Source organism: Shewanella xiamenensis (assembly GCF_014647135.1).
In the GTDB taxonomy this organism is placed as follows: Bacteria; Pseudomonadota; Gammaproteobacteria; order Enterobacterales; family Shewanellaceae; genus Shewanella; species Shewanella xiamenensis.
Map to the genome: position 1 here is coordinate 1 of NZ_BMOP01000007.1, position 114293 is coordinate 114293.

Sequence of the window (114293 nt, forward strand, 5' to 3'; positions counted from 1 at the left end):
CGAGACTAGGACGTTGATAGGTCAGGTGTGTAAGCGTTGTGAGGCGTTGAGCTAACTGATACTAATGACTCGAGAGGCTTAACCATACAACCCAGATGGGTTTTGCTAAGTAGCACTTAGACGAATAGAAACACTTAAGAAGTGGTCATAAAATGCTCCTGCATTTATGACATCAAGTACCTCCATGTACTTGTGAACTCAAACCAGCTTTCCGAATTATTAAATAAGATAAGAGCAGATTTTAGTTCCTAGAATCTAGCAGCACGCAGTGCGCTCTCGAATCTTGTTTAAAACCGAATTTGCTTGGTGACAATAGCATTTCATCGCCAAGCGCCTAAATAAACAATGAAGCCAGCTGAATAAGCTGGCTTTTTTGTTTTTCGCGTTTGCCATCTTTAGATTGTGATTTTGAAATCACTCATTCCAATTTTCAGCCTCTTTCGCTCACACACCCCTGATGTGCGCTAAATCGCGACTGACTACCTTATTTTCTTCACACTACTGAACCATATCTCCCAAAGGTCAACTCTTGCTATTACTTCAGAGGTTACTTACCTTATGCAGTAACTTATTGGGGTAGCTAAGGATCTATGATGAAGTTAGAGATGATTTGTACTGGGGAAGAGGTGCTGTCGGGTCAGATTGTTGATACTAACGCTGCTTGGTTTGCCAGCACTATGATGGAGCATGGCATTGAGATCCAAAGGCGCGTTACAGTCGGGGATCGTCTCGAGGACTTAATTGCGGTTTTCCAAGAGCGTAGTTTGCATGCCGATGTGATTTTAGTGAATGGCGGCTTGGGGCCGACCAGTGATGATATGTCTGCCGAGGCAATGGCTAAGGCTAAAGGCGAGCCTCTGGTTGAGAATCGGGAGTGGCGTCAACGTTTAGAAGATTGGTTTACGCGCAATAATCGCGAGATGCCAGTGAGTAATTTAAAGCAGGCAATGCTGCCTGAGTCTGCGGTGATGGTGGATAACCCCGTCGGCACGGCCTGTGGATTTAGAGTGAAGTTGAATCGAGCTTGGTTGTTCTTCACCCCTGGCGTGCCATTTGAACTCAAGCATATGGTGAAGGAACAGTTTATTCCTTTTATCCGTGAAGAGTTTGACCTCGACGCTAAGGTGGCGCTGAAGAAGTTGCTGACCATAGGCCATGGCGAGTCTTCCCTTGCCGACAAAATTGAGCCATTGGAGTTGCCTGAGGGAATTACCATTGGCTATCGCTCCTCAATGCCACATATTGAGATTAAGATCTTTGCCCGCGGCGAGAAGGCGATTGCTTTGCTGCCACGGGTGACTGGGCACATCAAAATGGTGCTGGGGACTGCGGTCGTCGCCGAAGATAAAGCGACGCTTGCCGAAGAGATCCATGCGAAGTTACTGAATTCTGGATTGACCTTGAGTGTTGCTGAGTCTTGTACGGGTGGGATGATTACCAGCCAATTAGTCGACTTCCCGGGCAGTTCTTCCTATCTACAACACGGTCTAGTGACTTACAGTAATGAGTCTAAGGTGCGAGTATTAGGTGTTAATCCGGCTACGTTGGACGATCACGGCGCAGTCTCTATTCCAACGGTTGAAGAAATGGCCAAGGGCGCGCGTGCTATTTTAGACAGTGATTTTGCCTTAGCGACCAGTGGGATAGCGGGACCTGATGGCGGAACCGAAGAAAAGCCCGTTGGTACGGTGGCAATTGCCTTGGCAACCCGCAGTGGCGTCTACAGCCAAATGATAAAACTGCCGCGACGTTCGCGGGATTTAGTGCGTAGCTTAAGTGCGGCGGTAGCCTACGATATGTTAAGACGTGAATTACTCACCGAAGCTGTGATTGTGGATTATCAATCGATAGGGCGTTTCAGCAAGTAACTCTTTGGATACTTACGGGTTTTAGTCAGTCTAGCTTGACTAACAAAAATGCTCCCGAGGGAGCATTTTTTTATGGCGAATGGTTTGCAACGCAAGCCGTTATTTAGTGAACTTAAGGACTAATTTGCCTGGGACGACTTGAATGCTCTCGGTCATCTTGGCCATCAGCGCTTGGTTACTATCCTTCGTATCGAGCACATAAACGGGCTGATTCTCGAGGAAATGCCTTAAGTAGCCCATCACTTGTGGTGTCGCGCTACTGATGGCTTTCTCGATATCCTTGGGTGTTGACTCGACTTTCACTAATTCAAGCTGGCGTAGGTAGACGCTGTGGGTGGCACTGTCATACCAAGGCTTGGCCTCAAAGGTGGTTGAAAGTTGCGCCTTCAACGGATAAATAGGGTTAGTGATGGACACCTGAGTGGTTGCACTTACGCTCATAGTGTCAGGCTTTTCGCCGAGTCTGACACTGATGTCGTTAATGCGCACTTGCGCGCCGACCAGTTGATTACCTTGTTTCACCTCAAAATGGATCTCTTTGCTGAGATACTGCTCCATTTCATGCTCGCTGATACTGTACTGCGTGACGCAGCCGCCAAGCAGTACAGATAATCCCAAGCAAAGGCTAAGCGTGAGTTTTTTCATTAACCTGTGTTTCTCATGCCCGCCGCGACACCGGCAATCGTCAGCATTAAGGCGAGTTGCACGTGTTCGGAAGCGGGAGCTTCGGTTGTTTCCTTGCGAGTTCGAGCCAATAACTCGGTCTGCAGGAAGTTTAATGGATCGATATAGGGATTGCGCAGTTTGACAGATTCGCGATTCCACGGTGTATGCGCCATTAAGGTATCCGATTTAGTCAGCTCCAGCACCACTTTAATGCCGAGATCTAAACGCTGGCGTAAAGTTTCGCCTAAGTGGTGAAGATTGGGCGGAACTAAACAGGTTTCATAGTAACGCGCTAAGTTAGGTTCCGCCTTGGCGTACACCATCTCCAGCATGGAAATCCGCGTGCTAAAGAAGGGCCATTCGCGATCCATATCCTGTAGCAAACCCATTTCTCCACGTTCGCAGGCAGCCTGTAATGCTTCACCGGCGCCGAGCCATGCTGGCAACATTAAGCGGTTTTGAGACCAAGCGAAAATCCAAGGAATGGCACGTAAGCTCTCGATACCGCCATCGACACGGCGTTTTGCTGGGCGACTGCCTAATGGTAATTTGCCCAGTTCAACCTCCGGAGTGGCTGCACGGAAATAAGGCACAAAATCCGGCTCTTCACGGACAATACCGCGGTAAGCACTCACTGACTCCTGAGCAATTCGCTCCATGCAATTGCGCCATTCCTGCTTAGGCTCGGGCGGCGGAAGCAGAGTCGCTTCTAACACCGCTGAGGTGTACAGGGCTAAGCTTTGCACCGCCAATTTAGGCAGGCCGAACTTAAAGCGGATCATCTCACCTTGCTCGGTGACACGAATACGGCCATCAACAGATCCGGGTGGTTGTGACAGAATCGCTTTGTGAGCAGGGCCGCCGCCACGACCAATACTACCACCACGACCATGGAACAGCGTCAGCTTAACGCCAGCCTGTTTACAGACGGCGACTAACTGCTCCTGTGCGCGATATTGCGCCCAAGCGGCTGCCATCACGCCCGCGTCTTTGGCTGAGTCTGAGTAGCCAATCATGACCTCTTGCATGCCTTTGGTATAACCACGGTACCAGTCGATATCGAGCAGTGCGGTAATGCACTCGGCGGCGTTATTTAAGTCGCTTAAGGTTTCAAATAGCGGCACAACCCGCATTGGATGTGTGCAGCCAGTTTCTTTGAGCAGTAATAATACGGTTAACACATCTGAAGGCTTGCTCGCCATCGAGATCACATAGGAGCCCAACGCCTTAGCAGGATGTTTAGCAATTAAGCGGCAAGTGTTAAGCACTTCGGCTACATCGGCGGAAGGTTGCCAGTTGCTCGGGATCAGCGGACGACGGTTACTGAGTTCACGCAGTAAGAAGGCTTGTTTTTCGGTTTCATCCCAATGATTAAAGTCACCCATACCTAGATAACGGGTTAATTCTGCAAGTACATCGCAGTGACGGCCGGCGTCTTGGCGAATGTCGAGCCTAAGCATATGAATACCAAAACAAGCGAGGCGGCGTAAAATGTCGAGTAGTAAACCGTTAGCAATCAAACGCATGCCGCAGTCACATAAACTCTTATACAGCATCTCTAGCGGCGCTTTAAGATCGCTTTCTTGCCAAATCAGCGTCGACTTATCCACTTCAGGATTGTGGCCCTCAATACGGGCATTTAAGTAATCTATGGTGTCACGCAGTTTTTGTCTTAATGAGCGCAACACAAAACGATAGGGTTCGCAGCTATTGTTGGTATAAGCCTTTAATTCATCATTAGCTTCTTCCATTGACAGTTCACCCACTAGCAACACTATATCCTTGAGGAATAAACGTGCCGCAGCATGGCGATTACGGTCTAACACTTCTTGGGTGACTTTGGCGGTCACAAAGGGGTTACCGTCGCGATCACCACCCATCCAGCTTGAGAAGCGCACCGGTGCAATATCGATAGGCAATTGCTGGCCAGTGCGCTCTTGTACTTGATCGTTGAGCTGCCTTAAAAAGTCGGGGACGGCGTGCCAGAGAGATTCTTCAATCGTCGATAATCCCCAGCGGGCTTCATCCACTGGCGTTGGGCGCTCACGGCGAATTTCATTGGTGTGCCAGATTTGGGCGATTAACTGACGCAGACGCAGATTAATTTGGCGACGTTCTCTATCGGATAATTGATCGTTTTCTTGCTCGGCGAGGCAATCCACAATCGCCGCATATTTTTGGATCAGTGTGCGGCGAGAGATTTCCGTTGGATGTGCGGTGAGGACTAAGTCGATATCAAGCGTCTTTAAGCAATCCAACATCTTGGTTTGATCGATACGGCCATTAAGCATACGGCCAAGCAACTGTTCGACCGGATCCGGTACACAAACCAGCTCATCACAGTTACGGCTAATAGTATGAAATTGTTCGGATAAGTTTGCTAGGTTGAGGAATTGGTTGAAGGCTTTGGCAAAAGGCACTAACTCTTCATCGGGGAGTGCGGTCAGCAGTTCTAGCATTTGCTCCCGTGCCGCCTCATCGCCACGGCGGGAATCTTTTGCAAGTTTACGAATTTGCTCAACCTTCTCGAGGAAAGAATCACCGAGGTGGGTGCGCATTGTATCGCCAAGGATCTGCCCTAACATACTCACGTTTGATCTTAACGACGCATACATGTCGGTCACATTGTCTGCCACATTACCTGCCATAGTTACTCCGAATAGAAAAACATCAAAATCCGCTTTGTATTAGCCCGCTAGCACAATACCTACCACTGAGGGCAATGGTCAACAGCAGAACTTATAACTTATACGACTGGCTTATCTTATATGCAACTAATCACGATAATTGTTGAGGAATATTCAATATAAATGCGAGCTAACGCAATATTTTATTATGTTTAGCCAAAGTGAATATGAACTGCATTATTTTGGCTTTGCGTACATGTATATCAGGTGTTAATAAAAAGGACTGATTTTTCAGTCTTTCATCCATAGATAACTGAGTTATAAAGAAGTTAGTGAAGTATTGTGTCATTTGCTAAGCGTGCTTGAACGCAGATTAAAGATAAAATTTGATAAAAATATATATTCACATATATTGCATAAATAGATCTTTGTGGTAGTCTAGCCTGCAGTTGAGATGAGTCACCCCTTGTGACCTGTAGAGTAAATATCATGATGTATAGCGTTAAGCCGTCAGTGAATAAAATAACGAGCCATTACGATTTCCCACGACGATAGTCCTGTCATCATAGATATGCGCTGTTGCGTATACGCTATTCATCTATTCTTTAAGTCTCTTTGATTTGGTTTATAAAAATACATATGAAAAATATCGCCATTATCGGCGCCAGTGGTTACACAGGTGCACAACTCACTGCTTTAGTCCATGCGGAGTCTGAATTATCAATTCAAGGCCTGTATGTCTCTGAAAATAGTTTAGATAAAGGTAGAGCTTTAGCAGATTTGTACCCTGTCTACAGCCACATTGACTTAGCTCTGTCACCATTGACTGAAGAAGCGAAGGCTAAGATTGTCGCCGAGGCGGATGCAGTGGTGTTGGCGACCGAGCACTCGGTGAGTTTGCATTTAGCGGCTTGGTTCTACAACCAAGGTTTAGCCGTGTTTGACTTAAGCGGTGCTTATCGTTTCAGTGATGTGGCGCAGTACCCTAAGTGGTACGGTTTTGAGCACGAATATCCCGAGGTGCTAGCCAAGGCTGTTTATGGTCTTGCCGAGTGGAATGCCAAAGAAGTCGCCGCTACTAAAATAATTGCTGTGCCAGGTTGTTACCCAACAGCATCATTAACCGCTTTGAAACCATTAAAGAATTTACTGACGTCAGCCTATCCAGTGATCAATGCGGTTAGTGGTGTGACGGGCGCGGGTCGTAAGGCACAGTTGCATACCAGTTTTTGCGAAGTGAGCCTCACACCCTACGGCGTATTAGGTCACAGACATCAACCCGAAATTGCCACTCAATTGGGGCAAGAGGTGATCTTCACGCCGCACCTTGGCAACTTCAAGCGCGGCATTTTAGCAACCATCACGGTACAGCTAAAACCGGGCACCACCACCGCCGATGTGGCTGCGGCATACAGTGTGTATGACCAAGCTCCGCTGGTGACGGTGAAACAGAACCAGTTCCCGAAAGTAGATGATGTAGTGCTGACTCCGAATTGCCACTTAGGTTGGAAGTTTGATGAGAACAGTGGCTACTTAGTGGTTGCCAGTGCCATCGACAATTTGATGAAAGGCGCGGCGAGCCAAGCCCTGCAATGCATAAAGATTCACTTTAACCTTTAACCGTTCATCCTTATTTAAGAGAGTCGTCAAGATGTCTACCAACAACTCAGTATTAGTTCTTAAAGTCGGCGGCGCCCTGCTGCAGTGTGAAATGGGGATGGCGCGTTTAATGGATACCGCCGCAGCAATGATCGCAAATGGTCAGCAGGTGCTGATGGTGCATGGTGGTGGCTGTTTGGTCGATGAGCAATTAGCCGCAAACGGCATGGAAACCGTCAAGTTAGAAGGCCTGCGGGTGACCCCGCCGGAGCAAATGCCGATCATTGCCGGTGCACTGGCCGGAACATCAAACAAGATCCTCCAAGGCGCAGCGACAAAAGCTGGGATTGTGAGTGTGGGCATGAGCTTAGCCGATGGCAACACGGTATCGGCCAAGATTAAAGATGAGCGTTTAGGGTTAGTGGGCGAGGTTTCTCCTAAGGACGCGACTTACCTCAAGTTTATTCTGTCCCAAGGCTGGATGCCGATTTGTAGCTCAATTGCCATGATGGACGATGGCCAAATGCTAAACGTGAACGCCGACCAAGCGGCGACGGTATTAGCTAAGTTGGTCGGTGGCAAGTTGGTGCTGTTATCGGATGTGTCTGGCGTGCTCGATGGTAAAGGTCAATTAATCCCTTCACTGAATGGTAAGCAGATTGCCGAGTTGGTTAAGCAAGGCGTGATCGAAAAGGGAATGAAAGTAAAAGTTGAAGCTGCGCTCGAAGTGGCGCAGTGGATGGGGCAGGCGGTTCAAGTGGCCTCATGGCGTGATGCAAGCCAATTAGTCGCATTAGCAAAAGGTGAGGCCGTGGGCACACAAATCCAACCATAAGCGGAGTAGGTTATGAAGCATTTACTATCGATAAAAGAGTTAACCCAGCAGCAGTTGCTGGATCTGATTACCTTAGCCAAGACGATTAAAGCGAATCCCGCAGAATATCGTCATGCACTGGATGGTAAGAGTGTGGTGATGTTATTTGAAAAGCCATCTCTGCGTACTCGTGTTAGCTTCGATATCGGTATTAACAAGCTTGGCGGCCACTGTTTATACCTAGACCAGCAAAATGGTGCCTTAGGTAAGCGGGAATCGGTCGCTGACTTTGCTTCTAACCTGTCCTGTTGGGCCGATGCCATTGTGGCGAGAACGTTCTCCCACACGACTATCGAACAATTAGCTGAGTTTGGTAGTGTGCCCGTGATTAATGCACTTTCGGATTTATACCATCCTTGCCAAGCTTTAGCCGATTTTTTAACCTTGGCCGAGCATTTTGAAAATATCAGTGATGCTAAGTTAGCGTATGTGGGTGATGGTAATAACGTTACTAACTCATTGATGTATTGCGCGGCCATTCTCGGTGCCACCATGACAGTGATCTGCCCTGCGGGTCACTTTCCTGATGGCTACGTTGTGGCCGAAGTGCAAGAGCTCGCGAGCCGATATGGCGGCAAGGTTGTACTGACTTCAGATATTGATGCGATTGAAGGTCACGATGCTATCTATACTGATACTTGGATTTCCATGGGAGATCCAACACCGTTAGCGGAAATTAAGGATAAGTTTGCACCTTATCAGGTTAATAAGGCCTTGATGGCGAAAGCGGGTGCTCACTTCTTTATGCACTGTTTACCCGCTCACCGCGGTGTTGAAGTGACCGATGAAGTGATGGATGGCGAAGGCTCCTTGATCCTGCAACAAGCTGAGAATCGGATGCACGCCCAAAATGCAGTACTGGTAACCCTATTTAGTTAATTTAACCCTGTTTAGCAGCCTACTTTCTCCAAGGTGAGAAACGAGTTATAGGAATTTAAGATGTCTATCGAGAACAAAAATACTGGCGTGAAAAAAGTCGTTTTAGCCTATTCGGGTGGTCTAGATACTTCGGCCATTATTCCTTGGTTAAAAGAAACCTACGACAACTGTGAAATCATCGCCTTTTGCGCTGACGTTGGTCAGGGTGAAGAAGAGTTAGTGGGTCTGACTGAAAAGGCATTAGCCTCAGGCGCGTCTGAATGCCATATCGTCGATCTGAAAGAAGAATTCGTTAAAGATTACATCTACCCAACCATGGCAACGGGGGCGATTTACGAAGGGACTTACTTGTTAGGTACTTCAATGGCGCGTCCAATCATCGCGAAGGCGCAGGTTGAAGTGGCGCGTAAAGTGGGTGCCGATGCCCTGTGCCACGGTTGTACCGGTAAGGGTAACGACCAAGTGCGTTTCGAAGGTTGCTTTGCGGCATTAGCGCCTGATTTAAAAGTGATTGCACCATGGCGTGAATGGACCATGCAGAGCCGTGAAGATCTGCTGGCTTACTTAGCTGAGCGTAATATTAAGACGTCGGCTTCTGCCACTAAGATCTACAGCCGTGATGCCAACGCATTCCACATTTCCCACGAAGGTGGCGAGTTGGAAGATCCATGGAACGAGCCAAGCAAAGGTGTGTGGACGCTGACTGCCGATCCGGAAGATGCGCCAAACGAAGCAGAATATGTGTCACTTGAAGTCGAAAATGGTCGTGTGACTAAAGTAAACGGTGAAGCATTAACGCCTTACGCTGCACTGATGAAGCTGAACACCATCGCTGCACCACATGGCGTGGGTCGTATCGACATCACTGAAAACCGTTTAGTGGGCATGAAGTCCCGTGGTTGCTACGAAACCCCAGGCGGCACTGTGATGTTTGCCGCACTGCGCGCGATTGAAGAGTTAGTGCTGGATAAAACCAGCCGTACTTGGCGCGAGCAAGTGGGTGCCCAAATGGCACACTTAGTGTACGACGGTCGTTGGTTTACACCTCTGTGTAAGTCGCTGCTGGCGGCATCTGAGTCCTTAGCCGAGTCTGTCAACGGTGAAGTTGTGGTTAAACTCTACAAAGGTCACGCGATTGCCGTTAAGAAACGTTCGCCAAACAGCTTGTACTCTGAAGCGTTTGCGACCTTCGGTGAAGATCAAGTGTACGACCAAAAACATGCTGAAGGCTTTATCCGTCTGTACTCGTTAGCGAGCCGCATCCGCGCGCTCAACGCTAAGTAATAGGCAGACTTAAAGGGCGCCTAGCGCCCTTTTTTATATCTTAAGTTTTAATAGCTTTAACGTATTCAAAGCAGTGACCGAGGGGATTGAGCATGGCTTTATGGGGTGGAAGATTTCAGGGCGAAACCAGCGCGCTATTTAAATTATTCAACGATTCACTGCCGGTGGATTATCGTTTGTTTGAGCAGGATGTAGTTGGCTCTATCGCTTGGGCCGATGCAATTGCTAGCGTTGGCATTATCACTGCCACTGAATGCAGTGACTTGAAGAAAGCGTTGAACGAGCTGCTGGTGGAAGTGAAGGGCGATCCTGCGATTATTCTCGCCTCGGGCGCGGAAGATATTCACAGTTTCGTGGAATCTGCGTTGATCGCCAAAGTCGGCGATCTGGGAAAAAAACTCCATACGGGCCGTAGCCGTAACGACCAAGTCGCTACCGACTTAAAACTCTGGTGCCAATCCGAAGGTGCGGCATTAGTGGCTCGCCTACAAACCTTACGCAGCGAGCTTATCGCGCTCGCGGAGCGTGAATTTGATGCTGTAATGCCAGGCTATACTCACTTGCAACGTGCTCAACCTGTGACCTTCGGCCATTGGTGTTTAGCCTATGTGGAAATGATTGAGCGTGATCTTAGCCGCTTAACCGATGCCTTAAAGCGCGCCAATACCTGTCCGCTCGGTTCGGGTGCATTGGCGGGCACAGCCTATCAAATGGATAGATATGCGCTTGCAGCAGCACTGAACTTTGCTTCGCCAACCTTAAACAGTTTGGATAGCGTGTCGGATCGCGACCATGTGGTTGAGCTGTGCGGAGCCGCCTCAATCAGCATGATGCACCTAAGCCGCATGGCCGAAGATTTGATTTTCTTCAATACGGGTGAAGCGGGCTTTATCTCCTTGAGTGATGAAGTGACCTCAGGCTCGTCCTTGATGCCACAAAAGAAAAACCCCGATGCGCTGGAGCTGATCCGCGGTAAAACGGGTCGTGTGTACGGCAGTTTAGTGGGTATTCTCACCACCATGAAAGCCCTGCCTCTGGCCTACAACAAAGACATGCAGGAAGACAAAGAAGGCTTGTTCGACGTGGTCGACAGCTGGGCAATCTGCTTAGATATGGCGGCGCTGGTATTATCTGGCTTAGTGGTGAATCGCCCGAATGCGCTGTTAGCCGCGCAGCAAGGTTATGCCAACGCGACCGAATTGGCGGATTATCTGGTGTCTAAGGGCATGCCGTTCCGTGAAGCGCACCATGTCGTCGGTGTGGCCGTGGTTGCGGCGATCGCTAAGAAGATCCCGTTAGAAGGTTTTACGCTGGCCGAGTTTAAAACCTTTGCCGATATCATCGAAGATGATGTGTATCCCAACCTTACCATCGAAGCCTGTTTGGCAAAACGTGATGTCCTCGGCGGCACAGCGTTGACTCAAGTTAAGCAAGCGATTGCGGCTAAAAAAGCGGGTTAATGCAAAGTAGGTTAATCTTAGGTGAGCAATAAAAAACGCGACTCAAGGTCGCGTTTTTTTATTGCTATTTACGGCTATTGGAACAAGTCATCCGCTGGCGCATCGATGAAGAGATTATTTTCATCTTGGCTTTCACTGATATATTCCTTCGGTTCAGTGCCCGAGATAAAGTATTCAAAATCACTGGTGTAATCAGTTTTACGAGTGAGCTTGCCTGTTGCAAGGTCGATCCGCACCGAGACTATTCCTTCTGGTGGAATCGCCGTGGTTTCTGGGACGCCTTTAAGCACGTTATTCATAAATTCGTTCCAGCCAGGCCCTGCGGTCTTAGCACCGGCTTCGGTCCCGGTGATTTGATCTTTTTCACCATTAGCGTTCCAAGCGGTTCTACCTAACTGGCGACCATGATCGTCAAATCCCACCCAGAAGGTGCTCGTCAGCGTTGGGCCAAAACCACTGAACCACGTATCACGAGATTCGTTGGTTGTCCCCGTTTTACCTGCAATATCATGGCGTTTAATTAATTGCGCCGCACGCCAAGCAGTACCTTGCCAACCTGTGCCTTTACTCCAATCGCCGCCACCCCAGATCACGCTCTTCAGCGCTTCGGTGATCAGGAATGCCGTTTGTTCGGAGATAATTTGCGGTGCGTAACGGCCAGTTTGTTCAAAGCAATGGGCAATTGGCTCATCGGTTTGCGCCGTTGGCTCACTAAAGCCCATTGGGTCGCTACTCGGTTGGGTTAGATTACCACTTGGCTTACAAGCTAAGGTTGGATTGGCTTTTTCAATTACATTACCGAAGGAGTCTTCTACTCGTTCGATATAGAAAGGTTCAACCAAGAAGCCACCATTTGCAAACACGTTGAAAGCCGCTGCGACTTGTAAGGGCGTTACCGAAGGTGAACCCAGTGCTAAGGACTCGTTGCGTGGTAAGTCGTTAGGGTCAAAACCGAACTTAGTTAACTCGGCAATAGCTGCATCTAAACCAATATGGCGCATGGCACGAACAGACATGACGTTGATCGATTGCGCTAAGCCCACACGTAAACGCGTTGGGCCACCATAGATATCGGGTGAGTTTTTCGGCCGCCACGCAGTACCTTGGCTAATATCGGGTTTATTAATCGGTGCGTTGTTAATCAGAGTCGCGAGCGTAAAGCCTTTTTCTAATGCCGCAGCATAGATGAAAGGTTTAATATTCGAACCTAATTGGCGTTTAGCCTGAGTCACCCGGTTGTATTGGCTTTGGCTAAAGCTGTAACCACCTACTAAAGTACGGATAGCGCCATTTTCCGGATCGAGTGACACTGTGGCACTCGCTACTTCGGGGACTTGCGATAATTGTAAGTACTGGCCATTGTCTCGGATCCAAATACGTTCGCCTACTGTCAGCATGTCTGAAGCCGATTTAGGTACCGCACCTTGGCGTTTATCGTTAATAAATTTACGCGCCCATTTCAAGCCATCCCATTTGATGACTTTGGTTTCACCTTTAGCGGTTAATACACTGGCTTGCTGTCCATCAATGCTTAATACCGCGGCAGGTTGTAACTCTTGGACGGGTGTGACTTTAGCCAGTTCAGCTTTGATTTGTGCATTATCAGGCTTAGCGCCTGTCCACAAAACAGCAGCAGGACCGCGGTAGCCATGACGTTCATCATAGGCATAAACATTATTGCGTAATGCTTGCTGCGCTAACAGCTGGAGATCGGATGAAATCGTGGTGTAGACGTTATAGCCATTGGTATAGGCTTCTTCTTCACCATATTTTTGCACCATATAATCCCGGGCCATTTCAGAAATATACGGAGCGTAGAGATCGATTTCGGCACCATGATATTTGGCTACGAGTGGCTCCTGGAGTGCGGTTTGGTACTCCGTTTTGCTGATATACCCCACTTCATTCATCCGCATCAACACCACGTTGCGACGAGCGAGAGCACGGGAAGGTGAAGTAATGGGGTTAAGCGTTGAGGGGGCCTTTGGCAAGCCAGCAATCATACTCATTTCAGACAGAGTCAGATCTTGGACGTTTTTGCCAAAATACACTTGAGCGGCTGCGCCAACGCCATAGGCTCTTTGGCCTAAATAGATACGGTTAACGTACAGCTCTAAAATCTCATCTTTCGTTAACAATTGCTCGATATGGTAGGAAATAAAAATTTCCTTCACCTTACGAATAATGGTTTTGTCGCGGGTTAGGAAGAAGTTACGTGCCACCTGCATGGTGATAGTACTTGCTCCTTGCTTTTTTTCGCCGGTTGTTAACATGACGATTGCTGCGCGGATTACCCCGACAGGATCGATACCACCATGCTCATAAAAGCGCGCATCTTCGGTGGCAAGGAAGGCTTGTAACAGCGGTTTAGGGACTTCTTCCAGTTTTAAGGGAATACGTCGTTTTTCACCAAACTGAGATATGAGTTTGCCATCACTACTGTAAATGCGCAAAGGTGTTTGTAATTGCACATTTTTTAGTGTCGAAACATCCGGCAGATCCGGCAAAACATAAAAGTATGCTGCAACAATGGCGCCTACGCCCAAAAGGGCTAGACTGAATAGAGCTATAACAATACGTTTTAACCACTTCACCTAAATTGATCCTAATGTTCAGTTAAGTGCGACAGTATATAAGGCGCGAACGTTTGGGTGAAGCAAAAACGTGACGGCCCTAAAATAGCGTTTGTAAAATCTTGAAACATTCTATACAAATACGTATAACGGGTTGATTTTGTGCTAATCTCTCATACTGAAATATAAATAATAAAGTGACAACGGATTATGCTTTCAAATTTATGGAAGCGTCAGGCTCCGCAAATGGTCGGAATTGATATTGGTTCCCATGAAGTAAAGGCCATTTTGCTGAGTAAGACTGCTGATGGATACAAAATATTAAGTCACGTAGCGGTTCCCGTAAAAAAGGGTGCTATTAACGATCATGATATTCGTGATACCGATGCCGTTGTTGAATGCCTCAAACAGGTAAAGCGTGCTTTGCCTAAATCGGTTAAATATGCTGCGGTTGCGGTTTCTGGTTCTGCTGTAATGACTAAGGTCATCTACATGGATGCCTCGCTTAGCGAAGAGGAAATGGAAGCGCAAATTGAGATTGAGGCTGATAACTTAATCCCCTATTCCCTTGATGAAGTCAGCATTGATTTTGAAACCTTAAACGTCAACAGTACCGATCCTTCTAAGGTCGATGTATTACTCAGTGCTTGCCGTACTGACAATATCGATGCCAGAGTTGATGCGCTTGATGAAGTCGAGCTAGAGACTAAAGTCGTTGACGTTGAAGGCTATGCCTTAGGTCGAGCGGTTGAGTTAGTCCTAGGCCAATTACCTGAAGGGGCTCGCCAGAAAGCAGTTGCCATGGTCGATATCGGCGCGAATATGACTACTTTCTGCGTTGTCGAGTCTGGCGAAACTACATTTATCCGTGAACAAGCCTTTGGTGGTGAGTTATTTACTCAGTCGATTCTCTCTTTTTATGGCATGTCTTATGAGCAGGCAGAAAAAGCAAAAATCGAGGGTGATTTACCGCGTAATTATATGTTTGAAGTGTTATCTCCCTTCCAAACGCAATTACTGCAGCAAATTAAGCGAACGCTGCAAATTTATTGTACTTCAAGCGGCAAAGATAAAGTCGACTATCTCGTCTTATGTGGTGGCACATCTAAACTGGAAGGCATGGCTAACTTATTGACCAATGAGTTAGGTGTTCACACCATAATTGCCGACCCTTTCCAAGGATGCCTGCACGCGGATGAATCCGTTAAAAATATACTGCAACCTAGCATTAGCAAATATATGGTTGCTTGTGGCTTAGCCCTGAGGAGCTACGGTCAATGGCGAACATAAACCTGCTTCCTTGGCGTGAAGAAGCGAGAGAAAAGCAGAAACGCGATTATATCGGCATATTGGCTGCGGTATTTTTGGGGTCAGCAATCTTAGTCTATGCTGCGCTGGCTTTACTCGAAATGATGACTGATGAGCAGCGAGCAAGAAATGCTTATTTACAGTCAGAAATTCAGCAACTCGATGCTCAAATTGCCGAGATTAAAAAGATCACAGAACGTAAAAAAGATATTGAGCGTCGAACAGAAATTATTTTAAACCTTCAGCAATCCCGTAATTTGCCGACACACGTATTAGACGAGCTAGTGCGTATTGTTCCGCCAGGAATTTATCTATCGAGTCTTGAGAAAAAAGGCAGTTTGTTGCTCATTGAAGGTCGCAGTGAGTCGAATAATAACGTAGCAAATATGATGCGTAAGGTAAAAGCGTCTGAGTGGTTAACCGATCCCAATATGCAATCGATCGTTACCCAAGATGATGAGTTAAGACAATTGCAGAGCTTTAGTTTAAGGGTGAGTATCAAAGGAGCCATTGCTGAAGAGCCCGTAAAAGCGGCAAAAGGAGCGAGTAAATGAAGCTCGATCTCAGTCAGTTTAATGATATCGATTTTGAAAATATCGGAAGTTGGCCAAAACAAGTAAAAGTATTTTTCGCTATTTTGCTAGCTCTTTGCGTATTTGCAGCGGGATATTTTGTGGTGTTGTCTGATGCAATTGATGTGATTAATAATGAACAAAACAAAGAGTTACAGCTAAGAGAAGATTTTCAAAACAAATATCAACTGGCCGCTAATTTAAAGCTCTATCGTGAACAACTTGCCGTAATGGAAGGGCAATTTGCCGAATTGCTGAAAATGTTACCTTCAGAAAACGAGATGCCCGGTTTGCTTGATGACTTAACCTTTGCAGCAACGGATGCTGGTTTACGGATTAAAAGTTTAAATTGGGAAGCTGAAATTCAGCGAGATTTTTATATCGAATTTCCAATTAAGATGTCTGTCACTGGTGATTATCACCAGATTGGCAATATGGTGAGTGGCGTTGCTAAGTTACCTCGTATTGTTAGTTTGCATGATTTTACGATCAAACGTGATGATAGCGGTACTTTAACCATGGACATTCTTGCTAAAACCTATCGCTTTAAAGAAGGGGCAGAGTTACCCCCCGAAAAGCCTGCTAACAAGGGGAAGAAATAATGAAACTCTTACCTCTGTTAGGGATAAGTCTTTTTTTAATGGGGTGTGTTGGCGATCGTAGTGATTTAGAGCTATTTGTTACTACAACTAAAGCACAGCATGTGGCGCATATTCCACCCTTAAAAGAACCGCCTAAGTTTGAGCATTTTGCCTACCAGGCTGAGTTAATGCGTAGTCCCTTTGTTCCGCCTTCTCGCGAATTAACCGAAGAAGTCGTTGATACCAGTAAAAACTGCTTACAACCGGATTTAAAACGTCGTAAGGGCCGTTTAGAAACTTATGCTTTAGACAACCTAAAAATGCGCGGTACGTTAAGTGAAGCTAATGTAACTTGGGCGCTGATTGAAACGAATGATGGCAGTGTATATCGGATGGGCGTGGGTGAGTATCTAGGGTTGTTTAACGGACGTATAGCGAAAGTGACTCCACAGAATGTGGAAGTTGTAGAATTAATTCCAGATGGTACGGGTTGTTGGTCAGAGCGCACAAACAACATCGAACTTTCTGGAAAATAACAAGCGAAGGATGAGGGAACAATGAAATCTTCTGCCGCGATAAAAATCCCGTTATCGTTTTTATCTTCAGGCTTAGTTAAGTCTGTTATTGGGATCGCATTACTATTTGGATTTTTGCCATCGAGCTTTGCGGCAAATCGGCTAATGGATGTGAAATACCATGCTTTAGTCGATCATCAGTTAGAGGTCGAGTTAATATTTGAGGATGCGATTTCGGCTCCACAAATTGATTCAAATGCATCGCCTGCTGAGCTGGTATTGACCTTTGATGATAGTATTTCTGGTCTTTCTAAAGATCGCTTACCGATTAATCAGGTCGGTGTTAAAGATCTAGTGACCTCGCAGCAAGATGCGCGTTTGACGGTGACTTTAGGTTTATCCAAAGTCAAACCTTATCAAGGTAGCGTAGTTGGTAATTCTTATCGCTTAACCATTAATGATGAGGTTGTGAATTCTCAGACAACAGCAAATAGCCCATTTGTAAATAGTATTAAAAATATTGATTTTCGACGTAATGAAAATGGCGGTGGCGATTTATTAGTCTACCTAAATAGCCGCTCTGTTGCGGCCAACGTTGAGCAAATTGGTGCCAAACTTGAGGTTCAGCTTTACAACACTGACATCAACAATGACTTGTTGTATGTGATGGATGTACAGGATTTTTCTACGCCAGTTAAAAACTTTGAAACCTTTAAAGATGACTTAACGACTCGCATCATAGTTGATGTATCGGGTAATTATGAGTTCAATTATAAGCAGGAAGATAACCTCTTTAGGTTGTCGATTAATAAGGTTGAACGTACTGTAGCGACTAAAGATATTAAGAAATATAACGGTAAGACCCTTTCATTAAACTTCCAGAATATTTCTGTTCGTACCGTATTACAGATTATTGCTGACTATAACAACTTTAACTTAGTGACCAGTGATACTGTTGAGGGAGATATTACTCTTAGGCTTGACGATGTACCTTGGGACCAAGCACTGGATTTGATTTTGCAAACCAAAGGACTCGATAAGCGCATCGAAGGTAATATTTTGATGGTGGCGCCGAGTGAAGAACTTGCAATTCGCGAAAGTCAAAATCTAAAAAGTAAACAGGAAGTTAAAGAGCTTGCGCCGCTTTATTCTGAGTATCTGCAGATTAACTATGCCAAAGCGACCGACATTGCCGAGCTATTAAAAGGCACTGACTCAAGTTTATTGTCTCCTCGCGGTTCTGTGGCCGTTGATGAGCGCACCAATACGGTACTCGTCAAAGATACCGCTGAAATCATCGAAAATATTCATCGTTTAGTTGAGGTGCTTGATATTCCGATCCGCCAAGTGTTGATTGAATCACGTATGGTTACCGTAAAGGATGACGTGTCCGAAGATTTGGGTATCCGCTGGGGAGTTACTGATCAGCAGGGTGATAAAGGGACCTCTGGTTCTCTAGAAGGGGCCGGTGATATTGCCAATGGTACGATACCGAGTTTAGATAATCGTTTGAATGTGAACTTGCCTGCGGCCGTCACTAACCCAACTAGCATCGCCTTCCATGTGGCTAAGCTCGCCGACGGTACTATCTTGGATCTAGAGCTCAGTGCACTAGAGCAAGAAAACAAAGGTGAGATTATCGCGAGCCCTCGTATCACGACCTCTAACCAAAAATCGGCGTATATTGAGCAGGGTGTTGAAATTCCCTACGTACAATCCACGTCAAGCGGTGCGACCTCGGTGACCTTTAAAAAGGCGGTGTTGTCACTAAGGGTGACACCACAAATTACACCGGACAATCGTGTGATTCTGGATCTTGAGATTACACAGGACTCACAGGGCAAAACGGTGGATACGCCGACAGGTCCAGCAGTAGCGATTGATACACAGCGTATTGGTACTCAAGTACTTGTCGACAATGGCGAAACCATTGTATTAGGTGGTATCTACCAGCAGAATTTGATTAGCCGGGTTAGCAAGGTACCTATTTTGGGAGACATTCCTTTGGTCGGTTTCTTATTCCGTAACAGTACCGACAAGAATGAGCGCCAAGAGCTATTGATTTTTGTAACACCTAAAATTGTGAATGAGAAACTCTAACTCTATGTAGTCGTTCGGATAAAGCCAGCACCACTTGCTGGCTTTATTATTTATAAAATACAATTCTTACCATAAATAGCGAGCATCACTTGCCAGACTAGACATTAAACTGAGATAATCCTCGGTCAAGTCTCATAAGAGCAAGGTAACATACAGTAGGTCGGCTTGATCATGAGTCGATATAGGCATACTTTTCATTAAGATTCAGACGTACAAGAAATGGCTGAAAAACGTAATATTTTTCTGGTAGGCCCAATGGGCGCAGGTAAAAGCACAATTGGTCGCCATCTGGCGCAAATGCTGCATTTAGAATTCCACGATTCAGATCAAGAGATTGAGCAACGCACTGGCGCTGATATTGCTTGGGTGTTTGATGTAGAAGGCGAAGAAGGTTTCCGCCGTCGTGAGGCTCAGGTTATTGCTGATCTGTCTGAAAAACAGGGTATTGTCCTTGCCACTGGTGGTGGTTCAGTTCAGAGCAAAGATATCCGTAATCATTTATCTGCTCGCGGTATTGTGGTTTATCTCGAAACCACTATCGACAAACAGGTTGCGCGAACTCAAAGAGACAAGCGTCGCCCATTACTGCAAGTAGATGATCCGCGAGAAGTATTAGAGAGCCTCGCAGAAATCCGTAACCCTCTGTACGAAGAAATTGCTGATGTGATCGTTAAAACTGATGATCAAAGTGCAAAGGTTGTTGCGAATCAAATCGTTGAGAAATTAGGTTTCTAGGCAGAATGACACAACAAATTCAGGTTAATTTAGGTGAACGTAGTTACCCCATTTACATTGGCCAGAGTTTGATGAGTGATAGCGAGACTTTGTCTCGCTATCTGCTGAAAAAACGTATCCTTATCGTCACCAATGAAACCGTCGCGCCCTTGTATCTAAACCAGGTTCAAGACACGATGGCTTCGTTTGGTGAGGTATCTAGTGTCATCCTTCCCGATGGCGAACAATTTAAAGATTTAACGCATTTAGATGCTATTTTTTCGGCTTTACTGCAACGTAATTATGGCCGAGATTCTGTGTTGGTGGCCCTCGGTGGAGGGGTGATTGGTGATATGACGGGGTTTGCCGCGGCATGTTATCAACGTGGTATCGATTTTATTCAAATCCCTACAACGCTTTTATCCCAAGTGGATTCTTCGGTTGGCGGCAAAACGGCGGTCAATCATCCTTTGGGTAAAAATATGATAGGGGCTTTTTATCAGCCACAAATTGTCATTATTGATACTGACTGTTTAAAGACCTTGCCGGCGCGTGAGTTTGCTGCGGGGATGGCGGAAGTTATTAAATATGGGATTATGTGGGATGCTGAGTTTTTTCAATGGCTTGAGGATAATGTTCAAGCACTAAAAAATTTAGACACTCAAGCCTTAGTCTATGTGATTTCCCGCTGCTGCGAAATTAAAGCTGATGTGGTCAGCCAAGATGAAACAGAGCAGGGCGTGCGCGCGCTTTTGAATCTTGGGCATACCTTTGGTCATGCTATTGAGGCTGAGATGGGCTATGGTAACTGGTTGCACGGTGAGGCCGTTGCTGCTGGCACAGTCCTTGCTGCTCAAACCGCTAAGTCTTTAGGATTGGTTGATGAGTCAATTGTCCGTCGTATTGTGCAATTGTTTCAAGCCTTCGATCTTCCTGTAAAAGCGCCGGAATCAATGGATTTCGACAGTTTTATTCAACATATGCGTCGCGATAAGAAAGTGTTAGGCGGTCAGATCCGGCTGGTACTTCCAACGGCCATTGGTCGAGCAGAAGTATTTAGTCAAGTCTCTGAATCTACCCTAGAACAGGTTATCTGCTGCGCATAAACCTTGTGTGGTGGATGAGTGACATTTCAGGGGCAAGTCTTGCTTCCCTCACAGGAAGCCCTCATACAAAGATTGCATCATGTTGCCAGTTATAGCGACCAATTGCTGGTGCTTGTTGGCGGCCAAGGTTCGGGCAAGACAACGCTGCTCACTGCATTAGCTACCGATTTTGATGATTCAAATGCGGCGCTGGTTATCTGCCCCATGCATGCCGATAACGCTGAGATTCGCCGCAAGATTTTAGTGCAGTTGATGTCATCCCCCATTTTTGATGATGAGATCCCCCTAGCTGAAACCATTCTGCGTGTAGCTCAAAATCAAAGTAAACCGTTACATATCATCATCGATGATGCTCATTTGCTCTCAAAAGAGCTATGGGCAGAATGCATCATACTCAATCAAATTCAGTGTGCGGGACAGCGGATAGCTGTGACCTTAACGGTTCCTCCAGCATTTTTAGCCGATTTATTGCCACAATTACCCGATTCTCTCCGGCGGCAGATCCTGCCTATTAGTATTGAACCGCTAAGTTTGCCTGAGCGGGAAGCACTGTATCAAACCTTGCTGCGATACAGTGACCAAAATCCATTTACTCCAAGAGACATTGTTCGCGCACAACTTGAAAAACAAACGGGTACTCCTCAGGAAGTTGTTACCTTGCTGGAACTGGCGCTACATGGCCAGAGTGAGAAGAAGTCAGTATGGGTGCACTATAAGGTCGCAGTGCTTGGACTTTGCAGTTTGTTGATTACCTTTTTGATTTGGTTTGGATTGGCTCAACCCTTTTCCGATGAGCCCGTGCTTGACGTGGTCACTTATCCCGCATTGGATTCCGACGAGTTTTTAGCCCATGGTCAACGGATATTAACGCCCTATTTTAAACAACGTGAGGAGTCGTTAGCGCAGTCTTTATTATCGCAAGCGGCGCTGCAAGCCGATCCTTTGGCGGGATTTCATGGTGAAACTCCAGCCGAGAATGAGTCCGCCATAACACAACCGATTGATGAAGCCACAAGTAAGGCCGAAAACAATGTTGTGACTGCTAGTAACAATACATTACATGAAGATATCGCTAAGAACGATAACGTTCATCCAGCGAAGAACATCACGGCTGCATCAATAACTAATGTAAAAACTCGGCCAACGTCCGGTTATACCATCCAAATAGCTACAGTCTCCCAGCGTGACACAGTCGAGTCGCTGTTGAAAAAACTGCATTCTGTGCCGGATATTCGAGTCGCTAAATACAAACAATTTTGGGTGGTGCTGGTGGGACAGTTTAGCGACAGTCAATCGGCGCAACAGTCTGCCGCAGAATTGGTCAAACAATATCGTTTGAGTCAACCCATGATAAAAAAATGGGCTGAGCTCGGTGGTTATCAATTACAAGATGCGCTTCCAAGCGGTGAAATTTCAGAATAAACAGAGTACAATCATGGCCTTTATTTTTGTCGGCATTCATCAAGTTAAATGATCAAAAAACATAGAGCCTTCCTGAAATGGGCTGGCGGAAAATTTAAATTGGTGGATGAGCTCTCGAACTATTTACCCACGGGTGAACGTTTAGTTGAGCCCTTTGTTGGCGCAGGTTCGGTATTTTTAAATACTGACTATCCCAGCTATTTACTCTGCGATATCAATCAAGACCTGATAAATCTCTACAACATAGTCAAAGAAAGGCCCTTGGAGTACATTGCGGCTGCTAAGAAGCTATTTGTCGATGAGATGAATCAGAAAGAAGCCTACTATCGCGTGCGTACAGACTTTAATAAATCTCGCGATCCTTTCCTGCGTTCGGTTTATTTCCTGTACCTCAATCGTCATGGTTTTAATGGCTTGTGCCGTTATAACCGCAAAGGCGGCTTTAATGTACCCTTTGGCTCCTACAAGAAGCCTTATTTCCCCGAAAAGGAAATCTTGGCCTTTTCAAAGAAAGCGCAACGCGCCGAATTTAAGTGCATTGGCTATGAAAAAGCCTTTGAACAAATCCGAATTGGTGATGTGATTTATTGTGATCCACCCTATGCGCCATTATCCTCCACGGCGAGTTTTACTACCTATGTCGGTGCAGGCTTTAGCTTAGATGATCAGGCGTTGCTCGCGCGTTATTCGCGGCATATGGCTCTTGAACAGCGCATTCCTGTTGTGATTAGCAACCATGATATTCCGCTGACGCGCGAACTGTATCGCGGCGCGCATCTCGCTAAGATCCAAGTGCAACGCAACATTAGCCAAAATGGTAGTGGCCGCAATAAAGTTGACGAGTTGATTGCTTTATACGATGAGACTTACGATCCGCAGGATGACTAATTACTGATGACGGAAGGTTTGAGTTATTTGCTTATTTAGCTAACGACTTGGCTAACCAGCAAAATAAGGCTGGCAACTAAGGCTATCGCTAACACGATTCCCATCAAAATGTACGGTAATGGTGAATTGGTCTGGAAGTCTTTTTGGCGATTTTTATCTGACTGCACCCCAAAGAAGGCGGCTATCGTACTGTGAAAGACTTGCCAGATCCGGCTTAGCATCAATAGGACTGTTGTGAATTGGCAGGTTTCATGTCATCGATAGGTTTATCTTGATGGCCATGGAGCAGTTCAAGCAAGTCGACAAAATGGAACTGGCTAGAGCGATTTTTGCCAGTAAGCCAAGTCTTCCAACTCAAGGTTTGTGCTTGTTCGGCACAACGGTTATTCGGATGGCTGCTAGGTAAGCTATTGTTGTAACGAGTATCACTACTGCAAGCGCAGGAGGAGGTATCGTTTCCTGCGGTCAGTTTTTCGACACCAAAGGCTAGGGAGGCGACTACCACAGCGGTAAATGCCAACATCATCGACGACTTAAATGTCACCGAGCCTAAAATGTGTGAAAACTGTGTTAACCGCCCTTTCATGATACTTCCCTTGAAATCATTAAATGATCCACGCCAGCTGCCCGAGTATAACAAACTCGCTTAGTTTATGAACAATAATTTATCAATCTTCACTAAAATCTTTCTAACGCTTCAGCTTCTCCTAGGACTTACCGTAGGTTGTGAGTACTGCAATTGAGCTTCTATCTGGTTTCAATCGCGATAAATGTGGCATTTGCTATAGAGGCATGGTCTAGCTAAGGGTAAAATAAGGCACTTTTTGTTCAATAGCAGCGAGTGTCCTATGCGCCCATTTTTAATTGCTCCATCGATTTTATCCGCCGATTTCGCCCGTTTAGGGGATGACGTTAAAGCCGTGTTAGATGCAGGGGCTGACGTAGTGCATTTTGATGTGATGGATAACCACTATGTGCCGAACTTAACCATTGGTCCTATGGTGTGTAAAGCGTTACGCGACTATGGCATTACGGCGGAGATCGACGTGCATTTAATGGTTAAGCCTGTTGATCGTATCGTGCCTGATTTTGCTAAGGCGGGTGCGTCTATTATTACTTTCCATCCCGAAGCCTCTGAGCATATCGATCGTACTTTGCAACTGATTAAAGAATCGGGTTGTAAGGCAGGTTTAGTGTTTAACCCTGCAACACCGCTGCATTATCTTGACCATGTGATGGATAAGTTAGATGTGATCCTGCTGATGTCGGTCAACCCAGGCTTTGGTGGCCAATCCTTTATTCCTTCGACCTTAGATAAATTACGCCAAGTGCGTGAGCGTATCGATGCGAGCGGTTTTGATATTCGCTTAGAGGTTGATGGTGGCGTAAAAGTGGATAACATTGCCGAAATTGCTGCCGCAGGTGCCGATATGTTTGTCGCTGGGTCGGCTATTTTTAGTCAACCAGACTATAAAGCCGTTGTCGATGAAATGCGTGCCGAGTTAGTAAACGTTGAGGCCAAATGATGCGAGAACAGATTAAAGCGATTGCCTTTGATCTCGACGGCACACTGATTGACAGTGTGCCCGATCTTGCGGTCGCGACACAGGCGGCACTCGCCGAATTAGGTTTGGCAACGTGTACCGAGGCACAGGTGAGAACTTGGGTGGGTAATGGCGCTGAAATGCTTATGCGCCGCGCCATGAGCCACGCTTTAGGCGCAGACGTTGAGCAAACGGCATTAGATGCGGCTATGCCGATTTTTATGCATCACTATCAAGAAAATCTTGAGAAGCACAGCGCACTTTATGCCGATGTGCACCAAGTGCTACAAACTCTGTTTGACGCTGGATTTAAGCTGGCAGTGGTGACAAACAAACCCTACCGCTTTACTTTGCCGCTGCTTGAGGCCTTTAAGATTAATGACTTCTTTAGCTTAGTGCTTGGCGGCGATTCGCTGGCGAAGATGAAGCCGGATCCATTACCGCTAGAGCATTTATTAGCGCAATGGCAACTCGATAAAAGTGAGTTGTTGATGGTGGGCGATTCTAAAAATGACATTTTAGCGGCGAAAGCAGCAGGTGTTGCATCAATCGGCTTGACCTATGGCTACAACTACGGTGAAGATATTGGGCTCACTGGCCCTGACGCGGTGTGCGAGCAGTTTGCCGAGATCCTTAGCTGGCTAAATGTCGGCCAGGCAGTTTAATCGAATCTTTTTATCTTTATTTGGAGCAATGACGTAATGACCAAACCCATAGTACTCAGCGGTGCACAGCCGTCCGGCGAATTAACCATAGGTAACTACATGGGTGCATTGCGTCAATGGGTTGCCATGCAAGATAGCCACGACTGCCTTTATTGCGTGGTGGATTTGCATGCCATTACCGTGCGCCAAGACCCTCAAGCATTGCGTGAAGCCTGCTTAGATACGCTTGCACTGTATTTAGCCTGCGGCGTCGATCCAAAGAAGAGTACGGTATTTATCCAATCTCAAGTGCCGCAGCACACTCAGCTGGGTTGGGCGTTAAATTGCTACACCCAAATGGGTGAATTGAGCCGTATGACGCAGTTTAAGGATAAGTCACAAAAGCACGCCAACAATATTAACGTCGGTCTGTTTGGTTATCCTGTACTGATGGCGGCGGATATTCTGCTGTATCAAGCGAATGAAATCCCAGTTGGTCAAGATCAAAAGCAACATCTTGAGTTAACTCGTGATATCGCCACTCGCTTTAACAACGCTTACGGCGACACGTTTACTATTCCTGAGCCTTTTATTCCTGAGCATGGCGCTAAGGTGATGTCGCTACAGGACCCTCTGAAGAAGATGTCTAAGTCAGACGATAACCGTAACAACGTAATTGGTCTGCTTGAAGATCCTAAAGCGGTTATGAAAAAGCTGAAAAAAGCCATGACCGACAGTGACGAGCCGCCAGTGGTGCGTTTCGATATGGAAAACAAGCCAGGTGTATCCAACCTGCTGAGCTTAATGTCAGGTATCACGGGTCAAAGCATTGCCAGCCTCGAAGCCGAGTTTGAAGGCAAGATGTATGGCCACTTAAAAGGTGCCGCGGGTGAAGCGGTCGTGGGCATGTTAGAGCCGCTGCAAGAGCGTTACCGTGCGCTGCGTGCCGACCGTGCTTACCTTGATCAAGTGATGAGAGCGGGCGCTGAAAATGCCCAGGCTCGTGCTGAAGTGACGCTTAAAAAGGTGTACGAGAAGATTGGTTTGTTAGTGTAATTTGACCTAAAAAGCGCATTACATAACACTCGATTAAGCCGACCCATTCTTAGGTCGGCTTTTTTATGTCTGTTATTCATTGGGCTGTTAAGTGTTAGGCCTGTGATTTCAGCCAAGAGGAAAAGGCGGCAATCGCGGGTTCAGCTAGACGGCGCTGCTTACAGATAAAACTAAACTCAAAGCCCGTATGGACATCGGGTAGATTTACCGCTACCAGTCGTCCGGTGCTGATATCGCCGGCCACCATAAAATCAGGGGCGAGGGCGATACCTTGTCCGGCAATCGCCGCCTCAATTGCCATCACTATGTGGCTAAAAATATGTTGTTGCTCGTTGTTCAGGGGGATTTTATGCGCCGATGACCACTTATGCCAATCGAGTCCAAGTGGGCCTTCATCCACAATCAGTAATGCTTGTTGCTGAAAATTGCCCAAGTTAATCTCGCGCCATTTAGGATAAAGGCTAGGGCTACATACGGGGATCAGGCGTTCCTTGTGCAGTAATTGTTGCCAATAACCCCGTTGATTGAGTTTGCCTGCGATAAAGATATCGGCCGTGCTGGTGCTGAGATCGGGGTCTTGAGTGATCATCTCGAGGCGAATTTTAACGCTGGGATATTGGCGCCGAAAATCCGCTAACCTTGGGATCAACCATTTCACCGCAAATGAGCTGTATACCGCCAAACAGAGTTGTTGATTTGGGGTGTCGCGGATTTTGAGATTAAGATCGCTTAACTCATTAAAAATTCTTTCTAACTCAATAAATAAGCTCTGGCCTTTGGGCGTGAGCTGTAGTTTACGTCCCTGACGATCAAAAAGTTGTTCACCAAAGTACTCCTCCAATACACGCACTTGGTGTGAAACCGCGCTTTGGGTAATGCAAAGCTCGGCGGCAGCCTTGGAAAAATGTTGTTGCCTCGCGGCAGTTTCAAATACTTGCAGCGCACGTAAGGGTGGAAGCTTTCTCATGATTTTCAAAGTCTAAACGATTTAGTATGAATTTAATTCATCTAGCATGAGAAAGCATCATTTCAGCTTAAGTTTTGCGGGGATTATCATGCCAGCATTGAGATTTACGGATAGTTAAAATGCAGCGCCCTGTTGTTATCGGTTTGATTTTATTGATAGTGGGTAATCTATTTAGTGCTTTTTACGATGTATCGATCAAATGGTTGCCAGAAGATGCTAATGCAGCCACTTTTCTACTCGTGAGACAAATCACTTCAGTACTCATGTTAACCCCGATTTGGTTGTACTCGCAGCGACCGCAGACGGAATATATTTCGGTTCACCTTTGGCGTGCCAACATAGGCTCGGTTGGCGCGCTTTTTTTAATTATTGGTTTGATGGCATTGCCTTTAGCCACAGTCAGTTCCCTGTTTTACTCGGCCCCCCTGATGATTATTTTGATGGGATACTGGTTTTTAAAGGAGCGGATCACAACTGGGCAAGTAATATGCACAGCGTTAGGTTTTGTCGGGATCTTAATTATCCTCAGGCCGAGCGAGATGAACTGGTTTGGATTAGCGGTGTTATTTTCAGCATTTACTTTTGCTATCAATCAGTTGATGCTTAAAAAAGTGCCCAATACTGAGCACCCGGTATTAACCTTAATGCTCTATAACTTGCTGGGGATTCCTGCGACTTTAGTCATTGCGGCCTTTCAGGGGGTGGAGGGACTGAGCTGGGAATTGCTCGCGGTTGCACTACTTAGTAATGCCTTTTTACTGATTTATCATTGGTTCTGTGTACTGGCTTACCGTAAAGCGCAGGCGAGTGATATTGCGATTGCCGAATATACTGGTTTGTTATTTATCGTTTTCTTAGGCTGGCTGTTGTTTGATGAATGGCTGGATAGCTTAAGTTGGCTGGGTGCCGCTTTGATTGTGCTGCCTTCGCTGTTTTTACCTTGGATAGGAGCGTTGGTGGAGAAGTCACCCAAGATGATGGATAACATACAGGTGAAGTCTTTAGGAATTGATACCGCGGTAAAAGGCGAGCCTAAACTTTAAGTGTTTAGGCTCAATCGGTTATTCGATATATTCGAAAACCTTAACGACTTTGCGTACACCAGCAGTATGACGGGCAATGTCAACAGCAAGCTCTGCCTGTGAGCGGTGGATCAGCCCTAGCAGGAAGACTTCACCGTTTTCAGTGATCACTTTAATTCGGGTCACATCCAATTCTTTCTCGTTGAGCATACGTCCCTTCACTTTGGTTGTTACCCAAGTGTCGTTACTGCGAGTCGTGAAAGACGTTGGATTACCGATGCGGATCTGGTTGTGGATTTTACCGCCCAGCTTAAGGTCTTGTACGACCTTAACCGCTTTATCCCTCAACATCGAGTTGGGGGCTTGGCCTATCATCAGCACATTACCGTTTACCGATACACCCGTGATATTGGTTTGTTTCTTAAGATCTTCATGCTCAAGTAGCGCACTGGTGATCTTAAAATCAGTATTAGTATCATCGAGCTGCGTTTTTACCGAACGCTCATCGTTGGCCATCATGGCGCCGCTGACTGCGCCCACCATAACGGCACCGGCGCAACCTTGCAGTAGCATGCAAACCATTAACAGTGGGGCAGCATATCTCATTGCTGTTCGTCCTGTGGGAAGAGTGTGCGGTCGATATTGTCACACAGGCAATGGATCACCAGTAAGTGCACTTCTTGAATACGTGCCGTCACGTTCGAAGGAACGCGAATTTCGACGTCACCCACGCTGAGTAATCCCGCCATCGCGCCGCCGTCTTTACCGGTTAAGGCTACGATAGTCATATCGCGACTCAGTGCCGCTTCCATCGCTTTAATCACGTTACCAGAGTTACCGCTGGTGGAAATGGCTAACAGGATGTCGCCAGGCTGACCTAAGGCTAAGATTTGCTTTGAGAAAATCTCATCGTAGCTGTAATCGTTAGCAATTGCCGTGATAGTCGATGTGTCTGTCGACAGGGCAATGGCTGGCAGTGGTGGACGTTCAATCTCATAGCGGTTTAATAGCTCGGCCGAGAAGTGCTGAGCATCACCGGCACTACCACCGTTACCGCAGGCAAGAATTTTATTGCCACCCAAAAGACATTGCACCATCATCTCCGCCGCTTTGGCGATGGATTCTGGCAGTGCTTCGGCTGCATCGATTTTAGTCTGGATAGATTCAGTAAAGCTGTCTTTAATGCGTTCTAACATGGATACATCCTTTCAGGATAAAGTGTGGCTATGATGCCATATTTCCACGGTGGAGTTGAGGCATAAGCGTTAAAAATTATTCGATGAGCTGAGTCGAGAGCCTCGTTTAAAAGGCATCGACCAGCCATTGGATCTGCGTATCTTCGATGGCGACAACGTCGAATCGGCAGGGTACATCCAATTTATGGCTCTGTAAATAATGACTGGCCGCCATGCGGATCCTGCCGATTTGTGCTTTGCTAAGTGCTTGTATTGCGCCACCAAATTGATTTGCAGAGCGGTATTTTACTTCTACAAATACCCAGTGGTTTTTGTGGCGCATGATTAAGTCTATTTCACCAAAGGGATAGCGGACATTGCGCTCAACAAAGATTAAACCTTGCTGTTCAAGGTAACCTTGGGCGAGCGACTCTGCCTGCTGTCCGAGTGTCATAGTTGGCGGAAACTGCCTCTTTGATAGCGTCCCCAGCTTAATTGGCGGTTAATTACGCCATCGGGATTGACCGATAACACGCCGCTACGACCATTGAACTGGTAACCGGTAAATGAGCGCATTTGTGCGAGTTTGCTGATCAAATCCATCGCATCATAACCCATCACAAATAAGCGTTTTTGGCCGTTGTTCCAGCCGGGCCATAAGGTATTAACCATCAGGTTTTCTTCGCCATTTTGCATCAACCAAGGTGCGTCACTGAGAGTGAGGTTATTTAAATCCTGCGCAGTTTGGCTCGATTCATTATCGATACGGCTACGGCTCGAGGTGTACAACGGCACGGGCTGAGTAAAGACGCTAAAGGTGACATCGATAAAGGCCTTGAGCAGGGTTAACTCCTGCGGCGTCGAGATCATATAAATCGCATCTATATCTTGGCGCGAGCGAAAATCGGCCTGTACTGAATTGCCCAGTAGTTCCTTGATGCGCGCAATACGGGCTTGGCTATCGCGAACGCCGAGCGCATCTTGCACCGTGGTTTTCATCTTATCGCCACTGTCGTAGTAATAGACTTCGATGGGCGTATCGCTTTTCTTTTTCCAGGCTTGAATAAAGCTCTCGGCCATACGTTTGCCGATAGCATCGTTGCTGGCGAGTAGCAGTGGCATAGTTACGCCATCTTGATACATGCGTATTGCTGCATCGGCTGCTTCTTGTGCTGGTGATAATGCAAAGTAAAACTTATTAGCATCAGCGACAAACTTGTCTGTTTGATTTAAAAACAGTTGCGGGATCGGCGCGCTTGCCGCAACAGGCGCTGCTGGCGTGCCAGTGGCAGGGGTGTTAGTTGCCGCAGTACCAGTGTTTAATGCCAATAATTGATCGATTTCATTTGGCAGTAGCGGGCCAATAATAAACTCAGCACCTGCATTTACCGCTTGCTGATAGGCGGCTACTGCGTCATTGGCGGTATCGTAAAAATTCACCGAGACTTGCTCATTCGGTTTAGCTAAATAACTGGCCAAAATACCTTGGCGAATCGCATTGGCGGCACTGGCGCGCTGGCCTGTTAGCGGCAAGAGTACAGCGATATTTTTTGGGGTATAAGGTTTGGCGTTTAACGCTTGATCTAAATCCGCGGGCAACTTCGCCGCCGCAGGATGGTAAGGGTTTTGTTTTTGCCAGTCGCCTAAATAACGGACCAGTTGATTGGGATCGACCGCATAGTGCTTAGCGATATATGCCAGCTGTAACCAACCGGCAAAAACCGGGCTTTTGGCATCTTTAGTGAATTCGAGCAAGGTTTGCTCATGCATTGGCTGCAATACTTGCCAGATCTGATTATTGACTTCACTCGCCTCAGCGGGAGGCAAATAGGTGGTCAATAAGCTTAATTCGCGTACTTGATCGATAGGTTGCTTATTCAGTTGGAACAAATGTGCTCTCAATTGATGATACGCAGCCATTTGCCAGCCGGGTAATACCCAAGTGCTTGGGTAAGTTAGCGTTTTCAGTGCATCAAGCGGCGTCGATGTATGCTCCAGCACCCGCGCAGTCAGGTACTTATGCTCAGCCACTAGCGTCGGGACCTGAGTCAGGCTTGGCAGCATCGACTTGAGCAGCTTTTGCGCCGCCGCATAGTCGTTCGCATTGATATGCGCATGCGCCGCCAGCAGCAGGTAAGTATCACGTTGCTGAGGATCTTTGCTATTAGCAGCCTGTGCTAAATACACATTTGGCGCCAATGGAGCAGAGGCTAAAGAGGTGGCCACGGTGGGCGCAGTATTAGTTGAGGTGGGCGCTTGACTGCCGCAACCCGCCAACACTGCGGATAAAATGGCCACGGAAACGAACTTAGTTGTATTCAGGCTTTTTAACACTGGGCTTCACTCTGGTAAGATGCTGCCTCTAGTTTAACCTTCTCTTGCGCTTGACGAAAGTCTTGGCACTGTCATTACAGAGGTATATATGGACCAAAGCGTCGCACTCTACATCGTTCCCACTCCTATTGGTAATTTGGGGGACATGAGCCCACGTGCTATTGACGTGCTCAGCCAGGTTGCATTAATTGCCTGTGAAGACACCCGCCATAGCGGCAAGTTATTGAGTCATTTTGGCATTTCAACTAAAACCATCGCACTGCACGACCATAATGAGCGTGCTCGCGCCCAGTGGATTGTGGATCAGCTAGCCGCAGGGCAGTCGATTGCGCTAATTTCCGATGCAGGCACGCCGCTGATTTCCGACCCCGGCTATCACTTGGTCTCCCATGTGCGCCAATCTGGCTTTAAGGTGATCCCGCTGCCAGGCCCCTGTGCGGCGATTACGGCGTTAAGTGCCTCGGGTTTGCCGTCGGATCGTTTTTCTTTTGAAGGTTTTTTACCCTCGAAAGAAAAAGCTCGCGCCGACAAGTTGTTAGAACTAAAAGAAGATCCGCGCACGCTGATTTTTTATGAATCTCCCCACCGTATCGAACATAGCCTAACGACCATGGCTCAAGTGCTAGGGGACGATCGCCAAGTGGTGATGGCGCGTGAAGTGACGAAAACCTTCGAGACCTTCCTCAGCGGCCCCGTGGCTGAGGTGTTAGCCACTGTGAGTAGCGATCTTAACCAGCAAAAAGGTGAGATTGTGCTTATGGTGCATGGTCACCGTACGGCCGAGGATGATGAAGCCATTCCAACCGTTGCCATCAATACACTTAAGTTACTCTGTGAAGAATTGCCCCTTAAAAAGGCCGCCGCCATTGCCGCGCAAATTCACGGTCTTAAAAAGAATGCCCTGTACAAGTTCGGTTTAGAGTCTGATTTATAAGCAGATCTAACAGATAGACGCGCACTGGCAGGATTAACAGTGGTGCAGGTAGAAGGCTTAGGCTATAATCCGCGCCGAGTTGGCCAGACAGTCGCCGCGTTCGCAAGAACGGGGAGGAAAGTCCGGGCTTCAAAGAGCGGGGTGCCAGGTAACGCCTGGGCGGTGTGAACCGACGACAAGTGCAACAGAGAGGAGACCGCCATCATAGCCTCGGCTAAGGTGGTAAGGGTGAAAGGGTGCGGTAAGAGCGCACCGTGCGGCTAGCAATAGTCCGTAGCAAGGTAAACTCCACCCGAAGCAAGACCAAATAGGGTTCCGTATGGCGTGGCTCGCGTTGGAACCGGGTAGGTCGCTTGAGCCTGTGAGCGATTGCAGGCCTAGATGAATGACTGTCCACGACAGGACCCGGCTTATCGGCCAACTCAACCTCTTTAAAATAAAAGGCCTCGCAGCAATGCGAGGCCTTTTATTTTTCAGGCAATACGATTAATTGATGCATAAAGAAGATTGATAGTTAAGCTTCTGGATAAATGCTAAGAAATTGTTTTTATGTTATTTTCTGCGTTAGCTGTAAATAGTTATACCTTACGGCATTTCTTTGTTGATAAGACTGAATAAACGTGAATTTTCATTTGAAATGAATCAAAAATAACACCTTAACTGGTGTTATGCATTTTAGTCTAGCAATCGAGAGAGAAAAAACGGGTGGATTATGGCCCGAGATACTCGATTTTTCTGCGGATCAATAAAAGCCGTCTGTATCTAGGGCATGTTGACGTTTCAGGGTTATTTTTGCAGCAATTTGGCTGGCTTTTATGCAAGGCAAAGTCCGTGCAGTGTAGTTATTCTACATAAACGGACGATAACGCAGCAGAAACGTCAGCCAAATGCTGCCCGAAGGGTTCGCCTGGCAAGCCCTTACTCTTACTTTCTGTCATAAGAGCCGCTCGTCATTTGAGTAAACTACACATCATTCCTCGTTTCGCGAGCACGAGCTTGCCAGAACGAACAAAATTTAGTCTCGAAACGTCAACACGCCCTAGTAAGGCGGAAATTTTAACTCTGTTGAAATCATCCTTTTTGCCCCAATATAGTCTCTAGTGCTGCAATCTGGTGGCGTTTATCACAGGAGTTTATGTCATGCTTTATGATTTAACGGCTGTTCAATTTAGCAAGATGCTGAAAAACTTGAGTCTTATTCTGGAAAAGGGTGAGATTTTTGCCAACTTGAAGAAGGTGGATATGGCGGTATTATTGAATTCCCGCTTAGCACCCGATCAATTTAACCTGATCCGTCAGATCCAGATTGCCTGTGATACCGCCAAGATTGGGGTCGCGCGTCTAACGGGGAATTTAGATACCGTACCTAAGCATGATGATACTGAAACGACTCTGCCAGAGTTGCAAGCGCGTATTGCTTCTGTTATCGAGTACTTAGCCCAATTTACCGAGGCAGATTTTGCCGATGCGGCAACAATTCACGTCTCTCAACCACGTTGGGAAGGTAAGTATTTAACGGGATATGAGTTTGCGATTGAACATGCTATCCCAAACTTATATTTCCATGTGACGACGGCCTATGCGATTCTGCGCCATAACGGTGTGGATGTGGGTAAGAAAGATTATCTCGGCTCTATGCCTTATAAGTCGTAATTCCCATCGCACAGCGAGCATTTGCTTTGCTGTGCGTTTAATGCGGCTGAGGTAATGTCACGCTAACTTTTAACCCGCCAAGTGTTGAATGCGTAAAGCTAAGTTCTCCCTGATAACTCTCGACAATATCTTTGCAAATCGACAGGCCTAAACCGTGGCCTTGAACGCTCTCATCGAGCCGAATCCCTCGCTCAGTAATCACCGTTAAATCGCTATCCGATACACCTTCGCCATCGTCGCTGACCTCAATCAGATACGCTCGATTGCTGGTATTTGTCTGTTCAATACAAAGCTGTATCTGTCGACGCGCATGCTTGCAGGCGTTATCGAGCAGATTGCCAAGCAGTTCCAGTATGTCGTCCCGGTCAAAGGGAATCACCAGTGCTTTATCAAACCGATAATCAATTTTGCGCTCTGGATAAATGCGCTGCATCACTTGGATGAGTGGCGGCAGATCGTCATTGAGCACGGTGAAACGCCCCGGAGTGGAGAGCCCGACGATTTTAGTGCGCTTAAGCTCTCGCTCAATAATATGGTGCAGATCTGCGAGCACCTTGCTGCCTTCGCGCCTTTGCTCTGGCGCTAGGCTATCGAGGTAGGATTGTAGCCCTTGCAGAGGACGTTTCATTTCGTGGGCAAGATTACCCAAGGCATTGCGTGAGCGTTGTACCCTTTGGCCGAGTTGATTGATGAGGCGTTCGATTTCCTCAATCAAAGGGCTAATTTCTGTTGGCGTGTGCTGGGTATCAATTTCTTGTCCCTGGAGCCGCAGTTGCCTGATGGCATCTGGCATTTGCTCTAGCGGTTTAAAGCCCCGTTTGAGCAACAGGTGTTGGGCAAATAACAGGATCATAATGGTCAGCAGTACCACTACCGCCGCAAAGCCTAAAAAGCGTAATTGGGTTTGCTCGAGCGAGCTAATGTCTTCGGTCACCCAGAGGGTGATGGTTTGCCCATTCTTGACGATTGTCTGACTGAGCATCAGCCAGTGTTCTTGGCCAACGTATTGAGTGGCTTGTTGTTGCTCGCCAATTTTAAGATTGGGGAGTGAAACTATATGGTCAAACAGCGAGCGCGAGCGTAATAGCTGCTCACCGATGTTAATCGCAAAGTAGTGGCCCGAATTGACCCTGTGATAGACATTGGGGAGCCTGTCGGCACTCAGTGACCAAGTGCCATCGGCTTGCTGTTCGAGGGCGGAGATCAGACTATCGGCATCGTGTTGCAGGCGCGAGGCGACAAAGTCTTGGGTCAAGATTTGAATGCCTTGAAATAGCAAATACAACAATAGCGCCATGGCGCAGGTGAGGGTAATAAGCAGGTTTCTAGTGAGATAGGCTTTGAGTGAATACACGCTTATGCATCCTTGAGTCGATAACCTTGGCCGCGCCGCGTTTCGATATAATCTTTGCCTAAGCGTTGGCGGAGTCGGTTGACGTACACTTCAATTACATTGCTGTCTTTGATTTGTTCCTCTTCGTAAATGCGCTCGCTCAGCTCGGATTTGGACACAATCTTAGTCGGGTTGGCCATTAAATAATGCAACAGGCGATACTCAATCTTAGTGAGCTCGATAACTTCCCCTTCGGCATTGGTCACTGCTTGTTTATCCACATCGAGAGAGACGCCAGCATGTTGCAGCAGGTTGTCGGCGCGGCCAAAGTGTCGGCGGATCAGCGCTTCTAATCTGGCGAGCAGCTCCTCAACATGGAAAGGCTTACCGAGATAATCGTCGGCGCCGGCCTTAAGGCCATCGACGCGTTCGTGCCAAGCATCGCGGGCCGTAAGAATTAACACAGGCATCAGCAGACCCTTTTGGCGCCATTGGCTCAGCACACTTAAACCCGGCTTACCGGGCAAGCCTAAATCGAGGATCACCGCTTCGAAGGCTTCTTCCTCACCGAGAAAGGCGCCATCGATGCCGTTATTGGCATGTTCAACGGTATAGCCCGCCTTGTTAAGGGCGGGAATGAGGCGAGCTACTAAGTCGGCATCATCTTCAATCAAGAGTAAGCGCATTAGTCGGCCTTTTCCTTAAGCCATTCACCCGTTTTGGCATCGATCTTAATCTCATAGACAATGCCATCGTCGCGCAGGATTTCGAGTTCATAGATGATGCGGCCGTGTTTTTGCTCGACTTCAAGGTCGAGCAAACGTCCCTTTAGCCGTGATTCATAGCGTTGCATGATGGTGTCGAAGGGTAATACTTTACCCTCCTTCACCCATTCGACCACTTTGTTAGAGAGGTCGTCATCATGGGCTAGACAGCTTGGGCTGTTAATCATCCCAGCGGCCAAAGCCAGGAATATTAACGGTATCTTCATCGAATATGCCCTTCTCTGCGAGGTTGTGGCAATTGCTACATTGGCTGAATGAGCCGACTTTGGGGTTATCTTGCACCATGCGCCTTGGGATCTCATCGTGCTTACGGATAAAAAATGCCTGCTCGGTAATTTTTTGTGGCCCCATATCAACAATTAAAGGTTTGCTATTTTTCATCACCTTACCATTTTGCGCGGCATGTTGAACGAGATATTGCTCAATTCTCGCCGTTGCTTCAGGCGTCAGGCTGGCATCATCACCAAAGTGATTGTTTAGGTTGTTGGTAATTGCCTGCCACTTGTCTGCGGGCAGTAAATTTGCGGGATACGCCATATGGCAGCTGCCACATTCTGCCGAGTATTCTGCATTTTGTGGGATGGCTTGATTCAGCTCGCGACCATCGTCGGCATAACCCGTGCTGGTAAAGGTTAAGCTGAGCCCTACGACGCCTATCGCCAGGGCGAGGGCAGTCAGTGTGGAGCCAGCAATCCAGCTTAGGGGATGGGCTTGTTTAGTCATGGTATTTCCTTACGTTTTGCTTACTAAAATGGATGTGGATAACGCCTTTATTGCAAACTTAGCCACAGCAGTACGTCGCCTTTTTCTTGAGGCGTGCACTCGCGTTTAAAGGTCCAGTTACAGTTGCGGTTAAACCATTTCTCAATCTTGGCCGCATCGGTTAAACGGTTACTGGTGAGCGACGGCGCCATGGCCTCAATGGGTTTTCGGGTATTTTGATGCATACCTGGGTCTGTCACTTTGGCGGTGTGACAGCTGGCACAGCTACGATCCTCACTCTGCTGTAGCCACAGCGCTTGTCCTGCATCTGCGCTAAAGGGGCCTGCACCTTGTGCTTGATATTGTTGCAGTTGTAAGCCAATTCGCTCGGCACTGAGTGGCAAGCTGGCGACCTTAGTATTGGCGGCACTGGCATTAACACTGCTGAGTAGTAGCGCAGTGATTGCTAGTCCGATGCTGTGTTTATTCACGTAGTTCATTTCTGACTCCTTTGAACGGTCGAGTTGCGGCGGTTATTGATGTTCATCTTGTTGGATCAGCGGGCGCTGCTTTTTACCTGTCAGCATGGCTCTGACGAGGTTTTCCTTATGCAGCAGGCTGCTGACAATCACGCCGCCGATATGGGTAGCTATTAGAAACAGGCTGAAGTTGGCGAAAAACTCATGTACTTCCTTCAGTGTGCCCTCGGGCCAAGTAGCGAAAAAGCTTGTGGCCAGTGGACCTTGGCCATCGGTGGCATAAAGTGCCATGCCGGAGAAGCCAGTGAACCCTATGCTGAGGATTAGGGCGACTATCATCAGTGCGCCTGCGGGATTGTGGCCGATGTAATCCTTAGCCTTGCCCGTGAAGAGTTCCTTCAGGTAAGTCCAAGCGATGTTCGGACGGGTGACAAAGTTGATAAAACGCGCATGGTGAGTGCCAATCACGCCCCACAACAGGCGAAATATCAGCAGGGTTAAGATACTGTAGCCGGCGTAACTGTGGATGTTCATCCATTCGTCTTCGCCTTCGGTGAGGTAGGCTAAGGTAAAAAAGCCCACCAATGACCAGTGAAAGATACGGATCAAGGGATCCCAGACGTTGATGTTTTGCTGCATATTTGAGGACATGATCTGTTGCTCCTAAGGTGGTGTGCTTGCAGGCTACTAAAGCCAAACTTAAACGACGCTTAAATTTTGCGGAGTGAACTTGCCCGCTGTTCTGATGAGTGAACTGGGCAAATAAGTGAGAAATCCATCGAACTAAGCTTGTTAAGGTATTGGTATTAAGCTAGATTTTGCAGCTTCATCTTCGAGAGGTAAGGGAGCAACCTGTTTATGCCTGTCCATCTTTTTAGCCGCCAGCCCGAACGAAAATCTTTTTTAATTTATGCGGTGCTGTTATTTATCATCGAAGTGTTGATCGCCCGTTTTGTGTCTTCGGGATTTATTCGCGGTTTTGTAGGTGACGTGTTAGTGGTGATCCTATTGTTTTGCATGGCGCGCACGCTAGTGCCCGTGGTGAATGCAAAAGGGGAATCAATCAATCGCTTTTGGCACACGCCATGGTTGGCATTGGCTGTGTTGCTGTTTGCCTTCGCTATCGAATTTGGTCAGTATTGGGGCTTAGTGGACAAGCTGGGGCTGGGCGGTAACCGCTTGGCGCGAATTGTGATTGGTAGCCATTTCGATCCACTTGATTTGCTGGCGTATTTTGTGGGATACCTGATATTGATAGGCTTGTATTGGAAGCGAAATTAGCTATTTCAAGGCACAGGAAGGATACAGCATGCAGCCGATAACAGCCTTCACACTGCGAGCATCTGATACCGAGGCGCTCACTCAGCCTTTGTATTTCAATCAGCAAGCTACTGGGGTCAATATTGCGGGAAGGCAGCTTGAGGCCCAGTACCGCTGCACTTTACCCAATGGCACCCAAGGCTATCTACTGCTGACCTCCTACGATTGCCCCTTTGAAGAATCGACCGAGTGCAGCCTGCTCGATGCGTCCTTTAAATTAGTAGCGAGTCGCTCCCTCTCGCAGAGCTATCATTCGTTTTTACTCTATGCCCATTGGCCAGTTGCCGATAATGGCCTGCGGCTACATTACTACGATCAGTTAGTTTGGGATTTGCATATTCTGCCGAGCCGTTTAGGTCGGTTCGGCGGTCCGCGTCTCGAATTTAATCCAGTAGCCACCCCTGAGTGCGATCCTCGCACCGCAAGCTCGATGGCAGAACTGTCGCAGCGGTTAGCGAATATCGAGACTGACCGTTAACGCGATACTAAAAAAGGCGTTAGCAATTCGGTTAACCAAGCCATAAATACCTGAAGGCGCTTTGAAAGATGGCGTCTATGGGGATAGAGCAAGCTCACTGGCATTGAGGGCGCAGGGTAATCTGGCAAGATCTCTATCAGTTCGCCAGTTTGAAGATATTTTGCCACCCCAATATTCGGCGCTTGAATAATCCCTAAACCCGCCAGACAGGCCGCGCTGTAGGCATCGGCATTATTGACTGTGATTAGCTTAGGTAAGGCTAGGGTGCATAGTTCGTGATTATCTTGGCTTAGATACTCAAATCCTGAATCGCTACCGCCTAACTGGCCAACGTAATGGATGAGCTTATGCCCTTGGCTAAGCTCTTCTAAATTCGATGGTTTACCGTATTTTGCGATATAGCTTGGGCTAACGCAGTTAAGCATCTTAAAGTGGCCAATCTTTTTAGCGATAACACCTTCTTGCTGCACGCTCCCAACGCGGATCACGCAGTCAAAACCTTCGGCGACGATATCGACCTTGCGGTCGGTACTGCTTAGCTCCAACTCAATTTGGGGATATTGCTCAATAAAGTCAGGAAGATGGGGAAGCACTAAGTTACGCGCAATCCCTGTGGACATATCGACTCTTAAGCGACCCGAAACTTGCGTCGCCTGCAGCTGGAAAAGGCTTTCTAATTCTTGATAGTCGGTGAGCAAGTTTTTACAGCGCTCATAACAACTTATGCCATCTTGGGTGAGGCGCACAGTACGAGTGGTACGTTGTAGTAAACGTGCACCTAACGCGGTTTCGAACTGAGCTACCACATTCGACACATGGGTTTTCGACAGACCTAGGCTGATACTGGCTTGAGTAAAACTCTCTAATTCAGCCACCCGCATAAAAATTTGCATGGCTTGTAGTCTATCTTGCATCGCAATTGTTCTCTAATAGCTAACAGTCTTGCCATTTATAGTGTGTTTATCCCTCTTTGTGCAAGTAATAAGCTGTGTGCAGTGGAATCGCCATGCTGTGCGGCGGCATTAACATAGATGAATGAAGAGGATACACAATGAACACAACTCCCATCGCGCTGATCACTGGTGCAAGCCGTGGCTTAGGTAAAAATGCGGCCCTGACCTTAGCCGCACAAGGTGTTGATATTATTCTAACTTACCAAAGTAATGCCGCTGCGGCCGCCGAGGTGGTAGCGGAAATTGAATGGCACGGACGCAAGGCTGTCGCGTTACCGTTAGATGTGGGTAATAGCCAGTCCTTTAGTGATTTTTCTCAACGCGTTAAAACCGCACTCGAACAGACTTGGCAGCGGGATAGTTTTAACTATCTAGTTAATAATGCTGGGATTGGTATCCATGTGCCCATGGCTGAAACCAGTGTGGAGCAGTTCGATACTTTGATGAATATTCATGTCAAAGGGCCTTTCTTTTTAACTCAGGCACTGCTGCCTCTGCTTGCTGATAACGGCAGTATTATCAATGTCTCTACAGGGTTAACGCGCTTTGCTATCCCAGGGTTTGGCGCCTACGCCACCATGAAAGGCGCGGTCGAAACCATGACCAAGTACTGGGCGAAGGAGCTCGGGGCACGCGGGATCCGCGTTAATGTGCTAGCACCCGGTGCGATAGAAACGGACTTTGGCGGTGGTGCGGTGCGGGATAACCCTCAGATGAATGAGTTTTTAGCGCAGCAAACGGCGTTGGGGCGTGTGGGATTACCCGAGGATATTGGCGGTGCAATCAGTGTCTTGTTGTCACCCGCCGCGGCGTGGATAAACGCACAACGTATCGAGGCATCGGGTGGTATGTTTTTATAGTTCTACCCGATAAAAACAAAGAAAGGGCTAATCGCCCTTTCTTGTTATTAAGGCAAGGTTTCAGCTCGGTTAGAAGAAACCGAGCGGATTGATATCGTAGCTGACTAACAGGTTTTTGGTGTTTTGATAGTGATTGAGCATCATCTTGTGGGTTTCACGGCCGATGCCAGACTTTTTATAACCGCCAAAGGCCGCGTGGGCAGGATAGGCGTGGTAGCAGTTAATCCAAACGCGACCCGCTTGAATGCCTCTGCCCATACGTTGGGCACGGTTCATATCCCGAGTCCACACGCCTGCGCCTAGGCCATATTCGGTATCGTTGGCAATTGCTAAGGCTTCGGCTTCATCCTTGAAGGTGGTGACCGAAATAACCGGACCGAAGATTTCCTCTTGGAAAATCCGCATCTTATTATGGCCTTTCATGATCGTTGGGCTGATGTAATAGCCTTTGCTTTGATCGCCTTCGAGCTGGCAGAGCGAGCCGCCTAAGAGCACCTGCGCGCCTTCATCTTTACCAATGGCAAGGTAACTTAAGATCTTATCGAATTGTTCCTGTGAGGCCTGCGCGCCCACTTGGGTGGCGGTATCCAGCGGGTTGCCCTGCTTGATGGTTTGCGCACGGGCGAGCACTTTTTCGATAAAGCGATCGTAAATCGACTCTTGGATCAGCACCCTTGATGGGCAAGTGCAGACTTCACCTTGGTTGAAGAAGGCCAGCAACATGCCTTCGACGGCCTTATCTAAATACTCGTCTTCGTGGTCCATCACATCGGCGAAATACAGGTTAGGCGATTTACCGCCGAGTTCTACTGTCGATGGGATCAGTGATTCGGCGGCACATTTTAAGATGTGGTAACCGACTTCGGTGGAACCAGTAAAGGCCAGTTTAGCGATGCGTTTGCTGGTGGCGAGGGCTTGGCCCGCTTCGGCGCCAAATCCGTTGACGACGTTGAGGATGCCGGGCGGCAGCAGATCTTCAATCAGTTCGAGTAGCACAAGGATAGAGACCGGCGTTTGCTCGGCGGGTTTGAGTACCACACAGTTACCTGCGGCGAGCGCGGGGGCGATTTTCCATGCTGCCATTAATAGCGGGAAGTTCCACGGGATGATTTGCCCGACGACACCTAAAGGTTCAGGGAAGTGATAGCTGACGGTGTTGCCATCAATATCGGCGGCGCTGCCTTCCTGTGCTCGAATGCAGCCAGCGAAGTAACGGAAGTGGTCTACAAACAGAGGCAAGTCGGCGTTGAGAGTTTCACGCACCGCTTTGCCGTTTTCCCAGGTTTCGGCAACGGCTAAGTATTCGAGATTTTGCTCAACGCGATCGGCGATACGCAGCAGTAAATTCGCACGCTCGGTGACTGAGGTTTTGCCCCAAGCATCCTTAGCGGCATGGGCCGCATCGAGCGCCAGTTCGATATCGCGATAGTCGGAGCGGGGAATTTTACAGAAGTTTTGACCATTGACGGGGGAGCGATTATCGAAGTATTCGCCGTTAACTGGGGCGACCCATTTGCCACCGATAAAGTTGGCGTATTTTTCTTTGAAGTTAACGATGGCACCAGGAGTTCCGGGTTGAGCATAAATCATAGTGTTATTCCTTCTGTGGCTGCCGAAAACGTTAAATGTGTAGCGTCTCAGCATGGGTCTTGTTGAAATAGGTTTGAGCACTGTTGTTATTTTTATCCTTTGCCAATCGGATTGACTGACAAAGTTGTTGATTAAGTTGGTGTTCTCTTACGCAACACTTGAGTACTGCGTATAAACGGATATCGCAAGGACAGTGCCAAACTGGCAGGAGTTGTACACTTGTTGAGCTAACAGTATGATGAAAAGCTAATTTTGCAGATCCAAAATAATAGGGCGCTCACGGAAGGAAAGGTGCCCTGTGGTCATTTTGTCATCCAACGACACACCATAGGTGTGCCGAAATGGAACAGCGCTCGGGGAGCACGGCTATGACAGCAAAACCGCATTTTCCAACAATACAACCATGGCTAGCCGATTCGTGGCAACGCAGTATCGGCGCTGGCTTGTCGGAGTTTTATGCTGGTGAGGATCTCAGGCTCACGCGCGCAGAGCTCAAACATAAACATGAGCAATATCAGCAGCTCATCGAGCTGGTGCAATCCCATGCTTTACCCTTATTTAACCAACTCATGGCGCAATCCAATAGCCGATTATTGCTCTCCGATGCTGACGGTTATGTGCTTAAACATTGGGGCGTGAGTCGTTATTCCACTAAGTTAGCGGATGTAGCGCTTGATATTGGGGTTAACTGGCTTGAACAGTATAAAGGCACCAATGCTATAGGTACGGCGCTCATGGCCAAACAGGCGGTGTCAGTGGTCGGTGAGCAGCATTTTATCCGCCAAAATCGTTTTATGAGTTGCACTGCTTGCCCTATTTTTTCACCCCAAGGCGAGATGCTCGGAGTGCTCGATATCACCAGTGAGCAACAGCGGCATTCACAGCAGACTTTAATGTTAGTGTCGAGTCTGGCGCAGCAGGTTGAGACTGCGTTGTTGTGTCATCTGCCCGATAGTCACTATCGGATTGATTTAGCAGCCGAGCCGAGTTTATTAAGTTCTGGCTGGCAAGGCATCGTGATCGCCGACAGTGATGGACGAATTGTGGGTTGTAATCCCATGGCAAAACAATTGCTGACTCAAGCCAAGCTGGGCGATAGCCTAGAGCTGCATTTGGGAGATAGCTGGGCGCGAGCGGGGGGCTTCAATCGGGATTTGGCCCTGCACTTACAGACTCAGGCGTTGGGTGTTACGCAGACCAAAAGTGCGAAGACGATTCAAGATAAGCCGCAGAGTCAATTGGGGGTAAGGTTTCGCGATCCTTTGCTTGAGCGGGCTTGGCAGCAAGCGAATAAGGTCATCACTAAACAAATCCCTTTGCTGGTGCTCGGTGAAACTGGGGTGGGTAAAGAGCAGTTTGTCAAAAAACTCCATGCCCAGAGTTCGCGTCGCGCGCAGCCGTTAGTGGCGGTGAATTGCGCCGCCTTGCCCGCGGAGTTAGTTGAGTCTGAGTTATTTGGCTATCAGGCAGGGGCTTTTACTGGCGCTAATCGAACTGGTTTTATCGGTAAGATCCGCCAAGCCCACGGTGGCTTTTTATTCCTCGATGAAATTGGCGAGATGCCACTGGCGGCGCAAAGCCGGTTACTCCGGGTGCTGCAGGAGCGTGAGGTCGTTCCTGTCGGCAGTAATCAAAGTGTTAAGGTCGATATTCAGATCATCGCCGCGACCCATATGGATTTAGAGTCGCTGGTGTCGCAGGGATTGTTCCGTCAGGATTTGTTTTATCGGCTGAATGGATTGCAAGTGCGATTACCTGCGCTGCGTGAGCGGCAGGATATTGAGCGTATTATCCATAAATTGCACCGCCGTCACCGCAGCGGCCCACAAACCTTGTGTGCTGAGTTATTGGCGCAACTGATGCGTTACGATTGGCCCGGCAACCTAAGGGAGCTGGATAACCTAATGCAGGTGGCGTGTTTGATGGCCGAAGGTGAGGCCGTACTCGAGATAAATCATCTCCCCGATTACCTGGCTCAAAAGCTCATGGATCTGGCGTGTGAGCTGCACACCTTAACTGAGGCTGTCGAAGCAGAAGTAACGGCGCATCCGCACGAACTGGCCGAGTCTAGCTCCGCCACCATCGACTCGCTCCATGGAACCATAAATCTGAACGTATTGCAGGCTTACCGTACTTGCGAGGGCAATGTGAGCCAATGTGCTAAGCGTTTGGGGATTAGCCGTAATGCCTTGTATCGCAAATTAAAACAGCTAGGGATTAAGAATTAACGGCAGTTGGTTGTTGATAATATAAGCCCCGCTAACAGTGTTAGCGGGGCTTATATTTTTAGGTCGGTAAACTGATATTGACTTCAAGGCCGTGTGGCTGACGATTCTCGGCTCTGATTTTGCCTTTATGGGCGCTAATGGCTGCTTCGGTAATGGCGAGTCCTAGGCCCCAACCACCGCTTTCCCGCTGCCTTGCCGAATCGGGGCGATAGAAGGGTTTAAAAATCGCTTCAAGTTCAGCAGGATCTATCCCCGGGCCATCGTCTTTAATGGTGATCTGCACTTGGCCGCTGGCTTGGCTCGCGTGCAGGTGAATATCGCTCTGGGCATAACGAATCGCGTTGCGTAGCAGGTTTTCTATCGCACGGGACAAGGATTTAGGATAATGGCTGAGCTCGATGGCTTCATCTATATCGATAGTGATCTTTTTGCCCTGTTGATCGGCTTCAAACTCGGCGTCATCCAATACTTGGCTTAGCGACTCGGCTAAGCCAAGGCGCACCTTAGTCTCATTGGTGCTAAGTTTGACCCGCGATAGCTCCAGCAGCTCGGCAATCAATTGTTCTAATTGCTCGGCCTCGTAGGCAATGCGGTCGGTTTCAGTGGTCTGCTGGCCTTTCTTGCGGGCCAGTGCCAGTGACAATTGCAGGCGGGTCAGTGGGGTGCGCAGTTCGTGGGAAATATCACCCATCAAACGTTGTTGATTTTTGACCATGGCCTCAATCGAGTCCGCCATGCTGTTAAATGCAGTGGCGAGTTGGCCGATTTCATCGTTACGTTGGGTGGTTGCTTTATCCACCCGATTGCTGAGATCACCTTCTGCGAGGGCATCTGCACTTTTCTTGAGTGAACTGAGTGGCTTACCCAAATGCCAAGCGAGTAGGGCGCAGAGTAATCCCGACAGCAGTATGGCCAAACTGAGGGTGAGTAGTTTGTTTTCGATAAAGAAGAAGAACCAGGGCCGAGGATGAATATCTGGCAGTCGACCATAGAGAAAATAGGTTTCTCCCTCCAGAGTAAATTGGTGTGGGCCAAATACTAATTCATCTTTAAATTGGTGGCTAATTGGCTGTTTTTCTTCATCGGCCATCAGCATAAAACTGCGTACACCACGGCTGATTCTATTGGTGTTAATCACTTGGCCTTGGCTATTGGTGAGATACAGCCGCAGTGGTTTGCCTTCCATATCTCGATGCCTCTCCCAGCGGCGCAGAAAATCGGACTTAAGCAGAGTTGGATTTTCTTGAATGCGCTGCGCTACGGTCGCCAGTACTTTTTGCAGGTGGGGCGGTATTGGGGCGCGGTCGTGATTTTGTTGCAACAAAGGCAACAGCCCGACTAAGGCAATAATCAACGAACTACAGAGCCAAAATCCGAGCAGTAATTTGATAAATAAGCGATTAGGCACAGTTGTTCCCGCCGTTATGGTAACCAGATATAACCTTTGCCACGTATAGTTTTCACCCTGGGTCTGCCATCGCTGCGCTCGGGAAGTTTTTTACGTAGATTCGAGAGGTGCATGTCTAGGCTGCGATCGAATGGCATCAATTTTTTACCCAGCACAATTTCATTGAGCTCTTCTTTATTCATCAACTCGCCAGCATGGAGCGCTAAGGTGTGCAGCAGAGTAAATTCTGTGCCCGTGAGGATGATCAGTTGCTCATTGCAATAGGCCTCTTGGCGAGTGGGATCTAAACGCAAATCACCAAACTCTTGCGCCGGGGTGGCGTGGATTTCTTGGGCGGTTAAGTGTGAGCGGCGAATAATGGCGCGAATACGGGCGATAAGCTCCCTGTCATTGAAGGGCTTAGGTAAATAGTCATCGGCACCGATCTCAAGCCCTACCACTCGGTCAATCTCGTCGCCTCTGGCGGTGAGCATCAACACGGGTGTTTGCTTGTGTTGCCGCAGGGCGCGAAGCACTTCAAAGCCATTTAATTTAGGCAACATGACATCGAGTAAGATCAAATCGTAATCTGCAGCCAAGGCAAGTTCTAAGCCTTGCTTGCCATCGTAGGCTAGCGTGAGTTTAAACCCTTCGAGTTCGAGTAATTGTCCAAGGAGTTCTGACAAACCGAGATCATCATCGATTAATAATATCCGACTCATAGTGTTCCTTAATCTGGGTGAACGGGTGCTGCAGACCGGCATGGGCTCAGTAAATCGCAGGCACTTTTAGTACTTTGCCTGAGTATACCCCTTTTGATGTCAATTGCTGTGTAGCAATGTAAGCCAAAGTAAAGAATAGAGAATCTGTTTTACCTAAGCGAGTTCAAGAGTCGAGTTTCTGCTCTTTAAGGTGGTTCGGGTATGGTTATTGGCGCAACTTTACACTGATTTACTCAGGTCACGACCTCACTTACATATGAGGCTTTAGACTGTTATCGTCGAAAGTGATTCGGCTTTTAAAAGGGTCGTCACTATTTCTTATCTTTACAACATGAAGTTGAATTATTGAGGTTAATATGATGAAAAGATTATCTCCTTTAAAAGCAGGTCTATTTGCCATCTTAGCAAGTTCCGCAGTATTGGCGACAGCAGTGAGTGCTGAGCCTAGCCAAGGCTGTGATCATTCTCGTGGTGAGTTTCATAAACGTGGCGATCGCATGGAGCATGATGGCATGCATAGAATGTTCGAAGGATTAGACTTAACTGATGCACAAAAAGCAGACATTAAAAAACTGTTTGCTGAGCAACGTGCAGCACGTAGTGATGATAGACCTTCGAAGGAAGAGCGTTTAGCGCACCGAACTGAAATGCATGGGTTGATCACCTCGGCCACCTTCGATGAGGCGCAAGCTAAGGCACTGCTGAGTGCTCAGCAGGAAAAACGTCTAACGCAAGCGATTGAAAGGATGAAGATGCAGAATCAAATTTACAATCTGCTGACGCCCGAGCAACAAGCTAAGTTTAAAGCGCGATTTGAAGCACAAGCTGCTAAAGAACCTCGCAGTTAAGCTTGTAAGCTGATATACAATAGGGTCATAGCTTCCCGATATAGACCCCTATGACTGAAACTTCCCAATACGATTTTTGGGTCAAATTAGCTAGTCGCGCTTCCGTGGCTACTGCTTTGACCCTTATCACAATCAAACTGTTAGCTTGGTTGTATTCCGGTTCTGCCAGTATGTTGGCATCCTTGACGGATTCATTCGCCGATGCACTCGCCTCGATTATCAATTTTATTGCCATTCGCTATGCTCTCGTTCCCGCAGATCATGACCACAGATATGGTCACGGCAAAGCTGAGCCATTAGCCTCGCTAGCGCAATCGGCTTTTATTATGGGTTCGGCATTTCTATTGCTATTTTATGGCGGCGAACGTTTGCTAAATCCTTCACCCGTTGAAAATGCCACCTTAGGCGTAGTGGTTTCTGTGGTCGCAATTGTGCTGACACTCGCCTTAGTTTTGCTGCAAAAACGGGCGCTAGCGGCAACGAATAGCACAGTGGTGGAAGCCGATTCGTTGCACTATAAGTCAGATTTATTTCTCAATGCCGCAGTGCTTTTAGCACTCATATTGTCTCAATATGGCTGGTGGTGGGCGGATGGTCTATTTGCAGTACTGATTGCATGTTACATAGGCCGGCAGGCTTTTGATTTAGGTTACCGCTCGATTCAAGCATTGTTAGATCGTGAGTTAGATGAAGAAACCCGTCAGCGGATAAAACAAATTGCTAAGGAAGATCCAAGAGTATTAGGGCTTCATGATTTACGGACGCGCCAAGCAGGTAAAACCATTTTTATTCAATTCCATTTGGAGTTAGACGGCCATTTAAGCCTAAACGAGGCCCACAGTATTGCTGATACCACAGGGCTTAGGGTAAAGGCCGCCTTTGAAGATGCCGAGGTGATTATTCACCAAGATCCCGTACAAGTGGAGCCAACGACTCAATAACTGCGGTAAAACACTAAAGCGATTATTGACATACCAAAGGAGTGGTTATGCCATGGATGCAGCGGCAGTCTCACCTGTTTGATGCTAATACGCGGCTCATCTACCGTTATCATCGATTGTCGACTCGCTTTGAGTTGATTGCCGAGCATGTCCCCAGCGCGAGCAGGGGACTTGACTCAAACCTCTCTGATCATAATCTAGTGAATCTTCCTATGGGCGTTTGGAGCGAGCTTATCCTGCGTCAATCCTTATATTATTGGCCGAGAATTATTCCGTTCAATATTGCGCAGCGGGAGTATCGACTACATGTTTGGCCATTATTAATGTGGCGCAGCCGGGTAATTTGTGCACAATCGGGAAAAGTCATGATTAGTGAATGCCTCGATGAGCGAAAACGTCGTTCCCTTATTCGTTGGTGTTATTTCGCGATTATGAATGTATTGCGAGTCGTTAGTTAATGCTTAAGTCTCTTCTCATACATGCTCGTTTTATTTAAAGCTGAATGCTTTCTGTATAAAGTGTATTTAACCTTTACAAACTATTACTCTTATTTTGTGTTTGTTATATTATTCGCGGCGTTTACTACTTAAGTTAACTCATTAGGGAAATGTAATGAAAAAACTATCTTTAGTTGCGGGTTCTTTACTAGCAGTATTAGTGACAGGCCAAGCTGTAGCGGCAGCTGACACCACAGGTTTTTATGTGGGTGGTGCACTAAATCGCGTGACTGTTGATGTGCTTGATGATGGAGAAACAGGGACAGGTTTCGGTGTATACGGTGGTTACAACTTTAACGAATGGTTTGGTTTAGAGGCGAATTTATTTGCAACTGGCGATTTAGGCGATAAGGATGTCGATATTTCTGCGGGTGCACTTACTTTTACACCTAAGTTTACTATGCAAATCAATGATATGTTATCAGCTTATGCAAAGGTCGGTGTTGCATCTATGGCTATGAATATTGACGGTTTTGGTTTTGATGAAGATTTCACAGGCTATGGCTGGACCTACGGCGTTGGTATTAACGCTGCTGTGACAGAGCATTTAAATGTTCGCTTGAGTTACGATGTTACTAGCGGTGATTTAGACGCTGACCACAATTATTTAAATGTGAAAGATATCGATACCGATATTAAACAACTGGCGATTGGTGTGCATTACCAGTTCTAATTATTTAGATTTAATCTAAATAATAAAAAAGGGATAGTGATATCCCTTTTTTGCTTTTAAATGGATGGTTAATCCATAGACAATTCTTTCAGTTTTCGCGTTAAAGTATTTCTGCCCCAGCCTAAACGTTTTGCCGCTTCTTGTTTATGCCCTTGTGTATGTCGCAATGCGGTTTCGAGTAATATGCGCTCAAAGGCAGGCTGTACTTCGGTTAATAAATCGCTATTTCCCTCAGACAGTTTTTGGTCGATCCACTCGGTGAGTGCCGATTGCCAATCTTGGCTGCCTTTCGCCATTGGATTAATACTGGTAGGTTCCTTAAGTAACTCGGGCGGCAAGTCTTGGGGCAGGATTTCTTGTCCTGAGGCCATGACGGTGAGCCAGCGACAAGTGTTCTCGAGTTGTCTAACGTTGCCCGGCCATGGCAATTGCGATAGCTTAGCGGCGGTCTCCTTGGTGAGGATTTTGGCTTCGACACCAATCTCCTTGGCGGCGGAGGCTAAAAAGTGGCTCGCGAGCTGAGGAATATCCTCACGGCGTTGTGACAGCGGTGGTAAATGGATACGAATCACATTGAGGCGGTGGAATAAGTCTTCCCTAAATCCGCCTTTTAGGACTAATTGCTCAAGATCTTGGTGGGTGGCAGCAATGATGCGCACATCCACTTGTACAGCACTGTGGCCGCCGACTCGATAAAACTGTCCATCGGCGAGAACCCGTAGCAAACGGGTTTGCACGTCTAGCGGCATATCGCCGATTTCATCTAAAAACAGGGTGCCGCCGTTAGCTTGCTCAAAGCGCCCTTGACGCACGTTAGCCGCACCAGTAAAGGCGCCTTTTTCGTGGCCAAACAGTTCTGATTCGATTAAATCCTTGGGAATCGCCGCCATATTCAAGGCGATAAAAGGTTTATCTTTACGCGGACTGTGCTTATGCAGTGCGCCTGCGACTAGCTCTTTACCTGTGCCTGATTGGCCATTGATCAGTACGCTGATTGAAGAGCGCGACAACCTACCAATGGCACGAAACACTTCCTGCATCGCGGGGGCTTCACCGATAATTTCGGGGGTTTTGACTTGAGTTTCCTGCGCCGCTGGCGTTGGACTTTGCTCTGTTGCATGGGTCAGCGCACGCTCAACGAGGGAAATTGCTTCATCAATATCAAAGGGTTTTGGCAAATACTCAAACGCCCCAGCTTGATAGGCACTCACGGCACTGTCTAAGTCTGAATGCGCCGTCATGATGATAACGGGTATATGCGGATAGTGGATTTGCAGTCTTTCAAGCAGAGTTAAGCCATCGGTGCCCGGCATACGAATATCCGAGACGATGACCCGTGGTTGGGCAATCTCTAATGCTTGCCAAAGTGATTCGGCCGCAGCAAAGCTGGCGGTGCTGAGTTTAGCGCCTTGGAGCGCTTTTTCGAGCACCCAACGTATTGAGCTATCATCGTCGAGGATCCACACTTGTTCACTGATTCGCATTTTGCTTCCTCATACGGTATGCGTTTGTTTTGCTTAATTATTTTGCGCTTAAAATCGGTAGAGAGATAATAAATTCTGTGTGTCCTGGGCTGGAGACGCAATCAATTCTGCCCGAGTGTAATCTGGCAATGTTGTGGGCAATCGATAGACCCAGCCCAGAACCTTGCTCACGGCTGGTGACCATGGGATAAAACAGTGTGTCCATCAGCTCAGGCGGAATGCCTGGGCCATTGTCGATAATGGACAGGGTCAGTACGAGCTTGTGGCGCTGCGAACCGATAGTGACCTGATGTTGCGTGCGGGTGCGGATTAGGATTTCGCCACCTGTATGCTCAAGGGCTTGCACCGCATTCTGCAAAATATTCAGCACGGCTTGCTGCATTTGATCTGGGTCCATCTCGATATCGGGAATCGAGGGATCATAATCCCGCTTCAACTGGATATTGGCTGGCAGTGCGATTTCCACCAACTTGTACACTTTTTGCACCACTTGATGAATGTTATGCAGACTATGTTGAGTGGGGCGCTGCGGGCCAAGCAGTCGGTCGACTAAGCTACGCAGCCGATCAGCTTGTTCGATGATGAGATTGGTAAATTCCTTTTGCGCGGGATCGTCGAGTTCCCGCGAGAGCAATTGCGCTGCGCCACGCAAGCCGCCTAAGGGGTTTTTAATCTCATGGGCTAAGTTACGCACTAAGAATTGTGCCGCCTGCTGCTGTGCATCTTGGCTAAGTTGCTGGTGGATACGTCGTTGTTGGTCGACTTGCCTAAGTTCAAGCAGGCTCAGCTGTGCTTCATCCTCGAGCGGGATCAGTGTCAGATCGACGGTGTGATGCTGGGCATCTAAGGTGACTAACGTCGCGGTGTTAACGGTGAGACTTTGCCCAGCCTTTACCGCATCGCTAAGGAGCTGAGCGTCGACACCTAGCGCTTGATAATGCTCGGGTAATGCTTGTTCGACTAGCCTGTGGCTACCGACACCTAACAGTTGCTCTGCAGCGGCGTTGGCATAACAAGGCTTAAGATCCTTATCGATGACCAGTACCGCGGTCACTAAATGATTGAGCAGAGTCTCTTTATCCATCTACCGTTCCTGAAAATAGGGTTGCACCCTTATGTTGCACCGATTTGGTGCATGCTGCAACTCGACTTCGTCAAACGGCTTAATGTATTGCTTACAACCTAACTAATTATTATTAAACAACTTAATTTGATTTTGGTTGCTTTTTAGGTGCTGGAGTCATCGCCGCTTGATGAAGAAATATCTTTCTTGGTGAGCTAGATGCAAAGACTTTGCCGTTTTGAGTCATCGCATCGACAACAATGGTATGTTCACCTCTGTCGATGTTGCTCAACTGAAATGTGCCGCCAATTTGGGGTTGGCCGATGGCTTTACCATCGAGTTTAAGGGCCATCAAATATTGGCTCTTGATTTCAGGGGTTACTGTGGCTGTGACTTGGAAATCGCCATTATTATCCCTGACGGTTTCCTCTTCTTCAGGGGAAGTTATGACGACTTGGTATTTGGTTTGTTCAATGGCTTGCGAGTCATTTGTATCAGGGTTTACGGGGGGAAGAGTAATTTGGTTTAGCGTTTTTTCTTTTAATTCAACAATCTCAGCATTTGGATGTGGCTCATCGGAATAATGAACTTTACCGTTCTTATCGACCCACTTATATACTGTTGCCTGCGCGAATAAGCTAAGCAGCACTAAGCTGATGAGAGTAAAGAAACGCATGCAAAAATCCTTTTATCAGTAAGATAAGATTATCCAAGAGTAGTCGTTTTTTCATCAAAAATCATGGTGTTTGTGCATCAGTAATGAGGATTTATCGGCGATAAACGGGTTTACAAGATGACAAGGTGTGACTGAATGATGTCGCTAACGCCATTACAAATATTTCTTTAAAACTTGATGCCCCTAAGTGTGAGTACCCTTTGCCCCGTTTGAGGGAATATCAACGCACCATTATGGTGCGTTGATAGTGTAAAGTCTCACGGCAGCATGGGATTGCAGAGGTGTGAGATTGAACTATAAGGCGAGGGTTAAAATATCGCGGCTCATGGCGGGATCGATATTGCCATGTTCACCTAAAGCAACCATGCCATGTTTCTCGAGTTGAGCAACAACCGCATCGACAGCTTCTTTACCTAAATCATAGCCAGATAAGTGCGTTGCAATGCCCATGGCTTCGAAAAATGCTTGGGTTTTCGCAATCGCGGCCTCGATTCGTTCGTCTTCGGAGCCTGTGGTGATATGCCATACTCTGTCTGCAAATTGCAGTAATTTTTCACGCTTAGCCGTTTTAGTGCAGCGTAATAGTGCTGGCAATACAATGGCTAAGGTACGGGCATGGTCAATATCATAGAGTGCGGTGAGCTCATGGCCAATCATGTGAGTTGCCCAATCATGCGGAACGCCTGTGGCAATCGTGCCATTGAGTGCCATAGTCGCGACCCACATCAAGTTAGCGCGGATATCGTAATCTTCAGGCTTTGTGAGTGCTTGTGGGCCTAATTCAATCAAAATTTGCAGTAAACCTTCGGCAAATCTGTCCTGCACCGCGGCATTGACTGGGTAAGTGAGATATTGCTCGGTGATATGCACAAACGCATCGACAACACCGTTCGCCACTTGTCTTTCCGGTAGGGTAAAGGTTTTGGTGGGATCGAGGATGGAGAATTGTGGATACACTAAATCGTTACGGAATGGCAGCTTTGCTTTCAAAGATTTACGGGTCACCACACTGGCATTGTTCATCTCTGAACCTGTGGCCGGTAGGGTTAATACCGAGCCAAATGGCATGGCTTTGGTCACCTTGGTGCCCCAGCTCGTGAGAATATCCCAAGGCTCGCCTTCAAATACCGCAGCCGCGGCAACAAACTTAGTGCCATCGATGACCGAACCGCCACCAACGGCGAGTAAGAAGTCGATATGTAATTCACGTACTTGCGCGACAGCTTGCATCAGAGTTTCGTAGGTTGGATTGGGTTCGATCCCCTCAAATTCGACCACAAAACGATTTCCAAGCGCTTGTTTTACTTCGGCTAAGGTACCTGTTCGTTTGGCGCTGCTGCCGCCAAATAGCACCATCACTCTGGCATTGCTAGGCACTAAGGTGTCGATTTCAGCTATGGTATTTTTACCAAAATGAATGCGAGTTGGATTGTAGTAGGTGAAATTAAACATACTGCTATTTGTCCTATGGTTGGAAAATAAATTTAGTAGACCAGTCGTCTAGATTTGTTTGGCTACTAAATGATAAATCAAGCCGACGAGGTGATATTTGATTGTTCATTAACGGGTTGCAGATTAATTGGTGTGCCAGTGTTGCTGGCATTAACCCATGGTTTTGGTCTTTAAAATAGATTCGGTCATTGCAAGGGCGCGCTCTAAAGCTACGCGGCTGTGGCCGAGTTTATTCATCAAACTGGCGCCGAGCCACATGTGATACAACAACTCTGCTGTTGCCTGAGCATCCTGTTCACAGATGGATTTATCGGCAATCCCCACTTGAATGCACTGGGTTAAGCGCTCAATGATGCCAGCCGACCCCTTTAAAAGCACAAGGCGCATAGCCTCAGAGAGATCGGCCACCTCAGCACTTAACTTAACGACTAGGCATTTTTGATCGACACAACCGTCCTGCTGCACGTGCAACCATCTTTGCCAGTATTGCATTTGGCGATCAAAGCCAGAGAGCTGTGGGTTGGCAAATAAGCTATCAAGCTCTGTTTGGTATTGCTCAAAATAACTGGTTAACAGTGCCTCACCGAATTGCTCTTTGGATTCAAAGTAATGGTAAAACGAGCCTTTTGGTACTTGGGCGGTCTTGAGTAATTGGGCTAACCCTAGACACGAAAAGCCTTGCTTAACGATCAGCGAGTAACCGACGTCGAGAATATGCTGACGGGTTGATTGGGTTTCTGTTTTCATGGCGCAGGAGTCTATAGCAAATTAGACCAGTCGTCTAGTGGTTGGTTTTTATACAGACGTATTGTGTAAACAGCGGAATGCTCAGTTGGCTAAGCATTCCATCGACTTGAACGCTATAGATAGCTGCAGCAATATTCTGCTATGTCGCTATTGCGAATTTTAAAGCTGACATTGGCCGCAAGCTCAAACTGGCTGCCTTCGCTAAATATTTGCCAAGTTGAGCTATTTGGCAGTAATACCTCAAAACTGCCGCTAGTAACTTGCATGATTTCACCCTGCGAGGTGGAAAACTCGTATTCTCCTGGAAGCACTACGCCTAGGGTTTGTTTACTACCGTCACTGAAAAATACACTGCGGCTAGCGACCTTCCCCTCAAAATAGATATTGGCTTTTTTGGCTACTGCTACTTGCTCAATTCGTTCCATCCCGTGCTCCAATTACTTTATGTTTATGAATATGTATGCAATTCAAAGTTATTTTAATTCTGTCGTCAATATGATTTTTTACTCTGTAGCTGCTTAATAAATAGGATGTTGTGCACACAGGGTTTGTTTGGGGTGTAAGTGCATAAAATTTCTAAGTTATTACTCGTTGGTGCTGGCATACCCAATAAAATAATCTGGCTTAGCAACCATAGTGCAGGTGATGGCTGGATGAAGTACTTTATATTAGGTTCAAGACTTCTGATAGAGCTCCATTATGCTTCGACTTGCCTAAAGCACTTTGAACTCGTGCTGAATGAACAGATGTTTAATGCCATTGGTATTAGGGCGTGTTCACGTTTCGAGATTAGATTTTGTTCGTTCTGGCAAGCACGTGCTCGCGAAACGAGGAATGATGTCTAGTTATTCTACTGAAATATCAACACGCCATAGTAGAGGAATACAGTGCAGTGATAAGCCTAGCCGCTTCCAGGACAGAGAGTTTATTGGGTTAGCAAATCAACTTGGTTATGGTAAGCAATATCAAAAGCAGATCCTTGCCATTGGGGCCGCAAATGTTACAGAGCTGTCTGTTATGTATCCGCCAGAAGTGATTCTCTGGCGGATTTTTTCTTAAATGTTCTCGGTTATCGTTTACGCCAGATCGTCATTTCTGAGAGGGAATGTTGGAACTTGCGTTTAGTTTCACGGATAACAAAGGGGATTTCCTTAACCGCGACTAGCTCAAATTGGCCGATCAAGGTTTCGGTCAACCCATCTAAAGTGGTGAAATTTTCTCCTTTCACTTTAATACCTCCGAGCCATTTCTCTTTTGGTGTGTAATCTTCAAGCCAAGTATAAGGTGATGCAATCACTAGGTAGCCACCTTGGTTAATGCGTTGGCCAATACTGGTGAGAAAATGTTTGGGATCGTTCAACCTGTCGATAAGGTTTGAGGCATAAACTAAGTCGTAACCTGTGTAGATCGGCTTAAGATTACAGGCATCACCTTGCATGAAGTTGACTTTTTTGGCTTCTTCTTGGTAGCCCAGTTTAGCAAGGCTGACACTCTTAAACTCTTGTAAATCGCCCTCGGTGCGGATGGTATAGCGTTTTTCGCCTTGTTCAGTCAGCGCGTAGGCTTGTTGAATAAAACGAGCCGAAAAATCGATACCGTCAACATGGTCGAACACTTTAGCTAACTCAAAGCTGGCTCGGCCCACCGAACAGCCGATGTCTAATGCCTTCGCGGTATGCTCAAGTTGGATTTCGTTTAACGCCTGTTGAACGCCATTAACGCAGAAATTCGGGACGCCAAAATATTGAGCGCCATAATGGAATTCTAAATATTGAGAAATCAGTTCATCGGTTTCGTACACATTAACCTCGGCCATTTGCTCTGGGTTTTGCAGGGACTCCACATATCGAAATCCGGCATGTTGGTAGAAGTGACGGCGAAACGCGTAGCGAGAGGCTGCAATGGCTTCATTGCCCGTCGAGATCCAAGAGCCCCCTTTAATCAGGTTATGTTTACCATCGAAAGTTGGCGTTGAAAAATCATCGTAGAGTGGATGCACTGCAAAGCCATTAAAACCATCGATAGCAGTTTCGGTCCATTGCCAGACATTACCGACAATGTCGTAAAATTCATTATGTTTAAAGCGATTTACCGGACAAGAGGAAGCGTAGTAGGCCAGCGAGATATTCCCTGGTACTTCTTGCCAGTCGGGGGCATCGGTTGGAATATTTTCTCGTAAAATATACCATTCCGCCTCAGTCAGAAGGCGGATGTTGCTTTGAGTCTGGCGCGCTTTCCAATAACAAAACGCTTTAGCTTCGAGTTGATTGACTTCAACTGGCCAATTAAGGGGAAGTGGAATTTCGCTGGTAAGATTTCGTTGCCACCATTGGCCCTCATAACGGCGCCAAAAACGTGGCATCTGGGCTTGAGTGTAAGCCAGCCATGCACGACCTTCTTCATTCCAAAACTCGGGCGATTGATAGCCTCCGGCTTCAACAAAGCTTAAATATTCTTGATTACTCACTAAATACTTTGAGGCTTTAAAGTCTGCCACTTTAAAACTCTTATTGCCGTATTCGTTGTCCCAGCCGTAGGTTTCATCTTGCTCTTTTTTACCTAAAGTGATTTTTTTGCCCGCCACAGCAATCAGCTGGTTAGCGTCTATCGTTCCATAGTCTTGGCACTCAGGCCAGTGAGCGCTTGGGGATACTTCCTCTAAAGGCAACTGACGGATAATGACTGATGAGGTTTCTAAATGGATACGTTCATGCTCAATTCCCATCAAAATGACCCAAGCAGGACTGTCCTGAGTGATAGGCAAGGTGATTGGCATAGTATCAATTAATTGGTTAACAACGCGATTCACCTTGTCTCGATAGTCTTTTACCTCGGTGACCGTTGGCCATTGGTAGTGGGTTTCATTGAGATCGTCCCAAGACATCTCGTCAACACCAATAGCAAACATCGACTCAAAATGATCGTTGACTCTCTCCTCAAGATATTTGCCCAGTTTGAGCTTATTGATGTAGAAGGTCGCGGTGTGGCCAAAGTAAAAAATCAGCGGATGGCGTAAAGGCTCGGCTTTTAAATAATAGGCATGGTCGTGTTTTATCAACTCGAAGAGCGATTCATAGAGCGCCCAAGTTTGGTTGAAGTAGTGCTTAAGCGCTTGACGTTTTAGCGTTTCATTATCACCCGTAAGTTTGAGTGTTTGCAAAACAGGCATGTTCGATTTCTCCATAGGGCAAGCGGGTGCCATTGTTGTTGCCATGGGTTGTCAGGCTCAATACGTCACGGTTGGTTATCGGATCACTTTACCAACAAAATGTGGCAGTTATTTATCTGAGTTTTCAAGCTAACAGAAACCAAGCCTGAGATGAAACTAGGATTGTATTTTTGTACTCAAGATTGATAGAGACAAAAGACGATAAAACGATCAATTGTAAGTAAAATGTTTCTTCGCAGATTCGATTCAGTTTTAATGAGCATAGTAGGGTTGAGTTGTGAATAGGTCTTTATATGCAGCAGTTATTTGTTCAATTATTAGAAGAGCGTTATTTCAATCGTTTGCCAGAGGCGTTAGTACTTAAGTTGGCAACTGAGTCGGCTGATTTTGTGCGTTTTTGGTTAGTTCACTGCATGCGTAGCATGGTTTCTGAAAGAGAGCTGGCCATCGCTTTGTTTTTCAGTGCTGAGTGGGTGTTAGAGGAACTGGCGAGTTTAAAATCGTTCTGGGGGTCCTATGTTTTGATGGAAGATCCTCTGCAAGCGCAAGAGGTTAAAGCACAATTTTGTTATTTCGTACCTTGGCTAAAAACGATTACGCCCCGCCACGCTGATGCGATCAGTGTGTTTGCTGCGCTATTGGCTTTTGAGCGCAGGCCGACTTCAGCCGGGAAGCAACTGCAATCGGCAACGCTGTCCCACTCACAACTCCCAGTGAATTTATTAGACGATATTAAGAGGTGTTCATTGCCCCATTTGCGGCCTATTACTGTGTATGGACATCAGGGAAAGGGGAGTGTCGAAAGTGGTATCCGCAACAACATGCATTACCCCACACCGATCCCTAATGACAATCTTGCAATGGCTTGTGTTGAAAGAGTCATTGCCAAGTTTGCAGGGGTTAAGTTGGCGTTTGCGGAACCCATAGTTGTACTTAGGTACGAACCTGGACAGTTTTATCACTGGCATTATGATGCAATACATGCATATACGGCTGAAATTGAAGCCGAATTGGCACGTTTTGGCCAAAGGTCAAAAACGGCTATTTTGTATCTTAATGATGATTTTGACGGAGGCGAAACGGAGTTCAAGGCACCTTATATACAAGTCAAACCTGAGACTGCCGCTATTTTGGTTTTTGACAATACGGATCAAACAGGCAAACCCATTCCTTCCTCATTGCACCGCGGTTGTGAGGTAACAGCGGGGCAAAAATGGGTTTGTACCCAGTGGTTTAGAGATAAGCCGTTTTGGTTAAGAGCGGGCTTGTTCGGCTAGCTTTATCTGTATTTGATAAAGGAATTGCCGTTTACTGGATTGCGCAAGGATAAAATTATTTTATCTTTGGGCAGTATTTTATCGGCTAAGGTTAGGGCAGAATGTTCACGTCCGTAAAATTATTATGCAGGATATAACGGGATGGCAATGAACGCATTATGGATACCCGCTTGGTATGAGCTTGATCCGTCGATCGTTGTGGGCGTGACTGAAGAGTTTTTATTTCATAAACCCGCTACCAATGAGGTATTAAGACTTTACAGCGGAGCGAATAAAACTGAAGCAGTTAAGGCTACTGGAGCAATTGCAAGCATTCACCACAAAGTCTTGGGGGATATTGAAAGTGTGGATGCGCAGGGGCTTGATTATACGATTGTTTTAAAAGATGGCCGTCGTTTATTGGTGAATGCTGAGGAAGATCCTGGCCTACTTTACGAATGGGTTGATGACAGTTGGCAACCGTCGGAGATGGTTATTCAGGATTGGCAACTTGAGGTCAAGTTTGCATCACTTTCGCCATTTAAGGCGGTTGATTAATTCTCGTGTTATTTTTCAGAGCAGTCAGGCTCACTTTGTTGAATCGACTGCTCTTCAAACAAGGTTTGTAGTAATCGATATTCATGTTGGATTTTTGCTACATAAACATCATGAAAATTCAGCTGATGAAATTCCTCTACGCATTGCCGATAACGGCGTAATTGTTCTTCGCTATCCATATCTTCATGCAGCCAGCCTATTAACATACGAATTCCTTTCGTCTTTATCCTTGGCACAAAGTTTAACCTTTTTCTAATTTAAGGCTCGCTTGAATCTTGGTGACATTTTTATGTTTGCATGAGTAAAGCTTACCTTTTTCAAGATTATTCATATTATTTATCATGTTCTTAATCGAACATCGTCTTTAACTGTTTAGCCTGAATGTGTGGTGTTGCTGAATTTGATTATGGTCAAGGTCTTACAACAAAAGCCCGTTTAAGCTGACATTTGATGAATAATAGGTATTAGATACTCAGATTGTGCCACCTCGCATTTTGGTCTAGATTGGGGCTCTTTTAGCCCCAAACGTGTCCCGGTTGGGCGTGGTATTCTCTTTCAATGGAGCCTTGTCATGGCAAATATTTTGCTGGTGGCCAACCTTAACTGTGACCGTGTGTTAATCCTTGATAAACCTTTAAAAACCGGTGGTCGCTTTCATTATCAAGATGGCGGTCAACGCCTAGGCGGCGGTGGGGCGAATACGGGGCTTGGACTTGTTTGGGCAGGTCATAGAGTTGCATTAGTCAGCCAAGTGGGTAGGGATGAAATGGGGGATTGGGCTATCGCCGAGGCGAGTACCCAAGGGCTTGATTGTCGTTTAGTGCAGCGCCGCGCAGGGAATACCTGTGAGATGCTGCTGGTGATGACTCCTGACGGTGAGCGCACCATTATCCGCCCGCAGCGGCCAGTTTTTGAGTTATCGGTTCCACCAAAATGGCAGCATTGGGATGCGTTGTATTTTAATACATCAGCGGAAGGGACTGTAAGTTGGGCTAAAACGGCACTCGATCATTGCCTTGTGATCGCCCAACTTGCCAAGGATGATAGACCACGCCCTTGCCATGTACTACTTGCTTCTATGAGTGATATGCATGGACGATGTGATGTCGCCTCTTGGGATTACGGTGTAAGCATTGGTGGTGAATCATTACGTTATTTTGTGGTGACTGATGGTGTCCGTGGCGCGAAGGTTTATACCCAAGATGATGTGCAGCATGTGCCTGCGGTGCCTGCTGAGGTTGTCGACACCACGGGTGCAGGGGATGCCTATGCTGCTGGGCTTATTCATGGACTCTGTGCTGGCAAATCTATCACTCAAGCAATGTCTGAAGGTGCTGTTTGGGCGGCTTTTGCAGTCGCAACAGACAGTTCTATTCCTGGTGAAGCTTTAAAGCAGTATTTAGAAGCATAATGTGGAAATGGGCTGCAACCGTTAAACAATTTGGACGTCATTTTTCTGTCATCTTGGATTGATAAAGTGTGCACAGTGACGGAGAGCTCTTGTCCTTTAACGTTTGCTTGCGCTTTTCTCCCATTTTGTTGGTTCGCTTGTTTGCCTCGTTTCCCCAACGGGGCATTTTTTTACCTCGAATAATGTTATTTCGTCGAAGAACATTCATATAGCGGAAATATTGTGCGGTCATTGAGGGATTGCGTTAACATTTAGGTAACTCACCACGCTACTACAAAATAATAAGCCTACTGCTGTTGGAGTTGGAAATGGGCAATCACGTTTGGAATGATAAAAAGAAGTTTATTTGGCTACTTTCTGTGTTGTTGCTAGTTGCCTTTTTAGTGACCAGTGGTATTAGCTATAAAGTGGCCCATGACTCTTTGAGTCAGCAAATTGAAAGTAATACTTTACCTTTAACAAGCGATAATATTTATTCAGAAATTCAACAAGATCTACTACGTCCGATCTTTATTTCCTCCCTTATGGCACAGGATACCTTTGTGCGTGATTGGACATTAAACCATGAGCAAGAGCCTGAAAAGCTGATCCGTTATCTGAAAGAAATCCAGGATAAGTACGATACTGTCACCAGCTTTTTTGTTTCAGAACAGAGTCGCAACTACTACCACTCATCGGGGGTGTTAAAGAAAATCCAAGATATTGAGCCTAATGATGCTTGGTATTTTCGTGTCCGTTCGTTACCAGAATCAGAACATTATGAAATTAATATCGATGCTGATACCGCTGATCGCACTAAAACAACCGTATTTGTTAACTATAAAGTTTTTGATTTTGAAGGTAAGTTTATGGGGGTTACTGGCGTTGGCCTTGCAGTTGAAAAGGTCAAGGCGCTGATTGAACTCTATCAAAAGCGTTATAACCGTCGGGTTTTTTTCACCGATAGACAGGGGAATGTCACTCTCCATGGTGATGAATATGATGGCGCTAATTCACTGCAAGCCAGCACTGGCTTGGAGCAACTATCAACGCGCATTTTAACTAGCCCAAGCGCCGCATTTAGCTATCAGCGCAACGGTAAAACGGTCTACTTAAACAGTCGATTAGTGCCTGAGTTCAAGTGGTATTTAATTGTTGAGCAAGAAGATGCTCCGCAAGAACAAGAACTGCTTAATACCTTTTGGGGGAACTTAGCCCTAAGTTTGGTCGTGACCATAGGTATTTTGTTTATTTCAAACATGACCTTAGGGCGCTATCAGCGCAAACTTGAGGTTATGGCATCAACTGACAAACTCACTGGTGCAGCTAATCGACAAGTCTTTGAAGAGTATTTCCATCAGGCATTAGACAAAGCTAATTTGTCGCAAACTCCTATTTCAGTTCTCCTTGTCGATATCGACCACTTTAAAAAAGTGAATGATAGCTATGGTCATAGTATTGGTGATTTAGTGCTCAAAACGGTCACTAACTTGCTACGTAGCCAGCTAAAACAGCAAGATATACTTTGCCGTTGGGGTGGGGAAGAGTTTTTGGTGTTATTGCCAGAGATGGATTTAAGCCATGCGGCAGAGTTGGCGGAACGTTTCCGTGATTCGATTTCTCAGCGCGAGTTGAAGGTCAATGGAGTACATATTGCTATCACTGTCAGTATTGGTGTTGCAGAATATCAAAAGCTTGAACCGGCAGAGGATTTAATAAAACGAGCCGATTTAGCTTTATATCAAGCGAAAGAAGCTGGCCGTAATCAAGTAGTGTTAAATCAGTGATACCCAGATTTTAGAGCACGCTCGATTTGTTTAGAGTATGTAATACTTAGCGTTTTTATTTGGCCCCGTGTGGCGACAATGATGGGAGTAACCAATGTCGACCTTATTGGTAAACAGATTATCGGGTTTGTATTTAGGGGCGAGCCTGCAAGAAATTAGCGGCATTTCAACTGGCATTGACGGTAAAAAATCGGCGCAGCAGTTAGTGGTGAATGTCGACCATGTGGAAGGCGATGCACAGGCTGATCCTAAACATCATGGCGGACTTGACCGAGTATTGCATCATTTTCCCCGTGAGCATTATGGTCAATACCGTCGTTGGGATTTAATCACCCAACTCGAAGATGCACCGAGCATGGGTGAAAATATCAGCACGGTTGGCTTAAATGAAACCGAGGTCAATATTGGGGATGTGCTGCAAATCGGTGAAGTGATTGTGCAAGTGACTCAGCCGCGCTCACCTTGCTTTAAATTGAACCTGCAATTTGGCCATAGAGACTTTGCCCTTGCCATGCAGCAGAGTCAGTTATGCGGTTGGTTTTACAGAGTATTAATCCCAGGTGTGATTCAGTTAAGCGACAAGATAGAATTAGTCGAGCGTAAAACTGATATCAGCGTTGCCGAGGCGATGGCGCTGTATTTTTCTCCTCAATATAACGCTAAAGCCTATGATAGACTCGCCTCCTGTGAAGGGCTGGCACAAAGCTGGGTGAATAGCCTACAGCGCCGCTTAGCAACGCAGCAAGTCGAAGATTGGCAAATGCGTTTGTATGGGCCAAAGAGCTAATAACTTTTATATTTCAAACAATAATACAGGGAAAGTGTCATGATAGAGTCAGTGACGAAGAGCGAGAAAGATTTTGGTTTACTGGTGTATGCCTCTAGTTTAATTGGGTATTTAGTACCATTAGGCTCCATCCTTGGTCCGCTCATTTTGTGGCTGATGAAGCGTGAAGAGTCGGCTTTTGTCGACCAATGTGGGCGCAGCTGTCTGAACTTTAAGCTAAGCCTACTAATCTACGTGATCATCAGTGGGATATTAGCGTTTGTAGGCATTGGATTTATCTTGCTTATCATCCTCGGCATTTTGGACTTAGTCTGTACTATCCTAGGCATAGTTAAGGCCAGTGAAGGGCAGGTTTATCGCTATCCACTGACAATCAAGTTTCTCTCCGATAACTAATCGCCTTTTAAGTTATGTAATAAAAACGCCTTAGGGAGACCCACTAAGGCGTTTTTGTTTCTATATCAATATCTTTGTGTTTGACAATTACACTTTAAACTTAGCTACCAAGGTATCCAAGCGGTGGGCGAGTTGATTTAACGCTAAACTGGCCTGCGCCGCAGCTTGGGCTGTGCTCGCGGTGCGTTGGGTAATGTCGTTAATTTCGGTCACGTTACGGTTAATATCTTCGACCACGGTCGATTGCTCTTCTGTTGCCGCCGCGACTTGAATGTTCATATCACTGATAAGACCAATACGATCGCTAATGCCAACCAAAGACTGGCTAGCCTCATCAACCGCTGTGACACCTTCGTGTGAGCGAGCGCGGCTCTGTGCCATGGCATTAACTGCGCGGCTTGCTTCAGATTGCAACTTGTCGATCATACCTTGGACTTCGTTAGTAGAGGCTGCGGTACGTGATGCAAGATTACGGACTTCATCGGCAACTACGGCAAAGCCACGTCCCGCTTCACCTGCGCGTGCAGCTTCAATCGCGGCGTTGAGGGCTAATAGATTGGTTTGCTCCGAAATAGCACGGATCACATCGAGGATGCCACCGATAGATTTGGTATGAGTCGCGAGGGATTCAATCACTTCACCTACTTGTTCCACATCATGGGAGAGCTGATTGATAGTGTCACGGGCACGCGTTACTACCACTTGGCCGCTATTGGATTCTGTATCGGCATCTTTCGCGGCGACAGCGGCTTGGGCTGCATTACTAGCGATTTCATTTACGGTTGCCCCCATCTCATTGATGGCCGTTACCACCATCATAGTGCGGTCTTTTTGTTCATGACTATCTTCAAGGGTTTGCTGTGCTTGATTAGATACATCTTTCGCCGAGAGGCCGAGTTGTTCACTGGTCTGTGCTACCTCAATCACGGAATCTTGGATTTTGCTGATAAAGCTATTAAATCCTTGGGCAAGTTGGGCAATTTCATCTTCACCATTTACAGGTAAGCGTTGGCGTAAATCACCCTCACCTTCACCGATATCATGGAACATTGCTGCGACTTGGGCGATAGGGCGACTCACTGAGCCAGCTACCACAATGGCCAGCATGATAAAGCCCGCGGCAATGATTACGGTCCAAATTAGGATCTGGTAGGCGGCATCTGTCAGCAGGGCGAAGACTTCGGCTTCAGGTACTTGGGCAACCAAATACCAATCCATCGACGGAATATAACTGCTGGCAACAAAGGTGTTTTCACCTTGGATGTCGGTATTAATAAGATTGAAATCACTACGATTGAGTAATGAGCTCATGTTGGCGCCTGAGTACAAACTCTTGAGGCTGCTCTTGCCAATTTGGCTGGCGTCTGGATGTAGTTTTACCTCGCCTTTGGCATCGACTAAGTAGACAAACCCGGTTTTTTCAATCTTAAAAGAGTCGAGGAGTCGCACCATATCATCGAGGGATTTGGCGAGACCAACAAGTCCGCGACCGTTAGGTTGTTGATAGTTTATAAAGAGTTTTACCTCACCATTGGCTTCGGTAAATACGTTTAACATCCGCTCTTGGCCGCTATCACGATAACCAAAAAACCACCCATCTTGGGCGGGCGTGAGTACGCGTAAAAAACCGTCCTGAGTATAATAGGCTGCGGTTTGTCTATCGGCGTAGGAGGCTTGGGCCAAATGATATTGGCGGGTGATGTCCTTTAATTGGGCAACGACTTGGGGCTCTTGCTCCGTTGGGCGGCCATTTTCAAGCCATTGCAGTAACATACGGCTGCTGGCGAGTTGTTCGGCGGCATTCATTAAGCTCGAAATATCCAGCTCAATCTTGTTGCGGATCTGCATCATTAGGCTGGGCATTTCCGACCCGAGCATACGTTGCTGAACCACATTTTTAGCACTGCGTTGGCTGAGCACGCCCACCAGAATGGTTGATAGCAGCACTGCAAATGCCACTGTCAGCAGAATTTTCTGCTTAATAGTAAGGTTATTAAATATCATAAATATCAATATGCCTGTGTTATACGTTTAGAAATATCGGTCGACGTTTTCTACCAATGACTTAGTATCGGACAGAAATGTTAAAAGTTAACCTTAGTTTTGGTCTAATGCCGAATAAAACAGCGTACAAGACATTTATTTGGCCTAACCTGTTGCTCTTGCGGTAGATCTTGTTATGTAGAGTATAGATGGAAATGAGTTGCTGATTTGAAGCATGTGATTTTTATGGTGCAATTGTGGCCAAAATGTAGGGGTAAGGCAAGTAAAAAGAAGGCGCTCAATGAGCGCCTTCTTCGGTAGAGATTACATATTCGGGTAGTTTGGACCGCCGCCGCCCTCGGGCGTCACCCAAGTAATATTTTGGCTAGGATCTTTAATGTCACAGGTTTTGCAATGGATGCAGTTTTGCGCATTGATAACAAACTTCGGTTGACCCGCTTCTTCAACAATTTCGTACACGCCAGCAGGGCAGTAACGCTGGGCGGGCTCGTTAAATTGCGTCAGGTTTATCCCGAGCGGAATGCTGTTGTCTTTTAAGCGTAGATGGCAAGGCTGGTCTTCCTCATGATAGGTGCTCGACAGGTAGACTGAAGAGAGCTTATCGAAGCTGAGTTTGCCATCGGGTTTCGGGTAATCAATCTTATTGTAGGCGCTTACTGGGGCCATTTGTGCATAGTCTGGGTGTTCATCACGCAGGGTGATCGGGAACTTACCACCGAACCAGTTTTGATCTATGTAGTTAAATGCACCGCCAAGGAAAGTGCCAAACTTATGCATTGCCGGGCCAAAGTTGCGCGACTTATATAGCTCTTCGTGTAACCAGCTTTCTTCCAGATGGGTTTGGAAACAATCCAGATCTTTACCGCCTTCGACCTCGGCCATCATTGCCTTAGCTAAGGTTTCAGCCGCGACGATGCCGCTCTTCATGGCGGTATGCGTGCCTTTGATCTTGGCAAAGTTTAAAGTGCCCGCATCGCAACCAATCAGCAAACCGCCGGGGAAACTCATCTTCGGTAGTGAGTTCAGGCCGCCCTTAGTGATTGCGCGAGCACCATAGCTCAAACGTTCACCGCCAGTTAAGTATTTGGCGATGACTGGGTGAGTTTTATAACGCTGAAACTCATCGAATGGGCTTAAATGGGGGTTTTTATAGTTGAGGTCGATAATCAGACCCACGGCAATTTGGTTGTCTTCCATATGGTAGAGGAAGCCACCACCTGAGGCGCCATCGGTTAATGGCCAACCACCTGTGTGCACTACTTTACCTTGTTCGTGTTGCTCGGCGGGCACTTTCCAGATTTCTTTAAAGCCTAGGCCGTAATGTTGTGGTGTTTTACCATTATCTAAGTGGTATTTCGCGATCAGCTGTTTGCCTAAGTGACCACGGCAACCTTCTGAGAACACGGTATATTTGGCGTGTAGTTCCATGCCGGGCATAAAGCTGTCCTTCGGCTGACCGTCGGCACCGACGCCCATATCACCAATCAGGATGCCCTTCACGCTGTTGTCTTCATTGAAGAGTAATTCGCTGGCGGCAAAGCCGGGGAAAATTTCTACGCCGAGTTCTTCGGCACGGGTCGCGAGCCAGCGACAGAGATTACCTACGCTGACAATATAGTTGCCTTCGTTGTGCATGGTTTTCGGCACAAATGCATTGGGCATGAGTTTGCTGTCGGTAGCGGAGTTGAGTAGATAGATTTCATCGTGGGTCACGGCTGTGGTGACGGGGGCGCCTTTATCACGCCAGTCGCTGAATAGCTCGTCTAATACCCTTGGTTCGAATACGGCGCCTGATAGAATATGCGCGCCCACTTCGGAGCCTTTTTCTACCACGCAAACGGTAATTTCTTTACCTGAATCCTTTGATATCTGTATTAATCGACACGCAGTCGCCAAGCCAGCTGGGCCAGCGCCGACGATAACAACATCGAATTCCATTGATTCGCGTTCCATCAGTTCACCTTTTCCTTCGCTTATCCCCAATTTATATCGGGTGTTGTAGTTTGTTTGTAAACGGGCGTTTTATTACTAATGTCCACCTTACCTCAAAATCACCGCATGGCACAGGGGCTAAGCAGGCTGTTTAGCCTAAAGAGTGACAAATCTTTGGGTGAGCACTGTCACAGATTGTTCACGCTCAGTTGAAGCGGATCAAGAAATACCTGTTTAGGGGTATAGCTAGCCAATACTTTCGGCTTATAATCACGGCTGACGGTTCTCCGAGCTTGCCTACCTAAGTCAACAGATATGGTGGTGTAGCCGTGGCAATAAGGCCACTGGGGTGAGTAAAGAAATGCACTCGCCTCCCACACTTGGAAAGGTGATCATGTCTCAATTACAAGACAATTTTGGTCGTAAATTTCATTACTTACGGATGTCAGTCACTGACGTTTGTAACTTCAAATGCAGTTATTGCCTCCCCGATGGTTATCATCCTAATGGCAAACAACAGTTTTTATCTCTCAGTGAGATAGAAAACCTTGTGTCCGCATTTAGCCAAGTTGGCACTCAAAAAATCCGTATCACTGGCGGTGAACCCACGCTGCGTAAAGATTTTACCGATATCATTCGAGTGGTCGCCGACAATCCTCGTATTCATACCGTAGCCACTACCACTAATGGTTATAGGCTCGAGAAGCATGCCCAAGAGTGGTTCGACGCTGGGCTTCGCCGCATCAATGTGTCGGTAGACAGCTTAGATCCTAAGATGTTTTACCAGATCACCGGCGAGAATAAGTTCGACGAGGTGATGCGTGGTATCGATGCTGCATTATCAGCAGGCTTTGAGCGCGTAAAAGTCAATGCGGTATTACTCAAAGGCATGAACGATAAAGATTTACCGCGCTTTTTGAATTGGATTAAGCATACGCCCATCGACCTGCGTTTTATTGAGTTAATGGAAACCGGCCTTGGCCGCGAGTATTTCCAAGCCCACCACTTAGCGGGGGCCGATATTAAAGTTCAGTTGCTTGCCAACGGCTGGCAATTGGATACACCCCGTGCCGACGATGGCCCTGCGCAAAACTTCAGCCACAGTGACTTTAAGGGCCGTATCGGCTTGATCATGCCCTACGCTACTAACTTCTGTGCGAGCTGTAATCGCTTGCGGGTCTCGGCCAAAGGTAAGTTGCACTTGTGCCTGTTTACCGAGTCCGGTATTGATTTGCGTGATCTACTACAACACCCGAGTCAGCAAGCGGAATTAATCGAGCGGTTACACGGTCAACTGGCACAGAAGAAAGAAACCCATTATCTGCATCAGGGCATTACTGGCGTAACTCAGCATTTGGCCTCGATTGGCGGTTAATCTAACTTAGGTTTTAGTCTGCTTATCGCGTGATCTTTCATTTAGTTAGGTTTCGCGATTGCGCTCAATTTCCAATATGCTTGAATTTAGCAGCAGTTTAAAGGATCGCTTCAATGAGCAATGTATTTACCCATATTAATGCCGACGGCAATGCCCACATGGTCGATGTGACCGAGAAAGCCGTGACCGAGCGTGAGGCCCGTGCCGAAGCCTTTATCGAGATGGCGAGCGCGACCCTTGAGATGATCATGAGCGGCAGCCACCATAAGGGCGATGTATTTGCCACCGCGCGTATCGCGGGGATCCAAGCGGCGAAAAAGACTTCAGATTTAATTCCGTTATGCCATCCACTAATGCTAACCAAGGTCGAAGTCGAGCTTGAGGCTCAGCCTGAGCACAATCGTGTGCGCATTACTAGTCTGTGTAAATTGTCCGGCAAAACCGGTGTCGAAATGGAGGCGCTCACGGCGGCCTCTGTTGCAGCGCTGACGATTTACGATATGTGCAAAGCCGTGCAGAAAGACATGGTGATTTCACAGGTGCGCTTGCTCGAAAAACGCGGTGGCAAGTCGGGACACTTTAAAGCTGAATAACGTAAAGCGAGATAAGAATATGATTAACGTGTTGTTTTTTGCCCAAGTTCGTGAGCTTTTAGGGACGGCACAACTGAGTGTTGAAGCGAGCGAGCAGACACAAACCGCAGAAGGATTACGGGCAACTTTAGCGGCTAAAGATGATAAATGGGCCAAAGTGTTAGCCTCGGACAAATTACTGGTGGCGGTAAATCAAACCATCAGTCAGTGGGATACCCAAGTGAGTGATGGTGATGAAGTCGCCTTCTTCCCACCTGTGACCGGAGGTTGATATGCGTTTACTGCCGAATGTACGGGTGCAAACTGTTGATTTTAATGTGGCCGATGAATACCACCAATTAGCCCAAGATAATAGTGATGGCGCGGTTGTGACTTTTGTTGGCAAAGTGCGCGACTTTAACGATGGTTCAGTGGTGACTGACCTGACTTTAGAGCACTATCCCGGTATGACGGAGCGTGTTCTTGAGCAAATCGTTGCCGAGGCGCGTGAGCGTTGGCAGCTCAATAACGTTACGGTTATCCACCGTGTCGGCACGATGGCGCTGGGTGAGCAAATTGTGTTTATTGGTGTCACCAGCGCTCATCGCAAAGCGGCCTTTGCGGCCTGCGAATTCTTAATCGACTTTTTGAAGACCAAAGCCCCTTTCTGGAAATTAGAAGCAGGGGACAAGGGCAAGAATTGGGTCGAGGCCAAGGATGCCGACGAGCAAGCGGCGCAAGTGTGGCAACACAAAGACTAACGTAAGACTGAGCTAGCAGCAGGCGAGACTGAGAGGTGAGTTTATGCACGGTGTGACAGGGTTAGGCAAAATCTGGGGTCTAGTATTTTCTCTAGTATTGTCGTTCTGTGTTGCTTTGATGCCTACCGTTAGCCGCGCCGAGACTGTGCCTGCGATTGCGGCCGCCGCCAATATCAAGTTTGCCCTCGATGATATTGTTAAAAACTTTAGCGCCGAAACTGGGCTCAAGGTGCGAGTCTCCTACGGCTCATCGGGTAATTTTGTCGCGCAAATTCAACATGGTGCGCCATTTGAAATGTTGCTTAGTGCCGATGAGCGTTATATCCATGAGCTGCAAAAAGCGGGCTTTACCCGCGATGAAGGCGTGCAATACGCGGTGGGTCGCCTAGCCTTAGTCGCCCCAAACAAGTCCCCTTTAACCTTGGATACTGAACTTAACGGCGTAAAAGCCCTACTCGCCGCGGGTAAGTTGGAGCGCTTTGCGATTGCTAATCCTGAGCATGCGCCCTATGGCGAACGCGCCCGTGAACTGTTGCAAAAACTAGGCTTGTGGGATGGTCTACAAACCAAGCTAATCTTGGGCGAAAATGCCTCCCAAGCGGCGCAATTTGCCGTGAGTGGCTCCACCCAAGGCGGTATTATTCCGTTATCCCTTGCCTTAGCGCCCCAGTTTAAGGCCTTAGGTCAGGCGATTGCTTTGCCCGAAGAATTGCATGGGCCACTCAATCAACGCATGGCGTTGATGCCAAAAGCGGGAGCAACCGCAGAGCGTTTTTATCAATATCTTCAATCTGATGCCGCCAGAGCCGTATTCCTGCAATACGGATTTGGTCTACCCGCTCGGTAAGGCCAGACATGGATTGGCAGGCGCTTTGGTTATCGGTCAAACTCAGTAGCATCACAGTCTTGGTGTTGATCCCGCTGGCGATTCTGGCGGGGCGAGCCTTAGCCTATCGTCAGTTTGTGGGTAAGTCCTGGGTTGAAGCTTTAATCATGGTGCCCTTAGTCTTGCCGCCGACTGTGATTGGTTATTACTTGCTGGTGGGGCTTGGCAGCCAAAGCTGGTTAGGGCAGTGGTTAGAGCATCTGACTGGGCAGCAGTTAGTGTTTCATTTCTCGGGGTTAGTGCTGGCATCCGTGCTGGTGAATATTCCGTTTGCGTTGCAACCGATACAACGTGCCTTTGAGGCGGTTCCACACGACGTGCGCGATGCTGCAGCCTGTTGCGGCATGAGCAAACTTAAAATTCTACTTAAAATTGAATTGCCTATGGTCTGGCCGGGGGTGTTGACCGCCATAGTGCTGTGTTTCTCCCATGTGCTGGGTGAGTTTGGGGTGGTGCTGATGATGGGCGGCAATATCGCTGGCGAAACCAAGACGATATCGATCTCCATTTATGACAGCGTGCAGGCCTTCGATTTTGGCGCAGCAGGTACTATGTCTCTGGTATTGCTGTTATTTGCGATTACCGCATTGGCTCTAACTACCAGTTTGTCACGGCGTTTAGGAGGTCAGGGTGGCGCAAATCATCGCTGATCTGCATTGCCAGATCCAAAACCATAAGCATATAAAACTGAGTGCCGAATTTAGCTGTAAGGCGGGTGAAGTGTTAGCGGTCGTAGGGCCTTCTGGCGGCGGTAAGACGACGTTACTGCGGATGATCGCAGGGCTGAATCATCCCGACACGGGCAGTATTGTGTTTGGTGAAACGCCATGGTTTGACCATCAAAGTAGCACCGCGCTAACGCCGCAGCTGCGCCATATTGGCTATATGCCACAGCATTTTGGCTTATTTCCTAATCTTACCGCGCTCGAGAACGTGGTTGCAGGGCTTGACCATATTCCCAAATCGGAGCGAGTTGCTAGGGCGAAGGATTGGTTAGAACGGGTTAATTTACATGGTTTGCCCGATAGACTGCCTATGCACCTCTCTGGGGGGCAGCGGCAACGGGTTGCGCTTGCTCGCGCCCTTGCCCGTGAACCTTCAGTGCTACTGCTTGATGAGCCATTTTCGGCGGTGGACAGAGAAACCCGCGAGCGTTTGTATCTCGAACTTGCTCGACTCAAAGAGCAACTGCTTTGCCCCGTGATTATGGTGACCCACGATTTAAACGAAGCACTGCTGCTGGCCGATTCGATGATCTTGATTAGCCAAGGCCAGATGTTACAGCAGGGTGCGCCGTTTGAGGTGTTATCGCGGCCACGTAACGAGGCCGTTGCGCGGCAGATGGGCTTAAGGAATATTTTCGATGGCGAAGTGGTGTTTCAAGATCGCACTAAAGACATCACCTGGCTCAAATTTGGTGAGCAGCTGATTGCCAGCGATTTTGGCAAAGACCGCAGTGTTGGCAGTAAAGTTCGCTGGGTCATCCCCAATCAGGGTATTCGATTTAACGCCATTTCAAATGGACGTTTATGCCGTAGTTTTAATAAGTTAGATGTGACAATCGACTCTTTACTTGTGATGGGCGAGTCGGTGCGGGTCGTCTGTTATGCTACTGGGACTAAACTACAGCTTAATACGGAAGTGTCGCTTCATCTCGCACAGAAGCTTGGCTTAACCAAAGGAATGCAAACTACGGTTGCGCTCAAATCTGAGCAAATTCATATTTTAGAATAAGTTAATGACGTTTTTTACCTAGTAATCCCATCCAAAATGTTCCTTCCAACAGCATACCTAAGATGATAAACGTCACGGCGCTTGTGGCGCTGCCATAGGCGTAGGCGCTTAATGCTGCAAGCAGTAGCAAACTTAAGCTAATCCAGCGTGTAATTGGTTTCATATGCACTCCGATTTAAATAGCCGTTTAGTTGACTCTAGAACAATGGGATTGCATTGCCAATCGTACTTTTTGACGACACAGATGCGCTAAAATACCAGCTGAAATTCAATTAGTGTGATTTTAAATGGCTAAATGATGGCGTTTTACGGTAAATGTCATGCTTCAAAATCCCCAGATGATCAAAGCTTAATCTTGTTTCCATCGGTGTTTCAGTCGCTATTAGGTAAACTGAATGCATTCGTCAGTGTTTGCTGAGTTTGAATCAAGTGGATTGAGCAATTCACATGAGTGATGAACTAGGCGCCATCATGGGCAAACAGGGATAAAAGTGATGGGATTTTGGTACGCCATCGACATCTAACTGATTGTCTCATAAGATACAAACTTAGCCGATTTTTATGGAGGAACCATGAGACTATGGTTGCTAGGATTCATGTTGGTATCTGGGATTGCTACCGCAGCCCAGAGCATGTATTCGATGCTTTCGAGCGGTGAGTATCAGCCGCCGTTAAGCGTGATGCAGCAAATTGAGAAGGAGTTTCCTGGCGTGATTGCCGAGTTTGAAATGGAAATGCAGGAAGGCGAATTGGTCTACCAGTTTGAGTTGATTAATCCGCTGGCGAATGCAATTACCCGCTTCGAATATCGGGCGCGAGATGGTAAGTTATTGAAACAAAAAGCGGGTAAAGTCACAGCCGATGATGTCGGCGAGGTGGAAGCCGCACGCCTTATCAACACTAAGCATCAAACCTTCTCCGGCATTATTGCAATGGCGACTCAGGATCATAAGGCCTTTCTGACCGATGCTAAATTAGACCATGACTTAGGTATCAGTTACTTAGAGTTAAAGTTGCTGGACGATACAGGCAAGTATAAATTGGCATTCGATATTGAAAATTTACGACAGTTACCTTTACTTAAGTGGGATTAGCACGCCGAGTATTACCGCTAAGTGAAGACAGGGGAGCGCAGCATACAGATGAAAATACTTTTAGTTGAAGATGATGCGACAACGATCGACTACATCGTTAAAGGATTTCTTGAGCAGGGACATAATATTGAGACCGCCAGCGATGGTCATCAAGGTCTACTGCAAGCCACGAGTGGTCAGTACGACCTCTTGATTCTCGACCGCATGTTGCCCCAACTCGATGGGTTGAAACTGCTGGCCGCCCTTAGAGCAACTGGCAACCAAACTCCAGTGCTTATCCTGTCGGCGCTGGCCCATGTGGATGAAAGGGTAAAAGGTCTGCGTGCGGGTGGCGATGATTATATGACTAAGCCCTTTGCCTTTTCGGAGCTGCTTGTACGTGCCGAAAAGTTGATGCAACGGGGCCAATCCGTACCTATTACCACAGATCTGGTGGTTGGTGGCTTAAAAATGGAGCTGCTAACACGTAACGTGACCTTAGATGGCCACGATTTGATGCTGCAACCCAAAGAATTCCAACTGCTTAAGTATCTGATGGAACACGCTAATCAGGTTATTAGTCGGACGCTATTATTTGAAGCCGTGTGGGATTATCACTTTGATCCCCGTACTAATGTGATCGACGTGCATATCGCCAAGTTACGTCGCAAGTTTGAAGAGTTAGGTCACGGTGAATTGATTGAAACCGTAAGGGGAGCGGGTTATCGCTTACGCCAAAGGCATTAAGCCTTACCAAAGCAGCGCCTGGCGCATCACTATTATCTTCTCGACCTTAGTGACTGTGATCATAGGCGCTTTGCTGTTTGCCCTTTATCGGCAGCTTATTATCGAACAGCAGTACCAAGTGACTCAGTATCTCGAGTCAGAAACCCAACGCTATCAGCAGCTTGCTCTTACTGTCGACCGTCGCAGTTTTGCGGCGCAAATTCGTGCCGCCGATCCGCAGACGGCGCTTATCGCCTGGCGCAATAGCTATGATATGGTTGGCGCCTTAAGCTTTATGCCTGAAGGCATGCCCATGCTGCCGCAAACGCGGGATTTCCCGATTTTGACTGGCGGCCCTGATAAGTTGCATATCCTTACCGGCGGTCTAGTGATGACTCGCTATGGCCCCGTACTTATCGCCACCCGTACCGACAACTTAGCCACACTCATCGATAAATTTATCAGCGCAGCGGCCACGGCCGTGATGTTGACCATAGTGTTAACCTTAGCGCTGGGCTATCTGTTTTCTAAAGCAATTTTACGCCGTTTAGTGCAGTACAACCGTTTAAGTGAGCAAATTGAGCGTGGGCATTATGATACGCGTCTGCCGCTCAGTTGGCGTCAGGACGAGTTTGATATGTTGGCGCTGCAATTTAACAACGTGCTGGATATTCTTGAGAATAACCTGATGGCGGTGCGTGGTGTGACTGATAATATCGCCCACGATTTGCGCACGCCTTTATCCCATATTCGCATTGGTCTTGAGGAGTTGGCGGCTAAATCTCCCGATGAAATCAGTGAGGGCTGTGCGATTTTGACCGAAGAGCTTGACCACTGCCTTGCGACCTTCGATGCCATGCTCTCGCTGACACGCATTGAGGAAGGGCAGCAAACCTTAGATTTGCAGGAGCTGAGTTTGGCGCAGCTATGTACTGATTTGCTGGAAATGGCTGATGCAGTTGCGGAGTCGAATGAGCAAACCTTGAGCCTGTCGCTGCTATCTGACCATAAAATTTATGGTGACAAGTATCTGTTGTTCCAAGCCTTGTATAACTTGGTCGACAATGCGATGAAATATTCAGGCCAAGGCGCACGTATCGATATTATTCAATCCGGTGCCCAAATTAAGATTTGCGATAACGGTCCTGGGATCCCCGATGACAGCAAGGAAAGGGTGTTTGAGCGTCTAGTGCGGCTCGACCCCAGCCGCCATTTGCAGGGTACAGGTTTAGGATTATCTATGGTCAAAGCGATTCTGTCGCGGCACAATGCGCAAATTACTCTTTCGGATAATCATCCCGGCCTTGTGGTTACTATCCAGTTTTAGGCCAATATCCGCGTGACAGTGTTAGGAACCCCATGTACCGAATCATAGCCAATGAGGCTGATTTTCTTGTTATTTCTAAATCGCCGAATGTGCATTTTCACAGCCAAGATGGCACTGCGGGTGTCGTTGCGCAGTTGGAGCAGGATTTAGGGATAAAACTCTTTGCCGTGCATCGGCTCGATACCCCTACCTCAGGGCTGTTACTGTTAGCCAAACATTCGGCGGCAGCTCGGCAGTTGACTGAGCTTTTTCGCGCCCATCGAGTGCAGAAATACTATCTTGCCCTCGCCAAAGGTAAGCCTAAAAAGAAGCAAGGCTGGGTGATTGGCGATATGGCCAAATCCCGCCGCAGTATGTTTAAGTTACTACGTACCAAAGAAAATCCAGCGATTACCCAATTCTTTTCCGTCAGTGTTGGCGATGGGCTAAGGCTGTATTTGCTCAAACCCCATTCGGGGAAAACCCATCAGTTACGGGTAGCGCTTGCTAGCCTTGGGGTACCGATTTTAGGCGATGCCCTCTATGGCTCCGATGTCGCCGACCGCTGTTATCTGCACGCCTATTGCCTGCATTTTCGTTATCAACATGGAGATGGCAGTTGGCAGGATTATGCGTATCTTGATATGCCTGAGCAGGGTGAGCTCTTTTTAACTGAGGCTGTTAGTGAGGCGCTGACATTTTGGCAAGCACCAGAGACTTTAGATTGGCCTGAACGATAGGTGTTTATTGGGAGGGAAATGCTTGGCAGATCCGGTCGCGCCCCTCAGACTTTGCTTGATACATGGCATGATCGGCTTCAATCAATAGTTTGTCTGGCTGACATCCTTGATAAATCGTGGCGTAACCCACGCTTGCGCAAAGTTGGACTTTTTTATCCTGCCAGTTAATCGGATTTTCCCTCAGTACCCGATGTAATTTATCCGCAACGGCTCTTGCGGATGGTGCGCTTGTGGCTGGCAGTAAAACCAAAAACTCTTCCCCACCATGACGACACAGGACATCGTGTTCCCGTAATACCGAGTGAAATAATCTTGCCGCTGTCAGCAGGGCGAGGTCACCAACATCATGACCATAGTGATCATTTATATGTTTGAAATGGTCGAGATCGAGCAAGATCACGCTATAAGGCTCTGCATTTTTCTGCCAGCGTTGGTGGGTTGTGGTGAGTCTTTTTTGCATTGCGCGTCGATTCCACAGCCCTGTGAGCTGGTCTTTTTCAGCCAACATTCTGATTTTACTCACCAGACGAGTCATCGCATTACCTATCATCAGGATATTGATAAGTAAGGCTAAGAACACATAAAACCACAGCACAGGAATGGCTTCAATCGTGTGCATGGCAATAAATATTGGCGTTTCACTCGGCGATAACAGGGCGATGAAAAACCGAATCATGAAGATGATAGCCATCGCGATTAAGGGGGTGATCATGGCAATCGCTATCTTATTGCCAGTCTCTCTGCGGATAGCGTAATAGTTATCTCGACTGAGCATCACAAAAGATAGTGCTGCATTGGCTGAAAAAAGCATGGCGAGTATCGGCTGAGATTGGACATTTGGGGGAACCATCAACATGAGTGCTGCGGTGATTGCGAGCATAGTCAGATCGAACTTAGTGCTGTGCTTCAATCTAAACAGGTATTGTGTGCCCCAACGCAGCATGATAAATCCGAGTAAGATAACAATATCTGCGCAAAACCAGTAGAGGTAACTATTTGATTCGGTTCTTAGAGTGTTGAGAATGATGCCGATAAATACACAGATATTCGCAAGGGAAAAGCGTATGCTGGCTAATTTGGCAATGTTCAATGGTTTGGCGATTAATCCCCATGCAATAGCGGCTGTACCTGTCAGTAGACAAATAAATTTAATTAGTAAAAGCGCTTGGGGATCAAATTCCATGGCGGCGTTCAATTTTCCTTTAACTATAGATGGCTTTTGGCATTTTTGTTGAAATGGACTGAATGTTAAGTGAAGACCTGTGCCACAACGCCCAAGCCACAGGTTGATAATGCAATGGTTGCAAACTGGTGGGCTAACGACGAAGTTAAAAACTGCTTACTCGTCATTTATTACGGTTTAAGGATGGCCTGCTGTCGATATAAACAAATGACTATGAGTCATTATTGCGATTCTATTGCCTCCCGTTGTGGTATTTTTAAACGCGGGCGTAGGCAAAGATCTGTTAATTATCATAGTGCTGTGTTTATTTTTCGGGTTTCTGCCTTACCGTTGTCACTAAGGCATAGCGTGTTTCAATGAGCCAATAAAAAGCGCAACCTAAGTTGCGCTGATTATCAATTCAACCCGAGGCATTTATTAAAACGCTACGGTATAACCTATAGTGGCAGTACGACCCATACCTTTGAAATAACGATCATTTGTACCCATGGTTTGTGAGTAGTAGTTGAAATAATCCTTATTAAACAGGTTTTGTACACCAATGCTTAAGGTACCCGTGTAGAGCGGCATTGAAAATGACGCGTCGACAGTGGTGTAACCATCAAACTCGGCATATTTAGCACCTTTGGCATTTTCAAAATCACGGTCCATAAAGTAATTTGCTTGAACACGTGTCGACATTTCATTATCGAAGTTGTGGGTCCAGAATAAGTTGATACGATTCGGGGAAATATTGGCGCCATCGAGATCGGTATCGACCTTATTATCGCCGTTTACATCGTATTCGCCCCGTTGCAGTGCGATGTTCATGCCCAAATCATCATTGCTTGTTAGATAAGCGGTAACATTCGCTTCGATCCCATCAATGACGCTTTTTTCACGTTTTACATCATAGAAACCGTCACTGTTTAAGGCTAAACGGGCACCAAAATCGGTAGCAGAACGGTAGTAAGCAATTTTAGCACTTAAGAAACTACCTTGATAATCGGCACCCAATTCAACGTTATCCGTCACGATTGGAGTTAATGCTAAAGAGTCACTAATGCTTGGATTGGCGCCGGGGAAACTGTTTCCGTCACGCAGAATACGGCCAATGTCTGGCATGCCAAAACCTTGGTTGTAGCTAGTGTAGACGCGGATATCCGGCGTGATTTTATAGGATAAACCGACATTGAATAAGGTTTCATCAAAGGTGGCTTCGCCCCCCGCGATTTGCTTATTGCCAGCGCCATAGAGGGTTTTGTAGTCATCAACATTGAGGGTAGCGTGCTCGTAACGCACACCGGTTGATACGGTTAAATCTTTAATTAAATCATAGTCTAACTGTAGATACGGCGCGAAGTTATCATAGGTGCTTTCAGGTACCCAAGAGAACCCAGTTTTCACTAAGTCCTGTTCAGTCGTATCGCGGAACAAGTCGATACCATAGGCCGCATCGATGCCAGTATCTGCAATGTTTTTCGCGATTAACGAAGTTTTTAGGCCCCATTTAACCGAAGAGTTGCGTGATTGCTCGTAGTATAAGTGCTCGCCTTTGCTATTTACACCGCATTGAACCACTTGATCGCTGCCTTCAAAGGAAGGATCGTAGAAGCTATCGAAGCAACCACCGCCGTACACCGCTTTAAAGTCTTGATTAAACAACTGCATGTTGAGCTGTTGGCCTGCAATGTTTTCGTGGCTATAGGTTAAACTGGTGGTGGTGACTTGGTTATTAGCCGCTTCCCAGGGCTGTTTTTGTTCCACGGCACCGGTTGGAATACCATTGGGTTTATTACCTGCTACGGCCATCCAGTCGCCATTGTTATCCATGTTGTAATGGTTAACCATCAGCTCTAAGCGCGACTCGGTAAAGTTGTGGCCTAATTTGATGAAGAAGTCCTTACTCTGGCTATCCATGGACTCGCCTTGCGTGGTATCTACCCCAATCACATCGTGATTGGCATCGTAGTAAACCCCGTTATTGCGATAGCTGACCGAGCCTAGCATATCGATCAATTCTGACTCGCCTGAAAACGCATAGCTGGCACCAAAACTGACACCGTTAGACTTGAGTGAGTCAGGGACTGTGACATCAAAGCTAGCGACGTGCTGGTTATCGCCCGTGGGCTTTTTGGTGATGTAGTTGATAATACCGCCCTGTGCGCCTAGGCCGTGCATCGCATTGGCGCCGTGGATAATTTCAATGCGTTCAATCATTGCAGGATCGATAGTTTGTCCTGAGCGACCACCGCTGCGCAGCGGGTTCGATTGCGGCACGCCATCGATCATAATTAATGGTGCACGACCACGCAGGGTTTCACCCGTATTACTCATCTTTTGGCGGCTAGGTGAAAAGCTTGGTGCTAAGTTGCCGATAATGGTCGACAGATCTTTGGTGGTGCGGAACTGTTCTTCGAGTTGCACGCGGTCGATAATGGTCACTGTATTAGGAATCGAGCTTGGGGATTTATCCATACGGCTCGCGGTCACGGTAATTCTTTCTATTTCTTTGTTTTTATTTATTTCCGTGTCGGATTTTTCTTGTGCAATAGCGGATTGGGTGAGTGCTGCAAAGACAGCGAGAGCAACAAACGAGGTTTTGAACGTCATATAACTTCCTGCTAAGGGCGTGTGAATTTGCTACACCGAATTCCTTGGCATCAGACTCTTCCGTTAAACAACATTGCAAATGATAGTGATTTTTATTAGCTTCGGATGATAAGGAAGTCATTCAAGGTTGTCTAGTCGATCTGTAAATCAAACGAGCTAAAATGTGGCGTTTTTTGCAACTTGTGACTCGGATAGCAATTATAGGTGTATTAAGATTGAGGGTTTATCTTCATCCTACTGATTTGTTGCTGTGGCTAAGGATGGCTATAATGTCGGCTTGAATATTGCTCAGATACAGCGCTTATGAACCGCAAAAAGAAGATTAATCAAACGCTTAAGCAGAAGGCGAAAAAAGCTAATGCCAAGCTTCACACCAGTAATAAACCTAAATATATCGCGAAAGCAGAACGAGTTGCACAGGCTCTCGCGGCAGAAAATGAGCTAGAAGTGCCCGTTGAGTGAGCCGTTAATCTCTAACAGTTAAATCCTCAATAAAGCTTACTTAGCCTCTAAATACTCAATGGGATTGAGATAAAAAGCCTTTTTATATCCTTGGGTTGAAGTGTCTATTCGCCAAGGTCTTGGGAACAGGCTTAAAATGGAATAGTGCAAATGGGGTGGTTTACCTTGAGCATTGCCAGTCGTTCCGACTGTGCCTAGCGTTTCTCCACCTGTCGCGAATAAGCCTGTCGATGCTTCAATGCTGCCTAGGTGCGCAAAATAATGAATTTGCCATTTTGGGCCGAGTCCAACAACGACTTTTCCGCCTTTAAAAAAGTCACCTTTGTACAGCAGTAGCATGGGCGTTGGTGCGATAACCGGGGTACTCGTGGCCGCAAATATGTCGATACCCTTGTGTGTGCCCGAGCTTCCCCAAGGCTCATACCAAAAGGTTTGGCTATTCCAATCCTTATTCGTGGCACCTTTTACGGGGATGATAGGTTGTTCAGGTACCAAGCATCCGGCAAGGAAAAAGAGTGCGAGAGTGAATGCGGTATATTTCAGTTTCATTATTATCTCTTACATAAATCTTTTAGTGAAACTCACTGAATTCTCGCCAGTTTGTCGGATATTGCAGGCGCTCGGTTTCACCAAGTGATAACCAATAGGGTCGCCAAAACGTATCGCACCAAAACTCAAGGTTCCCTTGCAAACTCCCAAGTGTATCAGGATCAACATCGGGAAAACTTTCCCAAGGTGGAGGCGGCGCGGCTTTAAAGGCAATAAGCTGTTGCAATAGATTGATATCATTGGTGATCAGCAATACACAGATCCCGGCAAAATCAGCATATTGTTGTAAAAATACTGTTGTCTGTAGGCTGGTGTGATGCAGTACGCCATTAAATGGCATGTCAGAACCTACATGCTCGAATCCTGCTTGGCAAAGTAAAGTGTCGAGTCGTTGTTTATCTTGATCATTCAACAAGCAATGGAGTTGATAGGCGGATAATTCAGTCTGAGTTATTGGCGTGACTAAGGGATAAGCTTGGCGGTGAGGCAAAGTGAGACTCGCAGTTGCTTCGCCACCAAAGAGTGCTTGAAGATCCGTTGCCTGCGAGCGAGTTGTCGCTTTTGTGGCAAATAGCTGTTTTACCCAGTTAAAAATCCCCATAGCTTATTCCTTGATGGCCATCGTAGGGTCGATAAAGCCGCCCGTTTCTGTTATCACCTTAGGGCTTATTGCCTCCCAGCGTAACCATCCTTTGGCGCGTGGTGCGTTTATATACCAGAGTCCAGCCCGTTGTTCTAAAACGAAATATTCCCTTGATGGGGCAAATGGGCCGGGGTTTTGCTGGGCGATTTCGATACCGTTGTCTGTTACGGCCGCGATGATGGCGACATGGCCATAGGGATTAAACATCCATGGGGCAAAGACCAGTAAATCATCTGCCATAGGTTTGCTTTGGCTACCATTGGTAAATTGGCGTAGGGCGCGTTTTTCATTCCAACTGCCATCAGTGAGCAGATTATCGAAGAAGTCCCGGGCGTGCCCAAAACTGTCAGGCATTTTGTGTTGATATCGTTGGTAAAAGTAGCGCTTAACAAATTCTACGCATTGATATTTTATGCCGAGGTTATAGCCGTCGAGGGAGATGTTGCGTCCCTTATTAGTGTTGACGCCACCGTTATAGTAAATCTCGATTCCATTGAGGGAGTCGATAACGTCACCCACTTGGTGATCAGTGTTGAAGTGATAGCGTGTAAGCAACTGATAGCCGAGAAAACTGACGCCAAGCCCCAGACCCACAATCAGCATCCATAAGCGAAAACCTTTAATCATCTTTAGTACGACATTCTCAAAAGATAAATTGATTCAGCATGATATAAGGCGGGATTGTATGCTGCTGTTGCTAAAGACGTCTAGCTGATAAGGGAATGTGGCGGGAGCTTAATACTTTCGTACTGAGCGCTTGCACATCTTTAATTCGTCAGGCCGATAGCGTTAATGTGCTATCGGCCTGATTATATGTGCTTATTAACGCAAACTAACTTTACAGTAGCGCAGTTGCCAACAGATAACCCACGGTTGATGCGGTACTAACACCAATCAGTCCTGGGATAATAAAGCTGTGATTAATGATGAACTTACCAATTTTAGTGGTACCTGAGCGATCGAAACCGATGCAGGCCAAATCGCTTGGATAAGTGGGCAGCACAAAGTAGCCATAACTGGCGGGTAAAAAAGCAATTAATAGCTTAGGATCGACACCTAAAGCTAATCCCATCGGTGCAATCGCCGTGAGCGCGGCCGCTTGGCTATTGACCAGTTTGGAGATTAAAAACAGCACTAGGGCATAGGTCCAAGGCTGGTTTTGCACTACGTGGGAGAGGTTTTCCTTCAGTACATCCATATGGCTGATAAAGTAAGTATCGCTCATCCACGCCACGCCAAATACCGAGAATATCGCCACCATACCCGCTTTAAAAACCGGACCATTGGCAATTTCAGCTGGCTTGACTTTGCAGCTCATCAAAATAAAGGCGCCTGCAATCAACATCATCATTTGGATCACTAGGTTCATCGACAGGGGTGCGAGCTTGCCTTTCTCTTCAAACACTGGACGCAGCTCGCTAAAGGAGCCGAGTAACACTACAGCAGCGATAGCGGCAAAGAAGATCCCTGTTGCCCAATACGCTTCTTTGGGGAAGGTTTGATTCAGCAGCGTTTCGCCCTTGTCGTAGATAAAGGCTCTTTGCACAGGATCTTGAATTCGCTCTTGAAACTCTTCGTCTTTATCTAAATCTTTGCCGCGACGTAGGCTCCACAGTGCCGCCACTAACACACCGCAAAGAGAGGCGGGCACCGACACCATTAAAATGTCTAGCATGCTGTAGGCATGGCCGACGCCGTGCTGCGCCGCCAAAATCGATACCATAGAGACCACTGCGACCGACACTGGAGAGGCGCAAATCGCCATTTGTGAGGCGACGGAGGCCACCGCCATTGGGCGTTCTGGGCGAATGTTCTTCTTCAGGGCAATGTCAGAGATAATCGGGAACATGGTGTAAACCACATGGCCTGTACCGCACAAAAAGGTGAGCGTCCATGTAGTTAACGGTGCCAGAATGGTGATGTACTGTGGATGGCGGCGCAGTAAACGTTCGGCAAACTGCATCATCACATCTAAGCCGCCTGCGGTTTGCAACACGGCGGCACAACCGATAACCGCAAGAATGGTTAACATCACTTGCACTGGTGGCTGTCCGGGGGCGAGACCAAAGACAAACGTCAGTAAAAATAAACCTATACCACTTATCAACCCGAGCCCCATACCACCATAGCGGGTGCCCAGTAGCAAGCAGCCGAGTACGACAATAAATTCCATTAAAATCATTTTGATTTACCCCTGCGGAACCTGCCGCGCTATTTGTATTAGGACTAGCTGTATTTGGCGTTATTTTGCGAGGCGATTGACTTTGATAACTTGCGCTGGCGCAAGGTGTAAATAAAAAGTGGCATTAGATTTTTCATAAATTTGAGCTAGCGCTAGAAACGTGTCGCCAGAAGTTGCATCCTTGTTAACTCGGAAGCGCTAATGGCGCCTGTAGCCAAGTGAAACATGCCCTAGTACTTGCTCCGGTAAAAATAACCATAACAATCGCCAAGGATGTCCAAGTGAAACCTGCCACCTATAATACCGAAGCCTTCGATGAGTGGATCCGCAGCCGCTTTGTAGAACTCAACTCGCAGCTCGAACAGCTTTATGACCAGCAGACCGACCGTGCCAATGTGCAGGGGATTGGCACTGAGCTTAAGCGCACTTTGGAAAGCGAAGGGCGAGGGCTGATTAAGGCTTTGCTCGATGAGGGCAATACCGACGAAGGCTTTGATAGTGCTTTTGATTTGCTAGGCAATGTTGGCCTGTATATGGCCGCCTGCCGCCGCCATGAAATTACTGAGCCAACACGGGAGACCACCTCGCCACTTCTTGAAGCGTCAGCATTGGCGATGCATATCGGCGCCTCAATTGGAGTCACGCCGCGCTTTGCTACCGCCCATTTAACCACCCATAACCGCGCCCATAATGGTATCTACAAACGTTTTACCGATCTGCCCGATGAAAAACTGTTTGTGGATTACAACACTAAAGGCATTTTGGCCTATAAACGTGCCGCTGATGCGCTATTAAAAATCCAGCCTTTGGGGATTTCTCATCCAATTAGTCACGATTTACTGCGCGTCGCTAAGCAGGCATTGCAGGATGTGATTGATTCGAATACGCAGTTATTCAATCGTTTAGATACGGACCGTTTCTTCTACTGTGTCCGCCCATATTACAAACCCTATCGGGTTGGTTCTGTGGTGTATCGTGGCGCCAATGCGGGCGACTTTGCTGGGATTAACGTTATCGATTTAACCCTAGGTTTATGTTTTGCCAACGAAGCATCTTATTCGCAAATGCTGGTGGATAAGTTTTTATATATGATGCCGGAGGATCAGCAAATCCTGCGGGAATGCATGCGCCGCCCGAATTTAATGGATGATTTTATCCATTCAATGGGGTATCGCCATCAAGATTGGTATCAAGAAAACCTCAAGCTGTTTATCGAAGTCTGTGAATTGCATGGGCAAACCGCCATCCAGCATCACAATGAATTAGTGACTAAATACATTGCAGAACCTTCGGTCAGTATGGAGCAACAACATTTAGCCAAAGTGACCGCCAGTGGTCCACCATTGCCTGTGTTACTCGCCTCCCTTGAGCGTTTAAGGGATAGACGCGCGGCCGTATTACGTGACGATATTCGCACCCGTTATTATGATTTGAAAAAACTCAAAGACAGTTTGAGGTAAGGCCATGCTGCTAAATGTAAAACAGGATTTTTGCCTCGCAGGCCCTGGATATCTGCTTAACCATTCCGTGGGACGACCACTTAAATCGACTGAACAGGCGTTTAAGCAGGCGTTTTTTGCACCTTGGCAGGAGTCTGGCCGCGAGCCTTGGGGTCAATGGTTGGGCGTCATCGATAACTTTACCGCGGCGCTGGCAAGCCTTTTTAATGGTCAGCCGCAGGACTTTTGCCCGCAGGTGAATCTATCGAGCGCATTGACCAAGTTGGTGATGTCACTGGATAGATTAAATCGCGATGGCGCCGTGGTGCTGATGAGCGAGATTGATTTTCCTAGCATGGGATTCGCCCTTAAAAAGGCATTGCCCGCAAGTTGTGAACTGCGCTTTATTCCCAAGGGCTTAGATGTTACCGACCCCAATGTGTGGGACGCACATATCAGCGACGATGTCGATTTAGTCTTTGTCAGCCATGCCTATTCTAATACTGGTCAGCAGGCGCCATTGGCGCAGATCATTCCCCTTGTCCGTGAGCGTGGCTGCTTGAGCCTAGTGGATGTGGCGCAATCGGCTGGGATTTTGCCGCTGGATTTAGCCAAGCTACAGCCAGATTTTATGATTGGTTCGAGTGTGAAATGGTTATGCTCCGGCCCAGGCGCTGCGTATCTGTGGGTTAATCCTGCCATCTTGCCCGAATGTCAGCCACAGGATGTGGGTTGGTTTAGCCATGAAAATCCCTTTGAGTTTGATATTCATGATTTTCGCTACCATCCAACAGCGTTGCGGTTTTGGGGCGGCACGCCTTCTATCGCCCCCTACGCTATTGCCGCCCATAGTATTCAATATTTTGCCAATATTGGCTCACAGGCGATGCGTGAGCATAACTTGCAACTGATGGCTCCAGTGGTACAGGCATTGGACAATGAGCTCGTCTCACCGAGGGCAAGCGATAAGCGTAGCGGTACGCTGATTTTGCAATTTGGCGAGCGGCAAGCGCCGATCATGGCGGCATTGGCTGAGGCGAATATCAGTGTCGATGCCCGCAGTTTAGGGATACGCGTATCGCCACATATTTATAACGATGAGGCCGATATCCTAAGGTTACTGGAGGTAATAAAAGCCCATCGTTAACGGATTGAATTTGGCTTACTCAGCCGACATCGCGTAATAGCCTCGAACAGGGAGCATGGCTCTGGGGCACCAAGGCGCCCCCTAATGCCGATGTCGTTAACCCATGCCCTGAGGCTGAGGTCATTTATGGGGACGAATATGCTTAAATGCTGTAGCTGTAGTGGCAGAACATAGAACGCGGGGTTCGGAGCTTGGGATTACTGGGCGTGATAGCCAAATCGACTGGCAGCATCACGGTATCGACGATCAGCGAGCTACCCATATCGACCAGTGTCAGGGGGATAGTAAACAGTAGCAGTGGCGGGGCGGATAACGCAGAAACTATCGCACACTCCTCGCCATTATCAACAGCCGTTTGAACACTGGAGAAAGAATGCCCCCAAGTTGAATTTTCTCCCATCCTCGATGTTATTGTTGCACATCCCGTGAGAGAACAGCACACGACCAAGCAAGTCAACCAACGCATAACCACTCCATTGTTTATATGTGAAAAACCGCATTGCTTCGGTATGAGCGACTCGCTTGATTAACTTTGGGCGTTAGTCTTATGGAACCCGAACTGGTTTTGTTCGACACCGATATATTCAGTTTTAGCAAGTCGGCATTCTAACCATATGAATATATGTGTCAATTATTCAGCAGCAGTAATGAGACAACAGTAATGAGACTCCCAACTTTAATGTCGCTGTAGTTAACTCCTCTGCCTATAAGTTAGTTTTATATCGCGTTTAGCTCAGGCTTAAACGACATCTGTCCCTATTGTTGTTACTGCAGTGGTGTCTGCTGGTATGCTTTCTTTTGATGATAAATAAGTGGTTGGCTATGTCGCCATTTAGAGAAAAGTGTTGGTCATTGAATCAGCATGAAAGTAGTGTATACCTTCAAGAAACAAAAAGCCCCAACAGCAAAGCTGTTGGGGCTTTGATACTTTATGCATGCATTTATACCGTGAGTAATGGCATGCATCTAGCCATTACAGGCTGTAGTACATTTCAAACTCTAATGGGTGAGTTGTACGGCTTACACGCTCAGCTTCTGCAGATTTCAGTGCAATGTAAGATTGGATGAAATCTTCGCTAAATACACCGCCGCGAGTTAAGAACTCGTGGTCAGCTTGCAGGTTTTCAAGGGCGTTTTCTAATGAAGTCGCTACTTGTGGGATTTCAGCCGCTTCTTCCGCTGGCAGATCGTACAAGTCTTTATCCATCGCTTCGCCTGGATGGATCTTGTTTTGGATACCGTCGATACCCGCCATCAGCAGTGCTGCGAAACCTAAGTATGGGTTTGCATGTGGATCTGGGAAGCGAGTTTCGATACGACGACCTTTAGGGCTTGGTACCACTGGAATACGGATTGAAGCGCTGCGGTTACGTGCTGAGTAAGCTAACATCACTGGCGCTTCGAAGTGTGGTACTAAACGCTTGTAAGAGTTAGTGCTTGGGTTAGTGAAAGCGTTCAGTGCGCGAGCGTGCTTGATGATACCACCGATGTAGTACAGTGCAGTTTCACTTAAACCAGCGTATTTGTCGCCTGCGAACAGGTTCACACCGTCTTTAGACAGAGATTGGTGAACGTGCATACCGCTACCGTTGTCGCCAACGATTGGCTTAGGCATGAAAGTCGCAGTCTTACCGTAGGCGTGAGCCATGTTGTGTACTACGTATTTCAGAATTTGGATTTCGTCCGCTTTCTTAGTCAGGGTGTTGAAGCGAGTTGCGATTTCGTTTTGACCCGCAGTCGCCACTTCGTGGTGGTGAGCTTCAACCACTTGACCCATTTCTTCGAGCACTAAACACATAGCGCTACGTAAGTCTTGTGATGAGTCAACTGGAGCTACTGGGAAGTAACCGCCTTTCACGAATGGACGGTGACCTGTGTTACCACCTTCGTAGCTAGTGCCAGAGTTCCATGCCGCTTCTTTAGCGTCGATTTTCACGAAACAACCAGACATGTCAGTACCGAAACGGACGTCGTCGAACAGGAAGAATTCTGGTTCTGGTCCAACTAATACAGTGTCAGCGATACCGGTAGAGCGTAAGTATTCTTCCGCTTTTTTCGCGATAGAACGTGGGTCGCGGTCATAACCAGTCATTGTGCCTGGCTCGAGAATGTCACAACGGATCAGCGCTGTGGTTTCTTCGGTGAATGGATCCAGTACGAACGTAGTTGGGTCTGGCATCAGTACCATGTCTGATTCGTTAATGCCTTTCCAGCCAGCGATTGACGAGCCGTCAAACATTTTACCGTCTTCGAAGAAGTCAGCGTCTACCTGATGAGCTGGGATAGATACGTGCTGCTCTTTACCTTTGGTGTCGGTAAAACGTAAATCAACAAACTTAACTTCTAATTCTTCAAGTTGCTTTAAAACTGATTCAACTGACATTCTCAAGTCTCCGGTAGGGTAAAGGGATGTCCCTTCTATAATCTTTTAACTCAAGTTGTGCTTGAGCAAAACTTACTAGCTATAAAGCGATATCTATGCCAATAATTTAACTTGTTGATAATTAATGAATATGTGTTTTATTGCACTATCTTTAACTCTGTATTGCACTTTATTGGTGCGTTTTGATGTGGCATTTTGGTGCATTCATCCATTTTGGTGCGCACCATGCATCCCCCATTTTAGTGCAGTGACGATGAGCATCGGCTTGCTTGGTTAATTCATATCCATATTCAAGCTGGGCGGCATACTCGCTGTTAGCCTGTTACTATCAATTAGGCTCAGCAAAACAGAATGAATTTAGCATATAAATAAGTCTAGATAACCGCGTAAGGTCACTGTTTTCAGTGCTCGCCATAATGTCACAAAACAGTGAGATGATAAGCTGTTTTTCTGATAATGATTTTGGCTTGTTTTCATTGCTTGTCATTAAAAATCAATTGATTAGTCTTGTTGTTCTTAGGTGGGAATAGAGTTTATTGAAACTGCGTCTAAAGCCATTTATTGAGGCTATCGAGAAAATACTTAGGTAGCGGTTTGGCATACTGATGTGTTTGGACGAAAAAACGGGTCTGCCGAATTGGGGTTATTCGCTATACTTATGGCGGCCTTAAGCGCATAGTCTGCTACGCCATTCCCGTGAAGAATAGTTATTTCAGCTGGTTAGTCGTACTGACGTCGAAATAATATGGCAAATTGCCTGCGCTGAAACGGTGCATTTGGGTTATTTGTCTTATCGCCATAACTGATTCGTTAGCACGGGCCCAAAAAAATAGTTTTATAAGTGTTCAAAAATAATCCTGTGCGATATGGCCGCTCTGGAGTAGAATGTCACGCTTTTTTATGGCGACTCAACGTAGATTGCTGTAACGAATATTGTAATATCCCTAATTTTGTTTGATGGTAAGAGGTTTATCCGTGCTAGAGAATTTACGTAACATCGCCATTATTGCGCACGTTGACCATGGCAAAACGACCCTGGTTGACAAGCTGCTGTCGCAATCAGGAACCCTTGAGACCCGGGGAGAAGCTACTGAGCGGGTGATGGACTCCAACGATCTTGAAAAGGAGCGTGGAATCACGATTCTGGCAAAGAACACTGCCATCAAGTGGAACGACTACCGCATCAACATCGTAGACACCCCAGGCCACGCCGACTTCGGTGGTGAGGTTGAGCGCGTTCTGTCTATGGTTGACTCAGTATTACTGCTGGTTGACGCCGTTGACGGTCCAATGCCACAGACTCGCTTCGTAACCAAGAAAGCGTTCGCCCAAGGCTTAAAGCCAATCGTTGTTATCAACAAGATTGACCGCCCTGGTGCTCGCCCTGATTGGGTTATCGACCAAGTATTCGACCTGTTCGACAACTTAGGTGCGACCGACGAGCAATTAGATTTCCCAATCGTTTATGCTTCTGCATTAAACGGTTTTGCAACCTTAGATCCAGATGTTGTCAGCGAAGATATGACGCCACTGTTCCAGACTATCATTGAAAAAGTATCTCCACCTGCTGCAGATGCTGAAGGTCCGTTCCAGATGCAAATTTCTCAGCTTGATTACAACTCTTACGTAGGTGTAATCGGTGTTGGTCGCATCAAGCGTGGTAGCATCAAAGCTAACCAACAAGTGAGCGTAATTGGTGCTGACGGTAAAGTACGCAACGGTAAAATGGGCCAAGTATTAGGTTACATGGGCTTAGAGCGTACCGAAGTTGACGTTGCAAACGCGGGCGACATCGTAGCGATTACTGGTTTAGGCGAGCTGAAGATTTCTGACACTGTGTGTGCCGCTGGTAATGTTGAAGCACTACCACCACTATCAGTTGACGAACCAACGCTGACCATGACGTTCCAAGTCAACACTTCACCTTTCGCAGGTAAAGAAGGTAAATACGTGACATCACGTAACATTCTTGAGCGTCTGCAACAGGAATTAGTGCACAACGTGGCACTGCGTGTTGAAGAAACCGATAGCCCAGACCGTTTCGCGGTATCTGGCCGTGGTGAATTACACTTATCTATCCTGATCGAAAACATGCGTCGTGAAGGTTACGAATTAGCGGTTTCTCGCCCAGAAGTTATCTTAAAAACCATCGATGGCGAACTGTGTGAACCATACGAAACCCTGACCGTTGACGTTGAAGAAGAGCATCAAGGTACAGTCATCGAGAAGCTGGGTATCCGTAAGGCTGAGATGAAAGATATGCAGCTTGACGGTAAAGGCCGCGTGCGCGTTGACTTTATCATCCCAAGCCGTGGCTTAATTGGTTTCCAAACTGAGTTCTTAACTGCAACTTCTGGTACTGGTCTGATTTACCACTCATTCGATCACTACGGTCCGCACAAAGGTGGCGATATCGGTCAACGTGCTAACGGCGTATTGATCTCTAACGCTACGGGTAAGGCGCTGACATTCGCACTGTTCGGTCTGCAGGACCGCGGTCGTCTGTTTATTGGCCACGCAGCCGAAGTTTACGAAGGTCAAGTTGTGGGTATTCACTCACGTTCTAACGACCTGACAGTTAACTGTTTGAAAGGTAAGCAGCTGACTAACATGCGTGCTTCTGGTACTGACGAAGCTCAAGTACTGACTACGCCAATCACCTTAACTCTTGAGCAAGCGCTTGAGTTTATTGATGATGACGAATTAGTTGAAGTAACACCTAAGAGCATCCGTGTTCGTAAGAAACACTTAACTGAAAACGACCGTAAGCGCGCTAGCCGCGGTTAATGGTGGTTGTGGTGGGCACGTAAAGTGACTGCCATACAGTGAATAAAGCCCTGCTAAGGCAACTTAGCGGGGCTTTTTAATGGCTATATTTCAGGTTCATGTACTGAGCGTATGCAGTTACGACCTGCGGACTTCGCCAAGTAAAGGGCGGTATCTGCTTGGTGGACTAATTCTAAGGCATTATGTTTATCTGAGGGGAGTAAACACGCAACACCCACGCTGACCGTGACAATTCCTATGTCTGTTTTAATATGGGGTATAGCAAGCGATTGAATAAGTTGATGTACGTGCTTGGCGGTGTCGAGTGCGCTTTGGTGATCCGTATTGGGGAGTAAAATAACAAATTCTTCGCCGCCATAGCGTGCAACTAATTCACCTGCCCGACGACCTGATTGAGATAAGCTGTTCGCCAGCATCTTGAGACAGTCATCTCCTGCGAGATGGCCATAAAAATCATTAAATAATTTAAAGTGGTCAATATCGAGCATGATAAGCGAGAGTGGCGTGTTGTTGCGTTGCCCACGACTCCATTCCTTTTGCAGCATTTGATCAAACAATCTACGGTTGCCAATATTGGTTAACCCATCGGTATTGCTGAGTTTTTCGAGTCTGTTGTTCGCTTCGGCAAGTTCATAGGTTCGCGCTTGTATAATGGACTCTAGCTCTCGATTGCGCTCTTCTAAACTCGTCATCGGGTAAATTTCGCCTTGTTTTGCTAAACCATAGGGAATGGATATTCCACTATGGACGATTTTCCAATCTTGGCTTTCTTGGCGAAAAATCAGCACTAACCTTGCGGTTTCTTGGCTGAGTATCGAGTCCGGAATAGGGAGGTGTATATGGAAAAACGCTGTAATAACAATAATATCTTCGGCAAGATCCTGTAGTGAAAGATCTAACACTTCAATATAGATCCGTTCGGGGACTTGGGCGAAGTCCTGACGGGTTATTTTTACCCATTCATCTTTATTGGTGACAAGAATATCGCTGCTACCTGCATAACCACTAAAAGTATCGCTAAAGCGGGCCGTGAGTTTGTCATCCCGTGCAGCGTACATCTCAATATATTCATCAAAAAGTGACTGCATAAGTTGCAAGCGTCTCTGTCGCATAGATTCACCTCAAGTAAGAATATAAGCGTTTTATTGTTCTTATTTGAGATGAGTATTAGTGATAAAACCATCTTCCGTTCTGATTAAAATCAAGATAGTGATGTAAAAACCACCAATAGTGTGATCTGTGCCCGCTTTTTGAGCTATGGTTTGATGTTCTCGTTACTGTCTTCTCGCTTTAATTGCTTAAGTCTGAAATGTTGTTCATTTAGCATACAGATTGAAAAGTGCATTAATCGTCATTTTGGAGCAATGCAGAAGGGATTAATGCCAACGGTAAAACGCTCAACCAGATTAGCCTAATGACACCGTAAAGTGTCATTTCCTTCGTTAGCCATAAGTAAAGGAATATCCCATGGATAAGACTCAAAGCTCTCAAGGTAAATGTCCCGTGATGCATGGGGCAAATTCTGCAGTTGCCAGCAACAATATGGACTGGTGGCCTAAGGCCCTTAATCTCGATATCTTGCATCAGCATGATAAGAAGACAGATCCCATGGATCCCAACTTTAACTACCGCGATGCCTTCAACAGCCTCGATTTAGCCGCGGTGAAGCGCGACCTTAATGCCTTAATGACCGACAGCCAAGATTGGTGGCCCGCCGACTGGGGGCACTATGGCGGCCTGATGATCCGTATGGCATGGCACTCAGCCGGGACCTACAGAGTTGCCGATGGCCGTGGCGGTGCGGGGACGGGCAATCAACGCTTTGCACCGCTCAATAGCTGGCCCGATAACGCCAACTTAGACAAGGCGCGCCGTTTACTCTGGCCGATTAAGAAAAAATACGGCAACAAACTCTCATGGGCAGATTTGATTATTCTGGCTGGGAACGTGGCCTATGAATCTATGGGCTTAAAAACCTATGGATTTGCCGGCGGTCGAGAGGATATTTGGCACCCAGAGAAGGACATTTATTGGGGCTCTGAAAAACAATGGCTTGCGCCAAGTGATAATCCCAACAGCCGTTATTCGGGCGCGCGTGACCTTGAAAATCCCTTAGCCGCCGTAATGATGGGGCTGATTTATGTGAATCCTGAAGGGGTCGATGGCAAACCCGATCCCCTGCGAACCGCTCAAGATGTGCGTGTCACCTTTGCGCGAATGGCAATGAATGATGAAGAAACCGTGGCCTTAACCGCCGGTGGCCATACGGTGGGCAAATGCCATGGCAATGGTAAGGCGCAGGATCTTGGCCCTGAACCCGAGGGCGAAGAACTTGAGGCGCAAGGGTTAGGCTGGCTCAACAAAAAAGGCCCAGGCACGGGTGCAAATGCCGTGACTAGTGGTCTCGAAGGCGCTTGGACGACTCATCCCACTCAATGGGATAACGGTTATTTTCACCTATTGTTAAATTACGATTGGGAATTGAAAAAAAGCCCCGCGGGCGCCTCTCAGTGGGAACCCATTAATATTAAAGAGGAAGATAAAGTCGTCTCAGTGGGCGACCCGAATCGCAAGTTTAACCCCATCATGACCGATGCGGATATGGCGATGAAAATGGACCCCGAGTATCGCAAGATCTCCGAGAAGTTTTATCAAGATCCCGCCTATTTCTCCGAGGTATTTGCCCGTGCTTGGTTTAAGTTAACCCACCGCGATCTGGGGCCTAAGAGCCGTTATTTAGGGCCAGAAGTGCCGAGTGAAGAGCTGATTTGGCAAGACCCCATCCCAACCGTTGATTATCGTTTGGATGCCAGTGAGATTGTCGAGCTGAGGGCGAAATTATTAGCCTCGGGACTCAGTGTTTCCGAATTGGTCGCAACCGCGTGGGACAGCGCGCGCACCTTCCGAGGCTCGGATTTCCGCGGTGGCGCTAATGGCGCACGGATCCGTTTAGCGCCACAAAAAGATTGGCAGGCCAACGAGCCCGAGCGTTTGCAAAAAGTATTGCAGGTGTTGAGCGCGTTGCAGGCAAGCTTGAGCAAAAAGGTCAGTATTGCCGACTTGATTGTCCTCGGTGGCGCTGCGGCGATTGAAAAGGCCGCCCACGCTGCGGGAGTCAATATCACAGTACCTTTCATGCCTGGCCGTGGTGATGCCACGCAGGAAATGACCGATGTGGAATCCTTTGCCGTACTTGAGCCTTTGCACGATGCGTATCGTAACTGGCAGAAAAAGGATTATATAGTTCAGCCCGAGGAGATGATGCTCGATCGCACTCAACTTATGGGGTTAACCGCCCATGAGATGACAGTGTTGGTTGGGGGAATGCGGGTGTTGGGCACTAACTATGGCGGTACACGCCACGGCGTGTTTACCGACAAAGTGGGTGTGTTAACTAATGATTTCTTTGTGAATCTTACCGATATGGCCTACCACTGGAAGCCTGCGGGTACTAATTTGTATGAGATAGTCGAGCGTAAAACTGGCGCAGTGAAGTGGACCGCTACCCGTGTCGATCTGGTGTTTGGCTCTAACTCGATTTTGCGCTCCTATGCCGAGGTGTATGCGCAGGATGATGCCAAAGAGAAGTTTGTGCATGACTTTGTGGCCGCTTGGACTAAGGTAATGAATGCCGACAGGTTCGATTTGGCTTAGTCACTGGCACTCAAGCTTATCGTGACCATAAAAGGTGCAGCTTAGACTGCACCTTTTTTATGTCTCTTATCAACAAATCAGAGAGTTAATGACCCACTCGGTCAATCACTTGGATAAGTTCCATGCGGATAGCGTCCGGTGTTTGGCTATGCCAGAATCCCGCTAAATAAGCGCCGAGTGGCAGGAGGAAGAGCGCCAATAATAACAAGACTAACAATCCTTTATGGCTAACTCTGTGACCCGATTTAAGGCCAAAACCGAGTGCCGCCGATTTAGGGCAGGCCGCCACACAGCGCATACAGGCTTGGCATTCGTCGCTGCGAACCGTGGTTTTGGTATGCACTATGATGTTGGCTGGGCAGGCGCGGGTACATTTGTCGCACTTCATGCCCTTGGCTTCGATCAGGCAATGCTGAGTATCGCGGCGGATTTTGAGTGGGCTGGCAAAACTTAACAGTCCGAGCATGGCACCATAGGGACACAAGTAGCGGCAAAAACCTTGGCGACGCCATGCGGCGAGGACGAGGATAAGAGCAAAGCAGGCTAAGGTAATAAGCCCTGGTGTGACAAAAAACAGTGCCATCTTAAGGTCGGCAATTTTGTGGTAGTTACCCTGCAGATAATAGGGAATTGACTCGCTTGGCATACCGATCACGACATAAAACAGTCCCAGCAGTAATAAGTATTTCAGCATCCGTAGTGGCCAGTCTAGCCATGCTGGGGGCGCAAGTTCTGCTTTGATAAAGCGTTTGCGCAAGGCGTAGAGGTATTCGCCGGCGAGTCCTAAGGGGCAGGCCCAGCCACAAAAGGCGCGTTTACAGAGTAGGCCAGTGAGTAGCACTGCGGCGAGCATCACTGCGGCGGCGGGGTGCGTTTGGTCCCACAGGTTGAGCGTGACTATGGCTTTTAATTCAATCCCGCCGGCGATGGGCAAAAAGGCATCGACAACATCAGGGCGCATTAACCAAGGCGTGACCCCTTGTTTGAGTTGGATAGCATTAATGCAGTATTGGATGGCGACTAAAAACAACGAGAGTGCGAGCAGGTGTTGGCAACCTTCACGCAGGGTGTTGATTTTTATCTCGGCCTTATACTCCACCGGAGCAAACTTATGGGCAATAAGTGCAAGGGGCAAGGCAATGATTAGGGCGAGCGCCAAGGGCCAGTAGAGGCTAATCGCCACTGCGCCAACACTCAGGAGTAAGGTGGTCACTGCTCCCCATTTTTTACCGCTCCAATAGCTTAGGGAGGCGATATACATTAGGGCCAACATTAGGGTAAGGGATTCAATAAAGGTCATGTTAATACTGCAAATAGAATACACGTATTCAATCGGAGCAATCTTTTGTAGATAAGTTTATGAGCCTAAAGTGAATTTGTGCGTTAGATCCAATATTGATTGAATCATCACACTAAAGCGCGCCATCGCTCACAAAGCTAAAAATCTTAGCCTTGCACAAACGAAACTGGGAATGCAGGGAGGATAAAATCAACAGCAAACCGCCATCGCAGCTTGCCGAAGTGTTTAGAGGGTTAGAGCATCAGTGCTAAGCTGTTAATTCAGATTGGTTTGACGGAATTAACAGCCAGTTTGAGCAAGCTAAATGGCCTTACCCTTTTGAGTTCTCAAGGGCCTCGATAAATCGAGTAGACTCATTGATAGATTTATTCATTTCTTTGATTAAGCCTGAGATATCCGTTTGTAAGTTGGCAAATTCACCTTTAATCGCGCCTATCGCCTGGGCATTTAAGTTATGCTTTAAATACAGCATATTGTCTTTCATAGCGGTGAGAATGGGCGGCATTTTTGATTCGGCGCGGCGCATGGTTTTAATCAACTGCTCGTAGGAGCGACGGGTTTCCTTGAGCTTAGTTTCGCTGTTGCGGCGTAGGCTCGCTTTGCTGATCTCACCAATTTCCGTTTGCCACTCATCGAATAGCGCCTCGGCAACATCTTCGACCTTGTTGATGCGATTACTTACGTCATCGGCGGCACTTTGGGCTGACTCGTATTCATCTTTAGCCTTGTTATAGGCTTTTTCGAGGTTGCCACCATTGTGGTTGAGTAGGGCTTGCATCTCCTCGAGTGCTGAGCTGAACTCTTTTTGCGCATCCTCTTGGGATTCTTTCGCGGCTTTCACTCTGTCGACCATAATGTCGCGCTTGTGGTAGCCCACTTTTTCCATGGCACCGTAATAGGCACTCTGGCAGCCCGTCAGCAATAGCGTTGCCGCTATCAGACTAGAGGTGATCAATCTTTTCATTGGGTATTCCGTCACTGAGTCAGATGAAGTTAGTCGGCCTTAAAACGTGCCGCATCGATAATGCTCCAGAGGTGAAAGATAGCACCAATTACCGCGGGCACAATTAACCACCAAAGGGCGTAGCCGACTACAGTGACCACGAAGAATAGCAATGCTGCCAAAATTCGCCCTTGTAGCAGTTGGCCTAGGCCGGGGAAAAACAGACTAGCGATTGCGGCGATAACATTGCCAGTGGATCCTTGTTGTGACATCAATTCACTCCTTAGACTTGTAAATTAAGTGTTTATTGTACGAAGATAACGAGTCTATACCAACAGAATCAAGAGAAACCCGTGACTAAGAAGATAGATCTGGCACAAATTCGAGTCTTACTCCTTGGGATTTGGCACTTCCTGCTGCATTTACGCCAGCGCCTAGTAGAAGATCAAATCAATATTCGTGCGGGCCACTTGGCCTATGTCACCCTATTATCGCTCGTTCCTATGGTGGCGGTGACTATGTCTATGTTGTCGGCGTTTCCTGTGTTTAAGGGGATCCGCGGCCAAATTGAAGCCTTCGTTTACGAGAATTTTTTACCCGCAGCGGGCGATACGGTACAAGTCTATATCAATGAATTTGTGGGTAATGCCTCTAAAGGCACTGCGGTGGGGATTGCGGCCTTAGTGGTGGTGGCGATTATGCTGATCTCCGCCATAGATAAGTCACTGAATAATATTTGGCGCACTAAGGAAAAACGTTCTGTGGTCGTGGCCTTTTCCATGTATTGGATGGTGATTACCTTAGGCCCTGTGCTGGTGGGGGCGAGCCTAGTGGCGACTTCCTACGTGGTGTCGTTAAAGCTGTTTGAGGGCGACACCTTATCTGGCGTAATGCCGCTGTTTATCGAACGTTTGCCGATGTTATTTTCGGTGGCCGCGTTTTTACTGCTGTATATGGTGGTACCGAATCAAAAGGTGAAGTTTTGGCACGCACTACTCGGTGCTGTGGTGGCTGCCTTGCTATTCGAGTTGGGGAAAAAAGGTTTTGCCTTGTATGTGACGAAATTTCCAAGTTATGAAGCCATTTATGGTGCGCTGGCGACCATTCCTATTCTATTTGTTTGGGTATATTTATCTTGGATGATCGTGCTGCTGGGCGCCGAAATTACCGCCGCCATGCCCGAGTATTTGGACTATGAGTCCAGCAGCGATATCAACGAAACTAACCTCGAGGGTCAACCTTTAGCGGCGCAGGATACACCCGCCGCGCAGCTAGAAACCACATCCGCCCAATCAAGCCAAGTGCTTGAGACGACAGGTGAACTTGCGGCAAACGCGCCTTCATCGACTACACTGGATAAGCCGTAGCTAAGTTATCATTCACCAAGACATTCAACGAGTCTTATCCCACCTATGATCACTGATGCCCATCCGCTTGCCGCTTTTATCCGCCGTGATTGGCTGATGATGGGCAATGGGCAGCAGTTGCATCTCGCTCAATATGGTAATCCGCAGGGTATCCCGCTGCTTTATCTGCATGGTGGTCCTGGCGCAGGCGCTAGTGTGAGTGAGCTCAGTTTATTTAACCTAGAGCACTATTGGATTTTACTGCTAGATCAACGAGGTGCGGGGCAATCGCTGCCTGCTGGCGAGTTGGAACATAACCATTTAAATGGACTCATCAGCGATATTGAGGCGATTCGCATTCACTTAGGCATAGCGCGTTGGTGCTTAGCGGGTGGCTCATTTGGCGCCACCTTAGCCTTAATTTACAGTGGGTTATTTCCGCAGCGGGTAATAGCTCAAGTATTATGGGCGCTGTTTATTCCATCAAAAGAAGGGATTGAATGGCTCTATGCGCCCTCGGGCGCAGCGCAGTTATATCCACAGGCTTACCGTGAATTTGCCGCGCCTTCTATTGGATTGGCGGATTTATTTACGCATTATCAGCTAGGATTTAACGCCCAAGATGAAGCAACCCGTCATGAATTTGCCCGTCGCTGGATCCAATGGGAATTAACCCTAGCGGGCGTACCAACTGGCCTACCTAAGCGGCTTGCGCCGCCGCTATTCGCCTTAGCTCAAATAGAGCTGCACTATGCGCAAAATGATTACTTCAATATGTTCAGTGTATTACAACGGGTTACATCTCAAGTCTCTGCGCGTACCCTGCTATTACAAGGCACGCAGGATGCTGTCTGTCCGGCACGCTTATTAGCCGCATTTGGGGCAAAAATCGATAACCCTTGGATACAAATCCACACTATTGTTGATGGCGGGCATTCGCTGAATAGTGAAATACTCTCACTTGCCGTCACACTCGAAATTCAAGCCATGTGGTCTTGGATAAAGCGACAGGAGTTTGCATGAAATTAGCTATGATTATTGCCGCCATTTTAGGATTAACGGCCTGCGCGGCCACCTCATCCTCACCCCCAGAACCTCAATCCTCATCTTCTGCGGTAGAATCCGAGGTGCGTGCTCCCGTGGCGCCTAAAGTGGTGCAGTTGGCTGGAATGACCAATGAGGCTGCCGCCGATACCTTGTATCAGGCTTTAATCGATGCCAACTATTTAGCCACCAAAGTTGGGGCGGATAAGGTTGCGGTGCAATTTGGCAATAATGATTTTATGCTCGAACCCAGTATGAATGCTGCGGGGATTGACCGTATTCTGATGAACCGTTTTTATGCGGTGCATCCACAGTTGCAGGCCAGCCCTGAACTGCCCGCGGTGATTGGCGAACTAAACGCCAAGCTAAACTTCGCTAAATTTGTATTGCGCGAGCAAGGTGCGGTGATCCAAATCCAAGGTACTGTGACCTTTGCTGATAAGGTCGAAATCGAGGAGCTTCGCCGTTTTATGCTGTGGACCGATGGCGGCTTGGCTGAAATCGCTAAGTCCTTGCCGGAGGGAATTGAGCAGTATCTGCGCCCAATTCCTTTGATGCCCGTTGTTAAGTCTTAATTTAAAGGAAAAATTGTGATCGCTTTAATTCAAAGAGTCAGCCGCGCCAGTGTGGTTGTAGATAATCAAACCATAGGTGCAATTGATAAGGGCTTGTTAGTTTTACTTGGGGTTGAGCAGGAAGATAACCGCGAGAAGATGGAAAAGCTGGCTACTAAAGTGATGAGTTATCGAGTGTTTTCCGACGAAAACGGCAAAATGAACCTCAATTTGACTCAAGCGGGAGGTTCGCTTTTAGTGGTATCCCAATTTACCTTGGCCGCTGATACTGAGCGTGGGCTAAGGCCGAGCTTTTCGGGCGCGGGTACGCCTGAGCAAGCGCTTGGCCTGTATGAAGAGTTTGTCGCCTTTTGCCGCGCCAAGGGCGTGACTACCGAAACAGGGCAATTTGCTGCTGATATGAAGGTTGAACTGGTCAACGATGGCCCAGTGACCTTCCATTTACAGGTTTAACCTACGGGACAGTGTGCCAACGGCAGTAAGGACATGCACATGGACGAATTATTAAACCAATTACGCCAGACCTGGCACCGCACGATACCTGTGAGTGAGTTTATGCAGATAGCGCCGCTGTCATTTACTGATGGTGAATTGAGCGTGAGTGCGCCACTCGCGCCGAATATCAATCTGCATCACACCATGTTTGCGGGCAGCATTTATACCCTTATGACCCTCACAGGTTGGGGCATGGTATGGCTGCAACAGCAACTCCTTAATGTGGATGGCGACATAGTGTTAGCCGATGCCCATATCCGTTACTTGGCGCCCATTCGCAATCAACCTATTGCACGCGTGGTATGGCAGGATGCCAGTTTAGCGGGCTTATCTGTGGGGCGAAAAGCCAAAGTTCGACTTGTGGTTAAGCTTTACTGTGAAGATCTGCTCTGCGCTGAGTTTTCAGGCCTGTATATTAGCCTTCCAGTCATTAAGAAATAGTTGCGACTGTTTGATTTTTGTAAATTTTCATCGTTGATGTTGCCTTTAACTTGCAATAGAATCTTTGGCTTAATGCAACTTAAGTTGCATACGCCATGGTCCGTACGGTTATCACGTTTATGCTGTATGGCGCTATTTGCATTGATATTAAGGATAACCGATGCGATTTCTCTCCTGTGTGCTTATTGCTCTATTTTGTTTTCATCTCAGTGGTTGCGCCAATACCAAGTTAAATGCCAATAAATTACCAAAGGGTGTGGTGCTAAATAAAGCTATTACGCTCCCTGTGGATGTGAGTGTTGCTTATTATTTGCCCCATTCGCAGTTAAATAACCGTTTTTATTTAGAGAAATGGAATATTTGGGTCGATCCAGGAAAATCACTCAGTGATGGCGTGAAGGATGGTTTTGGTGCTTATTTTTCAAATGCTAAGTTATTAGACCGCACGCAAGCGAGTCAGTATGGACTGCTGATCGATATCGATCCTGAGTGGAAATTTGAGTCGGGTAAAGCAGAAATGATCATGAGCTATCGGGTATTTAATGGCTCCGATAAGCCCATTCGCGAAGGGCAAAAATCCTTTAAGGCAGATATTGGTTATTTAGGGGATGGTTTAGGTCTTTATAACGCCGCATTGCGTGCGACTCAATTAGTGATTGTCGATGTGCTAAACACGTTGACGCCGTCGGCTAGCTCCTATCCTGCACAGTATGCAATGAAGGATGTCTCGGCGAATTTGCTGGCAAATATGCAAAAGCCAGTCAGTACAGGAACAGGTTTTTATATTAATCCTCAGGGGCAAATTGTCACTGCGGCCCATGTACTCAAAAATTGCATGGTGACACAGGTGAATGTTGGCGGTAAATCCTTTGATGCGGCCGTAGAGGCTAGCTCGACCTTATTGGATTTAGCGGTCGTGAGTACGGGTACGCCAGTGGAGCAATACTTACCATTGCGTAAAGGTACAGAGATTTTCCTGGGCGAGGCGATTACCAATGTTGGCTATCCCTTGCAGGGATTATTGGCGGCCTCCCCCAATTTAACGCGCGGAAATATCAGCTCACGCGAGGCATTAAAGGGGGCGGTGGGGCAATTCCAGTTTTCGGCACCGATCCAGCCCGGCTCAAGTGGTGGCCCAGTTGTCTCTGACGGTGGGGAGCTATTAGGTATTACCGTCAGTACCTTAAATGTGACGAGTCTACGTGAATCGGGTGCATTGCCGCAGAATGTTAACTTTGCCCTTGATGCAAAATATGCTGCCCGCTTTTTAGATAAGCACCGCATTAGTTATCAGTCGGTTGAACCCAATATGAAGGGCGATATTCGAACGGCAAATGCGGCTGCACTTGGTGCTGTTGTTCAACTGAATTGCTATCAATAAGGATGTTTCCAATGCCATTTATGCTTCGTATTTTGATGCTGGGTTTGTTGCTCACTAGCCCGTTTGTTAAAGCGCAAACCACGGCACTTCCACCAGTATTTTTTATTAGTACCATTGATTCAACTGACTTTTATAACAAACTCAAGGGCACGCCATTATTTGAAAAAATGGATAAAGAGAATATCGGTAATCCATTGAAACTGATTGTGACCTATAAAATGGAACCTACAGCAGGGGGAGAAGCCGCGGGACTGACCTCGGCGATTTTAGCGGGTGGCTCCCTAGGGCTGTTACCTATGGTGACCAATAATGATTTGGTGCTGACCTATGAGTTTAGGGTTCACAATGAGGTGATTGCCAGCGTCAGTTACCGTGAAAATTTTACCAAGGCTCACAACATGTACTCCAATGAGGGAATGTATAGCCTAGATAAAGAGAGTTTGGCATGGGCGATGACCACGACTGATAAGTTTATGGTTGATATTCAAAACTCGCCTGAGCTTTCCCAGCTAATCAGTGAATACAACTATTATTTTGCTCAATAGTTCGAGTGTTGCGTTTCCATATACTAAGGGCTAGCTTGGCTAGCTCTTAGTCTAACCATTCTACTTTTTAGAAAGTAATCTCAAATTTTATCCGCTTTTATTCTTTTTTATGGGCTAATAAACTAAGCCCATAGAGTCGAGAGCAAGCTGAAAGACTCTCAAGAATTTCAATTTTCGGAGCAGATTATGTCTAAAGTCCTAGTGTTAAAATCCAGTATTCTTGGCGGTTATTCACAATCTGCCTTGTTAGTTGACCACCTGATCGGTAAATGGGAAGACCAAGGCGCGACCATCACAGTTCGCGATTTAGCGGGTAAAGATGTGTTGCCAATGGTTGATGGCGAAATCGCCTCTGGCCTACGTGGCGGCGCTGAGTTAACTGCGCGTCAGCAAGAGATGCTCGACCTGTCGAACGCCTTAGTTGAAGAGTTAAAAGCGAACGACACTATCGTGATCACCGCGCCGATGTACAACTTCAACATTCCAACCCAGCTGAAAAACTGGATTGATTTTGTGGCCCGTGCCGGTGTGACTTTCACTTATACCGAAAACGGTCCTAAAGGTTTAGTAGAAGGTAAACGTGCTGTGTTGATCACCACTCGTGGTGGCGCCCATAAAGATGGCCCAACCGATCACATTGTGCCTTTCTTAAAAACCTTCCTCGGCTTTATCGGTATCACTGATGTGGAAGTGGTATATGCTGAAGCGCTGAACATGGGCCCAGAAGCCAACCAAAAAGGTATCAGCGAAGCTAAAGCCAGTATCGATAAGTTAGCGGTTTAATCGTAAAGATAATAAAAAATGCCAGCGTAAATGCTGGCATTTTTGTTTGCGCAGAACACAATTATTCGCACAGTTTGCAGCCAAGGGAGATAGCGCTGGTTTCGATATAGCGCACCTTAGTGCTTGCTTGGCCACGGTTACGGCTCACGCTGTAGCGGGTTTCACGAACCACTTTGGGCTGCGGCGGTTGTTCGCCGCTAGTTGGGCGCGGGCACTTTGTTGTCATCTGCACCTCCTCACGCATGGTTGCTTGGCTTAGGTTTTAGTTTGGCTGGCAGCAGACTAAATCTTTTAGCGAACCACCGTTGACCACACATTCAAAACCGTTGGCTTTGAGAATATCGCAGCCCTTTTGGGCACGGATACCTGCGCCGCAGTAAAGCACAAACGGATGCTGTTTATTGTCAACCTGATGCAACCATTGGTCGAGTGTTGGCAGCGGCACGTTGATGGCCTGAGGCAAATGACCCGAGGCAAACTCCTCTGGTGAGCGCACATCGATAACACGCGCACCTTGATCAATCAATTGCCAACATTTTTCACCGTTGCTGCTACCAGATAATTTAGCCAGTAAAGATTGAAACATAGCTTTGCCTCTATGATTAGAAAATTTTCAATAAGTTTATTCTAATGAATTGGTGAGCGCAAGCGGCAATCTGTTGGGCGCTTGGCTTGTCGGCGTTACTCGGTGACAGGCGCTTCCCTGTGGTAATGGATAAGATCATGAAACACGACGGGTTGATCGCTTAAGTTGCGGTAACCGTGGGGTTTATCGGCGGCAAAGCGCACGGCTTCGCCCTGCTGTAATGGCTGCCACTGGCCATCCACTAACACTTCCATGGTGCCGCTCAGTACAATCACATGCTCGGTCACGCCCGCCTCATGGGGCTCGGAGAGGCGCTCATAGTGTGGCAAAAGGGTGAGTTCAAACATCTCAAAACCAAAGCGTGGCTCAAAGGGAAATAGCGATGCCACTAACATGCCGTCGGTTGCAGGCTTTTGGCGTAATGCATCGGCGTTACGAAAGACCGTGCCTTGGCTCTCGGGTGTCGGTTCCAGAAAAGTTGAGAGTGAGGTATTAAAACCGCTAGCGATTTTCCACAGTGTGGCAATGGTGGGGCTAGATTCGCCGCGCTCAATCTGGCCTATCATGGCCTTGCTCACGCCTGTCTCGAGTGCCGCTTTATCTAAACTCCAACCCTTTTGGCTGCGCAGTTGTTTTAGGGTCGCGGCAAGATAGCTGTTGATGGTCTGCATTGTGGTCTGATACTTAAAAAATTATTTGTACGTTATAACGCACAGGTGCTATCTTGTCCATCTTGTGCGTTATAGCGCACAGTCAATGGTGCGATGCTCGAGGCAAAGGTAGGATTAGGAGTAGGGATGATGTGGCGCGAGGCTTTGGGACTATCAAAAATATCGGCGGGCTTTATTGCCGTGCTGGTGGGCTATAGCAGTTCGGCGGTGATTATCCTGCAGGCGGCGGATGCTGTGGGTGCGACATCGGCACAAATGAGTTCATGGCTGTGGGCTTTGGGTGTCGGTATGGGGCTCACCAGTATTGGCCTGTCTCTCTACTATAAAAATCCGGTGCTTACGGCATGGTCGACCCCCGGGGCGGCATTGATGGTCAGCAGCCTGGCGGGATTGAGTATCCACGAAGCCGTTGGTGCCTTCCTGATTAGCTCTTTGTTGATCACCCTATGCGGCTTGGCGGGTTGGATGGATAAGCTTATTCGTATCATGCCGCCTTCGGTCGCTTCGGCCATGTTAGCAGGGGTTTTACTGCCGTTTGGTTTAGGGCTGTTTCAAGCCATGCAGACTCAACTGAGTCTAATCCTATTGATGTTATTAGTGTTTGTTGTGCTTAAGCCCTTTGCTGCGCGTTACATTATGTTGCTCACCCTCGTAGCGGGAATAGGGATGAGTTATCAATTGGATCTACTGCAACTCGATAAGCTTGAGCTGCAATTCGCCGCCCCTGTATGGATAGCGCCTGCGTTTTCTGTCACCAGCGTAGTGGGCGTGGCGCTGCCCTTATTTGTGGTGACTATGGCCTCACAAAATATGCCTGGGGTAGCAGCGCTGCACGGCCATGGTTATCGCCCGCCTATCTCGCCATTAATTACCGTGACGGGTCTGATGGGCGTATTGTTTGCCCCCTTTGGCGGCTTTGCTTTTAATCTCTCGGCCATTACGGCGGCGATTTGCATGGGTAAAGAGGCGGACCCAAATCCCGCGACCCGTTACTGGGCGGCAGTGTGGGGCGGCGTGTTTTACTTTATCACTGGTTTACTCGGCGCCACTGTAGTTGGTCTCTTCGCCGCGTTTCCGAAGGAGTTAGTGCTCGCGATTGCAGGATTAGCCCTGCTTGGCACCATAGGTAACAGTCTGACCGCAGCGCTCGCAGATAACGACGAGCGAGAGGTGGCGGTGATTACGTTTCTCGTCACCGCCTCGGGTGTGAGTATATTGGGGATCGGCAGTGCATTCTGGGGATTATTACTCGGATTTTTAATGCATTACTGGCACAAGCATCGCGCCTTAACTACAACTAAACAGGCAAAAGCTTAGCTGTGGTTAGGTCTAGACTGAGGTTTGCTACCTTAGTGGATTGATGTGTGCAGAGGCCTAGAGCTTTTTGGTCATAAACAGGCTATTGGGGTCGAGCGTGTAATCGGCAAAGGGGCCACACAGCTCGAAGCCAAACTTAGCGTAGAGAGAACGTGCGGGCAGGAAAAAGGCCATCGAGCCGGTTTCTAAACTGAGGCGTTGCACGCCAGCGGCTTTGGCGTCATTGATCAAGTGCTGCAGAATCTGGGATGCCACGCCTTGTTGTTTGTAAGTTGCTGCGGTTCGCATCGATTTGATCTCTGCATGTTCAGCATCTAACCATTTTAGTGCACCGCAGCCCGCCAGATTACGGCCATCCCACAGTGTCCAAAAGCGAATATTGGGTTGGCGCAGGCCATCAAGGTCTAATGCGTGCACACTTTCCGGCGGCGAGGTTGCCCGCATATCTTCAAGGTGCTCAGTTAAAAGTGCTGCAATTTCAGGCCCTTTTAGATCATCTAGTATTATTTTCATCGTTGCTCTCAATATTAAAATTCCCTGTGTTGTCACTTATCCATCATAGCGTTATCGCGTTTGGTTGTTTTTAGGGTTAAAACGCCGCGGTGGATAAGCAAAGCCTAAGCCAACAAAGCGAATGGCATCTGCCTGAACTACAGCATCTTATTGGTAATAGGTTTGCCGATACGGCGTAGGCTGTTGTAACTTATGCTCGTAACGCTGAGCTATGGTGCTCTAGCATCCACTTCAAACACTCGAGTTTATTTATGCCGTTTATCTCTTCACCTTTATTAAAACAGCCTCGAATTCACTGACGACATAGTCTTTATTTGTCAAATTTCGATTAATTAACATGAGGTTGAAGATACTAATGGAAAATAAGCATTGGTCCAAAGTCCAGTTGCTGCATCAAGTAGTGACAAATCCGAATATTACTATCAAAGGTGAGCACAGTTATTACAGCGATTGCTGGGATAAGGGCTTCGAAGAGTCGGTTGTTCGATATCTCTATGGCGACGAAATCAGCCTAACTTGGGATCCGCTGTGGGAAATAGATAAACTCCACATTGGTGATTACGTCTGCATAGGGGCAGAAGCTGTTATTCTGATGGGGGGAAATCATACCCACAGGGCCGACTGGTTTTGTTTATATCCCTTTATGGACGTTATAGAGGAGGCCTATGTTGGCAAAGGTGATACGCATATAGGTGATGGTGCCTGGTTGGGCATGAGAGCCATGATTATGCCGGGTGTTTCGATAGGGGAAGGCGCTATCGTTGCGGCAAATAGCGTTGTCACTCAAGATGTTGCTCCCTATAGCATAGTAGGGGGAACCCCTGCCAAATTGGTTAAATATCGTTTCGAACCCTCTGTTATCGATGAGTTATTAGGCCTAAGGATTTACGATTGGCCTCAGGCAAAATTTGAGTCACTCAGGCGATATTTATGTGCATCGGATATTGAGAAACTTAAAGAGGCCGCTTTAGCTTACGATGCTCTGCATAGCGCTTGACCAGCATCTTATAGCGGTGATTAAACGTTTTATGCCTCCGGTTTCACTCACAAAGACTGGAGGCAAAATAAAAAGCCGAGAATCATCTTAATGCCACTCGCTTAAGAGCGAGTGGCATTAAGATGATTCTCGGCTTGTTGTTAACGCTTTTGCTAGCTCAAAAGCGATTTAGTAGTACTTCTTCAAATAGCTCTCGGCGTAGCTTTTCAGCTTTTTGTTTGGGTTGTTGTTGGCAATATTTTCAATCACTTCGCGGTATTGGGTATTACCCGATGCCGCAAGCGCTTTCGCCATATTGGCGTAGGTGTCGATGGCTAACTTGTCGTTACTCATCAAACGTGGATTTTTCAGCTCAACGCTCAGGCGTTCTAGCAAAAAGTCATCGTAGTTTTGATCGTCCATCATGCGTTTGGCTGCGAGGCGCATCAGCTCTAACTCATTGCTTTTAAAGGCGTTGGCATAGGCATTATTTTTGATACTTTGCTCGGCCACATATTGGCTTTTATCGCCTAAAATAGCATTCCATTTTTTATACTGGTCAAGATTTTCAAGGGCTTGGGTAGCGTACTTCTTCAGCTTCTTATGGTAGTCGCCATTGATAATATTGTTGATGGTGCCGCTGTATTTATCGTTCCCTGAATAAGCTAAACCTTTGACTAACCATGCACTGTAGTCGATAGCATTTTTCTCGGTGGCTTGTGGCAGCGATGCGATAAGTTTGGCCTCTAACACATCGTAAATGGCGGGATCGGATAATCCGGCAAGCGTCAGGGCTTCGATGGCTTGTTTTTGCTTAAATTGGTTGTCGCCTTTAAAAATTTCTTGATAGGTTTCAACCGTATAATCCTGCGCCCACACCGGCGAGGCCAGTAAACTGATACCGAGTAAAATGCTTGCAACTAATGGTTTCATTGATATGTCCTTATGTCGTTTTCCAGCGTTTAAAAATCAGTGAGGTGTTGATGCCGCCAAAGGCGAAGTTATTGCTCATCACATAGTCGGTGTCGAGCGCACGTGGCTCGCCGCGAATGTAATCGAGAGCGGCACATTCTGGGTCGATATTGTCGAGATTGAGCGTCGGGGCAAACCAACCCGCATTCATCATCTCAATACTCACCCAAGCTTCTAACGCGCCGCAGGCGCCTAAGGTATGGCCTGTGTAGCTTTTAAGGGATGAAATCGGCATATCCGCACCGAAGACGGCATGGGTTGCATGGGTTTCGGCAACATCACCGCGGTCGGTCGCTGTGCCGTGGGCATTTACATAGCCAATGGCATCGGGCGTAAGCGCAGCATCCTTAAGGGCTAAGCGAATGGCAATTTCCATGGTATCGCTATTGGGCTGAGTCACATGCTGACCATCGGAATTAGTGCCAAAACCGACGATCTCGGCGTAAATTTTCGCGCCGCGCGCCATGGCGTGTTCTAACTCTTCGAGTACCAGAGTACAAGCGCCTTCGCCAATCACTAAACCGTCGCGATTGGCATCGAAGGGGCGAGGTGTTAACTCTGGCGTGGCATTTTTGGTGCTGGTGGCAAACAGGGTGTCGAATACCACCGCCTCGGTTGGGCAGAGTTCTTCACCGCCGCCCGCGAGCATTAAGGTCTGTTGCCCGTATTTGATGGCCTCATAGGCGTAACCTATGCCTTGGCTGCCTGAAGTGCAGGCGCTGCTGGTGGTATGAATGCGTCCCTTTAGACCAAAGAAAACCCCCACGTTTACCGCAGTAGTGTGTGCCATCATGCGGATATAACTGGTGGCGGTAACGCCAGACATATCACCATGTTTGAGCATATCGCCAAAGGCGACCAGCGGATCAGTACTGCCAGTGGAGGAACCATAGGCAATGCCCATTTCCCCCGAGGTGACGATAGGGTCGTCCAATAGTCCAGCATCTATCAGCGCAAGTTCGCTGGCGCGAGTCGCCATAATCGAGACGCGTCCCATGGAGCGGATTTTTTTGCGCGAATAGTGGCTAGGCACCTCAAAGTCAGTAATGGGTGCAGCAAGGCGGGTGTTTAGTCCGTCGTATTTGTCCCATTCCGCCATCGTCACGACACAGTTTTTTTGTGCCTTAAGGCTGCTTGCGATACTTGGCCAGTCATGGCCTAGGGCGCTGATGCCACCGATACCGGTAACGACGACACGTCTGCCTAGGGGATTGCGCTGGGTCATTTAGATCATGCCTCCATTCACCGAAATCACTTGGCGCGTGATATAGGCGGCATCGTCCGACATTAAAAAGGCTGCTAAGGCGGCGATTTCATTCGGTTTGCCCATGCGGCGCATCGGCACTAACTGCTCGACCATATCCTTAGGAATATCCGCCACCATATCGGTTTCGATTAAGCCTGGGGCGATACAGTTTACGGTGATCTTACGTTTGGCCAGCTCTAAGGACAGCGCCTTAGTCGCGCCAATCAGCCCCGCTTTAGAGGCGCTGTAATTGACCTGACCACGGTTACCCGCGATACCGGAAACGGAAGCCAAGGTGATAATTCGTCCACCCTTGCGCGCTTGCACCATAGGCATAACGCAGGGATGAATCACATTATAAAAACCATCGAGGTTAGTGTGGATTACGCTATCCCATTCGGCTTCACTCATCGCCGGAAAAGCATTGTCACGGTTGATGCCCGCATTAAGCACCACGCCATAATAAGCGCCATTAGCCTCGATATCGGCCTCAAGGGCGGCTCTGACGGCAACGCGGTCGGCAACATCAAACTTTAGTAGGCTGACGTTAACCCCAAGGGCGCTAAGTTCTGCGGCGCTAGCATCGGCTGCGGCCTGATTGCTGTGATAATGCAGCGCGATATCATAACCTGCCGCAGCCAGTTTAAGGGCGATGGCTTTGCCAATACCGCGGCTCGAACCTGTGACTAATACTCTGTTATTCATCTTTATTTCTCCACCCGTGATGCTTGATGAGTTGTTTGTGCATCAAAGGGCTAAATCCTTTTGTGATAAGACTTATTGCTGCCAAGTATGATTCTTGGCATTAAGCCTGCTGGCTTGAGGCGATATACGCTTGGGTGTCCTGGGGTTGGAACACATTCACATTGGCCTCGGCCACTAACAGTGGTGTTTGCTGCGCTCCCGCTTCGGGCAATAGATAAATCTGGCAATCAAATACCGCCAGTCCCGACTCTTCCTGATAGAGGCGTTTAACCTGAGTGCGGTAGCAGCGATTGAGTTCGTATTGCGCCGAGTGTAAGGCTAATTTACGCGATCCCAATAAAAATCCCACGCGGATTTTATCGTGACGCAGTTTAGCCTCAACGCCCGCTAAAGCGGCAATGCTCTGCGCCATATATTCGATACCCACATAATTGGGGACGGCTTGACGATGCTCGTCAAAATAAGCGCTCTGCGGAGTGATCAGCACTTCAGTTTCGAGCACATCCTGCTGATGGCTAATAATCTTATCAATCAAGATCATTGGCGCACGATGCGGAATAAAATCGGCAATATTCTGCTCGGCTAAGTGTTGCAGCCAAATCGGCTCAGCGGCTGAAATTGCGGTATTGATAGAACTGGACATCAATCTTAAGCCCCTTTACGGCAAAAAATCAGGCTGGCATTGCTGCCGCCAAAGGCGAAGGAGTTGCTCATCACATAGTTAAGCTTGCCATGCTCGGCACATTGCATGGGCGCGACTAGCGCAATGCTGGGGTCCTGCGGATCTTGCTGCCCATCAAACCTATGGGGCGGCAGGGCAAAGCTGTGATTATGCGGTGACAGCAACAGGTAACAAAATGCGGCTTCAATCGCGCCCGCAGCGCCTAAGGTATGGCCGACCAGCGGTTTGGTTGAGCTTGCAGGGGGCGGCGTGTCGCCAAATACCGAGAGTACGGCGCGGCTTTCCATTGCATCATTTTTAGGCGTTGCTGTGCCATGTAAGTTTATATAATCAATATCTTGCGCAGATATTTGTGCATCATCAAGCGCGGCCTGCATGGCGGCAATCGCCCCTGCGCCTTCAGGATGCGGTGCTGACATATGGTGCGCATCGCTCGACTCGCCAATACCTGCGAGCAATACGCAGGCTTCATTTGCTGTGTTGTCTGTCGCTAAGGTTAGGGTAAATAGCGCGGCGCCTTCACCGATATTGATGCCATCACGATTGGCGCTGAAGGGATTGCAATGTCCTTTGGAAACCGACTCTAAGGCGTGAAACCCGTTAACTGTGAGTTGGCACAGGCTGTCGATACCGCCGACAATCACCATATCGCACAGCTTGGCCTCAAGTAGGCGTTTGGCGCTGGCAAACACTTTAGCGCTAGAGGAGCAGGCGGT

At 47.4% G+C, this 114293-nt stretch carries 115 protein-coding genes, 1 rRNA gene, 1 other RNA gene and 1 riboswitch (1 of these 118 running past the window's edge); of the genes, 65 read left to right on the forward strand and 52 right to left on the reverse strand.

Annotated features, from left to right (window positions below):
- Nucleotides 1-86, forward strand: a 23S ribosomal RNA gene (locus IEY09_RS08210); the annotation flags it as partial.
- A gap of 507 nt (nucleotides 87-593) precedes the next feature.
- The gene (locus IEY09_RS08215) at nucleotides 594-1868 is read left to right on the forward strand and encodes a CinA family nicotinamide mononucleotide deamidase-related protein (RefSeq protein WP_047536205.1); all 1275 of its coding nucleotides are present in this window, start codon (nucleotides 594-596) and stop codon (nucleotides 1866-1868) included.
- Nucleotides 1869-1967: 99 nt separating this feature from the next.
- Here IEY09_RS08215 and IEY09_RS08220 read toward each other — a convergent pair whose 3' ends face one another.
- Together IEY09_RS08220 and ppc are read right to left on the reverse strand one after the other, a co-directional pair.
- Complete coding sequence (locus IEY09_RS08220; RefSeq protein WP_023266416.1) at nucleotides 1968-2513, reverse strand: YceB family lipoprotein; 546 nt, start codon at nucleotides 2511-2513, stop codon at nucleotides 1968-1970.
- Nucleotides 2513-5182, reverse strand: a complete 2670-nt coding sequence (ppc, locus tag IEY09_RS08225; protein WP_188870606.1) for a phosphoenolpyruvate carboxylase — start codon at nucleotides 5180-5182, stop codon at nucleotides 2513-2515. The genes IEY09_RS08220 and ppc overlap by 1 nt, the downstream gene beginning before the upstream one ends.
- Before the next feature lie 618 nt (nucleotides 5183-5800).
- On the opposite strand from ppc, the gene argC reads away from it, so the two are divergent.
- The 5 genes from argC (at nucleotide 5801) to argH (ending at nucleotide 11257) form a co-directional block, all read left to right on the forward strand.
- Entirely contained in the window at nucleotides 5801-6781 is a 981-nt protein-coding gene (argC, locus tag IEY09_RS08230) for an N-acetyl-gamma-glutamyl-phosphate reductase (protein ID WP_188870608.1), read from the forward strand.
- 31 nt (nucleotides 6782-6812) lie between these two features.
- Nucleotides 6813-7595 (forward strand): acetylglutamate kinase, encoded by a 783-nt coding sequence (gene argB, locus IEY09_RS08235; protein WP_037424139.1) that lies wholly within the window; start codon nucleotides 6813-6815, stop codon nucleotides 7593-7595.
- Between the two features lie 12 nt (nucleotides 7596-7607).
- Nucleotides 7608-8513 (forward strand): ornithine carbamoyltransferase, encoded by a 906-nt coding sequence (locus IEY09_RS08240; protein WP_047536215.1) that lies wholly within the window; start codon nucleotides 7608-7610, stop codon nucleotides 8511-8513.
- A gap of 60 nt (nucleotides 8514-8573) precedes the next feature.
- The gene (locus IEY09_RS08245; RefSeq protein WP_037431139.1) at nucleotides 8574-9797 is read left to right on the forward strand and encodes an argininosuccinate synthase; all 1224 of its coding nucleotides are present in this window, start codon (nucleotides 8574-8576) and stop codon (nucleotides 9795-9797) included.
- Between the two features lie 92 nt (nucleotides 9798-9889).
- On the forward strand, nucleotides 9890-11257 hold the full coding sequence (argH, locus tag IEY09_RS08250; RefSeq protein ID WP_144345255.1) for an argininosuccinate lyase: 1368 nt from the start codon (nucleotides 9890-9892) through the stop codon (nucleotides 11255-11257).
- 74 nt (nucleotides 11258-11331) lie between these two features.
- Here argH and IEY09_RS08255 read toward each other — a convergent pair whose 3' ends face one another.
- The gene (locus tag IEY09_RS08255) at nucleotides 11332-13851 is read right to left on the reverse strand and encodes a penicillin-binding protein 1A (protein WP_188870610.1); all 2520 of its coding nucleotides are present in this window, start codon (nucleotides 13849-13851) and stop codon (nucleotides 11332-11334) included.
- A gap of 189 nt (nucleotides 13852-14040) precedes the next feature.
- Here IEY09_RS08255 and IEY09_RS08260 point away from each other — a divergent pair, with 189 nt between their 5' ends.
- The 9 genes from IEY09_RS08260 (at nucleotide 14041) to IEY09_RS08300 (ending at nucleotide 23036) form a co-directional block, all read left to right on the forward strand.
- Entirely contained in the window at nucleotides 14041-15120 is a 1080-nt protein-coding gene (locus IEY09_RS08260) for a pilus assembly protein PilM (RefSeq protein ID WP_037424154.1), read from the forward strand.
- Nucleotides 15108-15692, forward strand: coding sequence for a PilN domain-containing protein (locus IEY09_RS08265; protein ID WP_037425164.1), 585 nt, complete (start codon nucleotides 15108-15110; stop codon nucleotides 15690-15692). The genes IEY09_RS08260 and IEY09_RS08265 overlap by 13 nt, the downstream gene beginning before the upstream one ends.
- A complete protein-coding gene (locus tag IEY09_RS08270; protein ID WP_037424160.1) occupies nucleotides 15689-16312 on the forward strand; it encodes a type IV pilus inner membrane component PilO in 624 nt (207 codons plus the stop codon). The genes IEY09_RS08265 and IEY09_RS08270 overlap by 4 nt, the downstream gene beginning before the upstream one ends.
- Nucleotides 16312-16827 carry a pilus assembly protein PilP gene (locus IEY09_RS08275; protein ID WP_144345253.1) on the forward strand — a complete coding sequence of 172 codons (516 nt, stop codon included), beginning with the start codon at nucleotides 16312-16314 and terminating at the stop codon, nucleotides 16825-16827. The genes IEY09_RS08270 and IEY09_RS08275 overlap by 1 nt, the downstream gene beginning before the upstream one ends.
- Before the next feature lie 21 nt (nucleotides 16828-16848).
- Entirely contained in the window at nucleotides 16849-18906 is a 2058-nt protein-coding gene (locus tag IEY09_RS08280) for a type IV pilus secretin PilQ (protein WP_037425158.1), read from the forward strand.
- A 219-nt stretch (nucleotides 18907-19125) separates the two neighbouring features.
- Entirely contained in the window at nucleotides 19126-19641 is a 516-nt protein-coding gene (aroK, locus tag IEY09_RS08285) for a shikimate kinase AroK (RefSeq protein WP_037424170.1), read from the forward strand.
- Nucleotides 19642-19646: 5 nt separating this feature from the next.
- Nucleotides 19647-20726 carry a 3-dehydroquinate synthase gene (gene aroB / locus IEY09_RS08290; protein ID WP_188870612.1) on the forward strand — a complete coding sequence of 360 codons (1080 nt, stop codon included), beginning with the start codon at nucleotides 19647-19649 and terminating at the stop codon, nucleotides 20724-20726.
- An 18-nt stretch (nucleotides 20727-20744) separates the two neighbouring features.
- A complete protein-coding gene (locus tag IEY09_RS08295; RefSeq protein ID WP_188870614.1) occupies nucleotides 20745-22148 on the forward strand; it encodes an AAA family ATPase in 1404 nt (467 codons plus the stop codon).
- Between the two features lie 48 nt (nucleotides 22149-22196).
- A complete protein-coding gene (locus tag IEY09_RS08300) occupies nucleotides 22197-23036 on the forward strand; it encodes a Dam family site-specific DNA-(adenine-N6)-methyltransferase (RefSeq protein WP_037424184.1) in 840 nt (279 codons plus the stop codon).
- A 35-nt stretch (nucleotides 23037-23071) separates the two neighbouring features.
- Here the strand turns inward: IEY09_RS08300 and IEY09_RS08305 are convergent, their stop codons facing one another.
- Both IEY09_RS08305 and IEY09_RS08310 read right to left on the reverse strand, forming a co-directional pair.
- Complete coding sequence (locus IEY09_RS08305) at nucleotides 23072-23257, reverse strand: DUF2970 domain-containing protein (RefSeq protein WP_037424187.1); 186 nt, start codon at nucleotides 23255-23257, stop codon at nucleotides 23072-23074.
- On the reverse strand, nucleotides 23257-23622 hold the full coding sequence (locus tag IEY09_RS08310) for a hypothetical protein (RefSeq protein ID WP_188870616.1): 366 nt from the start codon (nucleotides 23620-23622) through the stop codon (nucleotides 23257-23259). The genes IEY09_RS08305 and IEY09_RS08310 overlap by 1 nt, the downstream gene beginning before the upstream one ends.
- 262 nt (nucleotides 23623-23884) lie before the next feature.
- Here IEY09_RS08310 and rpe point away from each other — a divergent pair, with 262 nt between their 5' ends.
- From rpe to trpS, 3 genes are read left to right on the forward strand one after another with little or no spacing between them, the layout of a single operon-like run.
- Complete coding sequence (gene rpe / locus IEY09_RS08315) at nucleotides 23885-24562, forward strand: ribulose-phosphate 3-epimerase (RefSeq protein WP_188870618.1); 678 nt, start codon at nucleotides 23885-23887, stop codon at nucleotides 24560-24562.
- Nucleotides 24562-25245, forward strand: coding sequence for a phosphoglycolate phosphatase (locus IEY09_RS08320; RefSeq protein WP_086904102.1), 684 nt, complete (start codon nucleotides 24562-24564; stop codon nucleotides 25243-25245). The genes rpe and IEY09_RS08320 overlap by 1 nt, the downstream gene beginning before the upstream one ends.
- Nucleotides 25246-25281: 36 nt before the next feature.
- A complete protein-coding gene (gene trpS, locus IEY09_RS08325; RefSeq protein WP_069454027.1) occupies nucleotides 25282-26280 on the forward strand; it encodes a tryptophan--tRNA ligase in 999 nt (332 codons plus the stop codon).
- A 94-nt stretch (nucleotides 26281-26374) separates the two neighbouring features.
- Here the strand turns inward: trpS and IEY09_RS08330 are convergent, their stop codons facing one another.
- Nucleotides 26375-27247: a LysR substrate-binding domain-containing protein gene (locus tag IEY09_RS08330; protein ID WP_188870620.1), complete on the reverse strand. Its 873-nt coding sequence runs from the start codon at nucleotides 27245-27247 to the stop codon at nucleotides 26375-26377.
- Between the two features lie 119 nt (nucleotides 27248-27366).
- On the opposite strand from IEY09_RS08330, the gene IEY09_RS08335 reads away from it, so the two are divergent.
- Nucleotides 27367-28290, forward strand: coding sequence for a DMT family transporter (locus IEY09_RS08335; RefSeq protein WP_144376025.1), 924 nt, complete (start codon nucleotides 27367-27369; stop codon nucleotides 28288-28290).
- 18 nt (nucleotides 28291-28308) lie between these two features.
- Here the strand turns inward: IEY09_RS08335 and dolP are convergent, their stop codons facing one another.
- From dolP to IEY09_RS08355, 4 genes are all read right to left on the reverse strand, one after another.
- Nucleotides 28309-28875, reverse strand: a complete 567-nt coding sequence (dolP, locus tag IEY09_RS08340; protein WP_037424203.1) for a division/outer membrane stress-associated lipid-binding lipoprotein — start codon at nucleotides 28873-28875, stop codon at nucleotides 28309-28311.
- Entirely contained in the window at nucleotides 28872-29465 is a 594-nt protein-coding gene (locus tag IEY09_RS08345; protein ID WP_011070670.1) for a phosphoheptose isomerase, read from the reverse strand. Before IEY09_RS08345 ends, dolP begins: the two co-directional genes overlap by 4 nt.
- Before the next feature lie 106 nt (nucleotides 29466-29571).
- A complete protein-coding gene (locus IEY09_RS08350) occupies nucleotides 29572-29898 on the reverse strand; it encodes a YraN family protein (protein WP_172589146.1) in 327 nt (108 codons plus the stop codon).
- Nucleotides 29895-31778, reverse strand: coding sequence for a penicillin-binding protein activator (locus tag IEY09_RS08355; protein WP_188870622.1), 1884 nt, complete (start codon nucleotides 31776-31778; stop codon nucleotides 29895-29897). The genes IEY09_RS08350 and IEY09_RS08355 overlap by 4 nt, the downstream gene beginning before the upstream one ends.
- Nucleotides 31779-31866: 88 nt before the next feature.
- On the opposite strand from IEY09_RS08355, the gene rsmI reads away from it, so the two are divergent.
- The 3 genes from rsmI to IEY09_RS08370 all read left to right on the forward strand — a co-directional run bounded on the left by rsmI (nucleotide 31867) and on the right by IEY09_RS08370 (nucleotide 34365).
- Entirely contained in the window at nucleotides 31867-32712 is an 846-nt protein-coding gene (gene rsmI, locus IEY09_RS08360) for a 16S rRNA (cytidine(1402)-2'-O)-methyltransferase (RefSeq protein ID WP_188870623.1), read from the forward strand.
- A 75-nt stretch (nucleotides 32713-32787) separates the two neighbouring features.
- An RNA gene (gene rnpB, locus IEY09_RS08365) (RNase P RNA component class A) lies at nucleotides 32788-33141 on the forward strand.
- 711 nt (nucleotides 33142-33852) lie between these two features.
- The gene (locus IEY09_RS08370; protein WP_172589147.1) at nucleotides 33853-34365 is read left to right on the forward strand and encodes a DUF1993 domain-containing protein; all 513 of its coding nucleotides are present in this window, start codon (nucleotides 33853-33855) and stop codon (nucleotides 34363-34365) included.
- Nucleotides 34366-34402: 37 nt separating this feature from the next.
- On the opposite strand, the gene IEY09_RS08375 is transcribed toward IEY09_RS08370, so the two are convergent.
- Genes IEY09_RS08375 through IEY09_RS08400 form a run of 6 tightly spaced genes read right to left on the reverse strand, consistent with a single transcriptional unit; the run spans nucleotide 34403 to nucleotide 38315 of the window.
- Nucleotides 34403-35719, reverse strand: coding sequence for an ATP-binding protein (locus IEY09_RS08375; RefSeq protein WP_188870625.1), 1317 nt, complete (start codon nucleotides 35717-35719; stop codon nucleotides 34403-34405).
- A 2-nt stretch (nucleotides 35720-35721) separates the two neighbouring features.
- Entirely contained in the window at nucleotides 35722-36384 is a 663-nt protein-coding gene (locus IEY09_RS08380) for a winged helix-turn-helix domain-containing protein (RefSeq protein ID WP_037423056.1), read from the reverse strand.
- Nucleotides 36384-36650, reverse strand: a complete 267-nt coding sequence (locus IEY09_RS08385; RefSeq protein WP_188870627.1) for a PepSY domain-containing protein — start codon at nucleotides 36648-36650, stop codon at nucleotides 36384-36386. The genes IEY09_RS08380 and IEY09_RS08385 overlap by 1 nt, the downstream gene beginning before the upstream one ends.
- A complete protein-coding gene (locus IEY09_RS08390) occupies nucleotides 36643-37206 on the reverse strand; it encodes a diheme cytochrome c (protein ID WP_047538659.1) in 564 nt (187 codons plus the stop codon). The genes IEY09_RS08385 and IEY09_RS08390 overlap by 8 nt, the downstream gene beginning before the upstream one ends.
- A 47-nt stretch (nucleotides 37207-37253) precedes the next feature.
- Nucleotides 37254-37685, reverse strand: a complete 432-nt coding sequence (locus IEY09_RS08395) for a DUF1924 domain-containing protein (protein ID WP_037423065.1) — start codon at nucleotides 37683-37685, stop codon at nucleotides 37254-37256.
- A 33-nt stretch (nucleotides 37686-37718) separates the two neighbouring features.
- The gene (locus tag IEY09_RS08400) at nucleotides 37719-38315 is read right to left on the reverse strand and encodes a cytochrome b/b6 domain-containing protein (protein WP_188870629.1); all 597 of its coding nucleotides are present in this window, start codon (nucleotides 38313-38315) and stop codon (nucleotides 37719-37721) included.
- Nucleotides 38316-38522: 207 nt separating this feature from the next.
- Between IEY09_RS08400 and IEY09_RS08405 the strand changes: the two genes are divergently transcribed.
- Together IEY09_RS08405 and IEY09_RS08410 are read left to right on the forward strand one after the other, a co-directional pair.
- Entirely contained in the window at nucleotides 38523-38945 is a 423-nt protein-coding gene (locus IEY09_RS08405; RefSeq protein WP_188870631.1) for a ribosomal maturation YjgA family protein, read from the forward strand.
- A gap of 28 nt (nucleotides 38946-38973) precedes the next feature.
- Complete coding sequence (locus IEY09_RS08410) at nucleotides 38974-39462, forward strand: hypothetical protein (protein ID WP_188870633.1); 489 nt, start codon at nucleotides 38974-38976, stop codon at nucleotides 39460-39462.
- Here IEY09_RS08410 and IEY09_RS08415 read toward each other — a convergent pair.
- Nucleotides 39459-40376 carry a LysR family transcriptional regulator gene (locus tag IEY09_RS08415; protein WP_188870635.1) on the reverse strand — a complete coding sequence of 306 codons (918 nt, stop codon included), beginning with the start codon at nucleotides 40374-40376 and terminating at the stop codon, nucleotides 39459-39461. The two genes, IEY09_RS08410 and IEY09_RS08415, sit on opposite strands and share 4 nt — an antisense overlap.
- Nucleotides 40377-40513: 137 nt before the next feature.
- On the opposite strand from IEY09_RS08415, the gene IEY09_RS08420 reads away from it, so the two are divergent.
- Nucleotides 40514-41275 carry an SDR family NAD(P)-dependent oxidoreductase gene (locus IEY09_RS08420; RefSeq protein ID WP_188870637.1) on the forward strand — a complete coding sequence of 254 codons (762 nt, stop codon included), beginning with the start codon at nucleotides 40514-40516 and terminating at the stop codon, nucleotides 41273-41275.
- Nucleotides 41276-41344: 69 nt separating this feature from the next.
- Here the strand turns inward: IEY09_RS08420 and exaC are convergent, their stop codons facing one another.
- A complete protein-coding gene (gene exaC, locus IEY09_RS08425; protein ID WP_099457292.1) occupies nucleotides 41345-42865 on the reverse strand; it encodes an acetaldehyde dehydrogenase ExaC in 1521 nt (506 codons plus the stop codon).
- A 368-nt stretch (nucleotides 42866-43233) separates the two neighbouring features.
- Here exaC and IEY09_RS08430 point away from each other — a divergent pair, with 368 nt between their 5' ends.
- A complete protein-coding gene (locus tag IEY09_RS08430; protein ID WP_188870639.1) occupies nucleotides 43234-45093 on the forward strand; it encodes a sigma-54-dependent Fis family transcriptional regulator in 1860 nt (619 codons plus the stop codon).
- 58 nt (nucleotides 45094-45151) lie between these two features.
- Here IEY09_RS08430 and IEY09_RS08435 read toward each other — a convergent pair whose 3' ends face one another.
- Together IEY09_RS08435 and IEY09_RS08440 are read right to left on the reverse strand one after the other, a co-directional pair.
- Nucleotides 45152-46501, reverse strand: a complete 1350-nt coding sequence (locus IEY09_RS08435) for an ATP-binding protein (RefSeq protein WP_144345246.1) — start codon at nucleotides 46499-46501, stop codon at nucleotides 45152-45154.
- 14 nt (nucleotides 46502-46515) lie between these two features.
- A complete protein-coding gene (locus IEY09_RS08440; RefSeq protein ID WP_037423088.1) occupies nucleotides 46516-47202 on the reverse strand; it encodes a response regulator in 687 nt (228 codons plus the stop codon).
- Nucleotides 47203-47561: 359 nt separating this feature from the next.
- Here IEY09_RS08440 and IEY09_RS08445 point away from each other — a divergent pair, with 359 nt between their 5' ends.
- The 4 genes from IEY09_RS08445 (at nucleotide 47562) to IEY09_RS08460 (ending at nucleotide 50161) form a co-directional block, all read left to right on the forward strand.
- Nucleotides 47562-48050, forward strand: coding sequence for a Spy/CpxP family protein refolding chaperone (locus IEY09_RS08445; protein ID WP_188870742.1), 489 nt, complete (start codon nucleotides 47562-47564; stop codon nucleotides 48048-48050).
- A 50-nt stretch (nucleotides 48051-48100) separates the two neighbouring features.
- Complete coding sequence (fieF, locus tag IEY09_RS08450; RefSeq protein WP_037423092.1) at nucleotides 48101-48991, forward strand: cation efflux pump FieF; 891 nt, start codon at nucleotides 48101-48103, stop codon at nucleotides 48989-48991.
- 47 nt (nucleotides 48992-49038) lie between these two features.
- Nucleotides 49039-49449: a hypothetical protein gene (locus IEY09_RS08455; protein ID WP_188870641.1), complete on the forward strand. Its 411-nt coding sequence runs from the start codon at nucleotides 49039-49041 to the stop codon at nucleotides 49447-49449.
- 154 nt (nucleotides 49450-49603) lie between these two features.
- Nucleotides 49604-50161 (forward strand): porin family protein, encoded by a 558-nt coding sequence (locus IEY09_RS08460; RefSeq protein WP_037423094.1) that lies wholly within the window; start codon nucleotides 49604-49606, stop codon nucleotides 50159-50161.
- A 68-nt stretch (nucleotides 50162-50229) separates the two neighbouring features.
- Here IEY09_RS08460 and glnG read toward each other — a convergent pair whose 3' ends face one another.
- From glnG to ppnP, 6 genes are all read right to left on the reverse strand, one after another.
- Nucleotides 50230-51645 (reverse strand): nitrogen regulation protein NR(I), encoded by a 1416-nt coding sequence (gene glnG, locus IEY09_RS08465; protein WP_037423096.1) that lies wholly within the window; start codon nucleotides 51643-51645, stop codon nucleotides 50230-50232.
- 37 nt (nucleotides 51646-51682) lie between these two features.
- On the reverse strand, nucleotides 51683-52729 hold the full coding sequence (gene glnL, locus IEY09_RS08470; protein ID WP_037423098.1) for a nitrogen regulation protein NR(II): 1047 nt from the start codon (nucleotides 52727-52729) through the stop codon (nucleotides 51683-51685).
- A gap of 121 nt (nucleotides 52730-52850) precedes the next feature.
- Nucleotides 52851-53384, reverse strand: coding sequence for a DUF4124 domain-containing protein (locus tag IEY09_RS08475; protein ID WP_055647106.1), 534 nt, complete (start codon nucleotides 53382-53384; stop codon nucleotides 52851-52853).
- A 294-nt stretch (nucleotides 53385-53678) separates the two neighbouring features.
- A complete protein-coding gene (locus IEY09_RS08480) occupies nucleotides 53679-54836 on the reverse strand; it encodes an iron-containing alcohol dehydrogenase (RefSeq protein ID WP_037425092.1) in 1158 nt (385 codons plus the stop codon).
- A gap of 150 nt (nucleotides 54837-54986) precedes the next feature.
- Entirely contained in the window at nucleotides 54987-55583 is a 597-nt protein-coding gene (locus IEY09_RS08485; RefSeq protein WP_188870643.1) for a TetR/AcrR family transcriptional regulator, read from the reverse strand.
- 113 nt (nucleotides 55584-55696) lie between these two features.
- On the reverse strand, nucleotides 55697-56008 hold the full coding sequence (gene ppnP, locus IEY09_RS08490; protein WP_037423109.1) for a pyrimidine/purine nucleoside phosphorylase: 312 nt from the start codon (nucleotides 56006-56008) through the stop codon (nucleotides 55697-55699).
- Between the two features lie 328 nt (nucleotides 56009-56336).
- On the opposite strand from ppnP, the gene IEY09_RS08495 reads away from it, so the two are divergent.
- Nucleotides 56337-56642: a hypothetical protein gene (locus IEY09_RS08495; RefSeq protein WP_188870645.1), complete on the forward strand. Its 306-nt coding sequence runs from the start codon at nucleotides 56337-56339 to the stop codon at nucleotides 56640-56642.
- Between the two features lie 10 nt (nucleotides 56643-56652).
- Here the strand turns inward: IEY09_RS08495 and ovoA are convergent, their stop codons facing one another.
- Nucleotides 56653-58752, reverse strand: a complete 2100-nt coding sequence (gene ovoA, locus IEY09_RS08500; protein WP_086023961.1) for a 5-histidylcysteine sulfoxide synthase — start codon at nucleotides 58750-58752, stop codon at nucleotides 56653-56655.
- A gap of 293 nt (nucleotides 58753-59045) precedes the next feature.
- Between ovoA and IEY09_RS08505 the strand changes: the two genes are divergently transcribed.
- Both IEY09_RS08505 and IEY09_RS08510 read left to right on the forward strand, forming a co-directional pair.
- A complete protein-coding gene (locus tag IEY09_RS08505) occupies nucleotides 59046-60029 on the forward strand; it encodes a prolyl hydroxylase family protein (protein ID WP_188870647.1) in 984 nt (327 codons plus the stop codon).
- Nucleotides 60030-60170: 141 nt separating this feature from the next.
- Complete coding sequence (locus tag IEY09_RS08510) at nucleotides 60171-60566, forward strand: hypothetical protein (protein ID WP_037423116.1); 396 nt, start codon at nucleotides 60171-60173, stop codon at nucleotides 60564-60566.
- An 8-nt stretch (nucleotides 60567-60574) separates the two neighbouring features.
- Here the strand turns inward: IEY09_RS08510 and IEY09_RS08515 are convergent, their stop codons facing one another.
- The gene (locus tag IEY09_RS08515) at nucleotides 60575-60772 is read right to left on the reverse strand and encodes a hypothetical protein (protein WP_169548283.1); all 198 of its coding nucleotides are present in this window, start codon (nucleotides 60770-60772) and stop codon (nucleotides 60575-60577) included.
- A 365-nt stretch (nucleotides 60773-61137) separates the two neighbouring features.
- Here IEY09_RS08515 and IEY09_RS08520 point away from each other — a divergent pair, with 365 nt between their 5' ends.
- The 4 genes from IEY09_RS08520 to IEY09_RS08535 all read left to right on the forward strand — a co-directional run bounded on the left by IEY09_RS08520 (nucleotide 61138) and on the right by IEY09_RS08535 (nucleotide 64926).
- Nucleotides 61138-61977: a PfkB family carbohydrate kinase gene (locus IEY09_RS08520; RefSeq protein WP_169548282.1), complete on the forward strand. Its 840-nt coding sequence runs from the start codon at nucleotides 61138-61140 to the stop codon at nucleotides 61975-61977.
- Nucleotides 61978-62285: 308 nt separating this feature from the next.
- Nucleotides 62286-63743, forward strand: coding sequence for a sensor domain-containing diguanylate cyclase (locus IEY09_RS08525; RefSeq protein ID WP_047538607.1), 1458 nt, complete (start codon nucleotides 62286-62288; stop codon nucleotides 63741-63743).
- 94 nt (nucleotides 63744-63837) lie between these two features.
- On the forward strand, nucleotides 63838-64530 hold the full coding sequence (locus IEY09_RS08530) for an MOSC domain-containing protein (RefSeq protein WP_047538603.1): 693 nt from the start codon (nucleotides 63838-63840) through the stop codon (nucleotides 64528-64530).
- Between the two features lie 39 nt (nucleotides 64531-64569).
- Complete coding sequence (locus tag IEY09_RS08535) at nucleotides 64570-64926, forward strand: DUF4870 domain-containing protein (protein WP_037423127.1); 357 nt, start codon at nucleotides 64570-64572, stop codon at nucleotides 64924-64926.
- An 87-nt stretch (nucleotides 64927-65013) separates the two neighbouring features.
- Here the strand turns inward: IEY09_RS08535 and IEY09_RS08540 are convergent, their stop codons facing one another.
- Nucleotides 65014-66930, reverse strand: coding sequence for a methyl-accepting chemotaxis protein (locus IEY09_RS08540; protein ID WP_144345237.1), 1917 nt, complete (start codon nucleotides 66928-66930; stop codon nucleotides 65014-65016).
- Between the two features lie 303 nt (nucleotides 66931-67233).
- Entirely contained in the window at nucleotides 67234-68883 is a 1650-nt protein-coding gene (locus IEY09_RS08545; protein WP_169548279.1) for an electron transfer flavoprotein-ubiquinone oxidoreductase, read from the reverse strand.
- Nucleotides 68884-69135: 252 nt separating this feature from the next.
- Nucleotides 69136-69269: riboswitch (molybdenum cofactor riboswitch) on the forward strand.
- Here IEY09_RS08545 and moaA point away from each other — a divergent pair.
- From moaA to IEY09_RS08580, 7 genes are all read left to right on the forward strand, one after another.
- Nucleotides 69257-70237 (forward strand): GTP 3',8-cyclase MoaA, encoded by a 981-nt coding sequence (moaA, locus tag IEY09_RS08550; RefSeq protein ID WP_188870649.1) that lies wholly within the window; start codon nucleotides 69257-69259, stop codon nucleotides 70235-70237. Its footprint overlaps the riboswitch before it by 13 nt.
- 158 nt (nucleotides 70238-70395) lie before the next feature.
- Nucleotides 70396-70830: a cyclic pyranopterin monophosphate synthase MoaC gene (gene moaC / locus IEY09_RS08555; RefSeq protein WP_370686196.1), complete on the forward strand. Its 435-nt coding sequence runs from the start codon at nucleotides 70396-70398 to the stop codon at nucleotides 70828-70830.
- Nucleotides 70831-70849: 19 nt separating this feature from the next.
- Nucleotides 70850-71101 (forward strand): molybdopterin synthase sulfur carrier subunit, encoded by a 252-nt coding sequence (gene moaD, locus IEY09_RS08560; protein WP_037423143.1) that lies wholly within the window; start codon nucleotides 70850-70852, stop codon nucleotides 71099-71101.
- Between the two features lies 1 nt (nucleotide 71102).
- A complete protein-coding gene (moaE, locus tag IEY09_RS08565; RefSeq protein WP_188870651.1) occupies nucleotides 71103-71570 on the forward strand; it encodes a molybdopterin synthase catalytic subunit MoaE in 468 nt (155 codons plus the stop codon).
- A 43-nt stretch (nucleotides 71571-71613) separates the two neighbouring features.
- Nucleotides 71614-72417, forward strand: coding sequence for a molybdate ABC transporter substrate-binding protein (gene modA / locus IEY09_RS08570; RefSeq protein WP_188870653.1), 804 nt, complete (start codon nucleotides 71614-71616; stop codon nucleotides 72415-72417).
- 8 nt (nucleotides 72418-72425) lie between these two features.
- Nucleotides 72426-73106 (forward strand): molybdate ABC transporter permease subunit, encoded by a 681-nt coding sequence (gene modB / locus IEY09_RS08575; RefSeq protein ID WP_188870655.1) that lies wholly within the window; start codon nucleotides 72426-72428, stop codon nucleotides 73104-73106.
- Nucleotides 73087-74190 (forward strand): ABC transporter ATP-binding protein, encoded by a 1104-nt coding sequence (locus IEY09_RS08580; protein WP_172589159.1) that lies wholly within the window; start codon nucleotides 73087-73089, stop codon nucleotides 74188-74190. Before modB ends, IEY09_RS08580 begins: the two co-directional genes overlap by 20 nt.
- Before the next feature lies 1 nt (nucleotide 74191).
- Here the strand turns inward: IEY09_RS08580 and IEY09_RS08585 are convergent, their stop codons facing one another.
- Nucleotides 74192-74353: a hypothetical protein gene (locus IEY09_RS08585; RefSeq protein ID WP_088586527.1), complete on the reverse strand. Its 162-nt coding sequence runs from the start codon at nucleotides 74351-74353 to the stop codon at nucleotides 74192-74194.
- A 409-nt stretch (nucleotides 74354-74762) separates the two neighbouring features.
- On the opposite strand from IEY09_RS08585, the gene IEY09_RS08590 reads away from it, so the two are divergent.
- The 4 genes from IEY09_RS08590 to IEY09_RS08605 are packed head-to-tail and all read left to right on the forward strand — an operon-like array spanning nucleotide 74763 to nucleotide 78035.
- Nucleotides 74763-75284: a hypothetical protein gene (locus IEY09_RS08590; RefSeq protein WP_037423157.1), complete on the forward strand. Its 522-nt coding sequence runs from the start codon at nucleotides 74763-74765 to the stop codon at nucleotides 75282-75284.
- A 48-nt stretch (nucleotides 75285-75332) separates the two neighbouring features.
- Nucleotides 75333-76010: a response regulator transcription factor gene (locus IEY09_RS08595; protein WP_011621087.1), complete on the forward strand. Its 678-nt coding sequence runs from the start codon at nucleotides 75333-75335 to the stop codon at nucleotides 76008-76010.
- 49 nt (nucleotides 76011-76059) lie between these two features.
- Nucleotides 76060-77316, forward strand: a complete 1257-nt coding sequence (locus IEY09_RS08600; RefSeq protein WP_037423161.1) for a sensor histidine kinase — start codon at nucleotides 76060-76062, stop codon at nucleotides 77314-77316.
- Nucleotides 77317-77348: 32 nt separating this feature from the next.
- A complete protein-coding gene (locus IEY09_RS08605; protein ID WP_188870657.1) occupies nucleotides 77349-78035 on the forward strand; it encodes a TIGR01621 family pseudouridine synthase in 687 nt (228 codons plus the stop codon).
- Nucleotides 78036-78039: 4 nt separating this feature from the next.
- Here the strand turns inward: IEY09_RS08605 and IEY09_RS08610 are convergent, their stop codons facing one another.
- Nucleotides 78040-79218: a GGDEF domain-containing protein gene (locus tag IEY09_RS08610; RefSeq protein WP_099457301.1), complete on the reverse strand. Its 1179-nt coding sequence runs from the start codon at nucleotides 79216-79218 to the stop codon at nucleotides 78040-78042.
- 220 nt (nucleotides 79219-79438) lie between these two features.
- Here IEY09_RS08610 and IEY09_RS08615 point away from each other — a divergent pair, with 220 nt between their 5' ends.
- Complete coding sequence (locus IEY09_RS08615) at nucleotides 79439-79558, forward strand: YqaE/Pmp3 family membrane protein (protein WP_229777800.1); 120 nt, start codon at nucleotides 79439-79441, stop codon at nucleotides 79556-79558.
- 77 nt (nucleotides 79559-79635) lie between these two features.
- On the opposite strand, the gene IEY09_RS08620 is transcribed toward IEY09_RS08615, so the two are convergent.
- Nucleotides 79636-81810, reverse strand: a complete 2175-nt coding sequence (locus IEY09_RS08620; protein WP_037423169.1) for a TonB-dependent receptor — start codon at nucleotides 81808-81810, stop codon at nucleotides 79636-79638.
- Between the two features lie 303 nt (nucleotides 81811-82113).
- Between IEY09_RS08620 and IEY09_RS08625 the strand changes: the two genes are divergently transcribed.
- A complete protein-coding gene (locus IEY09_RS08625) occupies nucleotides 82114-82272 on the forward strand; it encodes a DUF2986 domain-containing protein (RefSeq protein ID WP_037425046.1) in 159 nt (52 codons plus the stop codon).
- Between the two features lie 36 nt (nucleotides 82273-82308).
- Here the strand turns inward: IEY09_RS08625 and IEY09_RS08630 are convergent, their stop codons facing one another.
- From IEY09_RS08630 to IEY09_RS08645, 4 genes are all read right to left on the reverse strand, one after another.
- Nucleotides 82309-82821, reverse strand: coding sequence for a M23 family metallopeptidase (locus IEY09_RS08630; protein ID WP_188870658.1), 513 nt, complete (start codon nucleotides 82819-82821; stop codon nucleotides 82309-82311).
- A gap of 22 nt (nucleotides 82822-82843) precedes the next feature.
- A complete protein-coding gene (locus IEY09_RS08635; RefSeq protein ID WP_188870660.1) occupies nucleotides 82844-83422 on the reverse strand; it encodes a hypothetical protein in 579 nt (192 codons plus the stop codon).
- A gap of 3 nt (nucleotides 83423-83425) precedes the next feature.
- Nucleotides 83426-84091, reverse strand: coding sequence for a CHAP domain-containing protein (locus tag IEY09_RS08640; RefSeq protein WP_188870662.1), 666 nt, complete (start codon nucleotides 84089-84091; stop codon nucleotides 83426-83428).
- A 211-nt stretch (nucleotides 84092-84302) separates the two neighbouring features.
- Nucleotides 84303-85646, reverse strand: coding sequence for an anaerobic C4-dicarboxylate transporter (locus IEY09_RS08645; protein ID WP_037423187.1), 1344 nt, complete (start codon nucleotides 85644-85646; stop codon nucleotides 84303-84305).
- 281 nt (nucleotides 85647-85927) lie between these two features.
- Between IEY09_RS08645 and IEY09_RS08650 the strand changes: the two genes are divergently transcribed.
- Nucleotides 85928-87106, forward strand: a complete 1179-nt coding sequence (locus IEY09_RS08650; protein WP_188870664.1) for a PrnB family protein — start codon at nucleotides 85928-85930, stop codon at nucleotides 87104-87106.
- A 4-nt stretch (nucleotides 87107-87110) separates the two neighbouring features.
- Nucleotides 87111-88232 (forward strand): aminotransferase class V-fold PLP-dependent enzyme, encoded by a 1122-nt coding sequence (locus IEY09_RS08655; RefSeq protein ID WP_188870666.1) that lies wholly within the window; start codon nucleotides 87111-87113, stop codon nucleotides 88230-88232.
- Between the two features lie 142 nt (nucleotides 88233-88374).
- On the opposite strand, the gene IEY09_RS08660 is transcribed toward IEY09_RS08655, so the two are convergent.
- The gene (locus IEY09_RS08660) at nucleotides 88375-88632 is read right to left on the reverse strand and encodes a YceK/YidQ family lipoprotein (RefSeq protein WP_229777784.1); all 258 of its coding nucleotides are present in this window, start codon (nucleotides 88630-88632) and stop codon (nucleotides 88375-88377) included.
- A gap of 573 nt (nucleotides 88633-89205) precedes the next feature.
- A complete protein-coding gene (glnA, locus tag IEY09_RS08665; RefSeq protein ID WP_011715534.1) occupies nucleotides 89206-90615 on the reverse strand; it encodes a glutamate--ammonia ligase in 1410 nt (469 codons plus the stop codon).
- A gap of 975 nt (nucleotides 90616-91590) precedes the next feature.
- Here glnA and typA point away from each other — a divergent pair.
- Nucleotides 91591-93402 carry a translational GTPase TypA gene (gene typA, locus IEY09_RS08670; protein WP_037425027.1) on the forward strand — a complete coding sequence of 604 codons (1812 nt, stop codon included), beginning with the start codon at nucleotides 91591-91593 and terminating at the stop codon, nucleotides 93400-93402.
- A gap of 83 nt (nucleotides 93403-93485) precedes the next feature.
- Here typA and IEY09_RS08675 read toward each other — a convergent pair whose 3' ends face one another.
- A complete protein-coding gene (locus tag IEY09_RS08675) occupies nucleotides 93486-94514 on the reverse strand; it encodes a diguanylate cyclase domain-containing protein (RefSeq protein ID WP_069454061.1) in 1029 nt (342 codons plus the stop codon).
- A gap of 355 nt (nucleotides 94515-94869) precedes the next feature.
- Between IEY09_RS08675 and katG the strand changes: the two genes are divergently transcribed.
- Entirely contained in the window at nucleotides 94870-97056 is a 2187-nt protein-coding gene (gene katG / locus IEY09_RS08680) for a catalase/peroxidase HPI (RefSeq protein WP_188870670.1), read from the forward strand.
- 85 nt (nucleotides 97057-97141) lie between these two features.
- Here the strand turns inward: katG and IEY09_RS08685 are convergent, their stop codons facing one another.
- The 3 genes from IEY09_RS08685 to IEY09_RS08695 all read right to left on the reverse strand — a co-directional run bounded on the left by IEY09_RS08685 (nucleotide 97142) and on the right by IEY09_RS08695 (nucleotide 99571).
- On the reverse strand, nucleotides 97142-98356 hold the full coding sequence (locus tag IEY09_RS08685; RefSeq protein ID WP_188870672.1) for a 4Fe-4S binding protein: 1215 nt from the start codon (nucleotides 98354-98356) through the stop codon (nucleotides 97142-97144).
- A gap of 310 nt (nucleotides 98357-98666) precedes the next feature.
- Nucleotides 98667-99320, reverse strand: a complete 654-nt coding sequence (locus IEY09_RS08690; RefSeq protein ID WP_037425018.1) for a DUF2959 domain-containing protein — start codon at nucleotides 99318-99320, stop codon at nucleotides 98667-98669.
- 29 nt (nucleotides 99321-99349) lie between these two features.
- Entirely contained in the window at nucleotides 99350-99571 is a 222-nt protein-coding gene (locus IEY09_RS08695; protein WP_037423215.1) for a hypothetical protein, read from the reverse strand.
- Between the two features lie 81 nt (nucleotides 99572-99652).
- Here IEY09_RS08695 and IEY09_RS08700 point away from each other — a divergent pair, with 81 nt between their 5' ends.
- The 8 genes from IEY09_RS08700 (at nucleotide 99653) to azoR (ending at nucleotide 105909) form a co-directional block, all read left to right on the forward strand.
- Nucleotides 99653-100666, forward strand: coding sequence for a virulence factor BrkB family protein (locus IEY09_RS08700; RefSeq protein ID WP_172589171.1), 1014 nt, complete (start codon nucleotides 99653-99655; stop codon nucleotides 100664-100666).
- Between the two features lie 45 nt (nucleotides 100667-100711).
- Complete coding sequence (locus IEY09_RS08705) at nucleotides 100712-101668, forward strand: alpha/beta fold hydrolase (RefSeq protein ID WP_229777786.1); 957 nt, start codon at nucleotides 100712-100714, stop codon at nucleotides 101666-101668.
- On the forward strand, nucleotides 101665-102264 hold the full coding sequence (locus IEY09_RS08710) for a hypothetical protein (RefSeq protein ID WP_188870674.1): 600 nt from the start codon (nucleotides 101665-101667) through the stop codon (nucleotides 102262-102264). Before IEY09_RS08705 ends, IEY09_RS08710 begins: the two co-directional genes overlap by 4 nt.
- Before the next feature lie 15 nt (nucleotides 102265-102279).
- The gene (gene dtd, locus IEY09_RS08715) at nucleotides 102280-102717 is read left to right on the forward strand and encodes a D-aminoacyl-tRNA deacylase (protein WP_172589173.1); all 438 of its coding nucleotides are present in this window, start codon (nucleotides 102280-102282) and stop codon (nucleotides 102715-102717) included.
- A gap of 39 nt (nucleotides 102718-102756) precedes the next feature.
- A complete protein-coding gene (locus tag IEY09_RS08720) occupies nucleotides 102757-103200 on the forward strand; it encodes a thioesterase domain-containing protein (protein ID WP_188870676.1) in 444 nt (147 codons plus the stop codon).
- Between the two features lie 160 nt (nucleotides 103201-103360).
- Nucleotides 103361-104581, forward strand: coding sequence for a S1 family peptidase (locus IEY09_RS08725; RefSeq protein ID WP_037423230.1), 1221 nt, complete (start codon nucleotides 103361-103363; stop codon nucleotides 104579-104581).
- An 11-nt stretch (nucleotides 104582-104592) separates the two neighbouring features.
- Nucleotides 104593-105126, forward strand: coding sequence for a hypothetical protein (locus IEY09_RS08730; protein WP_144345221.1), 534 nt, complete (start codon nucleotides 104593-104595; stop codon nucleotides 105124-105126).
- 186 nt (nucleotides 105127-105312) lie between these two features.
- On the forward strand, nucleotides 105313-105909 hold the full coding sequence (gene azoR / locus IEY09_RS08735; protein ID WP_037423238.1) for an FMN-dependent NADH-azoreductase: 597 nt from the start codon (nucleotides 105313-105315) through the stop codon (nucleotides 105907-105909).
- Nucleotides 105910-105970: 61 nt separating this feature from the next.
- Here azoR and IEY09_RS08740 read toward each other — a convergent pair whose 3' ends face one another.
- The 3 genes from IEY09_RS08740 to IEY09_RS08750 form a co-directional block, all read right to left on the reverse strand.
- On the reverse strand, nucleotides 105971-106135 hold the full coding sequence (locus IEY09_RS08740; RefSeq protein WP_218678225.1) for a hypothetical protein: 165 nt from the start codon (nucleotides 106133-106135) through the stop codon (nucleotides 105971-105973).
- Between the two features lie 36 nt (nucleotides 106136-106171).
- Nucleotides 106172-106495: a rhodanese-like domain-containing protein gene (locus IEY09_RS08745; protein ID WP_172589175.1), complete on the reverse strand. Its 324-nt coding sequence runs from the start codon at nucleotides 106493-106495 to the stop codon at nucleotides 106172-106174.
- Between the two features lie 95 nt (nucleotides 106496-106590).
- The gene (locus tag IEY09_RS08750) at nucleotides 106591-107166 is read right to left on the reverse strand and encodes a helix-turn-helix domain-containing protein (protein ID WP_172589176.1); all 576 of its coding nucleotides are present in this window, start codon (nucleotides 107164-107166) and stop codon (nucleotides 106591-106593) included.
- Nucleotides 107167-107295: 129 nt separating this feature from the next.
- On the opposite strand from IEY09_RS08750, the gene IEY09_RS08755 reads away from it, so the two are divergent.
- Entirely contained in the window at nucleotides 107296-108483 is a 1188-nt protein-coding gene (locus IEY09_RS08755; RefSeq protein WP_172589193.1) for a benzoate/H(+) symporter BenE family transporter, read from the forward strand.
- 57 nt (nucleotides 108484-108540) lie between these two features.
- Here IEY09_RS08755 and IEY09_RS08760 read toward each other — a convergent pair whose 3' ends face one another.
- Nucleotides 108541-108996, reverse strand: coding sequence for a GNAT family N-acetyltransferase (locus IEY09_RS08760; protein WP_169548263.1), 456 nt, complete (start codon nucleotides 108994-108996; stop codon nucleotides 108541-108543).
- Nucleotides 108997-109351: 355 nt separating this feature from the next.
- Here IEY09_RS08760 and IEY09_RS08765 point away from each other — a divergent pair, with 355 nt between their 5' ends.
- Nucleotides 109352-109993 carry a CatB-related O-acetyltransferase gene (locus tag IEY09_RS08765; RefSeq protein WP_188870678.1) on the forward strand — a complete coding sequence of 214 codons (642 nt, stop codon included), beginning with the start codon at nucleotides 109352-109354 and terminating at the stop codon, nucleotides 109991-109993.
- A gap of 168 nt (nucleotides 109994-110161) precedes the next feature.
- Here the strand turns inward: IEY09_RS08765 and IEY09_RS08770 are convergent, their stop codons facing one another.
- From IEY09_RS08770 to IEY09_RS08790, 5 genes are all read right to left on the reverse strand, one after another.
- Complete coding sequence (locus IEY09_RS08770; RefSeq protein ID WP_188870680.1) at nucleotides 110162-110905, reverse strand: hypothetical protein; 744 nt, start codon at nucleotides 110903-110905, stop codon at nucleotides 110162-110164.
- 10 nt (nucleotides 110906-110915) lie between these two features.
- Nucleotides 110916-112169: a beta-ketoacyl-ACP synthase gene (locus tag IEY09_RS08775; RefSeq protein ID WP_188870682.1), complete on the reverse strand. Its 1254-nt coding sequence runs from the start codon at nucleotides 112167-112169 to the stop codon at nucleotides 110916-110918.
- Nucleotides 112170-112895, reverse strand: coding sequence for a 3-ketoacyl-ACP reductase FabG2 (locus tag IEY09_RS08780; protein ID WP_188870684.1), 726 nt, complete (start codon nucleotides 112893-112895; stop codon nucleotides 112170-112172).
- Nucleotides 112896-112995: 100 nt separating this feature from the next.
- The gene (locus IEY09_RS08785) at nucleotides 112996-113538 is read right to left on the reverse strand and encodes a hotdog family protein (protein ID WP_188870686.1); all 543 of its coding nucleotides are present in this window, start codon (nucleotides 113536-113538) and stop codon (nucleotides 112996-112998) included.
- Between the two features lie 5 nt (nucleotides 113539-113543).
- On the reverse strand, nucleotides 113544-114293 hold the 3' portion of the coding sequence (locus IEY09_RS08790) for a beta-ketoacyl-[acyl-carrier-protein] synthase family protein (protein ID WP_188870688.1). Its footprint extends 468 nt past the window's final position; 750 of the gene's 1218 nt are visible here — the last part of the coding sequence; its start codon lies off the right edge, out of view; its stop codon occupies nucleotides 113544-113546.

Bases quoted from the DNA above. Each gene is read 5' to 3' on its own strand.
- IEY09_RS08215 (WP_047536205.1), top strand. From the start codon at position 594: ATGAAGTTAGAGATGATTTGTACTGGGGAAGAGGTGCTGTCGGGTCAG.
- IEY09_RS08220 (WP_023266416.1), bottom strand. From the start codon at position 2,513: ATGAAAAAACTCACGCTTAGCCTTTGCTTGGGATTATCTGTACTGCTT.
- ppc (WP_188870606.1), bottom strand. From the start codon at position 5,182: ATGGCAGGTAATGTGGCAGACAATGTGACCGACATGTATGCGTCGTTA.
- argC (WP_188870608.1), top strand. From the start codon at position 5,801: ATGAAAAATATCGCCATTATCGGCGCCAGTGGTTACACAGGTGCACAA.
- argB (WP_037424139.1), top strand. From the start codon at position 6,813: ATGTCTACCAACAACTCAGTATTAGTTCTTAAAGTCGGCGGCGCCCTG.
- IEY09_RS08240 (WP_047536215.1), top strand. From the start codon at position 7,608: ATGAAGCATTTACTATCGATAAAAGAGTTAACCCAGCAGCAGTTGCTG.
- IEY09_RS08245 (WP_037431139.1), top strand. From the start codon at position 8,574: ATGTCTATCGAGAACAAAAATACTGGCGTGAAAAAAGTCGTTTTAGCC.
- argH (WP_144345255.1), top strand. From the start codon at position 9,890: ATGGCTTTATGGGGTGGAAGATTTCAGGGCGAAACCAGCGCGCTATTT.
- IEY09_RS08260 (WP_037424154.1), top strand. From the start codon at position 14,041: ATGCTTTCAAATTTATGGAAGCGTCAGGCTCCGCAAATGGTCGGAATT.
- IEY09_RS08265 (WP_037425164.1), top strand. From the start codon at position 15,108: ATGGCGAACATAAACCTGCTTCCTTGGCGTGAAGAAGCGAGAGAAAAG.
- IEY09_RS08270 (WP_037424160.1), top strand. From the start codon at position 15,689: ATGAAGCTCGATCTCAGTCAGTTTAATGATATCGATTTTGAAAATATC.
- IEY09_RS08275 (WP_144345253.1), top strand. From the start codon at position 16,312: ATGAAACTCTTACCTCTGTTAGGGATAAGTCTTTTTTTAATGGGGTGT.
- IEY09_RS08280 (WP_037425158.1), top strand. From the start codon at position 16,849: ATGAAATCTTCTGCCGCGATAAAAATCCCGTTATCGTTTTTATCTTCA.
- aroK (WP_037424170.1), top strand. From the start codon at position 19,126: ATGGCTGAAAAACGTAATATTTTTCTGGTAGGCCCAATGGGCGCAGGT.
- aroB (WP_188870612.1), top strand. From the start codon at position 19,647: ATGACACAACAAATTCAGGTTAATTTAGGTGAACGTAGTTACCCCATT.
- IEY09_RS08300 (WP_037424184.1), top strand. From the start codon at position 22,197: ATGATCAAAAAACATAGAGCCTTCCTGAAATGGGCTGGCGGAAAATTT.
- IEY09_RS08305 (WP_037424187.1), bottom strand. From the start codon at position 23,257: ATGCTAAGCCGGATCTGGCAAGTCTTTCACAGTACGATAGCCGCCTTC.
- IEY09_RS08310 (WP_188870616.1), bottom strand. From the start codon at position 23,622: ATGAAAGGGCGGTTAACACAGTTTTCACACATTTTAGGCTCGGTGACA.
- rpe (WP_188870618.1), top strand. From the start codon at position 23,885: ATGCGCCCATTTTTAATTGCTCCATCGATTTTATCCGCCGATTTCGCC.
- IEY09_RS08320 (WP_086904102.1), top strand. From the start codon at position 24,562: ATGCGAGAACAGATTAAAGCGATTGCCTTTGATCTCGACGGCACACTG.
- trpS (WP_069454027.1), top strand. From the start codon at position 25,282: ATGACCAAACCCATAGTACTCAGCGGTGCACAGCCGTCCGGCGAATTA.
- IEY09_RS08330 (WP_188870620.1), bottom strand. From the start codon at position 27,247: ATGAGAAAGCTTCCACCCTTACGTGCGCTGCAAGTATTTGAAACTGCC.
- IEY09_RS08335 (WP_144376025.1), top strand. From the start codon at position 27,367: ATGCAGCGCCCTGTTGTTATCGGTTTGATTTTATTGATAGTGGGTAAT.
- dolP (WP_037424203.1), bottom strand. From the start codon at position 28,875: ATGAGATATGCTGCCCCACTGTTAATGGTTTGCATGCTACTGCAAGGT.
- IEY09_RS08345 (WP_011070670.1), bottom strand. From the start codon at position 29,465: ATGTTAGAACGCATTAAAGACAGCTTTACTGAATCTATCCAGACTAAA.
- IEY09_RS08350 (WP_172589146.1), bottom strand. From the start codon at position 29,898: ATGACACTCGGACAGCAGGCAGAGTCGCTCGCCCAAGGTTACCTTGAA.
- rsmI (WP_188870623.1), top strand. From the start codon at position 31,867: ATGGACCAAAGCGTCGCACTCTACATCGTTCCCACTCCTATTGGTAAT.
- IEY09_RS08370 (WP_172589147.1), top strand. From the start codon at position 33,853: ATGCTTTATGATTTAACGGCTGTTCAATTTAGCAAGATGCTGAAAAAC.
- IEY09_RS08380 (WP_037423056.1), bottom strand. From the start codon at position 36,384: ATGCGCTTACTCTTGATTGAAGATGATGCCGACTTAGTAGCTCGCCTC.
- IEY09_RS08385 (WP_188870627.1), bottom strand. From the start codon at position 36,650: ATGATTAACAGCCCAAGCTGTCTAGCCCATGATGACGACCTCTCTAAC.
- IEY09_RS08390 (WP_047538659.1), bottom strand. From the start codon at position 37,206: ATGACTAAACAAGCCCATCCCCTAAGCTGGATTGCTGGCTCCACACTG.
- IEY09_RS08395 (WP_037423065.1), bottom strand. From the start codon at position 37,685: ATGAACTACGTGAATAAACACAGCATCGGACTAGCAATCACTGCGCTA.
- IEY09_RS08400 (WP_188870629.1), bottom strand. From the start codon at position 38,315: ATGTCCTCAAATATGCAGCAAAACATCAACGTCTGGGATCCCTTGATC.
- IEY09_RS08405 (WP_188870631.1), top strand. From the start codon at position 38,523: ATGCCTGTCCATCTTTTTAGCCGCCAGCCCGAACGAAAATCTTTTTTA.
- IEY09_RS08410 (WP_188870633.1), top strand. From the start codon at position 38,974: ATGCAGCCGATAACAGCCTTCACACTGCGAGCATCTGATACCGAGGCG.
- IEY09_RS08415 (WP_188870635.1), bottom strand. From the start codon at position 40,376: ATGCAAGATAGACTACAAGCCATGCAAATTTTTATGCGGGTGGCTGAA.
- IEY09_RS08420 (WP_188870637.1), top strand. From the start codon at position 40,514: ATGAACACAACTCCCATCGCGCTGATCACTGGTGCAAGCCGTGGCTTA.
- exaC (WP_099457292.1), bottom strand. From the start codon at position 42,865: ATGATTTATGCTCAACCCGGAACTCCTGGTGCCATCGTTAACTTCAAA.
- IEY09_RS08430 (WP_188870639.1), top strand. From the start codon at position 43,234: ATGACAGCAAAACCGCATTTTCCAACAATACAACCATGGCTAGCCGAT.
- IEY09_RS08440 (WP_037423088.1), bottom strand. From the start codon at position 47,202: ATGAGTCGGATATTATTAATCGATGATGATCTCGGTTTGTCAGAACTC.
- IEY09_RS08445 (WP_188870742.1), top strand. From the start codon at position 47,562: ATGAAAAGATTATCTCCTTTAAAAGCAGGTCTATTTGCCATCTTAGCA.
- fieF (WP_037423092.1), top strand. From the start codon at position 48,101: ATGACTGAAACTTCCCAATACGATTTTTGGGTCAAATTAGCTAGTCGC.
- IEY09_RS08455 (WP_188870641.1), top strand. From the start codon at position 49,039: ATGCCATGGATGCAGCGGCAGTCTCACCTGTTTGATGCTAATACGCGG.
- IEY09_RS08460 (WP_037423094.1), top strand. From the start codon at position 49,604: ATGAAAAAACTATCTTTAGTTGCGGGTTCTTTACTAGCAGTATTAGTG.
- glnG (WP_037423096.1), bottom strand. From the start codon at position 51,645: ATGCGAATCAGTGAACAAGTGTGGATCCTCGACGATGATAGCTCAATA.
- glnL (WP_037423098.1), bottom strand. From the start codon at position 52,729: ATGGATAAAGAGACTCTGCTCAATCATTTAGTGACCGCGGTACTGGTC.
- IEY09_RS08475 (WP_055647106.1), bottom strand. From the start codon at position 53,384: ATGCGTTTCTTTACTCTCATCAGCTTAGTGCTGCTTAGCTTATTCGCG.
- IEY09_RS08480 (WP_037425092.1), bottom strand. From the start codon at position 54,836: ATGTTTAATTTCACCTACTACAATCCAACTCGCATTCATTTTGGTAAA.
- IEY09_RS08485 (WP_188870643.1), bottom strand. From the start codon at position 55,583: ATGAAAACAGAAACCCAATCAACCCGTCAGCATATTCTCGACGTCGGT.
- ppnP (WP_037423109.1), bottom strand. From the start codon at position 56,008: ATGGAACGAATTGAGCAAGTAGCAGTAGCCAAAAAAGCCAATATCTAT.
- IEY09_RS08495 (WP_188870645.1), top strand. From the start codon at position 56,337: ATGCCATTGGTATTAGGGCGTGTTCACGTTTCGAGATTAGATTTTGTT.
- ovoA (WP_086023961.1), bottom strand. From the start codon at position 58,752: ATGCCTGTTTTGCAAACACTCAAACTTACGGGTGATAATGAAACGCTA.
- IEY09_RS08505 (WP_188870647.1), top strand. From the start codon at position 59,046: ATGCAGCAGTTATTTGTTCAATTATTAGAAGAGCGTTATTTCAATCGT.
- IEY09_RS08510 (WP_037423116.1), top strand. From the start codon at position 60,171: ATGGCAATGAACGCATTATGGATACCCGCTTGGTATGAGCTTGATCCG.
- IEY09_RS08515 (WP_169548283.1), bottom strand. From the start codon at position 60,772: ATGTTAATAGGCTGGCTGCATGAAGATATGGATAGCGAAGAACAATTA.
- IEY09_RS08520 (WP_169548282.1), top strand. From the start codon at position 61,138: ATGGCAAATATTTTGCTGGTGGCCAACCTTAACTGTGACCGTGTGTTA.
- IEY09_RS08525 (WP_047538607.1), top strand. From the start codon at position 62,286: ATGGGCAATCACGTTTGGAATGATAAAAAGAAGTTTATTTGGCTACTT.
- IEY09_RS08530 (WP_047538603.1), top strand. From the start codon at position 63,838: ATGTCGACCTTATTGGTAAACAGATTATCGGGTTTGTATTTAGGGGCG.
- IEY09_RS08535 (WP_037423127.1), top strand. From the start codon at position 64,570: ATGATAGAGTCAGTGACGAAGAGCGAGAAAGATTTTGGTTTACTGGTG.
- IEY09_RS08540 (WP_144345237.1), bottom strand. From the start codon at position 66,930: ATGATATTTAATAACCTTACTATTAAGCAGAAAATTCTGCTGACAGTG.
- IEY09_RS08545 (WP_169548279.1), bottom strand. From the start codon at position 68,883: ATGGAACGCGAATCAATGGAATTCGATGTTGTTATCGTCGGCGCTGGC.
- moaA (WP_188870649.1), top strand. From the start codon at position 69,257: ATGTCTCAATTACAAGACAATTTTGGTCGTAAATTTCATTACTTACGG.
- moaC (WP_370686196.1), top strand. From the start codon at position 70,396: ATGGTCGATGTGACCGAGAAAGCCGTGACCGAGCGTGAGGCCCGTGCC.
- moaD (WP_037423143.1), top strand. From the start codon at position 70,850: ATGATTAACGTGTTGTTTTTTGCCCAAGTTCGTGAGCTTTTAGGGACG.
- moaE (WP_188870651.1), top strand. From the start codon at position 71,103: ATGCGTTTACTGCCGAATGTACGGGTGCAAACTGTTGATTTTAATGTG.
- modA (WP_188870653.1), top strand. From the start codon at position 71,614: ATGCACGGTGTGACAGGGTTAGGCAAAATCTGGGGTCTAGTATTTTCT.
- modB (WP_188870655.1), top strand. From the start codon at position 72,426: ATGGATTGGCAGGCGCTTTGGTTATCGGTCAAACTCAGTAGCATCACA.
- IEY09_RS08585 (WP_088586527.1), bottom strand. From the start codon at position 74,353: ATGAAACCAATTACACGCTGGATTAGCTTAAGTTTGCTACTGCTTGCA.
- IEY09_RS08590 (WP_037423157.1), top strand. From the start codon at position 74,763: ATGAGACTATGGTTGCTAGGATTCATGTTGGTATCTGGGATTGCTACC.
- IEY09_RS08595 (WP_011621087.1), top strand. From the start codon at position 75,333: ATGAAAATACTTTTAGTTGAAGATGATGCGACAACGATCGACTACATC.
- IEY09_RS08605 (WP_188870657.1), top strand. From the start codon at position 77,349: ATGTACCGAATCATAGCCAATGAGGCTGATTTTCTTGTTATTTCTAAA.
- IEY09_RS08610 (WP_099457301.1), bottom strand. From the start codon at position 79,218: ATGGAATTTGATCCCCAAGCGCTTTTACTAATTAAATTTATTTGTCTA.
- IEY09_RS08620 (WP_037423169.1), bottom strand. From the start codon at position 81,810: ATGACGTTCAAAACCTCGTTTGTTGCTCTCGCTGTCTTTGCAGCACTC.
- IEY09_RS08625 (WP_037425046.1), top strand. From the start codon at position 82,114: ATGAACCGCAAAAAGAAGATTAATCAAACGCTTAAGCAGAAGGCGAAA.
- IEY09_RS08630 (WP_188870658.1), bottom strand. From the start codon at position 82,821: ATGAAACTGAAATATACCGCATTCACTCTCGCACTCTTTTTCCTTGCC.
- IEY09_RS08635 (WP_188870660.1), bottom strand. From the start codon at position 83,422: ATGGGGATTTTTAACTGGGTAAAACAGCTATTTGCCACAAAAGCGACA.
- IEY09_RS08640 (WP_188870662.1), bottom strand. From the start codon at position 84,091: ATGATTAAAGGTTTTCGCTTATGGATGCTGATTGTGGGTCTGGGGCTT.
- IEY09_RS08645 (WP_037423187.1), bottom strand. From the start codon at position 85,646: ATGATTTTAATGGAATTTATTGTCGTACTCGGCTGCTTGCTACTGGGC.
- IEY09_RS08655 (WP_188870666.1), top strand. From the start codon at position 87,111: ATGCTGCTAAATGTAAAACAGGATTTTTGCCTCGCAGGCCCTGGATAT.
- IEY09_RS08660 (WP_229777784.1), bottom strand. From the start codon at position 88,632: ATGGGAGAAAATTCAACTTGGGGGCATTCTTTCTCCAGTGTTCAAACG.
- glnA (WP_011715534.1), bottom strand. From the start codon at position 90,615: ATGTCAGTTGAATCAGTTTTAAAGCAACTTGAAGAATTAGAAGTTAAG.
- IEY09_RS08675 (WP_069454061.1), bottom strand. From the start codon at position 94,514: ATGCGACAGAGACGCTTGCAACTTATGCAGTCACTTTTTGATGAATAT.
- katG (WP_188870670.1), top strand. From the start codon at position 94,870: ATGGATAAGACTCAAAGCTCTCAAGGTAAATGTCCCGTGATGCATGGG.
- IEY09_RS08685 (WP_188870672.1), bottom strand. From the start codon at position 98,356: ATGACCTTTATTGAATCCCTTACCCTAATGTTGGCCCTAATGTATATC.
- IEY09_RS08690 (WP_037425018.1), bottom strand. From the start codon at position 99,320: ATGAAAAGATTGATCACCTCTAGTCTGATAGCGGCAACGCTATTGCTG.
- IEY09_RS08695 (WP_037423215.1), bottom strand. From the start codon at position 99,571: ATGTCACAACAAGGATCCACTGGCAATGTTATCGCCGCAATCGCTAGT.
- IEY09_RS08705 (WP_229777786.1), top strand. From the start codon at position 100,712: ATGATCACTGATGCCCATCCGCTTGCCGCTTTTATCCGCCGTGATTGG.
- IEY09_RS08710 (WP_188870674.1), top strand. From the start codon at position 101,665: ATGAAATTAGCTATGATTATTGCCGCCATTTTAGGATTAACGGCCTGC.
- IEY09_RS08720 (WP_188870676.1), top strand. From the start codon at position 102,757: ATGGACGAATTATTAAACCAATTACGCCAGACCTGGCACCGCACGATA.
- IEY09_RS08725 (WP_037423230.1), top strand. From the start codon at position 103,361: ATGCGATTTCTCTCCTGTGTGCTTATTGCTCTATTTTGTTTTCATCTC.
- IEY09_RS08730 (WP_144345221.1), top strand. From the start codon at position 104,593: ATGCCATTTATGCTTCGTATTTTGATGCTGGGTTTGTTGCTCACTAGC.
- azoR (WP_037423238.1), top strand. From the start codon at position 105,313: ATGTCTAAAGTCCTAGTGTTAAAATCCAGTATTCTTGGCGGTTATTCA.
- IEY09_RS08740 (WP_218678225.1), bottom strand. From the start codon at position 106,135: ATGACAACAAAGTGCCCGCGCCCAACTAGCGGCGAACAACCGCCGCAG.
- IEY09_RS08745 (WP_172589175.1), bottom strand. From the start codon at position 106,495: ATGTTTCAATCTTTACTGGCTAAATTATCTGGTAGCAGCAACGGTGAA.
- IEY09_RS08750 (WP_172589176.1), bottom strand. From the start codon at position 107,166: ATGCAGACCATCAACAGCTATCTTGCCGCGACCCTAAAACAACTGCGC.
- IEY09_RS08755 (WP_172589193.1), top strand. From the start codon at position 107,296: ATGTGGCGCGAGGCTTTGGGACTATCAAAAATATCGGCGGGCTTTATT.
- IEY09_RS08760 (WP_169548263.1), bottom strand. From the start codon at position 108,996: ATGAAAATAATACTAGATGATCTAAAAGGGCCTGAAATTGCAGCACTT.
- IEY09_RS08765 (WP_188870678.1), top strand. From the start codon at position 109,352: ATGGAAAATAAGCATTGGTCCAAAGTCCAGTTGCTGCATCAAGTAGTG.
- IEY09_RS08770 (WP_188870680.1), bottom strand. From the start codon at position 110,905: ATGAAACCATTAGTTGCAAGCATTTTACTCGGTATCAGTTTACTGGCC.
- IEY09_RS08775 (WP_188870682.1), bottom strand. From the start codon at position 112,169: ATGACCCAGCGCAATCCCCTAGGCAGACGTGTCGTCGTTACCGGTATC.
- IEY09_RS08780 (WP_188870684.1), bottom strand. From the start codon at position 112,895: ATGAATAACAGAGTATTAGTCACAGGTTCGAGCCGCGGTATTGGCAAA.
- IEY09_RS08785 (WP_188870686.1), bottom strand. From the start codon at position 113,538: ATGTCCAGTTCTATCAATACCGCAATTTCAGCCGCTGAGCCGATTTGG.